Origin of the sequence: Enterobacter sp. RHBSTW-00318, assembly GCF_014101375.1 — a bacterium.
Classification (GTDB): Bacteria; Pseudomonadota; Gammaproteobacteria; order Enterobacterales; family Enterobacteriaceae; genus Enterobacter; species Enterobacter ludwigii.
On sequence record NZ_JABXQH010000001.1, the window covers coordinates 3327269 to 3439117 of the forward strand.

The window sequence follows — 111849 nt, forward strand, 5'->3', positions numbered from 1 at the left end:
AGTTAAACAGCCCGTACCACAGCGTACCGAGGGCGTAGATCAGCAGCGGCTCCCACACCGGCATGTTGCCCGCAAGGCTCAGCGTGAAGATGGCGGCAATCAGCGACGCGGGAAGCAAACGCGCGTGCAGTGAGCTGATTTCAGCGGTTACGCCCAGGGTCATCGCCAGGACGGTGAGGATCAGCGGCAGCGGGATATCGCGGGCCAGCAAAAGCTGCACGGCGAGGCTACAACCCGCAAACAGCGAGCCGCCCACGATCAGCCGTTTGAAAAAGCGCTTATGCGGTGTATCCAGACCGGCAATGTTGCAGCAGGCGGGAACGAGAGAGAAGAGCAGACCTTGCTGAAGATGGCCCAGAATCAGGCCCACGGCCACAGGAAGGCACAACACCAGCGTTTGTCGCAGTGCGTAGTTAACTTCCGGGTGATAAATCAGCCTGCGCCACATGGGGAATAGAGACAAAAACGGCGTGACACCTTGCGATGGCACGCCGTTTGAGCGGAATTAACGTGTTCCGTAAACCACAATGGTTTTACCGTGTGCGGAGATCAGGTTCTGATCTTCCAGCATTTTCAGAATACGGCCCACTGTTTCACGGGAGCAACCGACAATCTGACCGATTTCCTGACGGGTAATTTTAATTTGCATGCCATCAGGGTGAGTCATCGCATCGGGTTGTTTCGCCAGATTCAGCAGGGTCTGAGCGATACGGCCGGTCACGTCCAGGAAGGCGAGGTTACCCACTTTCTCAGATGTCACCTGCAGACGGCGCGCCATCTGTGAAGAAAGACGCATCAGGATGTCAGGGTTAACCTGAATCAACTGACGGAATTTCTTGTAGGAAATTTCAGCCACTTCACATGCTGTCTTTGCACGAACCCAGGCGCTACGTTCCTGGCCTTCTTCAAACAGGCCCAGTTCACCGATGAAATCGCCCTGGTTCAGATAAGAAAGGATCATCTCTTTCCCTTCTTCATCTTTGATCAGCACTGCCACCGAGCCTTTGACGATGTAATACAACGTTTCCGCTTTTTCACCCTGGTGAATCAGCGTGCTCTTCGATGGGTACTTATGAATGTGGCAATGAGACAAGAACCATTCGAGAGTCGGGTCTGTTTGCGGTTTGCCAAGCACCATGCGCTGTTATCCTCTGTTATAAGCTGTCACCAGAGTCATAAGATGCATCCGGACTCTGGGGTTGCAATCGAATTCTTACCCATACCCTGGGAAGTCGGCTATCGTAACGTTTCGCAGCCAGTAAAGTTTGATGTCCTCTGCATACATGTGTAACGTCAATGTATTACTGTAGCATCCTGAGTGTTTTAGCATAGCTTTCGCCGCGTGTCTCCTGGTGTCTCGCTTCAGCATGACGCAGGTCGCCTTCCATTGCGAGAAATGTAACGCACGCGTAATCTGTCACCAAAAATGCAACGTTGGAGTGAGTGAATATGCAAGCGCGTGTGAAATGGGTTGAAGGTTTAACGTTCCTGGGCGAGTCCGCTTCAGGACACCAGATTTTGATGGATGGTAACTCCGGCGATAAAGCACCAAGCCCAATGGAAATGGTGCTGATGGCAGCAGGTGGATGCAGCGCAATTGACGTGGTGTCGATCCTGCAAAAAGGCCGTCACGATGTGACCGACTGCGAAGTAAAACTCACCTCAGAACGCCGCGAAGAGGCACCACGCCTGTTTACCCACATTAACCTGCATTTCATCGTCAGCGGGAAAGAACTGAAAGACGCGGCGGTCTCACGCGCGGTCGATCTTTCAGCGGAGAAATACTGCTCGGTCGCCTTAATGCTCGAGAAAGCGGTAAAAATTACGCATTCGTATGAAGTGATCGACGCCTGATATTGGGGGCATCGTTCACCCTGATGCCCTCACCGAAGCCCTCTCCCACGCGGAGAGGGAAATCATCAGGCGATTTTCTTCCCTTCTATCAACCGCTGCACCAGCGGCATCATAATTAATTCCATTGCCAGCCCCATTTTTCCGCCCGGAACCACTAACGTATTCATGTGCGAAATAAACGAGCCCTGCAGCATCGCCAGCAGCCAGGGGTAATCAATGCCGTCGAGATTGCGGAAATGGATAACCACAAAGCTCTCATCCAGCGACGGGATACTTTTGGCCGCGAACGGGTTAGAGGTGTCCACTGTCGGTACGCGCTGGAAGTTGATATGCGTGCGGGAGAACTGCGGCGTCAGATAAGTAATGTAGTCTTCCATGGAGCGCACGACGGAATCCATCACCGCCTCGCGTGAATGGCCGCGCTCGCTGATGTCACGCGTCAGCTTCTGGATCCACTCAAGGTTCACGATGGGCACCACGCCAACCAGCAGATCCACGTGACGCGCCACGTCATGCTGCGGCGTCACCACGCCACCGTGCAACCCTTCGTAAAACAGGACGTCGGTCGGTTCCGGCAGCGGTTGCCAGGGGGTAAAGGTGCCTGGCACCTGGTTCCAGGGAACGGCTTCATCGTAGGTGTGCAGATATTTGCGTGACTGCCCCTTGCCGCTCTGGCCGTACTCCTGAAAGGTTTGCTCCAGCAGGCCGAAGTCATTGGCCTCCGGGCCGAAGTAGCTGATGTGTTTACCCAGATCGCGCGCCTTGCGGATAGCCATATCCATCTCCGGGCGCGTGTAGCGGTGAAAGCTATCGCCTTCGACCTCCGCCGCGCGGAGATTCAGTTGGGCGAAAATCTTACGAAAAGCGAGGCTGGTCGTGGTGGTTCCCGCACCACTCGAACCCGTAACGGCAATAACCGGATGTCTGGCAGACATAGCAACTCCCTGACTGGAAAGGTTTAAAGATCAGCCATGAAACGCGTTGCGGGGCATGATATTGACCGTCTCATGCAGTTCAGACCATACCAGCACCACGTCGCCGCTTTTGAGCTGGCGCTTCACATCGTTGACCTTTTGCTCAAGCGAACGTTCATGTTCACCATAATCGGTACCTTCGCGCAAGACAAAGCTTTCAATCAGATTATCGAGCGTTTCGGGGGAGAGATCCTGCCACGGAATAATCATTTTGCACCGTCCAGATAAGGGGTAAGCCAGTCAGGAATACGCGACTCCAGCCACATTTTCGGGCGGCGCAACGTTCCACCGATGAACCCCACGTGACCACCATGCTCTGTCAGCTGGTAGTGAACGTTGGCAGGCAAAAATTCCTGCGCGGGGATAGAGTGATGATCCATAAACGGGTCATCTTTGGCATGAATGATAAGCGTCGGTTGCGTGATCTTGCTGAGCAGCGGCATGGCGCTGCACTGACGATAGTAGTCAATCGCATCGGCAAAACCGTGAATTTTGGCGGTGATCAGATCGTCGAATTCGCGGATGCGACGGACCTTTTTCAACTGACGCAGGCTCACCGGCAGCGTATCCGGATAGGCTTTCAACTTGCGCGCCGCGTTGGCTTTCAGCAGGTTGAGCAGGTAACGTTGATAGACCCGGGAAAAGCCTTTCTCCATATGGTAGCTGCACTGCTCCAGCATAAAGGGCGCGGAGACAATGACGGCCGCATCCAGCGGCACGGTGTCGCCCTCTTTTGCCAGCAGGCAGGCCAGCATATTGCCGCCCAGCGAGTAGCCCACGGCCGCTGTCGGGACGGTACCAAAGTTTTCCCGTAACCAGTGTAAAAACCAGGTGCCGTCTTCGGTTTCACCCGAGTGATAGATGCGCTTCTGGCGATTCGGTTCGCCGCTACAGCCGCGAAAGTGCATCACCACGCCGAGCCAGCCCCGCGCTTTGGCTGCCTGGATGAGCCCGTGTGCATAGGGGCTGTGCAGACTGCCTTCCAGACCGTGAAAGACCACCAGACGCGGCTTATGGCGCGCCTGTTCTGGCTCTTCGCTCCATGCCAGGTCCAGAAAATCACCGTCCGGTAAGTCCAGCCGTTGCCAGTGCGGCGTAAACTGAACCTTACGGCGGATGAGTCGCGGCAGCATGGTCTGCAGATGGCAATTGGCCACGCCGCGCATGGGCACGAACTCGGTGCTGTCTTCGGCGATGATATCGAAGTCTGATGGGATGATTTGGCTCATAACGGCGATGCTAATTCTTGTCAGTTATTTTCTGTTCTTTCCGAATTGTACCCCGTTTAGCCTGGTTTTCCGAAACATGAACTGATCTCGATCACAAATATTTACCTTGATTATTACTCTCAGGCTAATGATTCCGCCCTGCGCTTAATTGATGACTTCCTCGCCACAGCGCACACTTTACTCAACGTTAAGCAAATCAGAATGATGTGCTGAATCAGGAGGTTAATAATGTTATCTGGGCAAACACCCACCCGGCAATGGAACACACGACGCACCGAGAAAGCGCGTCGTCTGGCCTCCGTACCGGTGCAGGGCAAGGTACTGCCAACCGGCGATCTTGTCGCCATGCTGGAAAAACTGATCGCGCCTGGCGACAAAGTCGTTCTGGAAGGTAATAACCAGAAGCAGGCCGATTTCCTTTCACGCTCGCTGGCTGAAGTGAACCCGCAAATCGTGCATGACCTGCACATGATTATGCCAAGCGTGGGCCGTAGCGAGCATCTGGATATCTTTGAGAAAGGTATCGCCCGCAAGCTGGACTTCTCCTTCTCCGGTACCCAGAGCCTGCGCATCTCGCAGCTGCTGGAAGATGGTCAGCTCGAAATTGGCGCTATCCATACCTACATAGAACTCTATTCACGTCTATACGTGGATCTCTCGCCAAACGTGGCGCTGATTGCCGGCTTTAAAGCGGACCGAAAAGGTAATCTTTATACCGGCGCAAGCACCGAAGATACCCCCGCGCTGGTGGAAGCGGCTGCATTCCATGACGGCATTGTCATCGCACAGGTGAATGAGCTGGTGGACGACGAATGCGACCTGCCGCGCGTTGATATTCCCGGCTCCTGGATTGACTTCGTGGTGGTGGCCGACAAACCGTTCTTTATCGAACCGCTGTTTACCCGCGACCCGCGTCTCATCAAACAGGAACATATCCTGATGGCGATGATGGCCATTAAGGGCATTTATGCGGAACATCAGGTGCAATCCCTGAACCACGGGATTGGTTTCAATACCGCGGCGATTGAACTGCTGCTGCCGACCTACGGTGAACAGCTCGGCCTGAAAGGCAAAATCTGTAAACACTGGACCCTTAACCCGCACCCAACCCTGATCCCGGCGATTGAAAGCGGCTGGGTGGAAAGCGTGCACTGCTTCGGCGGTGAGCTGGGGATGGAAGAGTACATTCGTGCACGTCCGGATATCTTCTTTACCGGTGCCGACGGCTCTATGCGTTCCAACCGCGCTTTCTGTCAGCTGGCAGGCCAGTACGCCGTTGATATGTTCATCGGGTCAACCCTGCAGGTTGACGGGTATGCCAACTCCTCAACCGTGACCCGTGGTCGTCTCTCTGGTTTCGGCGGTGCGCCAAACATGGGCCATGACCCGCATGGTCGTCGTCATGCCACCCCGGCCTGGCTGAACATGATCACCGAACCTGATCCGATGCAGCGCGGTAAAAAACTCGTCGTCCAGATGGTGGAAACCTTCCAGGCAGGCGTGAAACCGACCTTTGTGGAAAAACTCGATGCTGTTGACGTTGCGAAAGCGTCCGGGATGCCTCTGGCTCCGGTCATGATCTACGGCGACGACGTGACACATGTGCTGACGGAAGAGGGGATTGCTTACCTCTATCGCGCAGAAAGTCTTGAAGAGCGCCGGGCGATGGTTGCGGCCGTCGCGGGGATCACCGATATCGGTCTGGGCGTCGATGCCAAACGTGTGGCGCAGTTGCGCCAGAGCGGCAAAGTGGTTTACCCGGAAGATATGGGGATTCGCCGCACCGATGCCACCCGTTCTCTGCTGGCAGCAGGCAGCGTGTCAGACCTGGTTGAATGGTCTGGCGGTCTTTACAACCCACCTGCGAAATTCCGGAGCTGGTAATGAAACTTCTGCCCCAGATTCAGGTTGAAGGCGGTGCCGAATGGCTGGCGCGAACCGCCACGCAGTGTCTGATTGACGAAGCACAGTTAAGCCCGAAACCCGGTCTGGTGGACAGTCGGGGGAACGGCGCGCACCACGATCTGTCGCTCGCGTTGATGGAGCGTTCCGCGCGCAGCCTGACCCCCACGTTTCAGGCGCTGGCGCAACACAGCTGGCAGCGTCCGGCGGATATTGCGCTCAGGCAAACCATAGGGCGGCTCGGCCGTGAAGGTGAGCAGCAGATGATGGCGGCTACCGACGGTGTAAATACCCACCGCGGCGCGATTTGGGCGCTGGGGCTGCTGGTCAGTGCCGTGGCGATGCTCGGTGGCGATGCCAGCGCGCAGGCGGTAGCGAATACCGCGGCACAGCTGGCGAAACTGCCCGATGACGCGGCACCGAAAGTGTTCAGCAAAGGGCTACGCGCCACGCGCCGCTACCGGGTTCCGGGCGCACGTGAAGAGGCTCAGCAGGCATTTCCACACGTGATGCAGCGTGCTCTGCCGCAGCTTCGTCTGAGCCGTCTTAACGGCAGCAGCGAAACGTACGCAAGGCTCGATGCGCTGATGGCCATCATGACGTCGCTTACCGACACCTGCGTGCTGTCGCGCGCCGGGATGGCGGGGCTGGAGGCCATGCAGAACGGTGCGCGTGCGGTGCTGAGCGCCGGAGGATGCGCGACATCCGCAGGCCAGATGGCGCTGGCGAGATTAGACCGTCACATGCTGGCACTCAATGCCTCACCGGGCGGAGCAGCCGACCTGCTTGCCGCCACGCTGTTTCTCGATCGCATCGAAACGCCTTATTCAAAGCATTAAGAGGATGTTATGGAAAAAATCACATTAACCATGCCAGCGAGCCGCGCGTTAAGCGGCAAAGCGCTCGCAGGGGTTGTTGGTTCCGGGGATATGGAGGTGCTGTTTGCCGCCGAACCGGGCCAGACGTTAACCATTGATATCACCACGTCCGTCGACAACAGCCGCGGTCGCTGGGAGGCGTTGTTCAACCGCCTGCACACCGTCAGCAGCCTGCCTGCAGGAAAACTGACGATCCACGACTTTGGCGCGACGCCGGGGGTGGCACGCATTCGTATCGAACAGGTTTTTGAAGGGGTGAGCCATGCGTGATGATCGGAGTTTTATTGAATTAAAAGCTCGCCAGCGTGCGCAGGCATTGCTGGACGACGGGAGCTATCGCGAACTGCTGGATCCTTTTGAAGGCATTATCTCCCCGTGGCTGGGGCCGCAGGGCATCGTTCCTCAGGCCGATGACGGCATGGTGGTCGCCAAAGGCACCCTCAACGGTCAGCCTGCGGTAGTGGTGGCGATCGAAGGTGCGTTCCAGGGCGGCAGCATGGGCGAAGTGTCCGGCGCCAAAATGGCGGCCGCGCTGGAGCTGGCGGCAGAAGATAACCGCAACGGGATCCCGACGCAGGCGGTACTGTGTCTCGAAACCGGCGGCGTGCGTCTGCAGGAAGCCAACCTGGGCCTGGCGGCCATTGCCGATATTCATGCAGCAATTGTTGACCTGCGCCGTTACACCCCGGTGGTCGGGATTGTGGCCGGGACCGTGGGCTGCTTCGGTGGGATGTCTATCGCTGCTGCACTGTGCAGCTACCTGATTGTCACCCGCGAAGCGCGTCTCGGTCTGAATGGTCCTCAGGTTATCGAGCAGGAAGCGGGGATTGAAGAGTATGACTCCCGCGACCGTCCGTTTATCTGGAGCATGACCGGTGGCGAAGTCCGCTATGAAAGCGGCCTGGTAGATGCACTGGTTGGCGATGGCGTGAATGCGGTGAAAGCGGCGATGAACGACGCGATTGCCAAAGGCGTGCCTGCGAAACATCGCACCGATAACTATGACGATTACCTGAACCGTCTGACGAATTTCGACACCCGCAAACAGGCCGATGCCGAACAGATTAAAGCGCTCTTTGCCCGGGAGGTGAAATGATGACTAACTCAGTAAGCCGTGGCGAACTCTGGCTGCAAACACTCGCGCCGAACGCCAGACGCCTGGAGGGTTTATGCCCGTCCGTACAGGCGGCCGATGGTGAACTTAACGGTGAAACGGTACGTTTTGTTGCCGTGGTACCGGATGCCAACAACCACTTCCCGCGCGCGGCGAAAGGGGAAGTCGGTCTGCTGGAAGGCTGGACGCTGGCGAAAGTGGTGAGCGAAACCGTTGCCGCCGATGCCAACAGCGCCGTGAAGCGCCCGATCGTGGCGGTGATTGACGTGCCAAGCCAGGCCTATGGCCGTCGTGAAGAGGCATTTGGTATTCACCAGGCGTTGGCCGGCGCGGCGGCGGCCTATGCTAACGCGCGTCTGGCCGGCCATCCGGTGATTGGGCTTATCGTTGGTAAAGCGATGTCCGGCGCGTTTCTGGCGCACGGGTACCAGGCAAACCGCCTGATTGCCTTTAACGATAAAGGCGTGCTGATCCATGCCATGGGTAAAGAGTCTGCGGCGCGTATTACGCTACGTACCGTGGATGCGCTGGAAAAACTGGCGGCAACGATCCCGCCAATGGCCTATGACATCAGCAACTACGCCACACTGGGGCTGCTTTCCAACCTGCTGGACATCAGCAACCCGGATGCCCCTTCTGAAAACGATCTGACGCAGGTGAAAACCACGCTGCAACAGGCCATCCATGACGCTCGTCAGGACAACACCCTGAAAAACCGTCTCGGTGCTGACAATCGCCGCAGCTCTGCCCTCGTACGCGAACGCATGCGGGCAAGCTGGTAAGTAAAAAGAGACCTGCCAGATGCACTCCCCGCGGACGTAACCGTTACGTCCGCGCGGGAACCTGCATCCTGAAAATAATAATCATCGCGCCAGTGCTTAAACTTTTTTACTACAGGTGAATTATGACTTACGTAATTGTTCATGCTCTTGCACCGATTTTCGTCATCATGCTGCTGGGATTCTGGGCCGGTAAGGCAAAGATGGTCGATAACAAAAATGTCTCCCTGCTTAATATCTTCGTCATGGATTTTGCTTTGCCTGCCGCGCTGTTCAGCGCTACGGTGCAAACCCCGTGGACCGGCATCGTAGCCCAGTCACCGCTGATTCTGGTGCTGACCCTGGCGATGTGGATAACCTACGCGGCCATTTACTTCCTCGCGACCAGCGTCTTTAAAAAATCCCCGCAGGATGCCGCCGTGCTTACGCTGACGGTTGCGCTGCCAAACTATGCCGCGCTTGGCTTGCCGATTCTGGGCAGCGTGCTGGGTGAGAGCTCTTCAACCTCACTGTCCGTGGCGGTCTCTATTGCCTGTGGTTCGGTACTGATGACGCCGTTCTGCCTGCTGATTCTGGAACGTGAAAAAGCGCGTGCCGAAGGCAATAACTCCGGTTCAACGCTCTCGATGCTGCCGGTGCTGATGTGGCGTTCGATTAAAAAACCGATTGTGATGGGTCCCCTGCTGGGTGTGATTTTGTCTGCTATCGGCATCAAAATGCCTGAACTTGTTCTGGCCGCCATTAAGCCACTGGGCCTTTCTGCAACGGCTGCCGCGCTGTTCCTGACCGGGGTGATCCTTTCTGCGCGTAAGCTGCAGATCAACACCATGGTGATTACCTCAACCGTAGCCAAGCTGCTGATCCAGCCTGCGATTGCCTGGGGTATCGTTCTGATCTTCGGTCTGCACGGCTCCGTGGCGATCACCGCTATCCTGATGATTGCGCTCTCTGCCGGTTTCTTCGGCGTGGTGTTCGGTAACCGCTTTGGCGTGCAGTCTCCGGATGCGGAAGCGGTGCTGCTGTTAAGCTCGGTACTGTGTATCCTGTCGCTGCCACTGTTTATCTCGCTGACTTCAGGAATGTAATTATGACCACAACATTACGCCCTCACGACCTCATCTGGCTTAACGCGCGTGACGCGCTGGAAGGCATCACTGACGACTGGGTGGATGCGGTATGGCATACCGGTTTACCGGTGGTCGTGCGGCGTGATGTTGATAATGCTGGCCGTATTCCCGTTGGCGTACGCGGTTTACGCCGCGACCAGCGGGCGGCCGGTTGGGTGAAGCCAGACAACGTCGTGCGGGTGGTCTCACCCGAGGCGTTGAGCGTGACCGCCGATCTTCTGCGTTCACCGTTTGTGACTCAGCCACCGGTTCAGGTGGCGTTGCAACTTTCTCAGCAGTCATGGCCGTGGACGTGGGGAATTACGGGCAGCACGGGCTACGCCCTGGCGACCGGTATCCCGGTCATTCATGCCGACAGCGATCTCGATCTGCTGGTGCGAGCCCCTCAGCCTCTGTCGGCTGACGCTTTTCGTGTCTGGGCGTCACAGCTCAGCCGCGCGTTATGTCGGGCAGACACCCAGGTCGACACCCCTGAAGGCGGCTTTGCGCTGACGGAGTGGCTGCGCGACGGCAAAACGTTGCTGAAGACCCGCCGTGGGCCGCGCCTGGTGGCGGACCCGTGGCACAGGGAGGAGTGATGAAAATACTGTTTACCTTTCCAGGGCAGGGCACCCAGCATGTCGGTATGCTGCAAAACCTGCCTGGCACGACGCTGGAGCAGGCCCGCGAGGTATTGGGTGGCGAAGTCGATACGCTGGATACCGCGGCAGCGTTAACCCACACGCGAGCCGTTCAGCTTTCGTTGTTAATTGCCGGTGTTGCCTGGGCGCGTGAGCTTGAACAACGCGGCGTGGCACCGGATATCGTCAGCGGTCTGTCTATTGGCGCGTATCCGGCCGCGGTCATTGCCGGTGCGCTGGAATTTGCCGACGCGCTGAAGCTGGTCGCGCTGCGTGGCGATCTCATGGAGCAAGCCTATCCGCACGGTTATGGCCTGACCGCGATAATGGGTCTGACCCTGCCTCAGGTTGAAGCGTTGCTGGAAGGCACCGGAACGTATATCGCCAATCTGAACGCGGAAACGCAGATTGTGATCGCCGGCACCGATGAGGGGATGGCGCAGGTGGCGAAACGCGCGCTGGCAAAAGGGGCTAATAAGGCGCATCGGCTGACCGTCAGCGTGCCTTCCCATTGCGAGCTGTTGGCGGAGCCGGCGCACAAGCTGGTGGAGGCATTCACATCCGTCACGCTCACACGCCCGCGCTGTGCTTACCTGAGCGGCAGCACAGGACGCGTGCTCTGGACGCCTGAGAAAATCGCGGACGATCTGGCGATGAATATGGCGCGCACGGTGCGCTGGCAGGAAGCGGTGATTTCTGCCAACGAGCGTGAAGCTCGGCTGGCGATTGAAATGCCACCTGGCGGAGTACTGACCTGCCTGACGCGTCAGGCGGCCTGGGAAGGGGAGTCAGTTTCGCTGGAGCGCAGTGGTGTTGACGTGGCGGTACACCTGGCTAAGCGGCTACAGCGGTAGGGTCTGCGCAGGGTCGATGGCGATACTGCGGGCATACATTCGCCCTTCGGCTGCCAGTGCCCGCAGGCTGGGGTCTTGCTCGCGGTTGCGGGCAAACACAATGGCAATCAACTGCTGCATCTGATACGGCTGGGCCAGCTTCAGTAGCTGTACTGAGTTCTCATACACTTTCTTCATTCTGCCTGGCATGAGCGTAAAGCCCACGCCCGCCTGCACCAGACTCAGCATCGAGAAAATGTCATTTACGCGGGTGACGATTTCCGGTTCGAAACCGGCAATATGAAACGCCTCCTGAAACCCGGCGTAGGTGGCAAACCCTTCCGACAGCGCGACAAACTTCTGGTCTTTGTAATCACGTAAGTCGGCAGGCCCGCTGGTGTTCAGCGTGGCAGAGGCCGGTGCGGCAAGAAAAATGTCGTCATGGAACAGGGGGAGCACTTCCAGACTGTTGCGGTCGATATCGCTTTCGGAAATAGAGATGAGGATGGCGTCGAGCAAACCGTCGTCCAGCATACGCAACAGGGTCTCGTTAGAGCCCATCGTCAGGTCCATCTCCAGGTCCGGACGGCGCAGTTTCATCCCCATAATCAGGCGTGGCACGGTTTCCAGCGTCAGCGAGTAGAGCGTGCCGACGCGCAGTCGTCCCTGGCCAACACCGGCCGTTTTGCGCGCTTCTTCCAGCCCGCGCGCCATTACCTGCATCACTTCCTGACAATATTCCAGCAGCGTCCAGGCTGAAGGCAGCGCAATGAGATTGCGACCTTTGTGCGTAAAGAGCGGGCAGCGCACATTTTCTTCGAGAGTATGCAGCGCGCGGTGCACGCTAACGCCGCTCAGGCCAAGCGCTTCGGCGGTACGGGCGATATTGTCCTTCTCCATAAAGGTCATGAAGATGCTGAGTTTACGAAATGTAATGTCGCTCGTGATATCGAAACTCATAACCCTCCCGGGGATTTAGTCGGCCTGCAGCATGGCTTCCAGCTGTTCCTGGGCGTCCAGCCACGCCATCTCGCACGCTTCGAGGCTGGATTTCGTCTTCGCCTGTGTCTGCAGGCAGTCGGTCAGTTCCGCCTTACGGCTCTGGTCATACAGACCGCTGTCACCCAGCTTCTCTTCAACGGTAGCCAGCAGAGCGTTAAGTTTCTCCATCTCCTTTTCGAGACGGGCAATCTCTTTACGCAGCGGCTGGGTTTGAGTACGCAGTTCCGCTTCACGGCGCTTCTGGTCTTTACGCGCCTGGGCGCTGTTGGCGTTATCTTTCGACGAGTCGTCCGGCTGGTTTTCCTGCTTCTGCACGTCCGTCAGCCACTGCTGGTAGTCTTCCAGATCGCCATCGAACGGCTCGACTTTGCCATCGTGCACTAAATAGAGATCGTCCGTTGTGGAGCGGATCAGGTGACGATCGTGCGAGACGACAACCAGCGCGCCTTCAAACTCAATTAACGCTTCGGTCAGCGCCTGACGCATGTCGAGATCGAGGTGGTTTGTAGGTTCATCGAGCAGCAGCAGGTTTGGACGCTGCCAGACGATAAGCGCCAGCACCAGACGCGCTTTCTCGCCGCCGGAGAAACGTTCGGTGTTTTCGGTGACTTTATCGCCCTGGAAGCCAAAGCCGCCAAGGTAATCGCGTAGCTTCTGCTCCATCTCCTGCGGCGCCAGTCGCGCGAGGTGCTGGATGGGCGATTCATCCGCGCGTAAGAATTCCAGCTGATGCTGGGCGAAGTAGCCAAGCTTAATGCCTTTTGCCAGGCCGATCTCGCCGCTGACCGGGTTAAGCTCGCTCGCGAGTAGTTTAATCAGCGTCGATTTACCGGCGCCGTTACGCCCCAGCAGACCAATACGTGAACCCGGCACCAGGTTGAGCTTGATGGAGTCGAGAATAATGCGATCGCCATAGCCTGCGCTCACCTTTTCCATCTTCAGCAGTGGGTTCGGCAGGCTCTCGGGCTCGCGAAAACTGAAGTGGAACGGGTTATCGACGTGCGCCGGGGCGATCATCTCCATGCGTTCCAGCATCTTGATGCGGCTCTGGGCCTGCTTGGCTTTAGACGCTTTTGCCTTGAAGCGGTCAACAAAGCTTTGCAGATGCGCCACGCGCTGCTGCTGGCTTTCGTACATCGCCTGCTGTTGAGCAAGGCGCGTCGCGCGCTGGCGCTCGAATGAGCTGTAGTTGCCGGTGTATTCAAACAGGCTTTGCTGTTCGATATGAATGATTTTATCCACCACCGGGTCGAGGAAGTCGCGGTCGTGGGAGATCAGAATCAGAGTGCCCTGATAGCTCTTGAGCCACTTCTCCAGCCAAATAACCGCATCGAGATCGAGGTGGTTAGTGGGTTCATCAAGCAGCAGCAGGTCGGAACGGCAAATCAGTGCCTGCGCCAGGTTAAGGCGCATACGCCAGCCGCCGGAGAAGTCGCTAACGGGGCGTTCAAGCTGTTCGTTGCTGAAACCCAGACCGTGCAGCAGGCTGGAGGCGCGGGAGCGAATTGTCCATGCGTCGATGGCGTCCAGCTTACCGTGGACGGTGGCGATAGCATGACCGTCATTACGCTCGTTGGCGGCGTTCAGTTCAGCTTCCAGCTTACGGTATTCACGATCGCCGTCGATAACATAGTCGAGAGCGGGTTCGCTCAGGGCAGGCGTCTCCTGATTTACCCAGGCAAGCTGCCAGTTGCCCGGATAGGTAAAGTTACCGCCGTCAGCGCTAATCTCGTTTTTCAGCAGCGCAAGCAGGGTCGATTTTCCGCAGCCGTTTTTGCCGACCAGACCCACTTTTTGACCGGGATTGATGGTGGCGGAGGCGTTATCCAGCAGGACGCGCACGCCGCGGCGAATTTGTAACGAGGAGAAAACAATCATAGAAGCGCCGTATGTTCCGACTATGTTAATTTGTCATTATGATAATGTAAGGTGTGGGCCATTTTCCGCACCGGGCCGCCATGGTAGCCCAAAACAACGACGATACACAAAAACAGAAACAGAACCGGGAGGGGAGTGATGTCTCAGACAGCGAAAGTGCTGCTGCTGTATGCCCATCCGGAATCTCAGGACTCGGTGGCAAACCGGGTTCTGCTTAAGCCGGCTACTCAGCTCAGCAATGTGACGGTGCACGATCTCTACGCGCACTATCCTGATTTCTTTATTGATATTCCTTACGAGCAGGAACTGCTGCGTCAGCATGACGTGATAGTGTTCCAGCATCCGCTTTATACCTATAGCTGTCCGGCACTGCTGAAAGAGTGGCTGGACCGTGTGCTGAGCCGGGGGTTCTCCAGCGGGGTGGGGGGCAACCAGCTGGCGGGAAAGTACTGGCGCAGTGTCATTACGACCGGTGAGCCAGAGAGCGCTTATCGCCACGACGGTCTTAACCGTTATCCCATGAGCGATATCCTGCGGCCGTTTGAGCTGACGGCCGCGATGTGCCGCATGCACTGGATGAGCCCGATTATTGTCTACTGGGCGCGTCGCCAGAAGCCTGAAGCGCTGGCGAGCCACGCCAGAGCGTATGGCGATTGGCTGGCATCACCGATTTCGGCGGGAGGTCGCTAATGGAAGGATCGAATTTACTCCTGGCCGGCGTGCTGTTTTTATTTGCCGCAGTGGTGGCGGTTCCGCTGGCCGCCCGGCTGGGCATTGGCGCAGTGCTGGGCTACCTGCTGGCCGGGATCGCCATTGGCCCCTGGGGGCTGGGGTTCATCAGCGATGTGGATGAAATTCTCCACTTCTCTGAACTGGGCGTGGTGTTCCTGATGTTCATCATTGGCCTCGAACTGAACCCGTCAAAACTGTGGCAGCTCCGGCGATCGATATTTGGCGTGGGGGCGGCGCAGGTCTTGTTCAGTGCCGCGATTCTGGCCGGGCTGTTAATGCTGACCAACTTCTCGTGGCAGGCGGCGGTGATCGGCGGAATAGGTCTTGCGATGTCGTCGACAGCGATGGCGCTGCAGTTAATGCGTGACAAAGGGATGAACCGCAACGAGGCAGGACAGCTGGGCTTTTCGGTACTGCTGTTCCAGGACCTGGCCGTGATCCCGGCGCTGGCACTGGTGCCGTTACTGGCAGGCTCTGGTGACGATCATTTTGACTGGGTCAAAATCTCCATGAAGGTGCTGGCCTTCGCCGGCATGCTGATTGGCGGACGTTTCCTGCTGCGGCCGGTGTTTCGTTTTATTGCCGCCTCTGGCGTGCGCGAGGTGTTTACTGCCGCGACGCTGCTGCTGGTGCTGGGCTCGGCATTGTTTATGGACGCGCTGGGGCTGTCGATGGCGCTCGGTACGTTTATCGCCGGGGTGCTCCTTGCCGAAAGCGAATATCGTCACGAACTGGAAACGGCTATCGATCCGTTTAAAGGGCTGCTGTTAGGGCTGTTCTTTATTTCGGTGGGAATGGCGCTCAACCTGGGCGTGCTCTATACCCATTTGCTGTGGGTGGTGATGAGCGTTGTTGTGCTGGTGGCGGTAAAAACGCTGGTGCTGTACGTCATGGCACGGATATACGGGCTGCGCAGTTCCGAGCGCATGCAGTTTGCCAGCGTCTTAAGTCAGGGCGGAGAGTTCGCGTTCGTGCTGTTCTCCACCGCCTCCTCCCAGAAGCTGTTTAAAGACGATCAGATGGCGCTGTTGCTGGTGACGGTCACGCTGTCGATGATGACCACCCCGCTGCTCATCAGGCTGGTGGATAAGCTGCTCTCGCGACGCTTAAATCCGACAGAGGATGAAGATGAGATGCCGTGGGTGGAGGATGATAAGCCGCAGGTGATTGTGGTGGGCTTTGGCCGCTTTGGGCAGGTGATTGGACGTCTGCTGATGGCGAACAAAATGCGCATCACGGTGCTGGAGCGCGATATCAGCGCGGTGAACCTGATGCGTAAATACGGCTACAAGGTGTACTACGGCGACGCGACCCAGCTCGAACTGTTGCGTTCAGCGGGAGCAGAAGCGGCAGAATCCATCGTGATTACCTGCAACGATCCGGAAGATACAATGAAGCTGGTGGAACTGTGCCAGCAGCATTTCCCGCATCTGCATATTCTGGCGCGTGCGCGTGGACGTGTTGAAGCGCACGAACTGCTGCAGGCAGGTGTGAAACACTTCTCCCGTGAGACATTTTCCAGTGCGCTGGAGTTGGGGCGTAAAGCGCTGATTTCGCTGGGCATGCATCCCCATCAGGCTCAGCGGGCCCAGATGCATTTTCGCCGGCTGGACATGCGAATGCTGCGCGAATTAATGCCGGTACACTCTGATACGGCGCAGATCTCCCGCGTGCGGGAAGCGCGTCGCGAGCTGGAAGAAATTTTCCAGCGAGAGATGCAACAGGAACGACGCCAGCTCGATGGCTGGGATGAATTTGAATAAAGGGTAACGAAAGATGGCTGTACGTAAACGCTTTATTGCGGGCGCAAAATGCCCGAGCTGCCAGGCGCAAGATACGCTGGCGATGTGGCGGGAAAATAATATTGATGTCGTAGAGTGTGTTAAGTGCGGTCATCAGATGCGCGAGGCGGATAAAGAAGCCCGCGATCATGTTCGCAAAGAAGAGCAAGTTATCGGGATTTTTCATCCGGACTAGCGATATGCCCTGAGTTTTTTTAAGCTAAAGGGTACACGGGTGCAGATTTCCGCTACAATCTGCGCCAGCAATTTTCCCTTGCTCAGGAGATATCATGAAAGTAGCAAAAGACCTGGTGGTCAGCCTGGCCTATCAGGTACGTACAGAAGACGGTGTGTTGGTTGATGAGTCTCCGGTGAGTGCGCCGCTTGACTACCTGCATGGTCACGGTTCCCTGATTTCCGGCCTGGAAAACGCGCTGGAAGGTCACGACGTTGGCGACAAATTCGACGTTGCTGTTGGCGCGAACGACGCTTACGGTCAGTACGACGACAACCTGGTGCAGCGTGTTCCTAAAGACGTGTTCATGGGCGTTGACGAACTGCAGGTTGGCATGCGCTTCCTGGCGGAAACTGACCAGGGTCCGGTTCCTGTTGAAATCACTGAAGTGGAAGACGACCACGTTGTGGTTGACGGCAACCACATGCTGGCTGGCCAGAACCTGAAATTCAACGTAGAAGTTGTTGCGATCCGTGAAGCGACCGAAGAAGAGCTGGCTCATGGCCACGTTCACGGTGCGCACGGTCACGACCATGACCACGATCACGGCCACGACGGCTGCTGCGGTGGTCACGGCCACGATCACGACCATGGTCACGACCACGGTAAAGGTGGTTGCGGTAACGGCGGCTGCGGTTGCCACTAATTCCGTTATGCGGAAAATAAAAAAGCGGGATAATAATCCCGCTTTTTTTACGCCTCAATAATGAGGTGGTGGCGTCTCTTCTGACTGAGAGGCAATATGTGACGGCTGTGTGGCCTTCAGTTTGTCCGTCAGCAGGCGCATGAGATCCCGCAGTTTCGCCATTTCCAGTTCATGTGCGGTCACAGTCTGGTTTAGCTCTTCGATGGTGATGTCCTGAAAAGCCAGGCGGCTTTCCAGCTCAGCCATTCTCGCTTCTAACATTGTGTCCTTCATCATTCACCTCGTTGTATCTCATTAACCACAATCGGCCAGCGGCGGCGAAGTTTAACTGAGTTTATCCTTAAGTTCAGTATCTATCCCCTTGGCAAGAAACTTATTTAAACAAAAATAGTCTGAAAAGTGGCGAGAATCGGGAGAGTCTGTCTGTAGATTTCTTCCGCAACGTTTTATAGTACGTAACTCATTTACGTTTAACGCTGGGGTGAGAGTCCCCAGGCCCTGGAGATATGGATGAAATCACTGTTTAAAGTAACGCTGCTGGCGACGACGATGGCTGTTGCGCTGAACGCGCCGCTGTCCTTCGCTGCTGATACTGCTGCGAAGCCTGCTGCAACTGCAGACAGCAAAGCGGCGTTCAAAAATGACGACCAGAAATCCGCCTACGCACTTGGCGCATCTCTGGGTCGTTACATGGAAAACTCTCTGAAAGAACAAGAGAAACTGGGCATTAAACTGGACAAAGCTCAGCTGATCGCGGGCGTTCAGGACGCATTTGCAGATAAGAGCAAACTGTCTGACCAGGAAATTGAACAGACTCTGCAGGCGTTCGAAGCACGTGTAAAAGGTGCCGCTCAGACTAAGATGGAAGCGGATGCAAAAGACAACGAAGCGAAAGGCAAAGCCTACCGCGATACCTTTGCTAAAGAGAAGGGCGTGAAAACCTCCTCTACGGGTCTGGTGTACAAAGTTGAGAAAGAAGGTACCGGTGATGCGCCTAAAGACAGCGATACTGTCGTGGTTAACTACAAAGGTACGCTGATCGACGGTAAAGAGTTCGATAACTCTTACACCCGTGGTGAGCCTCTCTCCTTCCGTCTGGATGGTGTGATCCCAGGCTGGACTGAAGGTCTGAAAAACATCAAGAAAGGTGGCAAGATCAAACTGGTTATTCCACCGGATCTGGCATATGGCAAAACCGGCGTTCCAGGTATCCCTGCTAACTCTACCCTGGTCTTTGACGTAGAGCTGCTGGACATCAAGCCAGCGCCGAAAGCTGATGCGAAACCAGAAGCGCAGGCAGAACAGAAAGCTGCGACAGACGCGAAGAAGTAATGGAATGAAAACCGCCGCCTTTAAGGCGGCGGTTTTTTTTATTGTGGGGCAGATATAATTAACACTGGAAAGCGTTATGCACGCTGTATTAATTTAGTTGTCCGTGTAGATAATGAGCCTGCCCTGAAAACCTAACGACAGGCTCCTGAAAAGGAGTGTTTTTTTCATGTCCAGGTCGCTTTTAACCAACGAAACCAGTGAACTTGATTTACTGGATCAACGTCCTTTCGACCAGACCGACTTCGATATTCTGAAATCCTACGAGGCGGTAGTGGACGGGTTAGCGATGCTCATTGGGTCCCACTGCGAAATCGTATTGCACTCCCTGCAAGATCTTAAGTGTTCCGCCATCCGCATTGCTAATGGTGAGCATACTGGCCGTAAAATTGGTTCGCCAATCACCGACCTTGCATTGCGTATGCTGCATGACATGACCGGCGCGGACAGCAGCGTCTCCAAATGTTATTTCACCCGCGCCAAAAGCGGCGTACTGATGAAATCAGAAACCATCGCGATTCGAAATCGCGAGCATCGCGTGATCGGTCTGTTGTGCATCAACATGAACCTTGATGTGCCGTTCTCGCAAATCATGAGCACTTTCATACCGCCTGAAACGCCGGACGTTGGGTCCTCAGTTAACTTTGCCTCCTCTGTTGAAGATCTGGTGACGCAGACGCTTGAGTTCACTATCGAAGAGGTGAATGCCGATCGCAACGTATCGAACAACGCCAAGAATCGTCAGATCGTGCTGAATCTCTATGAGAAAGGGATTTTTGACATCAAAGACGCCATTAACCAGGTGGCCGATCGCCTGAACATTTCCAAGCATACGGTCTACCTCTACATCCGCCAGTTCAAAAGCGGTGATTTCCAGGGGCAAGACAAGTAATGCGTTTTTCGCTGATGGTGACAGGCCCGGCGTATGGTACTCAGCAGGCCAGCAGCGCGCTGCAGTTTGCGCATGCGTTACTGGCTGCCGGACATGAGCTGGTGAGCGTCTTCTTTTATCGGGAAGGGGTGTATAACGCCAACCAGTTTACCTCACCGGCCAGCGATGAATTTGATCTGGTGCGCGCCTGGCAGACGTTGAACGAGACAAGGGGGGTTGCCCTGCATATCTGCGTGGCGGCAGCCCTGCGTCGCGGCGTGACCGATGCCACCGAAGCTGAACGTCTTGGCTTGCCAGGGGCCAACCTGCAGCCGGGGTTTTCGTTGAGCGGTCTGGGCGCACTGGCACAGGCTGCGTTAACCTGCGACAGAGTGGTGCAATTCTGATGAAACGCGTGGCGTTTGTTTTTTCATCTGCTCCGCACGGTAGTGCGTCCGGCAGAGAAGGGCTGGATGCGTTGCTCGCAACATCAGCACTGACCGAAGACATCGGTGTCTTCTTTTTAGGGGATGGCGTGTTTCAGCTTCTGGCAGGCCAGCAGCCGCAGGCTATTCTGGCGCGGGATTACATCGCGACCTTTAAAGTGCTGCCGCTTTACGACATTGAAACCTTTTTTGTCTGCGCTGATTCTCTTGCTGCGCGCGGTCTGAGCGATAAGACGTCTTTCGTGCTGGATGTAACACTCCTCCCGGCCGACGCGCTGCGCGACCAACTTTCCCATTACGACACTGTTCTGAATTTCTGAGGCTGACATGCTCCATACCCTGAGCCGTTCACCGTGGCATTGTGATATCGACGCATTACTGAGTATGCTGCGCGAAGGTGATGACCTGCTGCTGATTCAGGATGGCGTACTGGCTGCGCTTGAAGGGAGTCGTTTCGTTGAAATTCTCAGCAATGCCCCCATATCCGTCTCTGCGCTGAAAGACGATCTTGAGGCGCGAGGTCTTTCTGGTCAAATTTCAGCCAAAATTGACGTGGTTGGCTATACTGATTTCGTCAATCTTACTGTGACGCACGCCAGTCAAATGAACTGGTGATCCGAGATCGCTGTATATTTCTTGACACCTTTTCGACGTAGCCCTAAAATTTCGCGTCCTCATATTGTATGAGGTCGTTTTATTACGTGTTTACGAAGCAAAAGCTAAAACCAGGAGCTATTTAATGGCAACAGTTAACCAGCTGGTACGCAAACCACGTGCGCGCAAAGTTGCAAAAAGCAACGTGCCTGCACTGGAAGCCTGCCCGCAGAAACGTGGCGTATGTACTCGTGTATATACCACCACTCCTAAAAAACCAAACTCCGCACTGCGTAAAGTATGCCGTGTGCGTTTGACTAACGGTTTCGAAGTGACTTCCTACATCGGTGGTGAAGGTCACAACCTGCAGGAGCACTCCGTGATCCTGATCCGTGGCGGTCGTGTTAAAGACCTTCCGGGTGTTCGTTACCACACCGTTCGTGGTGCGCTGGACTGCTCAGGTGTTAAAGACCGTAAGCAGGCTCGCTCCAAGTACGGCGTGAAGCGTCCTAAGGCTTAATGGTTCTCCGTTAAGTAAGGCCAAACTGATTTATCTTAATGTCAAACTAAACTCGTAGAGTTTTGGACAATCCTGAATTAACAACGGAGTATTCCCATGCCACGTCGTCGCGTCATTGGTCAGCGTAAAATTCTTCCAGATCCGAAATTCGGATCAGAACTGCTGGCAAAATTTGTAAATATCCTGATGGTAGATGGTAAAAAATCTACTGCAGAAGCAATCGTATACAGCGCGCTGGAGACCCTGGCTCAGCGCTCTGGTAAAAATGAACTGGAAGCTTTCGAAGTCGCTCTCGACAACGTGCGCCCGACTGTAGAAGTTAAGTCTCGCCGCGTTGGTGGTTCTACTTATCAGGTTCCAGTTGAAGTTCGTCCGGTTCGTCGTAATGCTCTGGCAATGCGTTGGATCGTTGAAGCTGCTCGTAAACGCGGTGATAAATCCATGGCTCTGCGTCTGGCGAACGAACTTTCTGATGCTGCAGAAAACAAAGGTACTGCAGTTAAGAAACGTGAAGACGTTCACCGTATGGCAGAAGCCAACAAGGCGTTCGCACACTACCGTTGGTAATCCCTTCGGAGTATTAGTCACCAGGCGGGCGCTTCAGCGAAGCTGCCCGTCCTGGGTTACTTAACTGAACGCCTAAAGAAACAAACGAGGAATCAAATGGCTCGTACAACACCCATCGCACGTTACCGTAACATTGGTATCAGTGCGCACATCGACGCCGGTAAGACCACTACTACCGAACGTATTCTGTTCTACACCGGTGTAAACCATAAAATCGGTGAAGTTCATGACGGCGCAGCCACCATGGACTGGATGGAACAGGAGCAGGAGCGTGGTATTACTATCACCTCCGCAGCGACTACTGCATTCTGGTCAGGTATGGCTAAGCAGTACGAACCGCATCGCGTTAACATCATCGATACCCCAGGGCACGTTGACTTCACCATCGAAGTAGAACGTTCCATGCGTGTTCTTGACGGCGCGGTAATGGTTTATTGCGCAGTTGGTGGTGTTCAGCCACAGTCTGAGACCGTATGGCGTCAGGCGAACAAATATAAAGTTCCACGCATCGCGTTCGTTAACAAAATGGACCGTATGGGTGCTAACTTCCTGAAAGTTGTTGGTCAGATCAAATCCCGTCTGGGCGCGAACCCTGTTCCGCTGCAGCTGGCAATTGGTGCTGAAGAAGGCTTCACCGGCGTTATCGACCTGGTGAAAATGAAAGCCATCAACTGGAACGATGCAGACCAGGGCGTTACCTTCGAATACGAAGATATCCCAGCTGAGATGCAGGACCTGGCTGACGAATGGCACCAGAACCTGATCGAATCCGCTGCTGAAGCTTCTGAAGAGCTGATGGAGAAATACCTGGGTGGTGAAGAACTGACTGAAGAAGAGATCAAAAAAGCTCTGCGTCAGCGTGTTCTGAACAACGAAATCATCCTGGTAACCTGTGGTTCTGCATTCAAGAACAAAGGTGTTCAGGCGATGCTGGATGCGGTAATTGATTACCTGCCATCCCCGGTTGACGTTCCTGCGATCAACGGCATCCTGGACGACGGTAAAGATACTCCGGCTGAACGTCACGCAAGCGACGAAGAGCCGTTCTCTGCACTGGCGTTCAAAATTGCTACCGACCCATTCGTGGGTAACCTGACCTTCTTCCGCGTTTACTCTGGTGTGGTTAACTCCGGTGACACCATCCTGAACTCCGTGAAAACGGCGCGTGAACGTTTTGGCCGTATCGTACAGATGCACGCTAACAAACGTGAAGAGATCAAAGAAGTTCGTGCGGGCGACATCGCTGCAGCAATCGGTCTGAAAGACGTGACTACTGGTGACACCCTGTGTGACCCGGATCACCCGATCATTCTGGAGCGTATGGAATTCCCTGAGCCGGTAATCTCCATCGCGGTTGAACCAAAAACCAAAGCTGACCAGGAAAAAATGGGTCTGGCTCTGGGCCGTCTGGCGAAAGAAGACCCATCATTCCGCGTATGGACTGATGAAGAATCTAACCAGACCATCATCGCTGGTATGGGTGAACTGCACCTGGACATCATCGTTGACCGTATGAAGCGTGAATTCAACGTTGAAGCGAACGTGGGTAAACCTCAGGTTGCTTACCGCGAAGCGATTCGTGCGAAAGTTACCGATGTTGAAGGTAAACACGCTAAGCAGTCTGGTGGTCGCGGTCAGTACGGTCACGTTGTGATCGACATGTACCCACTGGAGCCGGGCTCTAACCCTAAAGGTTACGAGTTCATCAACGACATCAAAGGTGGTGTAATTCCTGGCGAATACATCCCAGCCGTTGATAAAGGTATCCAGGAACAGCTGAAAGCGGGCCCTCTGGCTGGCTATCCGGTTGTTGACATGGGTGTCCGTCTGCACTTCGGTTCTTACCACGACGTTGACTCCTCTGAACTGGCGTTTAAACTGGCTGCGTCTATTGCCTTTAAAGAAGGCTTTAAGAAAGCAAAACCAGTTCTGCTTGAGCCAATCATGAAGGTTGAAGTAGAGACTCCTGAAGAGAACACCGGTGACGTTATCGGTGACTTGAGCCGTCGTCGCGGTATGCTGCGCGGTCAGGAATCCGAAGTAACTGGCGTTAAGATCCATGCTGAAGTTCCGCTGTCTGAAATGTTCGGATATGCAACTCAGCTGCGTTCTCTGACCAAAGGTCGTGCATCATACACCATGGAATTCCTGAAGTATGATGATGCGCCTAACAACGTTGCTCAGGCCGTTATCGAAGCCCGTGGTAAGTAATCCACAGGATTAAAACCTAAGTCCCGTGCTCTCTCCGAAGGGGAGAGCACTATAGTAAGGAATATAGCCGTGTCTAAAGAAAAATTTGAACGTACAAAACCGCACGTCAACGTTGGTACTATCGGCCACGTTGACCATGGTAAAACTACCCTGACCGCTGCAATCACTACCGTACTGGCTAAAACCTACGGCGGTGCTGCTCGTGCATTCGACCAGATCGATAACGCACCAGAAGAAAAAGCGCGTGGTATCACCATCAACACTTCTCACGTTGAATATGACACCCCGACTCGCCACTACGCACACGTAGACTGCCCAGGCCACGCCGACTATGTTAAAAACATGATCACCGGTGCTGCGCAGATGGACGGCGCGATCCTGGTTGTTGCTGCGACTGACGGCCCAATGCCTCAGACCCGTGAGCACATCCTGCTGGGTCGTCAGGTAGGCGTTCCTTACATCATCGTGTTCCTGAACAAATGTGACATGGTTGATGACGAAGAGCTGCTGGAACTGGTAGAGATGGAAGTTCGTGAACTGCTGTCTCAGTACGATTTCCCTGGCGACGACACCCCAATCGTTCGTGGTTCCGCGCTGAAAGCGCTGGAAGGCGAAGCAGAGTGGGAAGAGAAAATCATCGAACTGGCTGGCTTCCTGGATTCTTATATCCCAGAACCAGAGCGTGCGATTGATAAGCCGTTCCTGCTGCCAATCGAAGACGTATTCTCCATCTCCGGTCGTGGTACCGTTGTTACCGGTCGTGTTGAGCGCGGTATCATCAAAGTTGGCGAAGAAGTTGAAATCGTTGGTATCAAAGAGACTGCTAAGTCTACCTGTACTGGCGTTGAAATGTTCCGCAAACTGCTGGACGAAGGCCGTGCTGGTGAGAACGTAGGTGTTCTGCTGCGTGGTATCAAACGTGAAGAAATCGAACGTGGTCAGGTACTGGCTAAGCCAGGCTCAATCAAGCCACACACCAAGTTCGAATCTGAAGTGTATATCCTGTCCAAAGACGAAGGCGGCCGTCATACTCCGTTCTTCAAAGGCTACCGTCCACAGTTCTACTTCCGTACAACTGACGTGACCGGTACCATCGAACTGCCAGAAGGCGTTGAGATGGTAATGCCAGGCGACAACATCAAGATGGTTGTGACGCTGATCCACCCAATCGCGATGGACGACGGTCTGCGTTTCGCAATCCGTGAAGGCGGCCGTACCGTTGGCGCGGGCGTTGTTGCTAAAGTTCTGGGCTAATTACTTATCCCTGAATTAAAAAAGGACGCTTCGGCGTCCTTTTTTGTTTTCTGCCGTTATGTGTCTGTCACAAATTTTCGCATTTTTCGTCCTCTCCCGCCCCGTATACGGGTGTTTGTGCTATTGTAATCATAACCATTCTCACTTACACTTTGCGCATATTTTGAACGGGAGTCTTTATGTACGTTTGTTTATGTAATGGTGTAAGCGACAAAAAAATACGTCAGGCCGTTCGCCAGTTTCAGCCACAGTCCTTCCAGCAGCTTCGCAAATTTGTTCCAGTGGGAAATCAATGCGGTAAATGTGTACGTGCTGCACGTGAGATCATGCAGGACGAATTGATGCAGATCCCGGAATACAAAGAGATTGCGTAAGCGCCCATCTTTTTTTTGACATCCCTGTAGCCCGATCTACGCTTCAATGAGTGGAAGCGGAGGGACTATATAATGAAAGGTGATGTTAAAATCATAAGTTATCTCAATAAATTATTGGGAAATGAGCTTGTCGCGATCAATCAGTATTTTCTCCATGCGAGAATGTTCAAAAACTGGGGCCTGATGCGCCTCAACGATGTTGAATACCACGAATCCATCGATGAGATGAAACATGCCGATAAATACATCGAGCGTATTTTATTCCTTGAAGGCATTCCTAACCTGCAGGATCTCGGCAAACTCGGCATCGGTGAAGATGTTGAAGAGATGCTACGGTCCGACCTCAGGCTCGAGCTTGAAGGCGCAAAAGATCTCCGCGAAGCCATTGCCTATGCGGACAGTGTTCATGACTACGTCAGCCGCGATATGATGATCCAGATTCTGGCCGATGAAGAAGGGCACATTGACTGGCTTGAAACTGAGCTGGATCTCATCAGTAAAATTGGTCTGCAGAATTATCTTCAATCCCAGATTAAAGTGGCTGACTAAACAGCGTCTGCCAGCCAACGCTTAAACCCGCTGCCGCCAGAAATGGCCCAAAAGGCAGTGGGTTTTTTAATGCCTGTTTATCAGGAGCCGGTAAAGCGAGAATCAGCTGGTAAAGAAGCGCCAACAATGCGGCGGTTAACACCAGTGCGGGCAATATGTGCCAACCGTGCCACGCCCCCAGTGCCGAAAGATATTTCACATCGCCATAGCCCATCCCTTCACGTCCAGTCAGAAGCCGGTAGCCCCAGTAGATAATCGCAAAGCTCACATACCCTGCCATCGCGCCAGCCACTGCGTTCGAAAGAAAGTCAGGATGAAGGCAAAGCTGGAAGAGCAGGCCGGTCCATAAGAGGGGACAGATGTATTTATCCGGGAGAAGGCCGGCACGAATATCTTCACGTACCAGTAAACCGGAGAGTGCGAAGTAAACGAGCAGAAAGGGGAGGGGAATCAGCATACGCAAAGCCTCAAAGATGTTTGGTGCATACTCTTCTCATGATGCAAGGCCAGCAACGTCCGTACACAGGAATTGCGTGAGGGGTTCATAAGAAGAGATGAAAGCAGACAGGTTGCTGCAAATAATGGAATGCCCTACGCATCGCATGTCTTTGGCGCTTAATTTCTAAACGGCACTTGCGTCTTGCTCAGATTTACGTATAATGCGCGGGCTTGTCGTAGTTGACGGCGGGTTCAATCTGAACCGGAGTAGCTAATTTTGTTACTCAACAATGCTCCCAATCGGGGAGCTACGTAAGAACGGTTACACTCTCCCATCAATCGTAATGGGTTTGAGGAGTAATCATTTTCGTTTATAAAATAATTGGAGCTCTGGTCTCATGCAGAACCAAAGAATCCGTATCCGCCTTAAAGCGTTTGATCATCGTCTGATCGATCAATCAACCGCGGAAATCGTCGAGACTGCTAAGCGCACTGGTGCGCAAGTCCGTGGTCCGATCCCGCTGCCGACCCGCAAAGAGCGCTTTACCGTTCTGATCTCTCCGCACGTTAACAAAGATGCGCGTGATCAGTACGAAATCCGCACTCACAAGCGTCTGGTTGACATCGTTGAGCCAACTGAGAAAACCGTTGATGCTCTGATGCGTCTGGATCTGGCTGCCGGTGTAGACGTGCAGATCAGCCTGGGTTAATCAGGTCATCGAGCGATTGAGAGGTTGAAACAATGATTGGTTTAGTCGGTAAAAAAGTGGGAATGACCCGCATCTTCACTGAAGATGGCGTTTCTATCCCAGTAACCGTAATCGAAGTTGAAGCAAACCGCGTTACTCAGGTTAAAGATCTGGCTAACGATGGCTACCGCGCTGTTCAGGTTACCACCGGTGCTAAAAAAGCTAACCGTGTAACCAAACCAGAAGCGGGTCACTTCGCTAAAGCTGGCGTTGAAGCTGGCCGTGGTCTGTGGGAATTCCGTCTTGCTGAAGGCGAAGAGTTCACCGTAGGTCAAGACATTAGCGTTGAGCTGTTTGCTGACGTTAAAAAAGTTGACGTAACCGGTACCTCTAAAGGTAAAGGTTTTGCTGGTACCGTTAAGCGCTGGAACTTCCGTACCCAGGACGCTACTCACGGTAACTCCTTGTCTCACCGCGTTCCGGGTTCTATCGGTCAGAACCAGACTCCGGGCAAAGTGTTCAAAGGCAAGAAAATGGCAGGTCAGCTGGGTAACGAACGTGTAACCGTTCAGAGCCTGGACGTAGTACGTGTTGACGCTGAGCGCAACCTGCTGCTGGTTAAGGGTGCTGTTCCGGGTGCTACCGGTAGCGACCTGATCGTTAAACCAGCTGTGAAGGCGTAAGGGGATAGCAATGGAATTAGTATTGAAAGACGCGCAGAGCGCGCTGACTGTTTCCGAAACTACCTTCGGTCGTGATTTCAACGAAGCGCTGGTTCACCAGGTTGTTGTTGCTTATGCAGCTGGTGCTCGTCAGGGTACTCGTGCTCAGAAGACTCGTGCTGAAGTAACTGGTTCTGGCAAAAAGCCATGGCGCCAGAAAGGTACCGGCCGTGCGCGTTCAGGTTCTATCAAGAGCCCGATCTGGCGTTCAGGTGGCGTGACCTTCGCTGCGCGTCCACAGGACCACAGTCAAAAAGTTAACAAAAAGATGTACCGCGGCGCGCTGAAAAGCATTCTGTCCGAACTGGTACGTCAGGATCGTCTGATCGTTGTCGAGAAGTTCTCTGTAGAAGCGCCTAAAACTAAGCTGCTGGCACAGAAACTGAAAGACATGGCTCTGGAAGATGTGCTGATCATCACCGGTGAGCTGGACGAGAACCTGTTCCTGGCCGCACGTAACCTGCACAAGGTTGACGTACGCGATGCGACTGGTATCGACCCGGTTAGCCTGATCGCCTTCGACAAAGTCGTAATGACTGCTGATGCTGTTAAGCAAGTTGAGGAGATGCTGGCATGATTCGTGAAGAACGTCTGCTGAAGGTGCTTCGCGCACCGCACGTTTCTGAAAAAGCGTCTACTGCGATGGAAAAAACAAACACCATCGTTCTCAAAGTTGCTAAAGACGCGACCAAAGCAGAGATCAAAGCTGCTGTGCAGAAACTGTTTGAAGTCGAAGTCGAAGTCGTTAACACCCTGGTTGTTAAAGGGAAAGTTAAACGTCACGGACAGCGTATCGGTCGTCGTAGCGACTGGAAAAAAGCTTACGTCACCCTTAAAGAAGGCCAGAACCTGGACTTCGTTGGCGGCGCTGAGTAAGTCGGAGGAGTAATACAATGGCAGTTGTTAAATGTAAACCGACATCTCCGGGTCGTCGCCACGTAGTTAAAGTGGTTAACCCTGAGCTGCACAAGGGCAAACCTTTTGCTCCGTTGCTGGAAAAAAACAGCAAATCCGGTGGTCGTAACAACAATGGCCGTATCACCACTCGTCACATCGGTGGTGGCCACAAGCAGGCTTATCGTATTGTTGACTTCAAACGCAACAAAGACGGTATCCCAGCAGTTGTTGAACGTCTTGAGTACGATCCGAACCGTTCCGCGAACATCGCGCTGGTTCTGTACAAAGACGGTGAACGCCGTTACATCCTGGCCCCTAAAGGCCTGAAAGCTGGCGACCAGATTCAGTCTGGCGTTGATGCTGCAATCAAAGCAGGCAACACCCTGCCGATGCGCAATATCCCGGTTGGTTCTACCGTTCATAACGTAGAAATGAAACCAGGTAAAGGCGGTCAGCTGGCGCGTTCCGCGGGTACTTACGTTCAGATCGTTGCTCGTGACGGTGCTTATGTCACCCTGCGTCTGCGTTCTGGTGAAATGCGTAAAGTCGAAGCAGATTGCCGCGCTACTCTGGGCGAAGTTGGCAATGCTGAGCATATGCTGCGCGTTCTGGGTAAAGCTGGTGCTGCACGCTGGCGTGGTGTTCGTCCTACCGTTCGCGGTACTGCGATGAACCCAGTAGACCACCCACATGGTGGTGGTGAAGGTCGTAACTTTGGTAAGCACCCGGTAACTCCGTGGGGCGTTCAAACCAAAGGTAAGAAGACCCGCAGCAACAAGCGTACTGATAAATTTATCGTACGTCGCCGTAGCAAATAATTTTAGAGGATAAGCCATGCCACGTTCTCTCAAGAAAGGTCCTTTTATTGACCTGCACTTGCTGAAGAAGGTAGAGAAAGCGGTGGAAAGCGGAGACAAGAAGCCCCTGCGCACTTGGTCCCGTCGTTCAACGATCTTTCCTAACATGATCGGTTTGACCATCGCTGTCCATAATGGTCGTCAGCACGTTCCAGTCTTTGTTACCGACGAAATGGTTGGTCACAAACTGGGTGAATTCGCACCGACTCGTACTTATCGCGGCCACGCTGCTGATAAAAAAGCGAAGAAGAAATAAGGTAGGAGGAAGAGATGGAAACTTTAGCTCAACATCGCCATGCTCGTTCTTCTGCTCAGAAGGTTCGCCTTGTTGCTGACCTGATTCGCGGTAAGAAAGTGTCGCAGGCCCTGGACATCCTGACCTATACCAACAAGAAAGCTGCGGTATTGGTCAAGAAAGTACTGGAATCTGCCATTGCTAACGCTGAACACAACGATGGCGCTGACATCGACGATCTGAAAGTCGCGAAAATTTTCGTAGATGAAGGCCCAAGCATGAAGCGCATTATGCCGCGTGCGAAAGGTCGTGCAGATCGCATCCTGAAGCGCACCAGCCACATTACTGTGGTTGTGTCCGATCGCTGAGACTCTGGAGACTAGCAATGGGTCAGAAAGTACATCCTAATGGTATTCGCCTGGGTATTGTAAAACCATGGAACTCTACCTGGTTTGCGAACACCAAAGAATTCGCTGACAACCTGGACAGCGATTTTAAAGTACGTCAGTACCTGACTAAGGAACTGGCTAAAGCGTCTGTATCTCGTATCGTTATCGAGCGTCCAGCTAAGAGCATTCGTGTAACCATTCACACTGCTCGTCCTGGCATCGTTATCGGTAAGAAAGGCGAAGACGTAGAAAAACTGCGCAAGGTCGTAGCGGATATCGCTGGCGTTCCTGCACAGATCAATATCGCTGAAGTTCGTAAGCCTGAACTGGACGCTAAATTGGTTGCTGACAGCATCACTTCACAGCTGGAACGTCGTGTTATGTTCCGTCGTGCTATGAAGCGTGCTGTACAGAACGCAATGCGTCTGGGCGCTAAGGGTATCAAAGTTGAAGTTAGCGGCCGTCTGGGCGGCGCGGAAATCGCACGTACCGAATGGTACCGCGAAGGTCGCGTACCGCTGCACACTCTGCGTGCTGACATCGACTACAACACCTCTGAAGCGCACACCACTTACGGTGTAATCGGCGTTAAGGTATGGATCTTCAAAGGTGAGATCCTGGGTGGTATGGCTGCTGTTGAACAACCGGAAAAACCGGCTGCTCAACCTAAAAAGCAGCAGCGTAAAGGCCGTAAATAAGGAGCGTCGCTGATGTTACAACCAAAGCGTACAAAATTCCGTAAAGTGCACAAAGGCCGCAACCGTGGTCTGGCGCAGGGTACGGATGTTAGCTTCGGCACTTTCGGTCTGAAAGCTGTTGGCCGTGGTCGTCTGACTGCACGTCAGATCGAAGCAGCACGTCGTGCAATGACCCGTGCAGTTAAGCGTCAAGGTAAGATCTGGATCCGTGTATTCCCGGACAAACCGATCACCGAGAAGCCGCTGGAAGTTCGTATGGGTAAAGGTAAAGGTAACGTGGAGTACTGGGTTGCCTTGATCCAACCGGGCAAAGTCCTTTATGAAATGGACGGCGTTCCGGAAGAGCTGGCCCGTGAAGCCTTCGGCCTGGCAGCAGCGAAACTGCCTATCAAAACCACCTTTGTAACTAAGACGGTGATGTAATGAAAGCAAAAGAGCTGCGTGAAAAAAGCGTTGAAGAGCTGAACGCTGAGCTGCTGAACCTGCTGCGTGAGCAGTTCAACCTGCGTATGCAGGCTGCAAGTGGCCAGCTGCAACAGACTCACCTGCTGAAGCAAGTGCGTCGCAATGTTGCGCGCGTTAAGACTTTACTGACTCAGAAGGCGGGTGCGTAATGACCGATAAAATCCGTACTCTGCAAGGTCGTGTTGTTAGCGACAAGATGGAGAAATCCATCGTTGTAGCTATCGAACGTATTGTGAAACACCCGATCTACGGTAAATTCATCAAACGTACGACCAAACTGCACGTACATGACGAGAACAACGAATGTGGTATCGGCGACAAGGTTGAAATCCGTGAATGCCGTCCACTGTCCAAGACTAAGTCCTGGACGCTGGTTCGCGTTGTAGAGAAAGCGGTTCTGTAATAGAGTACGCATTCTCAATACGAATAAACGGCTCAGCGATGAGCCGTTTATTTTTTCTACCCATATTGTAGAAGCGGTGTTATAATGCCGCGCCCTCGATATGGGGCTTTTTAACGGCTCTGATTTTAGAGTCTCAGGTAGTAGTTGACATTAGCGGAGCACTAAAATGATCCAAGAACAGACTATGCTGAACGTCGCCGACAACTCCGGTGCACGTCGCGTAATGTGTATCAAGGTTCTGGGTGGCTCGCACCGTCGCTACGCAGGCGTAGGCGACATCATCAAGATCACCATCAAAGAAGCAATTCCACGTGGTAAGGTCAAAAAAGGTGATGTGCTGAAAGCGGTAGTGGTGCGCACCAAGAAGGGTGTTCGTCGCCCTGACGGTTCTGTCATTCGCTTCGATGGTAATGCATGCGTTATTTTGAACAATAACAGTGAGCAGCCAATCGGCACGCGTATCTTTGGGCCGGTAACTCGTGAACTTCGTACTGAAAAGTTCATGAAAATTATCTCTCTGGCACCAGAAGTACTCTAAGGAGCGAATCATGGCAGCGAAAATCCGTCGTGATGACGAAGTTATCGTGTTAACCGGTAAAGATAAAGGTAAACGCGGTAAAGTAAAAAATGTCCTGTCTTCCGGCAAGGTCATTGTTGAAGGTATCAACCTGGTTAAGAAACATCAGAAGCCGGTTCCGGCCCTGAACCAACCAGGCGGCATCGTTGAAAAAGAAGCTGCTATTCAGGTTTCTAACGTTGCAATCTTCAATGCGGCAACCGGCAAGGCTGACCGTGTAGGCTTTAGATTCGAAGACGGGAAAAAAGTCCGTTTCTTCAAGTCTAACAGCGAAACTATCAAGTAATTTGGAGTAGTACGATGGCGAAACTGCATGATTACTACAAAGACGAAGTAGTTAACAAACTCATGACTGAGTTTAACTACAATTCTGTCATGCAAGTCCCTCGGGTCGAGAAGATCACCCTGAACATGGGTGTTGGTGAAGCGATCGCTGACAAGAAACTGCTGGATAACGCAGCAGCTGACCTGACAGCAATCTCCGGTCAAAAACCGCTGATCACCAAAGCACGCAAATCTGTTGCAGGCTTCAAAATCCGTCAGGGCTATCCGATCGGCTGTAAAGTAACTCTGCGTGGCGAACGCATGTGGGAGTTCTTTGAGCGCCTGATCACTATTGCTGTACCACGTATCCGTGACTTCCGTGGCTTGTCCGCTAAGTCTTTCGACGGTCGTGGTAACTACAGCATGGGTGTCCGTGAGCAGATCATCTTCCCAGAGATCGACTACGATAAAGTCGACCGCGTGCGTGGTTTGGATATTACCATTACCACTACTGCGAAATCTGATGAAGAAGGCCGTGCTCTGCTGGCTGCCTTTGACTTCCCGTTCCGCAAGTAAGGTAGGGTTACTGAATGGCTAAGCAATCAATGAAAGCACGCGAAGTAAAACGCGTAGCTTTAGCTGATAAATTCTTCGCTAAACGCGCTGAACTGAAAGCGATCATTTCTGATGTGAACGCTTCCGACGAAGATCGTTGGAATGCGGTTCTCAAGCTGCAGTCTCTGCCGCGTGATTCCAGCCCGTCTCGTCAGCGTAACCGCTGTCGTCAAACAGGTCGTCCACATGGTTATGTGGGCAAGTTTGGGTTGAGCCGTATCAAACTGCGTGAAGCCGCCATGCGCGGTGAAGTACCAGGCTTGAAAAAGGCTAGCTGGTAATTACCAATTGAATCACGGGAGTAAAGACAGATGAGCATGCAAGATCCGATCGCGGATATGCTGACCCGTATCCGTAACGGTCAGGCCGCGAACAAAGTTGCGGTCACCATGCCTTCCGCCAAGCTGAAAGTGGCAATTGCCAACGTGCTGAAGGAAGAAGGTTTTATCGAAGATTTTAAAGTTGAAGGCGACACCAAGCCGGAACTGGAACTTACTCTCAAGTATTTCCAGGGTAAAGCTGTTGTAGAAAGCATTCAGCGTGTCAGCCGCCCAGGTCTGCGCATCTATAAGAAAAAAGATGAGCTGCCTAAAGTTATGGCTGGTCTTGGTATCGCAGTTGTTTCTACCTCTAAAGGTGTTATGACTGATCGTGCAGCGCGCCAGGCTGGTCTTGGTGGCGAAATTATCTGCTACGTAGCCTAATCGGAGGAAAGAATGTCTCGTGTTGCTAAAGCACCGGTCGTTATTCCTGCCGGCGTTGATGTAAAAATCGACGGTCAGGTTATTACGATCAAAGGTAAAAACGGCGAGCTGACTCGTACCCTCAACAAAGCTGTTGAAGTTAAACATGCAGATAACGCTCTGACCTTCGGTCCACGTGATGGTTTCGTGGATGGATGGGCTCAGGCTGGTACCGCGCGTGCCCTGCTGAACTCAATGGTTGTTGGTGTTACCGAAGGCTTCACTAAAAAGCTTCAACTGGTTGGTGTAGGTTATCGTGCAGCTATCAAAGGGAATGCAGTAGGCCTGTCTCTGGGCTTCTCACACCCTGTTGAGCATCCGCTGCCGGCCGGTATCACTGCAGAATGTCCGACCCAGACTGAAATCGTGCTGAAAGGCGCTGATAAACAGCTGATCGGTCAGGTTGCAGCAGATCTGCGCGCCTACCGTCGTCCTGAGCCTTATAAAGGCAAGGGTGTTCGTTACGCCGACGAAGTCGTGCGTACCAAAGAGGCTAAGAAGAAGTAAGGTAACACTATGGATAAGAAATCTGCTCGTATCCGTCGTGCGACCCGCGCACGCCGCAAGCTCAAAGAGCTGGGTGCAACTCGCCTGGTGGTACATCGTACCCCGCGTCATATTTACGCACAGGTCATTGCACCAAACGGTTCTGAAGTTCTGGTAGCTGCTTCTACTGTAGAAAAAGCTATTGCAGAGCAATTGAAGTACACCGGTAACAAAGACGCCGCTGCAGCTGTAGGTAAAGCTGTTGCAGAACGCGCTCTGGAAAAAGGCATCAGCAATGTTTCCTTTGACCGTTCCGGGTTCCAATATCATGGTCGTGTCCAGGCACTGGCAGATGCTGCCCGTGAAGCTGGCCTTCAGTTCTAAGGTAGAGGTGTAAGATGGCTCACATCGAAAAACAGGCTGGCGAACTGCAGGAAAAGCTGATCGCGGTTAACCGCGTATCTAAAACCGTTAAAGGTGGTCGTATTTTCTCCTTCACAGCTCTGACTGTAGTTGGCGATGGTAACGGTCGCGTTGGTTTTGGTTACGGTAAAGCGCGTGAAGTTCCAGCAGCGATCCAGAAAGCGATGGAAAAAGCCCGTCGCAATATGATTAACGTCGCGCTGAACAACGGTACCCTGCAGCACCCAGTTAAAGGTGTTCACACGGGTTCTCGTGTATTCATGCAGCCAGCTTCAGAAGGTACCGGTATCATCGCCGGTGGTGCAATGCGCGCCGTTCTGGAAGTTGCTGGGGTTCATAACGTTCTGGCTAAAGCATACGGTTCCACCAACCCGATTAACGTGGTTCGTGCAACTATTGATGGCCTGGAAAATATGAATTCTCCAGAAATGGTCGCTGCCAAGCGTGGTAAATCCGTTGAAGAAATTCTGGGGTAATTGACCATGGCAAAGACTATTAAAATCACTCAAACCCGCAGTGCAATCGGTCGTCTGCCGAAACACAAGGCAACGCTGCTTGGCCTGGGTCTGCGTCGTATTGGTCATACCGTTGAGCGTGAGGATACTCCCGCTGTTCGTGGTATGGTCAACGCGGTTTACTTCATGGTTAAAGTTGAGGAGTAAGAGATGCGTTTAAATACTCTGTCTCCGGCCGAAGGCTCTAAAAAGGCGGGTAAACGCCTGGGTCGTGGTATCGGTTCTGGCCTCGGCAAAACCGGTGGTCGTGGTCACAAAGGTCAGAACTCTCGTTCTGGCGGTGGCGTACGTCGCGGTTTCGAGGGTGGCCAGATGCCACTGTACCGTCGTCTGCCGAAGTTCGGCTTCACTTCTCGCAAAGCAGCGATTACAGCGGAAATCCGTCTGTCTGACCTGGCGAAAGTTGAAGGCGGCGTTGTAGACCTGAACACGCTGAAAGCGGCAAACATTATCGGTATCCAGATCGAGTTCGCGAAAGTGATCCTGGCTGGTGAAGTTTCTACTCCGGTAACTGTTCGTGGCCTGCGTGTTACTAAAGGTGCTCGTGCTGCTATCGAAGCCGCTGGCGGTAAAATTGAGGAATAAGTAGCAGATGGCTAAGCAACCGGGATTAGATTTTCAAAGTGCCAAAGGTGGATTTGGCGAGCTGAAACGCAGACTGCTGTTTGTTATCGGCGCGCTGATTGTGTTCCGTGTTGGCTCTTTTATTCCGATCCCTGGTATCGATGCCGCTGTACTTGCCAAACTGCTTGAGCAACAGCGAGGCACCATCATTGAAATGTTTAACATGTTCTCTGGTGGTGCTCTCAGCCGTGCTTCTATCTTCGCTCTGGGTATCATGCCGTATATTTCGGCATCGATTATTATCCAGCTGCTGACGGTCGTTCATCCGGCCCTGGCAGAACTGAAGAAAGAAGGGGAGTCTGGACGTCGTAAGATAAGCCAGTACACCCGTTACGGCACTCTGGTGCTGGCAATATTCCAGTCGATCGGTATTGCTACCGGTCTTCCGAATATGCCTGGTATGCAGGGCCTGGTATTAAACCCAGGCTTTGCATTCTATTTCACCGCTGTTGTAAGTCTGGTCACAGGAACAATGTTCCTGATGTGGCTCGGCGAACAGATTACTGAGCGTGGTATCGGTAACGGTATCTCAATCATTATCTTCGCTGGTATCGTTGCGGGTCTCCCGCCAGCCATTGCCCACACTATCGAGCAAGCGCGTCAAGGCGACCTGCACTTCCTCCTGTTGCTGTTGGTTGCAGTATTAGTATTTGCAGTGACGTTCTTTGTTGTCTTCGTTGAACGTGGTCAACGCCGCATTGTGGTGAACTACGCTAAGCGTCAACAAGGTCGTCGTGTCTATGCTGCACAGAGCACACATTTACCGCTGAAAGTGAACATGGCGGGGGTTATCCCGGCTATCTTCGCTTCCAGTATTATTCTGTTCCCGGCAACCATCGCGTCATGGTTCGGGGGCGGTACTGGTTGGAACTGGCTGACAACAATTTCGCTGTATTTGCAGCCTGGGCAACCACTTTATGTGTTACTCTATGCGTCTGCGATCATCTTCTTCTGTTTCTTCTACACGGCGTTGGTTTTCAACCCGCGTGAAACAGCAGATAACCTGAAGAAGTCCGGTGCATTTGTACCAGGAATTCGTCCGGGAGAGCAAACGGCGAAGTATATCGATAAAGTAATGACTCGCCTGACTTTGGTTGGTGCGCTTTATATTACTTTTATCTGCCTGATCCCGGAGTTCATGCGTGATGCAATGAAGGTACCGTTCTACTTCGGTGGGACCTCACTGCTTATCGTTGTTGTCGTGATTATGGACTTTATGGCTCAAGTGCAAACTCTGATGATGTCCAGTCAGTATGAGTCTGCATTGAAGAAGGCGAACCTGAAAGGCTACGGCCGCTAAATGGTCGCCTGAGAAGTTACGGAGAGTAAAAATGAAAGTTCGTGCTTCCGTCAAGAAATTATGCCGTAACTGCAAAATCGTTAAGCGTGATGGTGTCATCCGTGTGATTTGCAGTGCCGAGCCGAAGCATAAACAGCGCCAAGGCTGATTATTTCGCATATTTTTCTTGCAAAGTTGGGTTGAGCTGGCTAGATTAGCCAGCCAATCTTTTGTATGTCTGTACGTTTCCATTTGAGTATCCTGAAAACGGGCTTTTCAGCATGGTGCGTACATATTAAATAGTAGGAGTGCATAGTGGCCCGTATAGCAGGCATTAACATTCCTGATCAGAAACATGCTGTGATCGCATTAACTTCGATCTATGGCGTCGGCAAGACCCGTTCCAAAGCCATTCTGGCTGCAGCGGGTATCGCTGAAGATGTTAAGATCAGTGAGCTGTCTGAAGAACAAATCGACACGCTGCGTGACGAAGTTGCCAAATTTGTCGTTGAAGGTGATCTGCGCCGTGAAATCAGCATGAGCATCAAGCGCCTGATGGATCTTGGTTGCTATCGCGGTTTGCGTCATCGTCGTGGTCTGCCAGTGCGCGGTCAGCGTACTAAGACCAACGCACGTACCCGTAAGGGTCCGCGCAAACCGATCAAGAAATAATCGGGGTGATTGAATAATGGCAAAGGCACCAGTTCGTGCACGTAAACGTGTAAGAAAACAAGTCTCTGACGGCGTGGCTCATATCCATGCTTCTTTCAACAACACCATCGTTACTATTACTGATCGTCAGGGTAACGCTTTGGGTTGGGCAACAGCCGGTGGTTCCGGTTTCCGTGGTTCTCGCAAATCCACTCCGTTTGCAGCTCAGGTTGCAGCAGAGCGTTGCGCAGAAGCCGTAAAAGAATACGGCATCAAGAATCTGGAAGTTATGGTTAAAGGTCCGGGTCCGGGTCGTGAATCTACTGTTCGCGCTCTGAACGCCGCTGGTTTCCGCATCACGAATATTACTGATGTGACTCCGATCCCTCATAACGGTTGTCGTCCGCCGAAAAAACGTCGCGTATAACGCTCGTTTTTTAGGTTAGTTGGAGATAGAAAATGGCAAGATATTTGGGTCCTAAGCTCAAGCTGAGCCGTCGTGAGGGCACCGACTTATTCCTTAAGTCTGGCGTTCGCGCGATCGATACCAAGTGTAAAATTGAACAAGCTCCTGGCCAGCACGGTGCGCGTAAACCGCGTCTGTCTGACTATGGTGTGCAGTTGCGTGAAAAGCAAAAAGTTCGCCGTATGTACGGTGTGCTGGAGCGTCAGTTCCGTAACTACTATAAAGAAGCAGCACGTCTGAAAGGCAACACAGGTGAAAACCTGCTGGCTCTGCTGGAAGGTCGTCTGGACAACGTTGTTTACCGTATGGGCTTCGGCGCGACTCGTGCTGAATCACGCCAGTTGGTTAGCCATAAAGCAATCATGGTAAACGGTCGTGTTGTTAACATCGCTTCTTATCAGGTTAAAGCGAATGACGTTGTTAGCATTCGTGAGAAAGCGAAAAAGCAATCTCGCGTGAAAGCCGCTCTGGAGCTGGCTGAGCAGCGTGAAAAGCCAACCTGGCTGGAAGTTGATGCTGGCAAGATGGAAGGTACGTTCAAGCGTCAGCCAGAACGTTCTGATCTGTCTGCGGACATTAACGAACACCTGATCGTCGAGCTTTACTCCAAGTAAAGCTTAGTACCAAAGAGAGGACACAATGCAGGGTTCTGTGACAGAGTTTCTAAAACCGCGCCTGGTAGATATCGAGCAAGTGAGTTCGACGCACGCCAAGGTGACCCTTGAGCCTTTAGAGCGTGGCTTTGGCCATACTCTGGGTAACGCACTGCGCCGTATTCTGCTCTCATCGATGCCGGGTTGCGCGGTGACCGAGGTTGAGATTGATGGTGTACTTCATGAGTACAGCACCAAAGAAGGCGTTCAGGAAGATATCCTTGAAATCCTGCTCAACCTGAAAGGGCTGGCGGTGAGAGTTCAGGGTAAAGATGAAGTTATTCTTACTCTGAATAAATCTGGCATTGGCCCTGTGACTGCAGCCGACATCACCCACGACGGTGATGTTGAAATCGTCAAGCCGCAGCACGTGATCTGCCACCTGACCGATGAGAACGCAGCGATTAGCATGCGTATCAAAGTTCAGCGCGGTCGTGGTTATGTGCCGGCTTCTGCCCGAATTCATTCGGAAGAAGATGAGCGCCCAATCGGCCGTCTGCTGGTCGACGCATGCTACAGCCCTGTAGAGCGTATTGCCTACAATGTTGAAGCAGCGCGTGTAGAACAGCGTACCGACCTGGACAAGCTGGTCATCGAAATGGAAACCAACGGCACAATCGATCCTGAAGAGGCGATTCGTCGTGCGGCAACCATCCTGGCAGAACAACTGGAAGCTTTCGTTGACTTACGTGATGTTCGTCAGCCGGAAGTGAAAGAAGAGAAACCAGAATTCGATCCGATCCTGCTGCGCCCTGTTGACGATCTCGAATTGACTGTCCGCTCTGCTAACTGCCTCAAGGCAGAAGCTATCCACTATATCGGTGATCTGGTACAGCGTACCGAGGTTGAGTTGCTGAAAACGCCGAACCTGGGTAAAAAATCTCTTACCGAGATTAAAGACGTGCTGGCTTCACGTGGTCTGTCTCTGGGCATGCGCCTGGAAAACTGGCCACCAGCAAGCATTGCTGACGAGTAACCGGATCACAGGTTAAGGTTTTACTGAGAAGGATAAGGTCATGCGCCATCGTAAGAGTGGTCGTCAACTGAACCGCAACAGCAGCCATCGCCAGGCTATGTTCCGCAACATGGCAGGTTCACTGGTTCGTCATGAAATCATCAAGACGACCCTGCCTAAAGCGAAAGAGCTGCGTCGCGTAGTTGAGCCGCTGATTACTCTTGCCAAGACTGACAGCGTTTCAAATCGTCGTCTGGCATTCGCCCGTACTCGTGATAACGAGATCGTGGCAAAACTGTTTAACGAACTGGGTCCGCGTTTCGCGAGCCGTGCCGGTGGTTACACTCGTATTCTGAAGTGTGGCTTCCGTGCAGGCGACAACGCTCCGATGGCTTACATCGAGCTGGTTGATCGTTCAGAATCTAAAGCAGAAGCTGCTGCAGAGTAATCTGTAGTAACGTAAAAAAACCCGCTTCGGCGGGTTTTTTTATATCCGCTGAATCCCCACTTCTCTACAATATCTGTATCTTTTCTGTTCATCTTCTGGAGTTATTCATGTGGTTGCTCGACCAGTGGGCAGAACGCCATATCAGCGATGCTCAGCGAAAAGGCGAATTTGATAACCTTGCGGGACGCGGCGAGCCGTTAGTGCTTGATGATGATTCGCATGTTGCCCCTGAATTACGGGCCGGATATCGCTTACTCAAAAATGCCGGTTGTTTACCACCGGAACTGGAGCAGCGTAAAGAGGCCATGCAACTGGCTGACCTGCTGAAAGGGATTCGCAAGGATGATCCCAGCCACCGTGAAATTAGCCGTCGACTGGCTCTCATCGAACTCAAAATGCGTCAGGCCGGAATGAGCACAGACTTTTTGCACGGTGAGTACAGTGACAGGCTAATGCAGAAAATCAATGAGGAATAACCATGTACCGTATCGGTGAACTTGCCAGGCTTGCTAACGTGACGCCGGACACTATCCGCTATTACGAAAAGCAGCAGATGATTGATCACGAGGTTCGTACTGAAGGTGGATTTCGACTCTATACCGATCATGACCTGCAGCGCTTGCGGTTTATCCGCTACGCTCGCCAGCTTGGTTTCACGCTGGACTCGATCCGCGAGTTACTTTCGATCCGCATCGATCCTGAACACCATACTTGCCAGGAGTCGAAGAGTATCGTACAGGCAAGGCTTGATGAAGTTGAAGCGCGTATACAGGAACTGCAGACCATGCAGCGTTCTCTGCAACGGTTGAATGACGCCTGCTGCGGTACAGCCCATAGCAGTATTTATTGTTCAATTCTTGAAGCCCTTGAACAGGGGGCCAGTGGAACCCAGGGCTGTTGATTTTTACTTCATCCGGGACTAGACTCCCGTCGACATACACCATGCTCAGGAGAAATTATGAGCCGCTATCAGCATACGAAAGGGCAAATTCAGGACAATGCCATTGAGGCACTGCTCCACGACCCGCTTTTCAGGCAGCGTATTGAGAAGAATAAAAAAGGAAAAGGGAGTTATTTACGAAAAGGGAAACATGCAAAACGGGGTAACTGGGAGGCCAGTGGCAAGCAAGCGAATCGCTTTTTTACCACTGGCCTTCCTTTTTTCAACGTCTGATTAAGAGCGGTTATTTTGCTCTTTCAACAGATCGCGAATTTCAGTCAATAACACTTCTTCTTTTGTCGGAGCAGGCGGCGCAGCCGGTTCTTCAGCCTTTTTACGGTTAAGCTTATTGATAAGCTTGATAGCCATAAAAATGGCGAACGCCACGATCACGAAATCAAATATGTTCTGAATGAAAACGCCATAATGCATAACAACGGCAGGGACATCACCCTGTGCATCCCGAAGCGTCACGGCAAACTGTTTAAAATCAATGCCCCCGATTAACAGCCCGAGGGGAGGCATAATAATGTCGGCTACCAGTGATGAAACGATCTTACCGAACGCTGCACCGATAATGACACCCACTGCCAGATCCACCACATTCCCGCGCATCGCAAATTCGCGAAATTCTTTAACTAAACTCATTTTCTTCTCCTTGAGCCAACTGACGATTATAAGTTTAACAAATGATTAATTAATTTCCATTGGGGATAATTAATCGTTATGAAAAATAAAAGGCATGGGAATAAGAGGGTTAATAATCAGGTGCTCTTTTATAAGCACCTGATTGATTACAGGAAGAATGGACTTGGCTGGAATAAACGTTCGACGTCGGTAATAAACTTTTTATCGGTAAGGAACATAATGACGTGGTCGCCTTGCTCGATACGTAAATTATCATTAGCAATCATCACGTCGTTTCCACGCACCACGGCACCAATAATTGTTCCCGGTGGCAGTTTAATTTCATCGATAGCGCGGCCCACAACGCGTGATGTGGTTTCATCACCATGAGCAACGGCCTCAATGGCTTCAGCCACACCGCGGCGAAGGGAAGATACGCCAACAATATCCGCCTTACGAACATGGCTCAGCAGGGCTGAAATGGTTGCTTGTTGCGGTGATATCGCGATATCAATAACGCTTCCCTGCACGAGGTCCACGTAGGCGCGGCGTTGAATAAGCACCATGACTTTTTTTGCCCCCATACGTTTGGCGAGCATGGCGGACATAATGTTCGCCTCGTCGTCGTTAGTGACGGCAATAAACAGATCAACTTGATCAATATGCTCTTCTGCCAGCAGCTCTTGATCAGAGGCATCGCCATAAAACACGATGGTGTTTTGCAGCTTTTCAGCCAGCTCAGCCGCGCGCTGTTGATCGCGCTCGATCAACTTCACGCTGTAGTCTTTTTCCAAGCGGTGCGCCAGTCCCGCGCCGATATTACCACCGCCAACGAGCATAATGCGTTTATACGGTTTTTCGAGACGCTGCAGTTCGCTCATTACCGCGCGAATATGCTGAGATGCCGCGATGAAGAAGACTTCATCACCTGCCTCGACTATGGTTGAACCCTGTGGGCGAATTGGCCTGTCATGGCGGAAAATGGCTGCAACGCGGGTATCAATATGCGGCATATGCTCACGCATGGTGGAGAGCGCATTACCGATCAATGGGCCGCCGTAATAGGCCTTAACGACCGCCAGGCTCACTTTACCTTCGGCGAAGTTCACCACCTGCAGCGCACCAGGATATTCGATCAGGCGGTAGATATTGTCGATAACCAGCTGTTCTGGAGCGATAAGATGGTCGATAGGGACCGCTTCGGAATTAAACAGCTTCTCTGCATCCCGGACATAGTCCGGGGAGCGGATGCGCGCGATCCGGTTCGGCGTGTTGAACAGCGAATAGGCCACCTGACATGCCACCATGTTGGTTTCGTCAGAACTGGTCACCGCAACCAGCATGTCAGCATCGTCGGCGCCCGCTTCACGCAGGACACGCGGGTGCGAGCCATGACCTTGCACGACGCGAAGGTCAAATTTGTCCTGTAAAACACGCAGCCGAGCGCCATTGGTATCGACAATCGTGATGTCATTATTTTCGCCAACAAGGTTTTCAGCCAGCGTCCCACCAACTTGTCCGGCACCCAGAATGATTATCTTCATATCTCGTGACCTGTTCTCAACATCACTCTTTGATTAGCTTAGCGTAAAAGAAGCCATCACCTGCTTCAGCGGCCGGCAGATTCTGCAGGCCTGGGCATTCAGGCGTGCCCGTGTCGTGTAGCACTGCATCCGGGGTACGTTTAAGGAAGGCTGCAATCTGCTGACTGTTTTCTTCCGGAAGGACCGAACAGGTCGCATAGACCAGCGTGCCTCCTGGCTTCAGGTGTGGCCAAATGGCATCAAGAATGTCGGATTGCAGTTGGGTCAGTTCCTTGATATCGCGATCGCGACGCAACCACTTGATATCCGGGTGGCGACGAATAACGCCGGTTGCCGAGCAGGGAGCATCCAGCAAGATGCGATCGAATTGCGTTTCACCACACCATTCTGCGGGTTTGCGGCCATCGCCTTGCTTAACCTGCGCTTTCATTCCCAGGCGCTTAAGGTTGTCATAGACGCGTGAAAGACGCTGCTCATCGACATCCACGGCCATGACGTTTGCCTGAGGAGCCACTTCCAGAATATGCGTCGTCTTACCGCCTGGCGCGGCACAGAGATCGAGGATGTGCTGGCCGTTTTTAGGTTCCAGCCAGGCCATGCAGCCCTGCGCGGAAGCATCTTGTACGGTCACCCAGCCTTCATCAAAACCGGGTAAAGCATGTACCGGAGCTGGAGAGGCTAAACGCACAGCGTCAGGATATGCTTCATGTGTGAAGCCGCTCATTCCAGCCTCTTCCAGTAAAGCCAGCCAGGCGTCGCGCGTATGGTGATTACGGTTGACGCGTAACCACATCGGCGGACGCTGATTATTCGCGTCGGCAATTGCCTGCCACTGCTCTGGCCAGGCTTTTTTAAGGCGATTCAGAAGCCAGTCAGGATGCAGATAACGTGCTTCACTTTGCTCGAACTCAGCCAGAAGCTCTTCCTGCTGTCGCTGGAACTGGCGCAGAACGCCATTAATCAACCCTTTCAGCATAGGACGTTTAATCACAACGGCACCTTCCACTGTTTCAGCCAGTGCGGCATGGGGCGGGATACGCGTGTGAAGAAGCTGATAGAAGCCAACCATAATCAAATAATGCACGGTGCGCTGCTTGCCGGTCATTGGACGTGACATCAGCTTATTAACCAGCCACTCGAGCTGAGAAAGCGTGCGCAGGACGCCAAAACAGAGCTCCTGAAGCAGGGCTTTGTCTTTGTCGGACACTTTTTGCTGCAAAGCTGGCAGGATATTGCTCAATGACTGGCCCTGCTCGACAACCTGCTCAACGGCCTGAGCCGCCATACTGCGTAAATTTTGTTTTTTCATAACCGTAAAAATAAAAATGCCCGGAAACACCGGGCGCTAAAATTAAATGAGGTCAGGCAAGGCGATTGCCCGGGATAAACCATTCGCGACGAGAATTTAACAAATCCTGTGCGCTCATCGCCTTCTTACCCGCAGGTTGTAGCGATTCCAGATTCAGGATCCCTTGTGCGGTAGCTACCTGAATACCGTTCTTGCTGGCGTCGATAATCGTACCGGGCTCAGCCGTTGTGTGACCGTCAATAAGGGAGGCTTTCCAGACTTTCACCGGCTGCTCGTCGATAACCATCCAGCTCATCGGCCATGGGTTAAAGGCGCGAATGCAGCGTTCAAGTTGAGCCGCTGACAGAGACCAGTCAATCCGGGCTTCTTCTTTACTCAATTTTTCAGCGTAAGTGACCAGCGCTTCATCCTGAACTTCAGGTTTCGCCGTATTATTCGCAATCTGCTGGAGGGTTTCAATCAGCCCTTGCGGGCCAAGCTCTGCCAGCTTGTCATACAAGGTGGCACTGGTATCCTCGGCCGTAATGGGGCAGGCCAGTTTATAAAGCATGTCACCGGTGTCTAAACCTACATCCATCTTCATGATTGTGACGCCCGTTTCAGCATCACCCGCCCATAAAGAGCGCTGAATAGGTGCTGCCCCACGCCAGCGTGGAAGCAGAGAACCATGCACGTTAATGCAACCCAGGCGAGGCATATCAAGCACAGCTTTTGGCAGAATTAAACCGTAAGCCACCACCACCATTACATCGGCATTCAGGTCAGCGACAAGCTGCTGGTTTTCCTGAGGGCGCAAGGATGCTGGCTGGAAAACAGGTAACCCATGCTCTTCTGCCAGCACCTTAACAGGACCTGGCATCAGTTTTTTTCCACGGCCAGCCGGGCGATCCGGTTGGGTAAACACGCCAACAACCTGGTGGCCAGAAGATAACAGCGCGTCAAGATGACGCGCTGCAAAATCAGGGGTTCCCGCGAAGATAATACGTAGTGATTTAGACACGATGATCCTTGTATCCGGTGGGACGTTATGCGCGAGAACGCAAACGATCCAGTTTCTCTACTTTCTGACGAATTCGTTGCTGCTTCAGCGGCGAGAGATAATCGATAAACAGTTTACCGACCAGATGATCCATCTCATGCTGAATACAGATCGCCAGCAGGTCGTCAGCTTCCAGTTCGAACGGATTGCCGTCACGATCCAGGGCGCGAATTTTCACTTTTTCGGCACGCGGCACTAAAGCACGCTGTTCCGGAATAGACAGACAACCTTCCTCAATACCTGTTTCGCCACTCTTCTCGAGCAGCTCAGGATTGATTAACACCAGGCGGCCATCGCGATTTTCAGATACGTCGATCACGATGATACGCTTGTGAATGTCGACCTGAGTGGCCGCAAGACCAATACCTTCTTCGGCGTACATGGTATCGAACATATCATCAACGATACGCTGAATTTCTGCATTCACTTCTTTTACCGGTTCAGCGACGATGCGAAGGCGCTCGTCCGGAATATGTAACACTTGCAAAACTGCCATAAATTTCCAGAGTCGTGTTCAGGAGTTGATAAGAATATTATCTCCTATTCTAGACAAAACCCCCATCGATTGACAGCATCAGTGACCAATCGCAATGATTGCGGAGGCCGCTTATGGCAGGGGAAAGGATGACGTCGACTGAGTTATGGCTACGGTTAATACACACCGGTTCTCTTTATGGCGATGTGATGCTGGAAGCGGCAGCACGATTGTACAACCAGACAACCATTGATGGTCCCGTTGTCAGAGACGCCGGTCTGTCTGTCAAACAGGCTGCACGTTTCTTTGCGCTTAGAGAAAGTGAGCTGGAAAGTAGCCTGCTCTGGCTTGAGCAGCCGGGTAACTATCTGATCACGGCGGATCACCCCCTTTATCCCCCCTTACTCCGGACGATCCCGGATTATCCAGGCGCAGTCTTTGTTAAAGGCAACCCTAATGTACTGAATGCAGTTCAGCTGGCGGTTGTTGGCAGCCGTGCACCGTCATGGTACGGCGAGCGATGGGGAAAAATTCTCTGTGAACAGCTTTCTCTAAGTGGTTTAACGATCACCAGCGGGCTGGCCTGCGGAATTGACGGTGTCGCCCACAACGCTGCGCTATCGGCAAAAGGGCGTAGCGTTGCGGTGCTGGGTAACGGTCTCTTTAGTATTTATCCTCGTCGGCATCAGGCGCTGGCTGCGCGGCTTATCGATTCTGGTGGCGCGATAGTGTCTGAGTTTCCGCTATCAGCGCAGCCCCGGCCGGGACACTTTCCCCGGCGTAATCGAATTATCAGCGGGCTAAGTCAGGGGGTGTTCGTGGTTGAAGCAGCGGTACGCAGCGGTTCGCTTGTGACCGCACGGTGCGCGCTTGAGCAGGGGCGAGACGTGTTTGCCTTACCCGGCCCAATTGGTAACCCGGGATGCGAAGGGCCGCACTGGCTGATAAAGCAGGGTGCAACACCGGTAACGGAAGTCAGGGACATTCTTGAAAATTTGCAATATGGATTGCAATGGCTGCAGGAAGATCCCGAAAAGCGACATTATTCATCAGATCAGGGAAAGGTGGCATTGCCATTTCCCAAGCTCCTGGCTAACGTAGGAGATGAGGTAACACCTGTTGACGTTGTCGCTGAACGTGCCGGCCAACCTGTGCCAGTTACGGTAGCACAGCTACTCGAACTGGAGTTAGCAGGATGGATCGCAGCTGTACCCGGCGGCTATGTCCGATTAAGGAGGGCAAGCCATGTTCGACGTACTGATGTATTTGTTTGAGACTTACATCCATAACGAAGCAGAAATGCGAGTGGATCAGGACAAATTGACACAGGATCTTACCGATGCGGGGTTTGAGCGGGAAGATATCTATAATGCGTTGATGTGGCTGGAAAAACTGGCTGATTATCAGGAAGGCCTCGCCGAACCGATGCAGTTAGCTTCTGACCCATTGTCTGTGCGCATCTACACAGCTGAAGAGTGTGAAAGGCTGGACGCGAGCTGCCGGGGATTCATTTTATTCCTTGAGCAGATTCAGGTGCTAAACCTCGAAACGAGAGAGATGGTGATAGAGCGCGTTATGGCGCTGGATACGGCAGACTTCGAACTGGAAGACCTCAAGTGGGTCATCCTGATGGTTCTGTTTAATATTCCAGGCTGTGAAAATGCCTATCAGCAAATGGAAGAATTACTCTTTGAAGTGAATGAAGGTATGCTGCATTAATTCAATGTGTAGCACCAAGAGTTGTTATGGCCAAATCAGCACTATTCACGGTGCATAAAAATGAGCCCTGCCCGCAGTGCGGGGCTGAACTTGTTATTCGGTCCGGGAAACACGGCCCGTTTCTCGGTTGTTCCCACTATCCGGAATGTGATTATGTCCGTCCCCTGAAAAGCCAGGCGGATGGACATATCGTTAAAATTCTGGAGGGACAGCTTTGCCCTCTTTGCGGCAGCGAGTTAGCGCTACGTCAGGGGCGTTTCGGCATGTTTATTGGCTGTAGCCACTATCCTGAATGTGAACATACAGAACAAATTGATAAACCCGATGAAACGGCTATTGCCTGTCCTCAATGCCAGCGTGGACAACTGGTGCAGCGCCGTTCTCGTTTTGGTAAGACCTTTCATTCCTGCGATCGCTATCCTGAATGTCAGTTTGTTATCAATTTCAAACCGGTAGCGGGTGTCTGCTCTCATTGCAATTATCCGCTACTTATAGAGAAAAAAACGGCGCAAGGTTTGAAACGCTTCTGCGCCAGTAAACAATGTGGAAAGCCGGTTCCGGCGGATCAAAACAGTGAAGAATAACCTGCCATCAGGCTCCATTGCTCATGCGGTGGATGTCCTGAAAAATGAAGAAGTCATCGCCTATCCAACTGAAGCTGTTTTTGGGGTCGGTTGCGATCCTGACAGCGAAACGGCCGTTGGCCGACTGCTCACACTTAAACAGAGGCCAGTCGAAAAAGGGCTTATTTTAATCGCTGCTAACTATGAGCAGCTTAAGCCTTATATCGATGATTCCATGCTAACGCCGGAGCAGCGGGAGACTATTTTCTCAGCATGGCCCGGCCCCGTGACCTTTGTTTTCCCGGCGAAGCCGACAACGCCGCGCTGGTTGACCGGGCGCTTTGATTCCCTCGCCGTGCGCGTGACGGACCATCCGCTGGTGGTCGAACTTTGCCTGGCCTTTGGAAAACCACTGGTCTCAACCAGTGCGAATCTGACCGGGCAGCCACCTTGCCGCACAACCGACGAAGTAAGGGCGCAGTTTGGGAATGATTTCCCGGTTGCCGTCGGTGAGACGGGAGGGCGCCTCAATCCGTCTGAAATCCGCGACGCCTTGACCGGCGAACGTTTTCGCCAGGGGTAATCCAATGGAAACCTATGCTGTTTTTGGTAATCCGATAGCGCACAGCAAGTCACCGTTAATCCATCAACTGTTTGCCGAGCAACTGCAAATAAATCATCCCTATGGCCGCGTGCTGGCACCTGTTGATGCATTTATTCCTGCGCTGGAGGGTTTCTTCAACGCGGGCGGCAAAGGTGCGAATGTAACGGTACCGTTTAAAGAGGAAGCCTTCGAACGTGCGGATGAACTCACAGAGCGTGCTTCCCTTGCGGGTGCAGTGAATACCTTAAAACGGCTTGAAGATGGACGCCTGCTGGGAGACAACACTGACGGAATTGGGTTACTGAGCGATCTGGAAAGGCTCTCATTTATTAAGCCTGGTTTCAGGGTTCTGCTGATTGGTGCGGGCGGAGCGTCGCGGGGAGTATTGCTGCCTCTGCTGTCACTGGATTGCGCGGTGACCATTACAAACAGGACCTTCTCGCGGGCAGAAGCGCTGGCTGCGTTGTTCGCACATACCGGCAGCGTGAGCGCGGTCGCCCTGGATGAACTTGCCGATCGTGAGTTTGATCTGATCATCAACGCCACCTCCAGCGGTATCGGTGGTGACGTGCCGGCGATCCCTGCTTCGCTGGTAAGTGCCCATATTTACTTCTACGACATGTTCTATCAGAAAGGGAAGACACCTTTTTTGAACTGGTGTGAACAGCACGGCGGAAAACACGTAGCCGATGGGCTGGGAATGCTGGTGGGGCAGGCGGCACACGCGGTGCTGCTCTGGCACGGTGTATTGCCTTCGGTCGAACCGGTCATTGAAAAGCTGAAAAGGGAGCTCACGGTGTGAATCAGGCAATTCATTTTCCGGACAGGGAAAGCTGGGACGAGAGTAAACAGGCGGTCTGTTTCCCGGTGCTGGTGCATGGAATGCAACTTACCTGCGCCATTCGTGGGGAAACGCTGTTGCGTCGCTTTGGTGGTTCAGACCCGTTAGAGGTGTTTTGTGAAAATCGCTGGGATCTTGAAGAGGAAGCCAGCGATTTAATCCGCGATCAGCAGGAAGACGATCAGGGCTGGGTCTGGGTATCCTGACTCAGATAGTCATTCTTCCATTTAACGTAGTTATTCGCCGAGTATTTTAATCCTTCGATCTCTGCCTCCTTCAGGGGGCGGATCTGTTTTACCGGGCTTCCCAAATAGAGATAGCCGCTCTCCAGTCTTTTGTTCTGGGGAACAAGGCTGCCTGCGCCAATCATCACGTCATCTTCTACAATGACGCCATCCAGCAAAATCGACCCCATGCCAACAAGAACCCGATTACCAATAGTGCAGCCGTGAAGCATCACTTTATGGCCGACGGTGACATCTTCTCCAATGATGAGTGGATTGCCCTGGGGGTTATAGGAGGATTTGTGGGTTACGTGCAGAACGCTACCGTCCTGAATATTGGTGCGTGCACCAATGGCCACATGGTTTACATCCCCCCGGATGGCGACGAGCGGCCAGATACTGACGTCGTCGGCCATTCGAACATCGCCGATGACCACGCTGCTGGCATCGATCATCACGCGATCGCCTTTTTGGGGGAGAAGATCTTTATAAGGACGTAACACTGCGGACATATCTACCTCGAACGATGAGCACTATATAGAAGACTTGATCATATTAATGGATCGAGGCAAGGCAAAAAGCGTCAATATTTAAGCATATTGGGTGGGATTTCAGCGAAAAGCGCGGAAAATCGACAGTTGAAAAAAAAGATCCAAAAAGTACTTGTGCTAAAAATTGGGATCCCTATAATGCGCCTCCATCGACACGGCGGATGTGAATCACTTCACAGTTAACCCGGTCGGTTGAAGAGAAAAAATCCTGAACTTCAGGGTTGACTCTGAAAGAGGAAAGCGTAATATACGCCACCTCGCGACGGTGAGCTGCAAGCCGCGTCGCAACTGCTCTTTAACAATTTATCAGACAATCTGTGTGGGCACTCAAAGTGACATGGATTCTTAATGTCTTCGGACAAAAAATGAATACCAAGTCTCTGAGTGAACATACGTAATTCATTACGAAGTTTAATTCACGAGCATCAAACTTAAATTGAAGAGTTTGATCATGGCTCAGATTGAACGCTGGCGGCAGGCCTAACACATGCAAGTCGAACGGTAGCACAGAGAGCTTGCTCTCGGGTGACGAGTGGCGGACGGGTGAGTAATGTCTGGGAAACTGCCTGATGGAGGGGGATAACTACTGGAAACGGTAGCTAATACCGCATAACGTCGCAAGACCAAAGAGGGGGACCTTCGGGCCTCTTGCCATCAGATGTGCCCAGATGGGATTAGCTAGTAGGTGGGGTAACGGCTCACCTAGGCGACGATCCCTAGCTGGTCTGAGAGGATGACCAGCCACACTGGAACTGAGACACGGTCCAGACTCCTACGGGAGGCAGCAGTGGGGAATATTGCACAATGGGCGCAAGCCTGATGCAGCCATGCCGCGTGTATGAAGAAGGCCTTCGGGTTGTAAAGTACTTTCAGCGGGGAGGAAGGTGTTGTGGTTAATAACCGCAGCAATTGACGTTACCCGCAGAAGAAGCACCGGCTAACTCCGTGCCAGCAGCCGCGGTAATACGGAGGGTGCAAGCGTTAATCGGAATTACTGGGCGTAAAGCGCACGCAGGCGGTCTGTCAAGTCGGATGTGAAATCCCCGGGCTCAACCTGGGAACTGCATTCGAAACTGGCAGGCTAGAGTCTTGTAGAGGGGGGTAGAATTCCAGGTGTAGCGGTGAAATGCGTAGAGATCTGGAGGAATACCGGTGGCGAAGGCGGCCCCCTGGACAAAGACTGACGCTCAGGTGCGAAAGCGTGGGGAGCAAACAGGATTAGATACCCTGGTAGTCCACGCCGTAAACGATGTCGACTTGGAGGTTGTGCCCTTGAGGCGTGGCTTCCGGAGCTAACGCGTTAAGTCGACCGCCTGGGGAGTACGGCCGCAAGGTTAAAACTCAAATGAATTGACGGGGGCCCGCACAAGCGGTGGAGCATGTGGTTTAATTCGATGCAACGCGAAGAACCTTACCTACTCTTGACATCCAGAGAACTTTCCAGAGATGGATTGGTGCCTTCGGGAACTCTGAGACAGGTGCTGCATGGCTGTCGTCAGCTCGTGTTGTGAAATGTTGGGTTAAGTCCCGCAACGAGCGCAACCCTTATCCTTTGTTGCCAGCGGTCCGGCCGGGAACTCAAAGGAGACTGCCAGTGATAAACTGGAGGAAGGTGGGGATGACGTCAAGTCATCATGGCCCTTACGAGTAGGGCTACACACGTGCTACAATGGCGCATACAAAGAGAAGCGAACTCGCGAGAGCAAGCGGACCTCATAAAGTGCGTCGTAGTCCGGATTGGAGTCTGCAACTCGACTCCATGAAGTCGGAATCGCTAGTAATCGTAGATCAGAATGCTACGGTGAATACGTTCCCGGGCCTTGTACACACCGCCCGTCACACCATGGGAGTGGGTTGCAAAAGAAGTAGGTAGCTTAACCTTCGGGAGGGCGCTTACCACTTTGTGATTCATGACTGGGGTGAAGTCGTAACAAGGTAACCGTAGGGGAACCTGCGGTTGGATCACCTCCTTACCTTAAAGAACCTGCCTTTGTAGTGCTCACACAGATTGTCTGATGAAAAGTAAATAGCAAGGCGTCTTGCGATTGAGACTTCAGTGTCCCCTTCGTCTAGAGGCCCAGGACACCGCCCTTTCACGGCGGTAACAGGGGTTCGAATCCCCTAGGGGACGCCACTTGCTGGTTCGTGAGTGAAAGTCACCTGCCGACATATCTCAAAACTCATCTTCGGGTGACGTTTGAGATATTTGCTCTTTAAAAATCTGGATCAAGCTGAAAATTGAAACGACACACATGTTATGTGTGTTCGAGTCTCTCAAATTTTCGCAAACCGGTGATGAATCGAAAGAAACATCTTCGGGTTGTGAGGTTAAGCGACTAAGCGTACACGGTGGATGCCCTGGCAGTCAGAGGCGATGAAGGACGTGCTAATCTGCGAAAAGCGCCGGCGAGGTGATATGAACCTTTGACCCGGCGATGTCCGAATGGGGAAACCCAGTGTGTTCCGACACACTATCGTTAACTGAATACATAGGTTAACGAGGCGAACCGGGGGAACTGAAACATCTAAGTACCCCGAGGAAAAGAAATCAACCGAGATTCCCCCAGTAGCGGCGAGCGAACGGGGAGCAGCCCAGAGTCTGAATCAGCTTGTGTGTTAGTGGAAGCGTCTGGAAAGTCGCACGGTACAGGGTGACAGTCCCGTACACGAAAGCACACAGGCTGTGAACTCGAAGAGTAGGGCGGGACACGTGGTATCCTGTCTGAATATGGGGGGACCATCCTCCAAGGCTAAATACTCCTGACTGACCGATAGTGAACCAGTACCGTGAGGGAAAGGCGAAAAGAACCCCGGCGAGGGGAGTGAAAAAGAACCTGAAACCGTGTACGTACAAGCAGTGGGAGCCTCTTTTATGGGGTGACTGCGTACCTTTTGTATAATGGGTCAGCGACTTATATTCTGTAGCAAGGTTAACCGTATAGGGGAGCCGAAGGGAAACCGAGTCTTAACTGGGCGTTAAGTTGCAGGGTATAGACCCGAAACCCGGTGATCTAGCCATGGGCAGGTTGAAGGTTGGGTAACACTAACTGGAGGACCGAACCGACTAATGTTGAAAAATTAGCGGATGACTTGTGGCTGGGGGTGAAAGGCCAATCAAACCGGGAGATAGCTGGTTCTCCCCGAAAGCTATTTAGGTAGCGCCTCGTGAACTCATCTTCGGGGGTAGAGCACTGTTTCGGCTAGGGGGCCATCCCGGCTTACCAACCCGATGCAAACTACGAATACCGAAGAATGTTATCACGGGAGACACACGGCGGGTGCTAACGTCCGTCGTGAAGAGGGAAACAACCCAGACCGCCAGCTAAGGTCCCAAAGTCATGGTTAAGTGGGAAACGATGTGGGAAGGCACAGACAGCCAGGATGTTGGCTTAGAAGCAGCCATCATTTAAAGAAAGCGTAATAGCTCACTGGTCGAGTCGGCCTGCGCGGAAGATGTAACGGGGCTAAACCATGCACCGAAGCTGCGGCAGCGACACTATGTGTTGTTGGGTAGGGGAGCGTTCTGTAAGCCGTTGAAGGTGTCCTGTGAGGGGTGCTGGAGGTATCAGAAGTGCGAATGCTGACATAAGTAACGATAAAGCGGGTGAAAAGCCCGCTCGCCGGAAGACCAAGGGTTCCTGTCCAACGTTAATCGGGGCAGGGTGAGTCGACCCCTAAGGCGAGGCCGAAAGGCGTAGTCGATGGGAAACAGGTTAATATTCCTGTACTTGGTGTTACTGCGAAGGGGGGACGGAGAAGGCTATGTTAGCCGGGCGACGGTTGTCCCGGTTTAAGCATGTAGGCGGAGGTTCCAGGTAAATCCGGTTCCTTGTTAACGCTGAGGTGTGATGACGAGGCACTACGGTGCTGAAGTAACAAATGCCCTGCTTCCAGGAAAAGCCTCTAAGCATCAGGTAACATCAAATCGTACCCCAAACCGACACAGGTGGTCAGGTAGAGAATACCAAGGCGCTTGAGAGAACTCGGGTGAAGGAACTAGGCAAAATGGTGCCGTAACTTCGGGAGAAGGCACGCTGATATGTAGGTGAAGCCCCTGCGGGTGGAGCTGAAATCAGTCGAAGATACCAGCTGGCTGCAACTGTTTATTAAAAACACAGCACTGTGCAAACACGAAAGTGGACGTATACGGTGTGACGCCTGCCCGGTGCCGGAAGGTTAATTGATGGGGTTAGCGGTAACGCGAAGCTCTTGATCGAAGCCCCGGTAAACGGCGGCCGTAACTATAACGGTCCTAAGGTAGCGAAATTCCTTGTCGGGTAAGTTCCGACCTGCACGAATGGCGTAATGATGGCCAGGCTGTCTCCACCCGAGACTCAGTGAAATTGAACTCGCTGTGAAGATGCAGTGTACCCGCGGCAAGACGGAAAGACCCCGTGAACCTTTACTATAGCTTGACACTGAACACTGGTCCTTGATGTGTAGGATAGGTGGGAGGCTTTGAAGCGTGGACGCCAGTCTGCGTGGAGCCAACCTTGAAATACCACCCTTTAATGGCTGGTGTTCTAACGTAGACCCGTAATCCGGGTTGCGGACAGTGTCTGGTGGGTAGTTTGACTGGGGCGGTCTCCTCCCAAAGAGTAACGGAGGAGCACGAAGGTTAGCTAATCCTGGTCGGACATCAGGAGGTTAGTGCAATGGCATAAGCTAGCTTGACTGCGAGAGTGACGGCTCGAGCAGGTGCGAAAGCAGGTCATAGTGATCCGGTGGTTCTGAATGGAAGGGCCATCGCTCAACGGATAAAAGGTACTCCGGGGATAACAGGCTGATACCGCCCAAGAGTTCATATCGACGGCGGTGTTTGGCACCTCGATGTCGGCTCATCACATCCTGGGGCTGAAGTAGGTCCCAAGGGTATGGCTGTTCGCCATTTAAAGTGGTACGCGAGCTGGGTTTAGAACGTCGTGAGACAGTTCGGTCCCTATCTGCCGTGGGCGCTGGAGAATTGAGGGGGGCTGCTCCTAGTACGAGAGGACCGGAGTGGACGCATCACTGGTGTTCGGGTTGTCATGCCAATGGCACTGCCCGGTAGCTAAATGCGGAAGAGATAAGTGCTGAAAGCATCTAAGCACGAAACTTGCCCCGAGATGAGTTCTCCCTGAGACTTTAAGTCTCCTGAAGGAACGTTGAAGACTACGACGTTGATAGGTCGGGTGTGTAAGCGCAGCGATGCGTTGAGCTAACCGATACTAATGAACCGTGAGGCTTAACCTTACAACGCCGAAGATGTTTTGGCGATGAGAGACGATTTTCAGCTGATACAGATTAACAGAATTTGCCTGGCGGCTTTAGCGCGGTGGTCCCACCTGACCCCATGCCGAACTCAGAAGTGAAACGCCGTAGCGCCGATGGTAGTGTGGGGTCTCCCCATGTGAGAGTAGGGAACTGCCAGGCATCAAATTTAGCGTGCTGATATGGCTCAGTTGGTAGAGCGCACCCTTGGTAAGGGTGAGGTCCCCAGTTCGACTCTGGGTATCAGCACCACTTTATACTTAGGTTAAAGTTCGGCAAGAAGTAAAAGAATTTGTCTGGCGGCTTTAGCGCGGTGGTCCCACCTGACCCCATGCCGAACTCAGAAGTGAAACGCCGTAGCGCCGATGGTAGTGTGGGGTCTCCCCATGTGAGAGTAGGGAACTGCCAGACATCAAACAAGTGAAGAGGCCATCCGAAAGGATGGCCTTTTTGCGTTATGTTTCCCGGAAAAAGTCAGACCCGGTAAGCGAAGCGCCACCGGGCTAAGACACGCTTAATGGATCACTTGTGACAGGAAAGCCCGCGTACGTTCAGATTTAGGATGTGCGAAGAACTCATCCGGCGGTGCCTGCTCAACGATTTCCCCACGATCCATAAAGATCACCCGATCGGCCACGGTTCTGGCAAACCCCATTTCGTGCGTCACACACAGCATGGTCATCCCGGACTGCGCCAGTCCAATCATGGTATCCAGTACCTCTTTCACCATTTCCGGATCCAGGGCGGATGTCGGTTCATCAAAAAGCATAATTTTCGGTTTCATACAGAGCGAACGGGCGATAGCCACACGCTGTTGCTGACCGCCTGATATCTGGCCGGGAAATTTATTGGCGTGCTCTGCGATTCGTACCCGTTCCAGGTAGTGCATCGCCAGTGCTTCAGCCTCCTTTTTAGGCATCTTTCGTACCCAAATTGGCGCAAGCGTACAGTTCTGCAGAACGGTCAGATGGGGAAACAGGTTAAAGTGCTGGAACACCATTCCCACTTCCTGGCGCACCCGTTCGATGTTACGAATATCTTCATTCAGCTCGATGCCATCAACAACAATGCGCCCCTGCTGATGTTCTTCAAGGTGGTTAATACAGCGAATGGTCGTGGATTTTCCGGACCCGGAAGGGCCACAAAGAACGATCCGTTCTCCCTGCTTAACCTTGAGGTTAATGTCTTTCAAAACATGAAACTGCCCGTACCATTTATTCACGTTTTCCAGCGTAATCATCGCGTCGGCAGGTGTCATAGTAATCTGGCTCATAATTTCCTCAGTGCGGTGTACGCCCGGTGTTAAAGCGCTTTTCCAGATGCTGGCTATAGCGCGACATGCTAAAACAAAAGATCCAGTAGATCAGAGCAGCGAAGACATATCCCTCGGTGGACATACCCAGCCAGGCAGGGTCAACGGTCGCCTGTTGCACGCTGCTAAAGAGATCGAACAGCCCGATGATGATCACCAGGCTGGTATCTTTGAAGAGGGCAATGATGGTATTGACCAGGCCCGGGATAACCAGCTTGAGTGCTTGTGGCAATATCACCAGTCCCTGCGTTTTCCAGTAGCCAAGCGCCAGTGATTCCGCCGCTTCGTACTGACCTTTAGGCAGAGCCTGCAGGCCCCCACGCACCACTTCCGCAACGTAAGCGGACTGGAAAAGGATGACCCCGACCAGGGCACGGATCAGTTTGTCTATCGTTGTCCCTTCTGCCATAAACAGCGGCAACATGACCGAAGACATAAACAGAACGGTGATAAGCGGTACGCCACGCCAGAATTCAATGAAAATAACGGAAAGCACACGTACGACAGGCATTTTTGAGCGCCGCCCAAGCGCGAGCAAAATACCCCATGGCAGTGCGCCGGCTATCCCAACGGACGCGATAATCAGCGTCAGCGTTAACCCACCCCACTGACGTGTTTCAACACGTTCCAGCCCCAGGAAGCCGCCATACAACAGCCCCCAAACAATAATGGGATACACCACTGCACAACAGGCAATATAACGGCCCCGATGAGGCAGTTTTTTCCAGAACATTACGGCGATGGAGAGCAGCCCGATGGCCAGTGCCAGATTAATCCGCCAGCGCTGTTCATGCGGATACAATCCATACATGAACTGGCCAAAACGCTCATGAATAAACACCCAACAGGCCCCTGCTTTTGTGCAGTCTGCGCGAGTGGATCCCGACCAGTTAGCCTGTAAAAAAGCCCAGTTCAGCAGCGGTGGAATTAATTCCCACATAAGCCACAAACATACAATTGTCAGCAGGCTGTTACTCCAGTTGGAGAACAGATTCTTACGCGCCCAGAGAATTAAACGTCCGCCTGTCGAACCGGCAGGGCGCGAGGAGTGCGACAGTATCGCTTTTGTCATCATAGATCCTTAGCGCTCGACCAGTGCTATACGACGGTTATAGAGGTTCATCAGCAACGAAATCACCAGGCTGATGATCAGATAGACAGACATTGTGATGGCGATAGTTTCAATGGCTTGTCCGGTCTGGTTAAGCACGGTTCCGGCAAACAGCGACACCATATCGGGGTAACCAATGGCGGCCGCCAGCGATGAGTTTTTGACAATATTGAGGTATTGACTGGTCAGCGGCGGAATGATGACCCGTAACGCTTGCGGAATAATGACCTGACGAAGCGTCACCGTATGGGGTAATCCCAGCGAGCGTGCCGCCTCGTGTTGTCCGTAAGGAACGGCCTGGATCCCCGCACGAATAATCTCGGCGATAAATGCAGAGGTATAAATCGAAAGCGCCAGCGTCAGGGCTGCCAGCTCAGGAATTAAAACCATTCCGCCCTGGAAGTTAAAGCCACGCAGCTGCGGAATATCCCAGTGAAGGGCGGCCCCAAACAGCCAGTGTGTCAGGAGTGGCAGACCAATGATAAGGATTGCGGCGGTTGGCCAGGTTTTACGAAGCTGCCCGGTTTTGAACTGATGCGTGCGGTTATAGCGGAACATGGCGGCTGAGAGAGCAAGCGCTATTACAAGGGCGGCAATGAAGGCATACAACCCTTCACCCGGCTGCGGAGAAGGAATATACAACCCGCGATTACTCAGGAAAAACAGATCAAGAGCATCAACAGCCTGACGTGGCCCCGGCAGGTTGCGCAGCACGGCAAAATACCAGAAAAAGATCTGCAGCAGCGGCGGGATATTACGGAACGTCTCAATATAAAAAGTAGACAGTTTGCGCAGCAGCCAGTTTTCGGACAGACGTGCCAGACCAATAAAGAAGCCCAGTATGGAAGCAAAGACAATACAAAGTGCAGAGACCAGCAGCGTATTCAGTAAACCGACCACGAACACGCGTCCATACGTGTCGCCTTCCTGATAATCAATAAGGTGTTGAACAATGCCAAACCCCGCGCTGCGATCCAGAAAAGCAAAGCCGGAGGTAATACCGCGATTATTCAGGTTGGTTATAGTGTTATGGATGAGATACACGGCGATAAGAACAACCGCAATAATCGCAATAACCTGGAATAGCCAGGCGCGGACCGCGGGATGAGAAAAGGATAGCGATCCTTTTACGGCTGAGCGGCGATGGGACATAAAGAAACCTCGGTAACCATGACTCTGGGGCGGGCACTGCCTTAACAGTGCCCGTTACAGCAATGACTTAACGTACTGGTGGCGCGTACTGAATACCGCCGTTGTTCCAGAGATTGTTCTGGCCGCGTTTGATCTTCAGAGGGCTTTCCGATCCCACGTTGCGCTCAAAGATCTCAGCGTAGTTACCCACCTGTTTGATGATGTTGTAAGCCCACTTGTTATCCAGCTTCAGATCCTTCCCGAAATCGCCCTCTGTTCCCAGCAGATGAGCCATATCCGGCGTGGACGGTTTAGCGGCTTTCTCGTCGACGTTTTTCGAGTTGATGCCCATCTCTTCAGCATTCAGCATGGCAAACAGCGTCCAGCGAACAATGGAGAACCAGTCTTCATCGCCACGACGCACAACCGGTCCAAGAGGCTCCTTGGAGATCACTTCAGGCAGGACAATCCACTCCGCCGGGTTGCTCAGCTTAATACGCAAGGCGTACAGCTGTGACTGGTCAGAAGCCAGCGTGTCGCAACGACCGGATTCCAGCGCTTTGGCCGATTCATCGGAGCGATCGAATGTCACAGGGGTATATTTCATGTTATTTGCTTTGAAATAATCCGCGACGTTCAGCTCGGTATCGGTACCGGCCTGGATACAAACGGTCGCGCCATCCAGCTCTTTGGCGCTTTTCAGGCCCGCTTTATTGTGGGTCAGGAAACCGATACCGTCATAATAGGTCACGCCAGTAAATGCCATTCCCATGCCTGCATCACGTGAGGAGGTCCAGGTGGTATTACGGGAAAGCATGTCAACTTCGCCAGACTGTAATGCAGTAAAACGTTCTTTCGCCGTCAGCGGGGTATATTTTACTTTACTGTCGTCACCGAAAACGGCGGCGGCGACACCGCGACAGACATCAACATCAATACCGGTAAATTTGCCGTTTGCATCGGCATAAGAGAAGCCAGGTAAACCGTCACTGATCCCACATTGAACAAACCCTTTCTTTTTAACGGCATCCAGTGTCGTACCCGCATGGGCCTGACCGGCTACAGCAAACAACATGCCCGCGGCGGCCAGGCTGGCTATCATCGTCTTTTTCATAATGCATCCTGTGTGGCGAAATTTATCGTTATAGAGGCGTTTTAAACGCTTTACCTGTCTGTGGCTTTGGCCAACGTTTATAAAGCAAACGTAATGCCAGGTTTTGCGCTCAACAAAATAGGTGACCAATGAGCGCATAATGCTGAGTGTAGACAGGGTTAAATAAAGAGAGCGCCCCGAAACGGTGCGAAATTACAACCTGTGCCACAAATCGGAGCAAAACTTTCATGGGCTATGCCTTAAAAAGAAGAGATAGTTTCTGGGGTGAATATTGGCAGGGTATTAAATGTAATTAATATGTGAAAATCATCACGATAGAATATGTAATTTAACGCTGTGCATTAAAAATATGTGACTGTCCGCAGGATGAAATAAACAGGCTGGGTAAAGACGGGGCTATTTTTTTACTTATCTGAAAACGCTGCACTCTTTAAAAGCAAAAGCGCGGACAGAGCCGCGCTTTCTACACACATGATACGTTCTGATGTTACTTCGTCAGAGCAACGATACCCAGCGTCAAACCTGCCACTGCGGCAGCACCACCGGCGATAGCACCTGCTGTTTCCCAGTTGTCCTGAGTGGTGCCTTTCATACAGGTATTGGTATGAACCAGTCGGCCTTGATCGTCGTATACCGGTACACATGGAGAGTCGTGCGCGCATCCAGCAAGCAGCGCAGCGAGTAGTGCAACGGAAATGAATCTTTTCATGATGTTACCTCAGTATTATTTCTCATTCGCTATACAGCCAGGGGGGCTATTAACGAACTGGAGACTATTTTACCACCGGGATAAGGCAACGTTGCACGGGGAATAATCTCAAATTATGTTGTTTGTAAAAATCGTGGAGAAAAGTCGCTGTCAGGATGAATTAATGGAGAAAATATGAAGACGTAACGCGGCGTTTTTACTTAATGCAAATGGTTAACTATTAATGCTGTGATTATGACATATCTAATTCATTGTTTATGCTAAAAATAAAAAAGGCACCTGAGGTGCCTTTTTTGAGAAACATTACTCTTTATGTTTCGTAAACCGGCGCCGGACAACCACAAAGAAGACGGGCACGAAGAAAATGGCCAGAAGCGTTGCGGAAAGCATCCCTCCCATAACACCTGTCCCGACAGCATTTTGCGCGCCGCTCCCGGCTCCTCTGCTGATGACCAGTGGCATCACGCCAAGGATAAAGGCCAGCGACGTCATCAGGATCGGTCGAAGGCGCATTCTGGATGCTTCCAGTGTGGCTTCAATGATCCCTTTACCTTCTTTATCCATCAGATCCTTAGCAAACTCGACGATCAGAATGGCGTTTTTCGCCGACAGACCAATCGTTGTCAGCAGGCCGACCTGGAAATAGACATCATTATTTAACCCGCGAATCGATGCGGCGAGAAGCGCGCCCGTGACACCCAGCGGCACAACCAGCATGACCGAGAAGGGAATAGACCAGCTTTCATAAAGCGCAGCCAGGCACAGGAACACCACAATCAGTGAAATGGCGTACAGGGCAGGTGCCTGGTTACCAGACAGTCGTTCCTGATAAGACATTCCCGTCCAGTCATGGCCGATACCGGAAGGCAGTTTTGCGGCGAGGTTCTCCATCAAGGCCATCGCCTCACCGGTACTTTTACCCGGCGCGGACTCACCGAGGATCTCCATCGAAGGCATTCCGTTGTAGCGCTCCAGGCGAGGCGAGCCATACACCCAGTGCGAGCTGCTAAAGGAGGAGAACGGCACCATTTCACCATTCGCGCTGCGCACGTAGAGGTTGTTGATGTCCCCTGGCAACATACGGAAGTGAGCGTCGGCCTGGACGTACACTTTTTTCACGCGTCCATGATCGATAAAGTCGTTCACATAGGTTCCCCCCAATGCCGTCGAGATCGTCTGGTTGATGTCAGAGAGGCTGACGCCCAGCGCCTGTGCCTTCTCCTGATCGACATCCAGTTTGAACTGTGGGGTATCTTCCAGACCGTTAGGACGAACGCGAACCAGCAGATCGGGGTGCGCTTTCACCATGCCGAGCAGTTGATTACGCGCCTGGGTCAGTTGGGTATGCCCCAGGTTAGCTTGATCAATCAACTCAAAGTCAAAGCCCGTTGCGGTACCCAGCTCGATAATCGCTGGCAGGTTAAACGGGAACACGAGGCCATCTTTAATCTGACTGAAGGCCTTCGTCGCACGCCTTACGATCGCCTCAACGCTATTTTCTGCTCCGGGACGCGCTTCCCAGGGCTTTAGGCTAACGAACGCAATACCGGAGTTCTGACCCTGACCACTAAAGCTAAAGCCGTTCACGGTAAACACCGATTCAACGTTAGCCTTCTCGTTGTTGAGATAATAATTTTGAACCTGGTCAAGCACCTGCTGGGTTCGCATCTGGGTGGCTCCGGCGGGGAGCTGGACCATAGTCATAAATACCCCCTGATCCTCTTCGGGCAGGAAGGAGGTGGGTAAGCGCAGGAACAGTACAGCCATACCACCGACGATGATGACGTATACCACCAGATAGCGCCCGGTCTTACGCAAAATGCCGCTTACGCTGTTGCTGTAATGCTCCACGCTCCGGTCAAAGAGCGCATTAAACCAGCCGAAGAAGCCACCTTTCTTTTCGTGGCGATCGCTGGAGACGGGCTTAAGCAAGGTGGCGCACAGGGCCGGTGTCAGAATCAGAGCGACCAGCACTGACAGCGCCATAGCCGAGACAATGGTCAGCGAGAACTGACGATAGATGGCTCCCGTTGAACCGCCAAAAAAGGCCATGGGGATAAAGACCGCCGAGAGCACCATGGCGATACCCACCAGTGCGCCCTGTATCTGCCCCATCGACTTCTGTGTCGCCTCTTTTGGCGGCAGCTTGTCCTCAACCATGACGCGTTCGACGTTCTCAACCACCACGATGGCGTCATCAACCAGCAGGCCAATCGCCAGCACCATACCGAACATGGTCAGGGTGTTGATGGAGAAACCGAACGCCGCCAGGATCGCAAACGTACCCAACAGCACGACCGGCACCGCAATTGTCGGGATAAGCGTCGCCCGCAGGTTTTGCAGGAAAAGATACATCACCAGGAAGACGAGAATGATCGCTTCGAACAGCGTTTTCACCACTTCGTGGATAGAGATCTTCACAAAAGGCGTGGTGTCATAGGGGTAGACTACTTTCAGCCCCTGCGGGAAGAACTGCTGGAGCTGGGCCAGTTTACTCTTGATGGCGGCGGCCGTGTCCAGTGCGTTTGCACCGGTAGCCAGCTTAATCCCCAGGCCGGTTGCCGCTTGCCCGTTGATTTTGGTGACCATATTGTAGTTTTCGCCACCCAGCTCAATGCGGGCCACATCTTTCAGATGAACCATGGAGCCGTCCTGGTTCACCTTGAGCGTCACGCGGCCAAACTCTTCCGGAGATTTCAGACGCGTTTGTGCAATGATCGAGGCGTTCAACTGCTGCCCCGGTACTGACGGCGTTCCGCCTAATTGGCCGGCCGCTATCTGGTCGTTCTGCGTTTTCAGCTGATTAATCACATCCAGTGGCGTCAGCTGGTATTTGTTCATCGCGTTGCTGTCGAGCCAGATGCGCATCGCATACTGGGCACCAAACAGCTGCACATCACCAACTCCCGTGGTGCGGCTAATGGCATCTTTCACGTTAGACGCGACATAGTCAGAGATGTCATCCTGCGTGAGGTCTTTGTTATCGGAAACAAAGCCTGCGACCAGCAGGAAGCTGCTGCTGGACTTCTCAACACCGATCCCTTGCTGCTGGACCTCTTGGGGTAGCAGCGGCATGGCGAGCTGCAGTTTGTTCTGCACCTGTACCTGCGCAATGTCCGGGTCTGTTCCAGACTGGAAGGTCAACGTGATGGTGACATTACCTGCGGAATCGCTGGTGGATGACATATACATCAGGTTATCGATACCGTTCATGTTCTGTTCGATAACCTGCGTTACGGTATCCTGCACCGTTTGCGCATCAGCACCCGGATACGTTGCGGTGATAGCCACGGCGGGAGGGGCAATGGTCGGATACTGCGCGATGGGCAGTTTGAGAATAGCCAGCCCGCCTGCAATCATCAAAATGATGGCAAGCACCCAGGCGAAAACCGGCCGTTGGATAAAGAAATTAGCCATGTCGTCGTCCCTTAACCGGCTGGAGTCGTGGTGGTATCAGGCGTCGCGACGACGGTAGCGCCCGGTCTGACTTTTTGTAAGCCGCTGACAATGACGCGGTCGCCATTTTTCAGTCCTTCCGTCACCAGCCAGCGATCGCCAATCGCCTGAGGGGCAACGACGGTACGTGACTCAACCTGGTTTTTATCGTTAACCACCAGAACGGATGCATCACCGCGCGGCGTGCGGGTCACGCCTTGTTGTGGGACCAGAATCGCATCAGGCTGTGTGCCTTCATCAATGCGGGCCCGGACAAACATGCCAGGCAACAGCAGGTGCTGTGGGTTTGGGAAAATCGCGCGTAAGGTGATAGAGCCGGTACTTTCGTCGACCGTGACATCCGAGAACTGCAGCGTACCTTTCAACGGGTAGGGCTGACCATTCTCCATCACCAGCTCAACGGTGCTGGTGGCCTCTCCTTTTTGCAGGCTCGTCTGCTTCAGACGCATAAAATCACTGCTGGACTGGGTGACGTCGACATACATCGGATCAAGCTGCTGAACCGTTGCCAGGGCTGCGGCTTGCCCGTTGGTCACCAGTGCGCCTTCGGTGACGCTGGATTTACCGATGCGACCCTCGACGGGAGACGTCACTTTGGTATAGGCAAGATTAATGCGCGCGCTTTCAACGCCTGCCTGTGCGGCAACGACGCTGGCATCTGCTTGCTGCGCTGTCGCCACGGCCTGGTCGTATTCCTGCTTGCTGACATACTGCGTGCCAACCAGCGTGAGATAACGTTTTACCGTCAGGTGCGCAATGTTAGCCGCCGCCTGGGCCTTCGCGAGTTCACCTTTCGCGTTGTCATACGCGGCCTGATAGGTGGCAGGATCGATCTGATAAAGTGACTCGCCGGCTTTTACATCGCTTCCCTCTGTGAAGTTACGACGCAATATGATGCCGCTCACCTGAGGACGAACCTCCGCAACGCGAAAGGCATCTGTTCTGCCCGGGAGTTCGATTGTGACAGCCAGAGGGGCGCTTTTCACAATATGCACGCTGACCTGAGGCGCCTGCGGATGCGGTGGTTGGTTTTCCTGACCATCGCATCCAGTGAGCAGTACCGCGCAGACAATAAAACCGGATAAGGGCAAACGTCTGAAATAATTCGTCATTACTGTTCCTTTAAATACCCATGAACCGATATTTGCCGTGAATCGGTAGCAGGGCAGAGGGATAAAAATAAAATGTAGGGCGTATAATAATGAGGGTAATTAATGTTTTTTAATTTATAAGTGCGAATGAACAGGCCTTAAGGCAAAAATCAGAATCAAACCTGGTGTTAGCGGGGATATACTTCTGGCCGGTTAATCAGATAAATGGCATTTAACGTGGTTCAATTATTCATCTCATGAATTTAATTATATCTATGCATTTGTCTTAATTATTAATTAAGCGATTTGACTTTTTTTGTGCAAAATTAAAACGCAAAGTAGTGAATACTTTCGTGTACCTGATCCGTGTAAATATAAACCTTGCGAGTAACGAGTAGTCGTCTATGGTGCGTAAAAAGAAAGAAGAGGCTCAACAGACCCGTCAGCAGCTGATTGAAGCGGCTATCGGGCAGTTTGCGACGCGGGGCGTGGCGAACACGACGCTGACGGATATCGCGGATGCAGCAAATGTTACACGGGGTGCCATCTACTGGCATTTTACCAGTAAATCAGAAATATTTAATGCCATCTGGGAACAGCAATTACCGTTTCGTGACATCATTCGTGACAGACTTTCTCTTTCTGCGGGCAGCGATCCCTTGTTAATGCTTCGTGAGCAATTTATTGCTGCGTTGCAATATATTGCACATGAGCCTCGGCAATGCGCTCTTTTGCAAATCTTGTATCATAAGTGTGAATTTAATAGCGATATGATTTCAGAGTGTGAAATCAGAAAACGTATTGGTTTTAATTATGAGTCTTTACGTGCCACGTTGCAGGACTGTATTTCGCGGAACCTCATTTCGTCACAGGTAAATGTTGATCTGACCCTGATTGTTTTCCACGGTTTTTTCAGCGGAATCATTAAAAACTGGTTAATGAATAACAGCAGTTTTAATCTTTACCAGCAGGCTCCTGCGCTGGTCGATAGCATTCTGGCGACACTCCCTGTCGTGCGGGTGTCGCCTCATGAGGATGATTTTAGCTCAGCGCCAGGTAACATTTCCCCTTGCGCGCAGAGCGCTTCGATGGTCTGTGCACTGACCGGTTTGCCCAACAGATAGCCCTGAAGCGTGTTGCAGCCCAGCGCCGTCAAAAAGGTTTGCTGTGCTTCGGTTTCCACCCCTTCCGCCACGACTTTCAGATTTAGCGTTTTTGCCAGGGCCACAATCGCTGAGACAATGGTGGCGTCTTCGCTTTCACCGCTTAACTCTTTCACGAACGCTCTGTCGATTTTCAATTCACAGGCCGGCAGGCGCTTGAGATAAAGCAGGCTGGAATAACCGGTACCAAAATCATCAATGGACGCTTTCACGCCCGCGTCCGTCAGCTCTGTCAGTACGCGCACACTCTCATCCGGGTTGCTCATCGCCGTGGTTTCCGTCACTTCAAGGATCAGCATCTCCGGCGGTACGTTGTGACGCGTCAGGCAGTCGAGCACCGTTTTAACCAGTGAAGGTTGTTCAAACTGCAGTGTCGACAGGTTCACCGCCATCGACCAGTTTTGATGCCCCTGAAGGTGCCACTCCCGCAACTGACGGCAGGCCTCATTAAGCACCCAGTTGCCAATCGGGATGATCAGCCCCGTTTTTTCCGCCAGCGGCAGGAACAGGTCTGGCGTCAGTAATCCCTGTTTCGGGTGTTGCCAGCGCAATAGCGCCTCGAACCCAAGGACAGGACCCGCCGGTGCGTGGAATTTTGGCTGATAAAGCAGGCGCAGTTCATTACGATCGATAGCCAGCCACAGATCGTTCATCAACTGGAGATGGGTCTGCGCCAGGGTGTTCATGGAGGGCTGGAAAAAGTGATAACCGTTTCGTCCCATGTGCTTCGTGTGGTACATCGCCGCATCAGCGTTAAACATCAGCTCGCGCTCGGTTTTACCGTCGTGGGGATAGAGCGCGATACCAATGCTAAGGGTTACCACCAGTTCATAGGGATCCAGATTGAATGGGCTATCGATAGCGCGAACCAGCGAGTTGGCCAGCGAGGCCGCATCATCCGGACCTTCTCCTTCAGCCAGAAGAACAAACTCATCACCACCGATACGGGCAAGGGTGAACTGACCCTTCAGGGGCGTGAGCAGGCGCTGCGTCACGGCGACAAGCAGTCTGTCACCGACATCATGGCCGTACGCATCGTTGATGGTTTTAAATCCGTCGAGATCCATGAACATCAGTGCAAAATGGGTGCCTTCACGGTCAGCTTTGCTGATGGCCTGATCGAGTCGGTCCTCCAGCAAAACACGGTTCGGCAGACGCGTCAGCGTATCCTGCAAAGCCAGTTGAGCGAGTTCGCGGTTCGCTTCTGCAAGGGATGAGGCCAGAAGGGAGGTTCGTGCCTGAAGGCGGGCATCCAGCATCGAGACCAGCAGCGTGATCCCCAGTATGGCGAGTGCGACGACGCTGACCAGTACTGCCAGCCAGCTGCCGTTAATACCTTCATGGTGTGTCATGGTCGACATGGGGAACTGAGCGGCTTTCATCCCGGCATAGTGCATACCGGCAATGGCGATCCCCATCGTAACGGCGGCGGCAAAACGCATCAGCGACACCTGAGACGCTTCATGCCGCAAGCGGAACGTCAGCCATAATGCGGCGAGCGAAGCCGCAAGCGCAATGACAACCGAAATGGCCACCCATGTTTTGTCCCAGATAATACCGGGAGAGACTTCCAGCGCCGCCATGCCGGTGTAATGCATCGCCACAATGCCGCAGCCCATCACTAACGCACCGGGCAGCAGACGGCGCAAACGTAACTGCTCACAGCTAACGAGCCACAGCGCAAACAGTGACGAGCCCACGGCGATAACCATGGATAGCACCGTCAGGGTCGCGTTGTAGCGCATGCTCATGGAGAGGTCCATCGCCAGCATGCCGATAAAATGCATGGCCCACACGCCAATCCCCATGGCAATACCGCCGCCGGCCAGCCAGACGCGCGCAGCCACGCCCTGACTCCCGGCAACACGTGCAGCCATATTCAGCGCGGTATAGGCAGCAAGGATAGCAACAACAAAGGAGAGGACGACGAGGATATGGTTGTATTGGCTAACCAGCATGATCGGTTCTACTCGAGTGTGAGGTTACGCAGGCGCGGTTGAGAAGGGCGAGACATTATCATCGTAAGGTAACGGCTCAAAGGGATTTAAATCCCCGTTTTTAGTAGGTCATAACAGTGAGTTTAGCGACGTCAGGCGGTTAGTCGAGTTCTGAGCAGTTCACTAATTTTAGCGGATTTACGGAATTCATATTGCGACACTTATCGGCTTCAGTGCTCATCAGTTCAATCCACTGCATCAGGAGCGCGTCGAAGAGGAAAATCGAGACAGCAAATACAACCAGCCACCAGTATTTACGAATCATGCGTATCGTTCCGGGCGAAGAGGTTCAGTGAGGTGGTGGAAATATACACGAAAAGTCGCGGTTTAAAAGGGGGATAAACGAAGGTTTACACAGCCTTGACGGTGACAGGCGCGGGCAATAAAAAAGGCGCATCCCCATGCCAGGTAGCGCCTTTTTAAACAAGCATTTCGCTAACCGAAATTAGTTCATGCCGTATTTTTTCAGTTTCTTACGCAGTGTACCACGGTTGATACCCATCATCAGGGCAGCGCGGGTTTGGTTACCGCGGGTGTATTGCATCACCATGTCCAACAGTGGCTGTTCAACTTCAGCCAGTACCAGCTCATACAGGTCATTAACATCCTGACCGTTCAGTTGAGCAAAATAGTTCTTCAGTGCCTGTTTAACCGAGTCACGCAGGGGCTTTTGAGTTACCTGATCCTGAGAGTTAACGGTAGAAACGGTCAGTACGTCAGAATTTACGCGTTGTTCGAACATAGTTCTGTCAGCTCTTTATTTCATTACGCAAGATTTTCGAAGTATGCCTCCAACGCCTCCAGCTGTACGCTGGCATCCTCTATGGCGTTGAATGTGCGCCGAAACTGGTCATTTGGAGCGTGCTCCTGGAGATACCAGGATACGTGTTTACGCGCAATTCGGTACCCTTTTGCCTGACCATAAAAGTCATGCAATTCCCGAACATGCGAACAAAGCAAGCGCTTTACCTCTGCCAGTGGCAGTGGGGCAAGCAACTCCCCAGTGTCCAGATAATGCTGGATTTCCCGAAAGATCCAGGGTCTTCCCTGAGCGGCACGTCCTATCATCAGAGCATCAGCTCCCGTATAGTCGAGCACAGCTCTGGCTTTAAGCGGGTCAGTAATGTCACCATTCGCGATAACCGGAATGGAAACTTTCTGCTTAACTGCCCGAATGCTGTCGTATTCAGCTTCACCATTGAACAAACAGGCGCGAGTGCGTCCATGGATGGTCAGGGCCTGAATGCCACAGTCTTCGGCCAGTTGGGCAATCTCTACACAGTTACGGTGTTCCGGCGACCAACCCGTGCGAATCTTCAACGTAACAGGAACGTCCACTGCGCTGACAACCGCGGTCAGGATAGACTTCACCTGGTCGGGGTATTGCAGAAGGGCTGAACCTGCAAGCTTGCGATTCACTTTCTTGGCCGGGCACCCCATATTGATATCAATAATCTGGGCGCCACTTTCCACGTTAATCCGCGCGGCATCTGCCATCTCTTCAGGCACGCTTCCGGCAATTTGCACGGTGCGAATACCTGGTTCATCAACGTGCACCATCCGAAGGCGGGACTTATCGCTTTCCCACACTTGTGGGTTAGACGACATCATCTCGGAAACGGTTAAACCTGCCCCCATCTCATAGCACAGCGTCCTGAACGGCCGGTCGGTAATACCTGCCATTGGGGCTGCGATCAGGCGATTTCTGAGCTGGTAGTGTCCGATGCGCATGAGTTAAGAAATGACCATACTGTGACTGCAAGGCGGCGTATATTACGCATTTTTTGCACGAGATGAAAGGCCAAACTTTGAACAATCCACTGTTGTAGATCAAGGAATCGCCGCTCTGTCCTTCAGGTGAAAATTATAAACCTGTTAAATCATAAAGTTATGATGTAATGATTATTTTATAGCCGCTTACAATTTCCCGTAACTTCTCATCATTTCTGAATAAATGCATCACTTGAGCGGGATAATCTGCTGTTTTTAGCAGCAGATTATCCCGCTTGTTTGCGATCTGAGTCGCATTTTAGAACATGATCTGCATGCGAAAAATGCGCATTATTCGACGACTACGCGACCATGAAGGGGTTGTACCGGGCGGTTATTTTCGTGGTGCATCGTGTGGGAGAATTTCTCAAGCTGCTCTGCAGAGACGGTCAGCGGGTGCTTCAGTACAATCCAGGTTACCCCCTCTGAGCACGGCGGTGTGGTCAGCGAGCCGCTAAAGCGCCAGTACGTTTTATCTTTTGGAATCAGCTTGTTCAGATTGAGATCTTGCTTAATCGAGACGTTCTGTTCGGCCTGCTCAGGCATGACGCTCCACAGCTTATCCAGCTCCGGGTTCGCGGCCCCTTTATCGAACATGACCGCCACCACCGCCAGCTCTCCGGCCGCGTTTTTGTGCACCAGATGCATTTCCATCGCAAATTTCTTGCCATGTACGGTGTTTTCGCTCGGGGCGTGGAAATGGAACTGTTGCAGGGTCCAGGTTTGCTTATCGAGGGTAAGGGTATCGCGGGTTTCCGGCTTTTCACTTGCCTGAATGGTGTGGCCGTTGTTCGTCAGCGTCACAGGGCCATCAATGTAATGCGTTTGCAGCGGGGAGAGGTGCGCGTTCGCGGTGGATTCAATGTTGATGGGGGACTGGTTCATCCCGCTTTGACAGGTTTTGTAAGCCTCGTCCAGTTCGCCCCAGTGTTCCGGTGCGCCTTCGCCTTCGTAGCTCCAGTGTGATGCGCAGGCTGAAGCCGAGATAATGCTCAGCGCAAAGAGCGCTGCCTTGCCAGTAAAGTGGGTCATAGTATTCTTCCGGTGAATTATTGTGGTTCAAACCATTGTTATCAATATGATTTGTGTGGGTATTTTACCGGAGAAGGGCACGGGAAGAGAGGATTATCGGAGGAAGAGAGGCGTGGTCAGATGACCACGCCAATGGCTTACTTTTTACGGCCCGTAATACGACACCACTCTTCTTTTTCGACCACCGGGTCGAGGGCGAAAAGATCGGCGTAGGCTTCGCAAACGCTGTCAGCCTGGCTTGCCAGGATCCCGGAAAGCCCCAGCAGACCGCCGTCAACGGGCAGCACGCTGATTAACGGGGCCAGTTCGCGTAATGGGCCGGCCAGAATGTTCGCCACCACCACATCGGCTTTCATGGCTTCTGGCTGCGCATCCGGCAGATACAGTTCAAGGCGGTCAGAAACGCCGTTGCGTTCAGCGTTATCACGGCTGGCCTGAATAGCCTGTGGATCGATATCGATCCCAATAGCTTTGGCCGCCCCCAGTTTCAGCGCCGCGATAGCGAGGATCCCGGAGCCGCATCCGAAGTCGATCACCGTCTTGCCGTCCAGATCCAGACTGTCCAGCCACTGCAGGCACAGAGAAGTCGTCGGGTGAGTACCGGTCCCAAATGCCAGGCCCGGATCCAGCATCACGTTTACCGCGTTTTCATCCGGAACGTCACGCCAGCTCGGGCAGATCCACAGACGTTTACCGAACTGCATCGGGTGGAAGTTATCCATCCACTCGCGTTCCCAGTCTTTGTCTTCCAGCTGTTCGATTTTGTGTGCAAAACCCGCACCCAGCAGCGGATGATTTTCCAGGATCGCGACAACCTCTTTCATGTCAGTTTCTGCATCAAACAGGCCAATAACGTCGGTATCACCCCACAGGCGAGTTTCGCCCGGCAGTGGCTCAAACACCGGCGTGTCATGCGTGTCCTGGAAGGTGATGGAGACCGAACCGGCTTCCATCAGCGCATCGCTTAGCTCTTCGGCGTTAGCGCCGGTTGTATTCAGTTTTAGTTGGATCCACGGCATGGCAAAACTCTTTATTTATCAGTAGAAATCGTAGCGGGCTGTGGGACAGGCTGACCGAAACGGTTCCCGACCACAAACGCCAGTAAACTTAACAGTAACGAAGGCACAATAGGATGGAAGCCCAGGTACTGAATTTTAAATGTAGCTAGCACGGCATACAGCACACCGCCGACAATCATGCCGCTCAGGGCGCCGGCAGCGTTGGCGCGCTCCCAGTAGAGGCCCAATACCAGCGGCCACAGGAAGACGGCTTCAAGGCCGCCAAACGCCAGCAGGTTCAGCCAGATGATCATCTCCGGCGGACGCCATGCGGCTAACAGCAGCAGCGCGCCTAAAACGAGCGTAATCACCGCCGACATACGCTTCAGGCGTCGTTCATTTTGAACCTGCTCAGGACGCAGGTTCAGATAGAGATCTTTAATGATCGTAGCGGAACTCTGCAGTAGCTGGGCGTTAATGGTCGACATTATGGCGGCCATTGGCGCGGCGAGGAATATCCCCGCGGCAAAAGGCGGAAGCACTTTGACCATCAGGGTTGGGATCACCAAATCGGGAACCGTAAGGTCGGGGATCACAGCACGTCCTAACGCACCCGCCAGATGCATGCCGAACATCAGGATTGCAACAACGATCGTCCCGATAATAATACCCCGGTGAACGGCTTTGCTGTCTTTATATGAAATACAACGCACGGCGGTATGCGGCAGGCCAATAACACCAAAGCACACCAGCACCCAGAACGACGTCATAAATGTTGGCGAAAGGATATCATCCGCACCCTGCGGGGAAATCAGTTTCGGGTCAATCGCTTCCAGAGTTTCAACGGCATGGCTCAGACCACCTGCGGCGTGAACAATTCCCACCAGCAGAACGATTGTGCCAACGAGCATCACCATCCCCTGCAGCGTATCGTTCAGCACGCTGGCGCGAAATCCGCCAAACGCGGTATACAGCGCAATGCTCACCCCAAAGATGATAAGGCCCGTCTCATAGGGGATCCCAGCAGCGGTTTCCAGCAGACGTGCCCCGCCGATGAACTGCACCGTCATTGCACCAATAAACGCGACCAGCAGGCTTAAGCTTGCCAGCCACACCAGCAGACGGCTCTGGTAGCGCGCAAACAGCATATCGTTGAGCGTCACGGCGTTATAACGGCGTGCCAGAATGGCAAACTTTTTACCCAGTATACCCAGCGAGAGCCAGACGGCAGGCAGTTGAATCATTGCCAGCAGCACCCAACCTAACCCGTATTTATAGGCTGCACCGGGGCCACCGATAAACGAGCTGGCGCTGATATAGGTGGCGGTAAGCGTCATGGCCAGCACGACACCGCCCATCGAGCGACTGCCGAGGAAATACTCATTCAGGAAAGTGCCGGTGGTTCTCTTACGCATTGCATAAACGGACAAACCAAACACGACCACCAGATACGCGACCAGCGGCAGAATGACTTCAAGCTGCATCATCATCCTCCAGCGGGATATCCCGGTAGATAAATTTCACCATTGCCCAGCACAGCAGGATAAAGACCAGCGGCACCAGCAGGCAGGCCATTTCGAACCAGTGAGGCAGGCCGGTAATGCCGATAGCCGAGTCAGGTAAGTAAGCGGTCACCAACCATGCGGCAAGATAGAGAAGGGTCAGCCACAGCGCCCATCGCGCTTCTTTATGGGCCTGAACAAAACGCTTGTCCATTTTTTGTCCCTTGTGGATGAATAAAGCGGGGATTGTACATGATGGGGCTTTCCGATCCCCAGAAATAAAAAAAGGCCGGATTATCCGGCCTTTTTGGCGTGACTGCGCGCTTACTTCTCTTGCAGACCGAGTTTTTTCTCCAGATAGTGGATGTTAGTCCCACCATTCTGGAAGTGCTCGTCGCTCATGATACGCATCTGCAGTTCAACGTTGGTTTTGATACCGTCGATGATCAGCTCCTGCAGGGCGTTCTTCATGCGGGCAATTGCCACGTCACGGTTTTCGCCGTAGCAGATAAGCTTACCGATCATGGAGTCATAGTACGGCGGTACGGTGTAACCCGCGTAGATATGAGACTCCCAACGCACACCAAAGCCACCCGGCGCGTGGAAACGCGTGATTTTACCCGGGCTTGGCAGGAAGGTATTCGGGTCTTCGGCGTTGATACGGCATTCCACCGCATGGCCTTTGACCACAACTTCTTCCTGTTTGATGGACAGAGGCTGACCCGCAGCGATACGCAGCTGTTCTTTGATCAGGTCAACGCCGGTGATCATTTCGGTAACCGGGTGTTCTACCTGAATACGGGTGTTCATCTCAATGAAGTAAAACTCGCCGTTTTCGAACAGGAACTCGAAAGTACCCGCACCGCGATAGCCGATATCGACACAGGCTTTAGCACAACGCTCGCCGATGTAGCGACGCAGTTCCGGCGTAATGCCCGGTGCTGGCGCTTCTTCAACCACTTTCTGGTGACGACGCTGCATGGAGCAGTCACGTTCTGCCAGATAGATAGCGTTACCCTGACCGTCAGCCAGCACCTGAATTTCGATATGGCGTGGGTTTTCCAGGTATTTTTCCATGTACACCATGTCATTGCTGAAAGCTGCTTTCGCTTCCGCTTTGGTCATGGAGATGGACTGAGCCAGTTCAGCATCGCTACGCACAACGCGCATACCGCGACCGCCGCCGCCGCCGGACGCCTTGATGATAACCGGATAGCCAATGCGTTTCGCATGAGCACGGTTAGCATCCATGTCGTCGGTCAGAGGACCGTCAGAGCCCGGTACGGTTGGAACACCGGCTTTTTTCATCGCGGTGATTGCGGACACTTTATCGCCCATCAGGCGGATAGTGTCAGCTTTCGGGCCGATGAAGATAAAGCCAGAGCGCTCAACCTGCTCAGCAAAGTTGGCGTTCTCAGAGAGGAAGCCATAACCCGGATGAATTGCCACCGCGCCGGTGATTTCAGCGGCGCTGATGATAGCCGGGATGTTCAGATAGCTTTTTACGGACGGAGCCGGGCCAATACAGACCGTCTCATCCGCCAGCAATACGTGTTTTAAATCGCGATCCGCGCTTGAGTGCACAGCGACGGTCTTGATGCCCAGTTCTTTACAGGCACGAAGAATACGCAGTGCAATCTCGCCGCGGTTGGCGATAACAATTTTATCCAGCATGTTCGCCTCGTTACTCGATGACGACCAGCGGCTCGTCAAATTCAACCGGCTGACCACTTTCGACCAGAATCGCTTTCACAGTGCCTGATTTGTCTGCTTCGATCTGGTTCATCATTTTCATCGCTTCAACGATGCACAGGGTATCGCCTGCGTTGACTTTCTGACCCACTTCGATGAACGCTTTCGCGTCCGGGCTCGGGGTGCGGTAGAAAGTACCAACCATTGGGGAACGTACGATGTGACCACTGATTTCTGCTGCAGCGGCAGGTGCGGCTTCAGCTGCTGGTGCAACGGCTGCGGAAAGCGCAGGCTGCTGCACTGGCGCAGCATAAGCCTGCTGCATTACCGGGAAGCTAGCGGCTGGGGCTGCACGGCTGATGCGTACAGACTCTTCGCCTTCAGAAATTTCCAGTTCGGAGATGCCTGATTCTTCAACCAGCTCGATCAGTTTTTTAATCTTACGAATATCCATGAGTGGGTTCCGTACTCTTGTTTAGTGTGATTGTGACAAGCGTTTTACCGCTGTCTGTAAAGCGTATGAATAGCCGTCAGCGCCCAGTCCGCAAATAACGCCAGCGGCGATATCTGATAGATAGGAATGGTGGCGGAACGGCTCTCGGGCGTGCACATTGCTCAGGTGGATCTCGATAAACGGGATACTCACTGCGAGCAGTGCGTCGCGAATAGCAACACTGGTGTGCGTAAACGCGGCCGGATTGATCAGGATATAGTCCACAGTGTCTTTAGCCTGATGAATACGGTCGATGATTGCGTACTCCGCGTTCGACTGAAAATGATCCAAATCCACATTCAGCGACGTTGCTTCCGTGCTCAGACGGTTAACAATTTCACTCAATGTTAGCGAGCCGTACTTCTCGGGCTCGCGGGTGCCGAGCATGTTCAGGTTCGGTCCGTTTAAAACTAAGATATGGAACTTATCAGCCATTGTGCCGCTATCTCCTGCGATTCTCCGGTAAAAAACAAAATATACCTTCGAAGCACGATTGTCACCTTTTCAGAGGCCTAAAACCGCTGTCGGGTAAACCAAAGTCGCACATTATAACGATTTCGTAGCATTTGGCAGCTAAATACTGGTCTTATCAGGGAAGATTATCAACCGCTATCCGAAAAAGATTCGCGGTTGACAGGGATTCTGCGGGAAAACGCACAGTTTCGCGAATTATCGCAACCACTGACGGAACTTCTTGTAACGCCATGCTAAAAGCGCCACAGCCAGCAGCGCGTAGAGTATGGGCTGCGGGGAGAGGATCTTCACCGACCACAGATAATGGATGGGTGCGAGGATCGCGACAAGATAGACGAAGTTGTGCAGCAGTTGCCAGCGCCTGCCCAATGTACGTTGTGCATATTGCGTTGATGTCAGTGCTAATGCCAGTAACACCAGCCAGCTCACGATACCTAACGTCAGGTACGGACGGGTGACCAGTTCGCGGCCCAGCAGTGCCAGGTTGTTAATGCCCAGTTCCAGCAAGGCGTAGCTGGTCAAATGGAGCGTCGCCCAGGCAAAACACCATAGCCCCAAAAGCCGGCGGGTGCGTATCAATAATGGCTGTTTAGCGTAGCGCGCTAACGGTGACACCAGCAAGGTCGCCAGTAAAAATTTCAGAGCCATCCGACCGGTAAAGTGCTGGATATCCTTTGCCGGATCAGCGCTAAAAAGCCCCTGGCTGGCGGCCCAGAATAACCAGATAAAAGGAAGCAACCCGGCTAAGTGCAACAGCACTTTCAGCCAGGTTATCTGTTTTGCCGTTAAACGCACTCAGAAGTTCTCCCGTAAATTAAGGCCACGGTAAAGCGACGCCACTTCATCAGCGTAGCCGTTAAACAGCAGTGTTGGCTGACGCTTCACATCCAGCGCGCCGCCGGAACCGATAAATCGCTCGGTGGCCTGCGACCAGCGGGGATGATCGACGTGCGGGTTCACATTGGCAAAAAAGCCATATTCGTCGGGCGCCGCCAGGTTCCAGGTCGTGGGGGGACGTTCGCGGGTGAGCTTAATGCTGACGATAGATTTAATCCCTTTAAAACCGTACTTCCACGGCACCGTTAAGCGAACAGGCGCGCCGTTCTGCGGCGGGAGTGCTTTGCCGTAAACACCGACGGTCAGCAGCGTAAGAGGATGCATCGCTTCGTCGAGCCGTAACCCTTCGACATACGGATACGCAAGCCCACCGCCGATAAACCGATCTTTCTGGCCCGGCATCTCGTCCGGGGCGTAGCGCGTCTGGAAAGAGACATATTTTGCGTTGCTGGTGGGTTCAACCATCGCCAGCAGTTTATGCAGCGGGAAGCCTACCCAGGGCACGACCATCGACCAGGCTTCCACGCAGCGCATGCGGTAGATACGCTCTTCCAGTGGAAAACGGGTGGTGAGATCGTGATGGTCCAGCGTCAGCGGTTTTGCCACTTCACCGTCGATTTTCAGCGTCCACGGATCGGTTTTCATACTCCCCGCGTTGGCCGCAGGATCGGCCTTATCGAGACCAAATTCGTAGAAATTGTTATAGCCGGTCACTTTGTCTTCCGGCGTCAGCGTCAGTGTGTTTTGCCACTGAGCGGGCTTCGTAAAGGTGAGCGGGGCGCCAGAAGGGGCTTTCGGGCGATCGTTACCTTTAAACCAGTCGAGCAGGTCGGCATGAGCCGCAGGGGAAAGCGTCAGTGCGGTGGCGCTGATGCCAAGCATTTTCAGGATCTGGCGGCGCTGTAACATAAAGACAGATTCAGACGTTACGTCGGCTTCCGTCAGTTTTCGGGTTTTCATGGCATCCTCCGTCATGCGTTTTTCTAAGCATGACGGAGGAGAGGGATTAGCGCGAATATGTCACGAAAATTTGAAGATTAGGCAATTTTCACCAGCGCGCGGCCGTGGAACTGGTTGTCCATGATCTTGCTGGCATATTCAGGCGCCTGGCTAAGCGTGATTTCGGTTGCGCTCTGAGTAAAGAACGTGTCCGGCAAATCGCGCTGCAGACGTTCCCAGGCTGCAATGCGGCGCGCCGCCGGGGTCATCACGGAATCAACACCCTGCAGGCGAACGTTACGCAGAATAAAGGGCATCACGGTGGTGGGCAGGGCAAAACCGCCCGCCAGACCACAGGCTGCCACGCAGCCGCCGTAGTTCATCTGCGCCAGCACTTTTGCCAGCACTTTGTCACCGACGGTATCTACCGCACCTGCCCAGAGCTGTTTTTCCAGTGGACGGGTTTCGGCAAACTCGTCGCGGCTCAGGATGCGATTAGCGCCGAGCTGACGCAGGTACGCGTGGGTGCTCTCGCGCCCGGAAACTGCCGCAACCTGGTAACCCAGTTTGTGCAGCAATGTCACCGCCGTGCTGCCCACACCACCGCTGGCACCGGTCACGACGATCTCACCCGATTCAGGGCGAATACCGGCATCTTCCAGCGCCATCACGCACAGCATGGCGGTAAAGCCTGCGGTACCGATGATCATCGCTTTACGACCATCCAGGCCTTGTGGCATCGGCACCAGCCAGTCGCCTTTCACGCGCGCCTGTGTCGCCAGCCCACCCCAGTGATTTTCACCCACGCCCCAGCCCGTGAGCAGCACCTGCTGGCCGGCATGGAAGCGCGGATCTTCGCTCGCATGAACCCGGCCCGCAAAATCGATACCTGGCACCATAGGGAAATTTCGGATGATTTTACCCTTCCCGGTAATAGCCAGCGCATCTTTATAATTTAAACTGGACCAGTCGATGTCGACGGTCACTTCGCCTGCCGGCAGTCGGCTCTCTTCAACGGCCTGCACCGAGGCAAGCGTTTTGCCGTCCTGCTGTTCTAAGATCAAAGCCTGCATACAGGGTCCTCACGACTCAGATGATTGGAAAATAGCTCCTGAAGACTATACTCCCTCAGGGAAAAGCAATGCCGATTTAACGCAATAAATTGCCAGATACGCCAGGTTTGATAGTATGCCGCATTTGAAATGCAAGTTAGCGCTTACTCGCTAACCCCTCAACCCACGGAGTTATCTCAAGGATGCGATTAACGACGAAGTTCTCGGCTTTTATCACCTTACTGACGGGGCTAACCATTTTTGTCACGCTCCTTGGCTGTTCTCTGAGCTTTTATAACGCCATTCAGGACAAGCTGGTTAATCGGGTGCAGTCTGTCGCGTCGGTGATTGATAATCGTCTCCTCACCACCCCGCTGCCGGCGCTGTCCCGCGAGCTGGATGAGTTGATGGTGCCTGTCGATATTGTCCAAATCGACATTCTGCAGGGAAAGCATAATGTTTTAAGCCATGCCCGGCAGGACAGCTATCGGCCTGCGGGCGTGGTAAGCCAGTACCGGGAAGTGACGGTGCATTCCCTTAAAAACCCGGGCATGACCATAAACATGGTCTACCTCGATCCGATGGCCAGCTACTTCCGCTCGATGATGACCACCGCGCCGCTCACCGTCGCCGTCGCGTTTATTGTCCTGCTGATTTTTCTCGCGGTTCGCTGGCTGCGCCGTCAGCTCTCTGGTCAGGAACTGCTGGAGATGCGTTCCGTGCGTATACTGAATGGTGAACGCGGCCCGCAGGTGCGTGGCTCGATCCATGAATGGCCTGCGCGTGCCAGCAGTGCGCTGGATACGCTGCTCTCAGAAATTCAGTTCGCCAGCGACCAGCGCAGCCGTATGGACACGCTGATCCGCTCTTACGCTGCGCAGGATAATAAAACCGGGCTGAACAACCGTCTTTTTTTTGATAATCAACTGGCCACGTTGCTGGACGATCCGGAAAAAGTCGGGACGCACGGTGTTGTCATGATGATTCGCCTGCCCGATTTCGATCTGCTGCGCGATACCTGGGGACAGCGCGTGGCGGAAGAGAATCTCTTTACGCTGATCAACCTGCTCTCCACCTTTATTATGCGTTATCCGGGTGCGCTGCTGGCCCGTTATCACCGCAGCGACTTTGCCGTGCTGCTGCCTCACCGTACGCTGAAAGAGTCAGAAAGCATCGCCAGCCAGCTGCTGAAAGCGGTGGATGCGCTGCCGCAGAGCAAAATGCTCGACAGGGACGATATGGTTCATATGGGCATCTGTGCCTGGCGCGGCGGCCAGTCGACGGAACAGGTGATGGAACATGCTGAAGCGGCAACCCGCAACGCCGTGTTGCAGGGCGCTAACGGCTGGGCTGTGTACGACGATTCGTTACCGGAAAAAGGGCGCGGCAATGTGCGCTGGCGAACGTTAATAGAGCAAATGCTCAGCCGCGGCGGGCCGCGCATTTATCAAAAACCGGCGGTGATGAAAAACGGGAACGTTCATCATCGTGAGCTGATGTGCCGTATTTTTGACGGTACGGAAGAGGTCATCTCCGCGGAATATTTGCCGATGGTGCTGCAGTTTGGGCTTTCTGAAGAGTATGACCGCCAGCAGATCACCCGACTCATGCCGTTTTTGTCCTTCTGGCCCGAAGAAAACCTGGCGCTACAGGTTACCGTGGAGTCGTTAATTCGCCCGCGTTTTCAGCGCTGGTTGCGTGATACATTAATGCAATGCGAAAAATCGCAACGCAAACACATTATTTTTGAACTTGCTGAGGCGGATGTGGGTCAACACATCAGCCGGTTACGTCCGGTAGTACGGTTGATTAATGCGCTAGGTGCCCGTGTCGCGGTCACGCAGGCGGGTTTAACGCTGGTCAGTACTAACTGGATTAAGGAACTGGATGTGGAGTTATTAAAGCTGCATCCAGGGCTGGTAAGGAACATTGAAAAGCGCACGGAAAACCAGCTGCTGGTACAGAGTCTGGTGGAAGCGTGCAAGGGAACGCGAACACAAGTCTTTGCCACGGGCGTGCGCTCCAGAAGCGAATGGCAGATGTTGACAGAGCGCGGTGTGACGGGCGGTCAGGGGGATTTTTTTGCCTCCTCTCAGCCGCTTGACACCAATGTGAAAAAATATTTGCAAAGATACTCTGTTTGACCTGCCGTTTAATCCGTTTTCACGTAGAATATCGCGCCTGTAGCTTTGAGTATGACGAGCAAAAAGCCAGTGAACGACCTTTAGCGGGTTACAAATGTCAGTGAGGGACGCTACTGTGTACTCAGCCCTGAGGGAATCAGGGAAAGATTTGTAACATCAGGATACGTACTGCACAAATTTTCACCGCTGCAGATGATTTTTGCGCCTTGTCGCTGCTGCGTGTGGTTGGTAAAGTAAGCGGATTTTGTTTTCCGCCCCAGCTTTCAGGATTATCCCTTAGTATGTTGAAAAAATTTCGTGGCATGTTTTCCAATGACCTGTCCATTGACCTGGGTACCGCGAATACCCTTATTTACGTTAAAGGACAAGGCATCGTATTGAATGAGCCTTCCGTTGTGGCCATTCGTCAGGATCGTGCCGGCTCGCCGAAAAGCGTAGCCGCTGTGGGTCATGACGCGAAGCAGATGCTGGGACGTACCCCTGGCAACATCGCCGCAATCCGCCCAATGAAAGACGGCGTTATCGCTGACTTCTTCGTGACTGAAAAAATGCTTCAGCACTTCATCAAGCAGGTTCACAGCAACAGCTTCATGCGCCCAAGCCCGCGTGTTCTGGTGTGTGTGCCGGTTGGCGCCACCCAGGTTGAACGTCGCGCAATCCGTGAATCAGCCCAGGGTGCAGGCGCGCGTGAAGTGTTCCTGATTGAAGAGCCAATGGCGGCGGCAATCGGTGCGGGTCTGCCTGTTTCTGAAGCGACCGGTTCTATGGTGGTGGATATCGGTGGTGGTACCACTGAAGTGGCCGTTATCTCCCTGAACGGCGTGGTGTACTCCTCTTCCGTGCGTATCGGTGGCGATCGTTTCGACGAAGCCATCATTAATTATGTGCGTCGTAACTACGGTTCCCTGATCGGCGAAGCGACCGCTGAGCGTATCAAGCATGAAATCGGTTCCGCTTACCCGGGCGATGAAGTGCGTGAAATCGAAGTTCGCGGCCGTAACCTGGCTGAAGGTGTTCCACGCGGCTTTACCCTGAACTCCAACGAAATTCTGGAAGCGCTGCAGGAACCTCTGACCGGTATCGTGAGCGCAGTGATGGTTGCCCTGGAACAGTGCCCACCAGAACTGGCGTCTGATATCTCCGAGCGCGGTATGGTTCTGACCGGTGGTGGTGCGCTGCTGCGTAACCTCGACCGCCTGTTAATGGAAGAGACAGGTATTCCTGTCGTAGTTGCAGAAGATCCACTGACTTGCGTCGCCCGTGGTGGTGGCAAGGCGCTGGAAATGATCGACATGCACGGCGGCGACTTGTTCAGCGAAGAGTAGTCATTGTGAAAGGGTAGCGTATCGCTACCCTTTCTCTCTGACACGAGAATACGCATAGCCTATGAAGCCAATTTTTAGCCGTGGCCCATCGCTACAGTTTCGCCTCATTCTGGCGGTCCTGGTTGCGCTTGGGGTCATTATTGCCGATAGCCGCCTCGGTACGTTCAGTCAGATCAGAACGTACATGGATACCGCCGTCAGTCCTTTCTACTTTATTTCAAATGGTCCCCGTGAGTTGCTCGACTCCGTTTCTCAAACGTTGTCTTCACGTGACCAACTCGAACTCGAAAACCGGGCATTACGTCAGGAACTGCTGTTGAAAAACAGCGAGCTGCTGATGCTGGGACAATATAAGCAGGAAAACGCGCGTCTGCGCGAGCTGCTTGGCTCGCCGCTGCGTCAGGATGAGCAGAAGATGGTGACGCAGGTGATCTCCACCGTCAACGATCCTTACAGCGATCAGGTTGTGATCGACAAAGGAAGCGTGAACGGTGTGTATGAAGGTCAGCCTGTTATCAGTGATAAAGGCGTTGTAGGCCAGGTTGTTGCTGTGGCCAAACTGACCAGCCGCGTTCTGCTGATCTGCGATGCTACGCATGCGCTGCCGATTCAGGTACTGCGTAATGACATTCGCGTCATCGCGGCCGGTAACGGGTGTACCGACGATCTCCAGCTGGAACATCTGCCGGCTAACACGGACATTCGTGTGGGCGACGTTCTGGTGACGTCGGGTCTGGGTGGACGTTTCCCTGAAGGGTATCCGGTTGCGGTTGTCTCTTCGGTGAAGCTTGATACGCAGCGTGCCTATACCGTGATTCAGGCGCGTCCAACCGCGGGTTTACAGCGTCTTCGCTACCTGCTGCTGCTGTGGGGCGCCGACCGCAATGGTGCTAACCCCATGACGCCTGAAGATGTTCATCGCGTCGCGAATGAACGCCTGATGCAAATGATGCCGCAGGTTCTGCCGGCACCGGATGCCATGGGACCCCCTGCGCCAGTACCGGCCCCTGCTACGGGGCTAACGCAGCCGCTGCCGGATGCACCGCCACCGCCTAAACTCTCCTCGGGAGGGCAGTAGTGGCAAGTTACCGTAGCCAGGGACGCTGGGTTATCTGGCTCTCATTTCTCATTGCGCTGTTACTGCAAATCATGCCCTGGCCGGACGACATTCTCGTTTTCCGGCCAAATTGGGTATTGCTCATTTTGCTCTACTGGATCCTTGCCCTGCCGCACCGCGTAAATGTCGGCACAGGTTTTGTGATGGGTGCCATACTGGATCTCATTAGTGGCTCTACGCTTGGCGTGCGCGCCTTGTCCATGAGTATTATTGCGTACCTCGTCGCACTTAAATTCCAGCTCTTTCGTAACCTCGCGCTCTGGCAACAAGCGCTGGTGGTGATGTTGTTGTCGCTTGCTGCGGATATCGTTGTTTTCTGGGCAGAGTTTTTAGTGATCAACGTCTCTTTCCGACCGGAAGTGTTCTGGAGTAGTGTAGTAAACGGTGTGCTCTGGCCGTGGCTGTTCCTGCTGATGCGTAAGGTTCGCCAGCAGTTTGCTGTGCAATAAAAGGTTTCTATGACGTCTCTATATCTTGCTTCTGGTTCTCCGCGTCGTCAGGAGTTGCTCACTCAGCTGGGTGTCTCCTTTGAACGCATTGTTACGGGCATCGAAGAGAAATGCGCTGAAGGCGAAAGTGCCCAGCAGTACGTTTCTCGACTGGCGCGTGAGAAAGCGCAGGCAGGCGTGGCGCAAACGCCGCGTGACTTGCCGGTGCTGGGGGCAGATACCATCGTTATTCTTAACGGTGAAGTGCTTGAGAAACCGCACGACGCTGAACATGCGGCGCGCATGCTGCGCAAAATGTCCGGACAAACACATCAGGTAATGACCGCCGTCGCGCTGGCGGACAGCCAGCACGTGCTGGATTGCCTGGTGGTGACGGACGTGACATTCAGAGTGCTTACCGACGACGAGATCGCCGCTTATATCACCAGCGGTGAACCGATGGATAAGGCAGGTGCATACGGTATTCAGGGGCTGGGTGGCTGTTTTGTCAGGAAGATTAATGGCAGCTATCACGCCGTAGTCGGCTTACCGCTGGTGGAAACGTATGAGTTGCTGAGCAATTTTAACTCACTGCGTGAGGGAAGGGATAATTATGACGGCTGAATTGTTGGTAAACGTAACGCCATCGGAAACCCGTGTGGCCTATATTGATGGTGGCATTCTTCAGGAAATTCATATTGAGCGTGAAGCGCGGCGCGGAATAGTAGGCAATATCTACAAAGGTCGTGTCAGTCGTGTACTACCGGGTATGCAGGCGGCTTTTGTAGATATTGGACTGGATAAGGCGGCATTTTTACATGCCTCCGACATTATGCCGCATACCGAGTGCGTCGCGGGCGAAGAGCAAAAGCAGTTTGCCGTGCGCGATATCTCCGAACTGGTGCGTCAGGGCCAGGATCTGATGGTGCAGGTTGTCAAAGATCCGCTGGGCACGAAAGGCGCCCGTCTGACGACCGACATTACCTTGCCTTCCCGCTATCTGGTCTTCATGCCTGGCGCGTCGCACGTGGGCGTTTCGCAGCGCATTGAGAGCGAAAGCGAGCGCGAGCGTCTTAAAAAAGTGGTCAGCGCTTACTGCGATGAACAGGGCGGGTTTATCATCCGTACCGCCGCAGAAGGGATCAGTGAAGACGATCTGGCATCTGATGCGGCCTACCTCAAGCGCGTCTGGACCAAAGTCATGGAGCGTAAAAAACGCAACCAGACCCGCTACCAGCTTTACGGCGAACTGGCGCTGGCTCAGCGCGTCCTGCGTGATTTTGCCGATGCACAGCTCGACAGAATTCGCGTGGATTCCCGCCTGACCTATGAAGCACTGCTGGAATTTACCGCCGAATACATTCCCGAAATGCCTGGCCTGCTGGAGCATTACACGGGGCGTCAGCCTATCTTCGATCTCTATGACGTCGAAAATGAGATCCAGCGAGCGCTGGAACGCAAGGTTGAACTGAAGTCCGGCGGCTATCTGATCATCGATCAGACCGAAGCGATGACGACGGTGGATATCAACACCGGCGCGTTTGTCGGCCATCGCAACCTGGATGACACCATCTTTAATACCAACATCGAAGCCACGCAGGCCATCGCCCGCCAGCTTCGCCTGCGCAATCTGGGTGGCATTATCATCATCGACTTTATCGATATGAGTAATGAAGACCATCGCCGTCGTGTGCTGCACTCGCTGGAGCAGGCGCTGAGTAAAGATCGCGTGAAAACCAGCATCAACGGCTTCTCACAGCTGGGGCTGGTGGAAATGACGCGTAAGCGTACCCGCGAAAGCGTGGAGCACGTGCTGTGCAATGAATGCCCAACCTGCCACGGACGTGGCACAGTAAAGACGGTTGAGACCGTCTGCTACGAGATCATGCGTGAAATCGTTCGCGTTCATCATGCCTACGACTCCGATCGTTTTCTGGTCTATGCTTCCCCTGCGGTGGCTGAAGCGCTGAAAGGCGAAGAGTCGCACGCGCTGGCGGAAGTGGAAATCTTTGTCGGCAAACAGGTAAAAGTTCAAATCGAACCGCTCTATAACCAGGAGCAGTTTGACGTCGTGATGATGTAAGACGCGGTACGCCGCGTGACCAAAGCTGACAAGGAGAGATGAGTGAGGCGATTGCCGGGGATTTTATTGCTTACAGGGGCAACGCTGGTCGTGATTGTCGCGTTGCTCGTGAGCGGGCTGCGCCTCGTTTTACCGCATCTGGACAGCTGGCGTCCGCAGCTGCTGGCAAAAATCGAATCCACCACCGGTGTCCCGGTGGACGTGAGCCAGATAAGCGCCAGCTGGCAGAATTTTGGCCCGACGCTTGATGTCCGGGATATCAATGCCAGCCTGAAAGATGGCGGCTATCTGAAAATCAAACGCGTCACCCTGGCGCTGGATGTCTGGCAAAGCCTGCTCCATTTTCGCTGGCAGTTCCGCGATCTCACCTTTTATCAGCTTCAGTTTCTGACCAATACTCCGCTGTCCGGCGGCGATAGCAATCAGAGCCTTGAAACCAACCGCTTCAGCGATCTCTTCCTGCGTCAGTTTGATCATTTCGATCTGCGCGACAGTGAAGTGAGCTTTATTACCCTCTCCGGGCAGCGCGCGGAACTGGCGATCCCACAGCTGACCTGGCTCAACGGCAAAGAACGCCATCGCGCGGAAGGACAGGTGAATCTCTCCAGCCTGAACGGCCAGCACGGCGTGATGCAGGTTCGTATGGATCTGCGCGACGACGACGGTTTGTTAAATAACGGCAAGGTATGGCTGCAGGCCGACGACGTGGATGTTAAGCCGTGGCTCGGCGACTGGTTACAGCAAAATATGCAGCTGGAAACCGCCCGTTTTAGCCTTGAAGGCTGGATGACCCTGACGAAAGGGGTATTTGCCAGCGGCGATATCTGGCTTAAGCAGGGGGGCGCAAGCTGGAAGGGCGAAAAACAGCAGCATCAACTTTCGGTCGATAACCTCACCGCGCACGTGACGAAAGAGAAAGAGGGCTGGCAGTTTGCCATTCCGGACACACGCATCACCATGGATAACAAACCCTGGCCGCGCGGTGCTCTGACGCTGGCCTGGATGCCGGAACAGGATGTCGGTGGGGCGACCAGCAAACGCAGTGACGAGCTGCGTATTCGCGCCAGCAACCTCGATCTGGCCGCAATAGAAGGTCTGCGCTCGATGGCCGCCAAGCTCTCTCCGGACCTGGGTGAGATCTGGCTGGCAACGCAGCCAAGCGGAAAGATAGATTCGCTGGCGCTGGATATCCCGCTTCAGGCCACGGAAAAGACCCGTTTTCAGGCCGCATGGAAAGGTCTGGCCTGGAAGCAGTGGAAGATGTTACCGGGCGCGGAAAACTTCAGCGGTAAGCTGGAAGGGAGCGTTGAGAACGGCAGGCTAACGGTCGATATGCATGACGCCAGAATGCCTTACGAAACGGTCTTCCGTGCGCCGCTTGAAATTGAACAAGGCAATGCGGTGCTCAACTGGCTGCGTAACGATAAAGGCTTCCAGCTGGATGGGCGCCATATCGATGTGAAAGCCAAAGCGGTACATGCGCGTGGCGATTTCCGCTATCTGCAGCCTGAAGGTGAAGAGCCGTGGCTGGGTATTCTGGCCGGGATCAGCACTAACGACGGTTCTCAGGCCTGGCGCTACTTCCCCGAGAACCTGATGGGCAAAGCGCTGGTGGACTATCTGAGCGGCGCGATCCAGGGCGGCCAGGCGGATAATGCCACCTTGGTCTACGGCGGTAATCCGCATCTTTTCCCGTACAAGCACAATGAAGGTCAATTCCAGGTGCTGGTGCCGCTGCACAACGCCACCTTTGCCTTCCAGCCGGGCTGGCCTGCGCTGAAAAATCTCGACATTGAACTTAATTTTATCAATGACGGATTATGGATGAAGGCAGACAACGTGGCGCTGGGCGGCGTAACGGCCAGTAACCTGACGGCAAACATTCCGGATTACTCAAAAGAGAAGCTTTTGATCGATGCCGACATTAACGGCCCCGGGAAAGCGGTCGGCCCCTATTTTGAAGACACGCCGCTGAAAGAGTCACTGGCAGCCACCCTTCAGCAGCTGCAGCTGGATGGCGATGTGAGTGCTCGCTTACATCTTAATATTCCGCTCGACGGTGAAATGACCACCGCCAAAGGCGACGTCCGTCTCAATAACAACAGCCTGTATATTAAGCCGCTTGAAAGCACCCTGAAGAACCTCAGCGGGCAGTTTAGCTTTGAGAACGGTAATCTGAAGAGCGAGCCGCTCACGGCCAGCTGGTTTAATCAGCCTGTGAATATTGATTTCTCGACCACCGAGGGCGAGAAAGCTTATCAGGTAGCCGTCAACCTGGACGGCAACTGGCAGCCATCGCGCATGGATGTTCTGCCAAAGCCGATTGAGGAGTCCGTTAACGGTGCAGTCTCCTGGAATGGCAAGGTGGCAATTGAACTGCCTTATCACGCCGGTGCGCGCTATAAAGTTGATATCACCGGCGATCTGAAAAACATTCAGAGCCAGTTGCCTGCACCGCTGGATAAATCGTCCGGTCAACCCCTGCCAATAAAGGTTAACGTCGATGGCAATCTTAACAGCTTCGCGCTGACCGGCAGTGCGGGTGAGAAAAACCATTTCAACAGCCGCTGGCTGCTTAACCGTAAGCTCACGCTCGACAGAGCCATCTGGACGACGGACAGCCGTACCACGCCGCCGCTGCCCGATCACACCGGCATTGAGCTTAATCTGCCACCAATGGACGGGGCCGAGTGGCTGGCTCTGTTCCAGAAGGGCGTAGGCCAAAACGTTGATGAGGCTGCCCAGTTCCCGCAGAGCATTACTGTTCGTACGCCGTCGCTGATGCTGGGTGGACAGCAGTGGAATAACCTGAGCATTGTTTCGCAGCCAACGGCGAACGGGTCAAAAGTCGAAGCCCAGGGCCGGGAGATCAATGGCACGCTGACCATGCGCGACAACGCGCCGTGGCAGGCGGCGATTCGCTATCTTTACTACAACCCGGCCACCGCGAGCGGAAAAGATCGTCCGTCAAATACGGCGCCGTTGAATAACCCAACCCGTATCGACTTCAGCGGCTGGCCCGATCTCCAGCTACGCTGTGCTGAGTGCTGGCTTTGGGGTCAAAAGTATGGCCGTATTGACGGCGATTTCGCCATTAAGGGGAATACGCTGAGCCTTGCGGGCGGGCTTATCGACACCGGCTTTGGCCGTCTGAGGGCCGCCGGGGAGTGGGTTAATAACCCGGGCGAGCAGCGAACCTCTTTGAAGGGCGACATCAAGGGCAATAAACTGGATTCCGTGGCTAACTTCTTTGGCATCAGCACGCCGCTGCGGGGGTCATCATTTGACGTGAATTACGATCTCCACTGGCGTGCGGCACCGTGGACGCCGGATGAAGCCTCGCTGAACGGCATTCTGAAAACCCGCTTTGGCAAGGGTGAGATTGCCGATGTGAGTACCGGGCATGCGGGCCAGATACTGCGTCTGTTGAGCTTTGATGCCCTGCTGCGTAAGCTGCGTTTCGACTTTAGCGATACCTTCAGCGAAGGTTTCTATTACGACTCTATCCGCAGTACGGCATGGATCAAAGACGGGGTGCTGCATACCGACGATACGCTGGTGGACGGCCTGGAAGCGGATATTGCGATGAAAGGCTCGGTCAACCTCGTGCGCCGCGAACTGGATATGGAAGCGGTGGTGGCACCTGAAATTTCTGCCACCGTCGGCGTGGCGGCGGCTTTTGTGGTGAACCCGATTGTCGGTGCGGCGGTGTTTGCCGCCAGTAAAGTGCTGGGGCCGCTGTGGAGCAAAGTCTCTATTCTGCGCTATCGCATCACCGGGCCGGTGGATAAACCGCAGATTAATGAAGTGCTGCGCCAGCCGCGCAAAGATGCACAGCAATGATTTGACGTGGGCAGGTAATTGCCTCACTCTCAATAAATACGATTTATATACCGCCACGGGCGGCAACGAACGAGTAGCAATACGATGAGTCTGAACCTGGTAAGTGAACATTTGCTCGCAGCGAACGGCCTGAGCCATCAGGACCTGTTCTCCATTCTTGGTCAACTGACCGAACGCCGTCTCGACTACGGCGATCTCTATTTCCAGTCGAGCTATCACGAATCCTGGGTTTTAGAAGACAGCATCATTAAAGATGGCTCTTATAACATTGACCAGGGTGTCGGTGTACGTGCCGTCAGCGGCGAGAAAACCGGTTTTGCTTATGCCGACCAGATTAGCCTGGCCGCACTGGAGCAGAGCGCGCTGGCCGCGCGGACTATCGTGCGCGAAACCGGTGACGGTCGCGTGAAGACGCTGGGTGAAGTGCAGCACTCTGCACTCTATACCAGTATCGATCCCCTTCAGAGCATGAGCCGTGAAGAGAAACTGGATATCCTGCGTCGCGTGGATAAAGTCGCACGCGCTGCGGATAAACGCGTGCAGGAAGTCTCTGCCAGCCTGAGCGGTGTCTATGAACTGATCCTGGTCGCGGCGACAGACGGCACGCTGGCAGCGGATGTGCGTCCGCTGGTACGTCTTTCTGTCAGCGTGCAGGTTGAAGACGACGGTAAGCGTGAGCGCGGTTCAAGCGGTGGCGGCGGTCGTTTTGGTTATGACTGGTTCCTGGGCGATGTTGACGGTGAAGCACGCGCTGACGCGTGGGCAAAAGAAGCCGTGCGCATGGCGCTGGTGAACCTGTCTGCCGTGGCGGCACCCGCCGGAACATTGCCGGTGGTACTTGGCGCAGGCTGGCCTGGCGTGCTGCTGCACGAAGCGGTGGGCCACGGTCTGGAAGGCGATTTTAACCGTCGCGGCACCTCCGTATTCAGCGGCCAGATGGGACAACGCGTCTCTTCTGAACTCTGTACCGTGGTTGATGACGGCACGATGCAGGATCGCCGTGGCTCGATTTCAATCGACGATGAAGGTACGCCCGGGCAGTACAACGTGCTGATCGAAAATGGCGTACTGAAAGGCTACATGCAGGACAAACTCAACGCGCGTCTGATGGGCGTTGCGCCAACGGGTAACGGCCGTCGTGAATCCTACGCGCATCTGCCGATGCCGCGTATGACGAACACCTACATGTTGCCGGGTAAATCCACACCGCAGGAGATCATCGAGTCCGTTGATTACGGCATCTTCGCGCCAAACTTTGGTGGCGGTCAGGTGGATATCACCTCCGGTAAGTTCGTCTTCTCCACTTCAGAAGCGTATCTGATTGAGAAAGGCAAAGTGACCAAAGCGGTGAAGGGGGCGACCCTGATTGGCTCCGGTATTGAAGCCATGCAGCAAATCTCCATGGTCGGTAACGATCTGAAACTGGATAACGGCGTTGGTGTCTGCGGTAAAGAGGGCCAGAGCCTGCCGGTTGGCGTCGGTCAGCCAACGCTGAAAGTGGATAACCTGACGGTGGGCGGCACCGCCTGACCTGAATCAATCTGAAAAAATGGCGCGACTGTAAAAGTCGCGCCATTTTTTTAACGTGCGTTACCCAGCGGGATCTCCGGGTCGGGCTCGTGCGTGATGCGGTTGCGTAGGTCACGACGAATGATTTCAATCGACCAGAACCAGATCAAATGCCCCACGATCTCTGAGACGTGTTCGTACCAGGGCAGTTCGAACAGCGGGGGTGTCAGCCCCATCAGCGGGAAGGAGATCATGTGAACAAAAAGCTGCGCTAACGCACCCGCCAGTAAACCTTGCCAGAGTTTAATTTTCGGGAAGACTTCAGCAACTACACAATACCCTACAGCAAAGACGATAGAGAAAATAATATGTGTTACGCCGACCGCGTTAAATATATGTCCGGCAAAGGTATAAACCGCGGCGTTAGGGTCAGCAATGCCCAGCCAGTCGCGTAAAAATACATAAGGAGGATTTAAAAAATTGCGGGAACAATCAATCTGACCTGCGGCTCTTATTAATTGCTCCGGTCCACATGCGCTGGTGAATAAATCGGTAGGGCTTCGCGGCGGAAGCGGCACCTCTGCTCCCCATTTTACGAACGCGGAGACAATCCCTGCAATCAAACCAATGAACGCGGCGAGTCCATAGCGCCTGCGTGAAGGCGGTGTTTGTTCAAATATAATCATTTCTTTTCCTTGTTTAACGTTATCCTGAGAAATACATTTTATTATTCATATCGGTAACAAATTAATAACAGCCTGACTGTCAGACTGTTTATAAGGTAAGGCGCAGATGGCGGCAGTGTCAATTCGCTATTCCTGGCAGGGGTGAAGGAATATTCCTGAATGACGGTCTGTATCATCCTGGAATATTCATTACAAATATACTTTTGGGAAATTAAAGGTTATTCCTTTCGTCTTTCGCGCATTCCCTGAAACAACTCCGCTACGTCCACAAAATACTCGGTCAGATAGTTTATGCACACCTGAACCTTGAGCGGCAGTTTGTCTTTCTCGGTATACAACGCGTACACCGGACGCGGATCGGATTGATAGCGCGGGAAGAGGATCTCCAGTACACCGCTGTTGATCTCGTTGATCACCCACATTAACGGCACATACGCGATCCCGGCACCGGCCACCAGCCAGCGCGAGATAGTCATCGGATCGTTGGTGACAAACCGTCCTTCCGGCAGCAGTCTGGTGGAAATCCCTTCCGGGGCAATCAGCTCAAATTCATTGTCGGGGCGAACGCTGTACTCCAGCCAGGAGTGGTTGGTGAGATCGGCGGGTTTCTCCGGCACCCCGTACTGAGCCAGATAGCTTTTCGAGGCGCAGACCACCATTGGCATACTGCCCAGCCGCCGGGAGAAGAGGCTGGAGTCCTGCAATGCCCCCACGCGGATCACCACGTCCAGCCCGTCGGCAATCAGGTCCGGGGCGGGAATGCCCGTGACCAGATTGACGGTTAATCCCGGGTACTCTTTCAGCATGTCAGCATGTCAGCGGTCATGGCGGCGAGAACATTTTGTGCCATAGTTGAAGAACAACCGATGCGCAGCGTACCGATAGGCGTGTTGTTGAAGGCGTAAAGTTGTTCGTGCACATCCTGCACTTCGAGCAGCATGCGGCGACAACCCTGATAGTAAATCTTACCCGCTTCCGTCAGCCCAATGCTGCGGGTGCTACGGTTGAGTAGCTTGACCTGCAGCTCATCTTCCAGTTTGGACACGGTCTGGCTGATGGAAGAGACGCTCATCTGAAGCTGACGTGCAGCGGCGGTAAAAGAGCCAAGTTCAACCACTTTGGCAAAGACCGACATCCGTTTTAGACGTTCCATTGTTAACTCTGACTTAAAAGTGATTTAGATCACATATTATAGATAACAGCATAACAGTTACGTTAATATATTATTAATTACATAACGGCTGCGCCATTCTCGCCCGGCGTTTCTTGCTCTCCTGCGGTGGCGTGCGCTAAAAAAGTCTGAAGCCTGCACTCTCTCTAATCAAGGTCAACATGAGTCTGTTTCCCGTTATCGTGGTGTTCGGTTTGTCGTTCCCACCGATATTTTTCGAGCTTCTTTTATCACTGGCGATTTTCTGGCTGGTGCGCAAGGTGCTGGTCCCCACCGGGATCTACGATTTTGTCTGGCATCCTGCATTGTTCAATACCGCGCTGTATTGCTGCCTGTTTTACCTGATATCGCGCATGTTTGTCTGAGGTTGATGTGAAAACGCTAACAAGAAAAATCTCCCGCACTGCCATCACCATGGCGCTCGTTATCCTCGCGTTCATCGCTATTTTCCGCGCCTGGGTCTACTACACCGAATCACCGTGGACGCGTGATGCACGCTTTAGCGCTGATGTCGTGGCAATCGCCCCCGACGTGGCGGGTCTCATCACTGCGGTCAATGTCCACGATAACCAGCTGGTGAAAAAAGATCAGGTACTGTTCACCATCGACCAGCCGCGTTATCAGAAAGCGTTAGAAGAAGCCGAAGCGGATGTGGCCTATTATCAGGCGCTGGCTTCCGAGAAACGTCGTGAGGCAGGTCGCCGTAACCAACTGGGTGTTCAGGCGATGTCCCGCGAAGAGATTGACCAGTCCAATAACGTCCTGCAAACCGTGCTGCATCAGCTGGCCAAAGCGCAAGCGACGCGCGATCTTGCCCGGCTCGATCTTGAACGCACCGTGATCCGCGCACCTGCCGATGGCTGGATCACCAACCTGAATGTTTATACCGGGGAGTTTATCACCCGCGGCTCAACCGCCGTGGCGCTGGTTAAACAGAACTCCTTCTACGTGCTCGCCTATATGGAAGAGACCAAACTGGAAGGCGTGCGTCCGGGGTTCCGGGCTGAAATTACGCCGCTTGGCAGCAACCGAGTGCTGAAAGGCACCGTCGACAGCGTAGCCGCGGGGGTCACTAACTCCAGCAGCTCTAACGATACTAAAGGGATGGCGACGGTGGATTCCAACCTGGAATGGGTACGTCTGGCCCAGCGTGTGCCGGTGCGTATCCATCTGGATGAACAGCAGGGCAATCTGTGGCCTGCCGGGACCACGGCGACGGTGGTGATCACCGGTGAAAAAGACCGTGATGCCAGCCAGGACTCCATCTTCCGTAAAATTGCCCATCGCCTGCGCGAGTTTGGTTAATCGTTATGGGTATCTTTTCCATCGCCAGCCAGCACATTCGCTTCGCCGTTAAGCTGGCGTGTGCCATTGTGCTGGCGCTGTTTGTCGGCTTCCACTTTCAGCTGGAAACCCCCCGCTGGGCCGTACTGACGGCGGCGATTGTCGCGGCAGGGCCTGCCTTTGCTGCGGGCGGGGAACCTTACTCCGGAGCGATCCGCTACCGTGGGATGCTGCGCATCATTGGGACATTTATCGGTTGTTTCGCCGCACTGACCATCATCATATTGATGATCCGCACGCCGCTGCTGATGCTGATGGTGTGCTGTATCTGGGCGGGCTTCTGCACCTGGCTCTCGTCACTGGTGAAGGTGGAGAACTCCTACGCCTGGGGGCTGGCCGGTTATACCGCGCTGATTATTATCATCACCATTCAAAGCGAACCGCTGCTTGCCCCACAGTTTGCCGTAGAGCGCTGCAGTGAGATTGTCATCGGTATTGTCAGTGCCATTGTCGCTGACCTGCTTTTCTCTCCTCGCTCCATTAAGCAGGAAGTGGATCGTGAACTGGATGCGCTGATTGTTGCCCAGTATCAGTTGATGCAGCTCTGTATTAAGCATGGTGACAGCGAAGAGGTAGATAAAGCCTGGAGCGCTCTGGTGCGCCGCACCACGGCGCTGGAAGGGATGCGCAGCAACCTGAACATGGAGTCTTCGCGCTGGGCCCGTGCCAACCGCCGCCTTAAAGCCATCAACACCGTCTCCTTAACGCTGATTACCCAGGCGTGTGAAACCTATCTGATCCAAAACACCCGCCCGGACGCGGTAACCGATACCTTCCGCGAGCTGTTTGCTGAGCCGGTGGAAACCGTGCAGGACGTACACAAACAGCTTAAACGCATGCGCCGGGTCATTGCCTGGACCGGGGATCGTGATACGCCAGTGACGATCTATACCTGGGTCGGGGCCGCGACGCGCTACCTGTTGCTGAAACGCGGTGTGATCAGTAACACCAAAATCAGCGCGGTAGAAGAGGAGGTGCTGCAGGGTGAAGTGGTGATCAAGGCAGAATCCGCCGAACGCCATCACGCAATGGTTAACTTCTGGCGTACAACGCTTGCCTGTATGCTCGGCACGCTGTTCTGGCTGTGGACCGGCTGGACCTCCGGCAGCGGCGCGATGGTGATGATCGCCGTCGTTACCGCGTTGGCGATGCGTCTTCCGAATCCGCGCATGGTGGCCATTGATTTCCTGTTCGGCACAATTGCTGCACTGCCGATTGGCGCGTTCTATTTTCTGGTGATCATTCCCTCGACCCAGCAGAGCATGTTACTGCTCTGTATTAGCCTTGCGGTGATGGCGTTCTTTATCGGAATCGAAGTACAAAAACGTCGGCTGGGTTCATTGGGTGCCCTGGCCAGTACGATTAACATCATTGTGCTGGATAACCCGATGACCTTCCATTTCAGCCAGTTCTTAGACAGCGCCTTAGGTCAACTGGTGGGTTGTTTCCTGGCGATGATGGTCATTCTGCTGGTGCGGGATAACTCTCAGGCACGGACGGGCCGCGTGCTGTTGAATCAGTTTGTCTCGGCTGCCGTGTCGTCCATGACCACCAATACTGCGCGTCGCAAAGAGAACCACCTGCCGGCGCTCTATCAGCAGCTGTTTTTACTGCTGAACAAGTTCCCGGGTGACATCGCCAAATTCCGTCTGGCGTTGACCATGATTATCGCGCACCAGCGTTTGCGTAATGCCCCCGTGCCCATCAATGACGATCTGTCGGCTTTCCACCGCCAGCTGCGTCGGACGGCCGACCACGTGCTTTCTGCCTCCAGCGATGACAAACGACGTCGTTACTTTAAGCAATTGCTTGAAGAGCTGGATATCTACCAGGAGAAGCTGAAAGTCTGGGAAGCACCGCCTCAGGTGACAGAGCCGGTAGGACGGCTGGTGTTTATGCTGCATCGCTATCAGAACGCCCTTACGGATAACTGACTGAAGTAAAAAAGCCGACGCCAAAAGCGTCGGTTTTTTTGTGGCTATACTTATTCCAGCATGCTCTTACATTCAGGAAGGGAGGACACATGACAACCCAGGCGCTTCAGGATAATCACCTTTTTCAGACCGGTTATCTGGTCAACGGCATATGGAAAACGCTGGACACGACGTTTGATGTGCTGAACCCGGCTACCGGTGAGGTCATCGCCAGAGTAGCCAAAGCCGGCAAAGCAGAAACCGAAGACGCCATTGCCGCGGCGGCCAAAGCCTTCCCAGCATGGCGCGCCAAAACCGCGAAAGAGCGTTCGGCAATTCTCTACCGCTGGTACGAACTGATCATTGAGAACAAAAGCTGGCTCGGGCGTTTAATGACCACCGAACAGGGCAAGCCCCTGCAAGAAGCGGAAGGCGAGGTGGAATACGCCGCGAGTTTTATCCAGTGGTTCGCCGAAGAGGCCAAGCGCGCGAACGGTGAAATTATTCCACCGATCAAACCGGGCTCCCGCATCCTGGCGACCCGCGAGCCCATCGGCGTGGTCGCGGCGATTACGCCGTGGAACTTCCCGATGGCCATGCTCACCCGTAAATTAGGTCCGGCGCTGGCGGCAGGGTGTACCGGGGTAATCAAACCGGCAAATAACACACCTCTCAGCGCCTTCGCGCTGCTTACGCTGGCAAAACAGGCCGGTGTACCGGATGGGGTACTCAACGCCGTAGCCGGGAATACGCATGAAATCAGTGACGCGATTATGGCGAGCCATGAGGTGCGGAAAATCTCCTTTACCGGCTCGACTTCCGTCGGCAAAACGCTGGTGCGTAACGCCGCAGAAACCATGAAGAAAGTGTCGATGGAGCTGGGGGGCAATGCGCCGTATATCGTCTTTGAAGATGCGGATATCGAGGCTGCCGTTAAAGGGGCTATCGCCAATAAATTCCGCAATGCCGGCCAGGTCTGCGTCAGCGTTAACCGTTTCTATATTCAGGAAACCGTCTACGACAAATTTGTGAATAAGCTTGCCGATGCGGTGAAGGCCCTGAAGGTCGGGAATGGTCTGGAAGAGGGCGTCATCGTGGGGCCGCTGATCGAATCCTCCGCCGTCGATAAGGTACGTGAACACGTTGAAGATGCCGTGGCCCGGGGTGCGACCGTTCTGGCGGGCGGTAAACCCCATTCGCTTGGCGGCAATTTCTGGATGCCAACTGTCCTGGGCGATTGCCATGAAGGCATGAAACTGGCTGAAGAAGAGACGTTTGGCCCGGTTGCGGCCTGCTTCCGTTTTACCTCGGAAGATGAAGTTATCCAGCGTGCCAACAACACGCCATATGGCCTGGCGGCTTACTTCTATACCCAAAATCTGGCACGTGTCTTCCGCGTGTCGCAGGCCATCGAAAGCGGGATGATAGGAATTAACGAATGTGCCGTCTCCACAGAGCTGGGGCCGTTTGGTGGGGTAAAAGAGTCTGGCCTTGGGCGTGAAGGGTCCGTGCTCGGGCTGGAAGAGTATCTGGAAGTCAAAACCCTGCATATTGGGGGATTATAATAATCAGGGCGGCGCAGGCCGCTCGCCTGGACTGGGTGACTGGCAATGAAAACCTATACCTTTGATTTTGACGAGATCGACAGTCAGGATGACTTCTATCGTGAATTTATCCGGGTGTTTGATCTTGAACGGGAAAGCGTCACCAATCTGGACACGCTGTGGGACGTGGTGACCGGCAGCCTGCTGCCGTTACCGCTGGAAATTGAGTTTATCCATCTGCCTGAAAAGTTGCGCAGACGGTTTGGCGCACTCATTTTGCTGTTTGATGAAGCGGAAGAAGAGCTGGAAGGGCAGCTACGCTTCAACGCGCGCCATTGATCAAGCCATAAAAAAGCCCCTGACCAGAAGGTCAGGGGCAAGTCGTATGATGAGATACGACGAGGGTTTATTTATACAGTTGAGCCGTTGCATGCCAGTGGTCACCCTGGTTCAGCTCGGTGACGCGATAGCTGCTGGCGCCTGCTTTTTCAGCTTTAGCGGCCAGTGCCTGACGGATATCCATTGGAGAGCCGGTAACGGACGTCACAGACACACTCCCCATAGACTGCAGATTCTGCGCCTGGTCAGCGTTCACTTGCTGTACGGCGGCACTTGCGCCGAAAGAGAGAACGGATGCCAGACCGAGGGTTGCGATGATGAATTTGGTTTTCATAGTTTTTGCTCCTGAATAGGGTTTTTGCTCTACGGCGAGAAGGGTTGAACTGCTATTTTTATGCCTGGTGCCGTTGAGTAGAGATTTTGGTCTTCAGTTATTACTAAAACTTATTTGTACAGCTCAGCGGTGGCGTGCCAGTGGTCACCTGAACGCGCTTCAATGATGCGATAAGATGACGCACCTTGTTCTTCCGCTTTTTTGTTCAGCATCTCATGCATGTCCATTGGAGACGTGCCGATTGCGCCGACAGAAACCGTACCGATTGCCTGGCGGGATTGTGCCTGCTCGGCATTGATAGCGTCAGCGGCGAAAGCACCGAATGACAGGACAGACAGGACGCTGAGCGCCGCTACAGTAGTTTTGATTTTCATGATTCTTTACCTCGTCGAATTTTTAGTGGGGTCTTTGTTTCGTGACCCTCATCACAAAATCAAGTATACACTAATAACGGTAAAAATTAATACCAGACTAATTGTTTCTGTTGTTATTACGTATTAACTAACCTGTTTTTTATAACCTAATGGCATAAAATTGTACGTTTATTGTTCAGGATGTGGCTGTATATCTAAGAAAATCATATGGATATCAGCTTTTGATTTTTTGTGCGATTTTTTGATTTATCATTCACCAAATGAATGTTAATGGGCGGTAAAAAGCACTATTTGTTAAAGTAAAGGGCGGGATAAAACAGGGGTAAACGCGGCAGAAGCAGAATGATCCCCGCAGCAGGACGCCACGGGGAGGGTAATCAGAGTTCCTGCTCGAACAGGTCCAGAATCGCTTCGTAGAGATCTTTCACTGAGAAGCCATTGGCGGGGGTAGTGAAGATGGTATCGTCACCCGCAATCGTCCCAAGGATGCCTTTGGGCTTACCCAGCGAGTCCAGCATACGTGCAATCAACTGTGCAGCGCCCGGGCTGGTATGGATCACAACAACGGCATCGTTGTAATCGATATCGAGAACCAGATTCTTCAACGGGCTGGAGGTGGTTGGCACGCCAAGTTCTGCAGGCAGGCAGTAGACCATCTCCATTTTGGCGTTACGCGTACGTACCGCACCAAATTTGGTTAACATGCGGGAGACTTTCGACTGGTTGATGTTATCGAAGCCTTGTTCCTGTAAAGCCTGAACAATTTCTCCCTGAGAACTGAATATCTCTTCTTTGAGTAGCGCTTTAAACGCCTTCACTAAATCTTCTTGCTTAGACGAGCTTCGCATAAGTCACCCGGAATATGACGAAAGAAACAACATTATTATGCATGTGGATGAATTTTTATGCAAATTATCTGCCAGCGGTTAGGCTGAAATAATGTTATGAAAGGGAGTGATTTTATCAGATTTCGTTATCAGAAAACATGCCTGGGTCACGGCAAGCAAATAAGCTTAAAAGTAAATTAAATGTTATCAAAATGATGTTGTTTTGGTGGCGTGGCAGGGTGTATTGTAACCCCCTCTTAATTCGTTGTCGTCTGTCGTCAGATAGCCTTCTGGTGAGAGATAAAGTCGCGCGACCTCAAATTATTTAGTGACGAAAATTGTAATTAATTACCTGCTGAATTATGGTCGCCGCAACGGAGTTACAGATACTTAAGTTAACCATAATAAGGAGTTTAGGATGAAAGTCGCAGTCCTCGGCGCTGCTGGTGGTATCGGCCAGGCGCTTGCCCTACTACTGAAAACCCAACTGCCTTCAGGCTCAGAACTCTCCCTGTACGATATTGCTCCGGTAACCCCAGGTGTGGCGGTTGACCTGAGCCACATCCCGACAGCTGTGAAAATCAAAGGCTTCTCCGGTGAAGATGCTCGTCCTGCCCTGCAGGGCGCGGACGTGGTGCTGATCTCCGCTGGCGTGGCGCGTAAGCCAGGCATGGATCGTTCAGACCTGTTCAACGTCAACGCGGGTATTGTGAAAAACCTGGTGCAGCAGATTGCTGAAACCTGCCCGAAAGCGTGCATTGGTATCATCACCAACCCGGTGAACACCACGGTTGCTATCGCGGCAGAAGTGCTGAAAAAAGCCGGTGTTTACGACAAGAACAAACTGTTCGGCGTAACCACGCTGGACATCATCCGTTCCAACACCTTTGTGGCTGAACTGAAAGGCAAACAGCCTTCAGAAGTTGAAGTGCCGGTTATCGGCGGTCACTCTGGTGTCACCATTCTGCCTCTGCTGTCGCAGATCCCTGGTGTTAGCTTCACCGAGCAGGAAGTGGCTGACCTGACCAAACGCATCCAAAACGCGGGCACCGAAGTGGTGGAAGCGAAGGCGGGTGGCGGTTCTGCAACCCTGTCTATGGGCCAGGCGGCGGCACGTTTCGGTCTGTCACTGGTTCGTGCACTGCAGGGCGAGAAAGGCGTTGTTGAATGCGCGTATGTTGAAGGCGACGGCGAACACGCTCGTTTCTTCTCTCAGCCGCTGCTGCTGGGTAAAAACGGTATCGAAGAACATCAGCCGATTGGCAAGCTGAGCGCGTTTGAACAGAACGCGATGGAAGGCATGCTGGATACGCTGAAGAAAGATATCACTCTGGGCGAAGAGTTCGTTAACAAGTAAAACGGATGTCCCCACAGGCCGGGTAAGCCGTCATGCCGCCCGGCAAAAAAAACGGAGCAATGCGCTCCGTTTTTTTATGCCTGTCAGTTGGTGGCCGGGTATTCCTGAATCGTCACCTGCAGCGTCAGCTTCTTATCGTTACGCATGACTTCAACCGGGATGATAGAGCCAGGACGGATCTCCGCAACCTGATCCATGGTCTCCAGCGCCGATACCGCTGGTGTGCCGTTGACCGACACGATGACATCATTAACCTGAATTCCCGCGTTAGCCGCCGGGCCGCCAGGCGACACTTCGTTGACCACGATGCCCTGAATCTGATCGATGCCACCGCCCTGCGAATGCATAGGCGCAATTTCACGACCGCCAATACCAATATAACCGCGGATCACACGGCCATCGCGGATCAATTTATCCATGATCTTGGTCGCCAGCTGGAAGGGAATGGCGAACCCAATCCCTTCCGGCGTCTCACCGTCATTGCTCTTATCGAACGAGAGGGTATTGATACCCATCAGTTCGCCCAGCGAGTTGACCAGCGCACCGCCGGAGTTACCATGGTTGATGGACGCATCGGTTTGCAGGAAGTTCTGCCGTCCCGACGGGTTGAGGCCAATGCGACCGGTGGCGCTGATAATCCCCTGCGTGATCGTCTGACCCAGGTTATAAGGGTTACCGATAGCCAGCACGACGTCGCCAATATGAGGGGTTCGTTTACGGTTGATAGGAATAACCGGTAAACCGCCCGTGGCGTTGATCTTCAAAACAGCCAGGTCGGTCAGGCTATCCGAGCCCACCAGCAGGGCCTCAAACACGCGGCCATCCTGCAGGGCAACGATGATCTGGTCGGCATCGTTAATCACGTGTTTGTTGGTAATGATGTAGCCGCGCTCGTCCATAATTACCCCGGAGCCGAGAGTGCGGATCTCCAGCTGGTTATGGGCTGAGCTATTGAGGCCACGGTTATAAACGTTAACCACGGCAGGCGCGGCACGGCGAACGGCCTGGTTGTAGGTCGCAGGCGTTTCATCCGCACTGTCGAACTGAGGCGCCGACAGCTTATTGAACTGGCGTAAAGACGGCATGACGACCAGCAGCAGGCCGGCAACAATCAAACCGATGACAATTGAACGAAAGAGCTTTAAAAGCATGATGCGCGTGTCGTTAATAAAGGAACGATTTGCAGCATAACATGAGTTATCCGGACATCACACGCAGCGGTGATGTCCGGAATCGCAAATGCTTAGCGCAACAGAATATAGATAGACTCGTTGCCGCGCATAACCTGCAGGGCAATGACCGCCGGTTTGCTTTCCAGCACCTTGCGCAGTTCTGCGATGGATTGCACGCGATTGCGGTTCACGCCGATGATCACATCATCCTGATGCAATCCGGCCTGCGCGGCAGGGCTGCTCTTCTCGACGGTATCGACACTAATCCCTTTCGTCCCGTCTTTCAGCTGTCCATCGCTCAGCGTTGCCCCTTGCAGCGCCGGGGCGATAAGCTCCGCGCTGGCAGAGGATGAGGTGCTCTTATCAAGCGTCACTTCGACATCCAGCGGCTTACCATCACGAATCAGGCCTAACTTCACTTTGGCACCCGGTTCGGTGGTGGCAATACGCGAGCGCAGTTCCGCAAAGCTGCTCAGCGGTTTATCGTTCAGGCTGACAATCACATCGCCCGACTTCACGCCAGCTTTTGCCGAGCCGGAGTTTGGCAGCACTTCACTGACAAACGCACCGCGCTGCACATTGATGTTGAACGCTTTCGCGATGTCAGCGCTCATCTCCATCCCTTTGATGCCCAACAGCCCGCGTTTGACCTCACCGAACTGAATGAGCTGCTGCGCCAGCGTTTTGGCCATATTGCTGGGGATGGCAAAACCGATGCCGATACTGCCGCCGCCCGGCGCCAGGATAGCGGTGTTAATCCCAATCAGCTCGCCGTTGAGATTGAGCAATGCCCCGCCGGAGTTCCCTCGGTTGATTGAGGCATCGGTCTGGATAAAGTTTTCCAGGCCTTCCAGATTCAGACCGCTGCGACCCAGCGCCGAGATTATCCCGGAGGTGGCGGTTTGCCCTAAACCAAACGGATTTCCCACGGCGACGGCAAAATCACCGACACGCAGTTTATCGGAGTCCGCAATGGCAATCTGAGTCAGATTGCTCGGGTTTTGCACCTGCAGCAGCGCGATGTCGCTCTGGTCATCGCCGCCAATCAGTTTGGCCTCAAACTCACGCCCATCGTTGAGCTGTACGCTGATTTTATCGGCCTGACTGATAACATGATTGTTGGTCAGAATATAACCTTTGGCCGCATCAATAATGACGCCAGAACCCAGACCTTCAAAAGGCTGCGCCTGCTGGTCGGGCGACTCATCGCCAAAATATTTTTTCAGTTCTTCAGGTACGCGTTGATTTTGTAATGCCGTGCCTTCTACCTGCACGCTCACTACCGCAGGCAGAACTTTTTCCAGCATTGGCGCAAGGCTTGGAATTGCCGCCTGGCCGGGTACCTGGGAAGGCAGGGCGGCAGATGCAGGGAAGGACGCCGAGAGAGATAACCCGACACTTAACGCTATAGCGCTCAACAGCTGGTTTTTTTTCTTCATCGATGCTGACTCTCGTAACCTGGAATAAAGGAAAAACGGCCCTAAAACACGTTGATGTTATTGAATTTTAAACCGCTGAACAATGAAGTGCTTACTCAATAATAGCTGGGGTCATGAAGAAAGGACGGGCGCAATAGCAGCGCCCGTAAAATAAATTCAGGTTGTGCGATTAATCGCGTTTTGCACCGCCGCGCAGCAGGCCGGACGCGCCATCTGAATAGTCGCGTGGCATCTGAACAGGGGCCTGATCGTTACCGGCTTCAGAGTCGGCCAGACGGTTACGGAATGGATTGGATTCCGCGGTCATTTCTGGCAGCAGGCTGCTGGAGCTTTTTGCCATATGTTGATAGAGCTGACGATAGTCGGTCGCCATGTTGTCCAGCAGCTCGGCGCTACGGGCAAAGTGGCTGACCAGCTCTTCACGATACTCTTCCAGTTCGGCTTTGTTCTTTTCCAGTTCGTACTGCAGTGACTGCTGCTGACGCAATTTGCGATTACCGAAACGCATGGCCACAGCACCAATGACGATGCCGACGACTAAACCGATTAGCGCATATTCCCAGGTCATGAACTTCTCCCGTTGTCTTGTTGTTCCGTAGGGTGTTGGCTCGGCTCCTGCCTGTGCCTGATATTGCCACTATAACCGCTATTTCCGCAGAAGTGGAATCCTGACGTATCATCGCGTAGTGTAGAACGGCCTTTTTTTCATCAGTCACGTCTGCTGGTGAGTATTATTTGAAGGAATAACAATACGTTTATGCAAAACCTGTCCCCTGCATCGCGATACCAACTTGCCCTTAATGAGGGTACACATCAGCCGGATGACGTTCAGCGTGAAGCGGTGAATCGTCTGGATACGATTTATCAGGAGCTCACGGCAAAACCTGCAGAGAGTGAACAGAGCGGTGGGCTGAAGGCGGCTCTGGGGCGGTTGCTCGGAAAAAAAGAGCCACAGACTCATGCGCCGGTGCGCGGTTTGTATATGTGGGGCGGCGTCGGGCGCGGGAAAACCTGGCTGATGGACCTCTTTTATCTGAGCCTGCCGGGTACCCGTAAGCAGCGCCTGCATTTCCACCGCTTTATGCTGCGTGTTCACGAAGAGCTGACGGCACTGCAGGGCAAAAGCGATCCGCTGGAGATTGTGGCCGACAGGTTCAAGGCGGAAACGGACGTACTCTGTTTTGACGAGTTTTTTGTCTCCGATATTACCGACGCCATGCTGCTGGGTGGCCTGATGAAAGCGCTGTTCGCACGCGGGATAACGCTGGTGGCGACCTCGAATATCCCGCCGGATGAGCTTTACCGCAATGGCCTGCAGCGCGCGCGTTTCCTGCCCGCTATTGATGCCATCAAACAGCACTGCGACATCATGAATGTTGATGCCGGGGTGGATTACCGCCTGCGTACCTTAACTCAGGCGCATCTGTGGCTCTCTCCCTTAAACGATGAGACCACGCAACAGATGGATAAACTGTGGCTGGCGCTGGCGGGGGCAAAACGGGCTCATGCCCCTGAGCTCGAGATTAACCATCGCCCGCTGCAAACCCTGGGTGTCGAAAATCAAACCCTGGCCGTCTCCTTTGCAACGCTCTGTGTGGATGCCCGCAGTCAGCATGACTACATCGCGCTCTCGCGCCTGTTCCATACCGTGATGCTGCTCAACGTGCCGGTCATGACGCCGCTGATGGAAAGCGAAGCGCGCCGCTTCATTGCGCTGGTCGATGAGTTCTATGAGCGTCACGTGAAGCTTGTGGTCAGCGCCGAGGTACCTTTATATGAGGTGTATAAAGGCGAGCGGCTGAAGTTTGAGTTCCAGCGCTGTCTGTCGCGCCTGCAGGAGATGCAAAGCGAGGAGTATCTTAAGCTTCAGCATATGCCATAAATGCGACCTTCTCCCCGTGGGAGAGGGGCTGGGGGTGAGGGCGGCAGACCGCAAAAACCTTACCCCCGAAAAACCCGCCTCGAATCACATTTAAGGGTCGATCTTTGACCTCAACTTCTCTATAATCTTGCGACCCCACGTTACGAGAAGGTTTTTTTCCCGAAACTTTCTATGTGTCGGCATTAGCTATTCGAAGGGGTAGGTTTGCCGGACTTTGTCGTGTGAACCTCAACTGACTAAACGTTTGGGTGTTCACCAACGTGTAACTTATTATTTGGGTAAGCTTTTAATGAAAACTTTTACAGCTAAACCAGAAACCGTACAGCGCGACTGGTATGTTGTTGACGCGACCGGTAAAACTCTGGGCCGTCTGGCTACTGAACTGGCTCGTCGCCTGCGCGGTAAGCATAAAGCGGAATACACTCCGCACGTTGATACGGGTGATTACATCATCGTTCTGAACGCAGATAAAGTTGCTGTAACCGGCAACAAGCGTACAGACAAAATGTACTACCATCACACTGGCCACATCGGTGGTATCAAAGAAGCGACCTTTGAAGAGATGATTGCTCGCCGTCCTGAGCGTGTGATTGAAATCGCGGTTAAAGGCATGCTGCCAAAAGGCCCGCTGGGTCGTGCTATGTTCCGTAAACTGAAAGTTTACGCAGGTAACGAGCACAACCACGCGGCACAGCAACCGCAAGTTCTTGACATCTAATCGGGATTATAGGCAATGGCTGAAAATCAATACTACGGCACTGGTCGCCGCAAAAGTTCCGCAGCTCGCGTGTTCATCAAACCGGGCAGTGGTAAAATCGTAATCAACCAACGTTCTCTGGAACAGTACTTCGGTCGTGAAACTGCCCGCATGGTAGTTCGCCAGCCGCTGGAACTGGTTGATATGGTAGAAAAACTGGATCTGTACATCACCGTTAAAGGTGGTGGTATCTCCGGTCAGGCAGGTGCGATCCGTCACGGTATCACCCGCGCTCTGATGGAGTACGACGAATCCCTGCGTTCTGAACTGCGTAAAGCTGGCTTCGTTACTCGTGACGCTCGTCAGGTTGAACGTAAGAAAGTGGGTCTGCGTAAAGCACGTCGTCGTCCACAGTTCTCCAAACGTTAATCCTTTTCTGCTTACGCAGAAACGATTGGCGAAAAACCCGCTTCGGCGGGTTTTTTTTTATGGATAATGTGCAGGTTATCCACAGCATCACTGCATATATCTTCTCTTTTTCCACATTTCCAGAATCCCCTCACCACAAAGCCATCAAAATCTGGTAAACTATCATCCAATTTTCTGCCCAAATATCGGTGAATACTCGTTTTTTGTTCGATTATTGAACAATGTGTTTTCTCTGGGATGGGCGATACAACATCTGGCTGGCCCTGTTTGGGCTGGTAGCAGTAAAAATTCTGAATATACCTGGAGGTTTTCATGGCTGTCGCTGCCAACAAACGTTCGGTAATGACGCTGTTTTCTGGTCCTACTGACATTTATAGCCATCAGGTTCGTATCGTGCTGGCCGAGAAGGGTGTCAGTTTTGAGATCGAGCATGTGGAAAAGGATAACCCGCCTCAGGATCTGATCGATCTCAACCCGAGCCAAAGCGTACCGACGCTGGTGGATCGCGAGCTGACCCTGTGGGAATCCCGTATCATTATGGAATATCTGGATGAGCGTTTCCCGCATCCACCACTGATGCCTGTTTACCCTGTTGCACGTGGTGAAAGCCGCCTGTACATGCAGCGTATCGAAAAAGACTGGTACACGCTGATGAACGTTATCGTCAACGGTTCCTCTTCTGAAGCAGACGCTGCACGTAAGCAACTGCGTGAAGAGCTGCTGGCGATTGCTCCTGTGTTTGGTCAGAAACCATTCTTCCTGAGCGATGAGTTCAGCCTGGTAGATTGCTACCTGGCGCCGTTGCTGTGGCGTCTGCCAACCCTGGGCGTAGAGTTCAGCGGTCCGGGCGCGAAAGAGCTGAAGGGCTACATGACTCGCGTATTTGAACGCGATTCTTTCCTGGCATCTTTAACTGAACCGGAACGTGAAATGCGTCTCGGCCGAGGCTAATGACTGTGGAAATGTCACAACTTACCCCACGCCGTCCGTATCTGCTGCGCGCCTTCTATGAATGGCTGCTGGATAACCAGCTCACGCCGCACCTGGTTGTGGATGTGACGTTGCCGGGCGTGCAGGTTCCTATGGAATATGCACGTGACGGGCAGATCGTACTGAACATCGCGCCGCGCGCGGTGGGTAACCTTGAACTGGCCAACGACGAAGTGCGCTTTAACGCGCGTTTCGGCGGTGTGCCGCGTCAGGTTTCTGTACCGCTGGCTGCGGTGCTGGCGATTTATGCGCGTGAAAACGGTGCAGGCACCATGTTTGAGCCGGAAGCGGCTTATGACGAGGATGTTGTCGGCCTGAATGACGAAAACGGCGCTTCGGAAAACGAAAGCGAAACGCTGATGTCGGTCATTGAGGGTGACAAGCCCGATCACAATGACGATCCTGATGACGATCCGCCGCCGCGCGGAGGCCGTCCGGCACTGCGCGTTGTGAAGTAGTAAAAGCATTTTTATCGACTATCCAGTTAGTTATTCAGACTAGCTGGATTTTTTTATGTCTTTTTATGTCAAAACGTTTAATAAAGTAAATCATATACATCCCTTCTTTTTTGCTTGCCCCCACCGTTCGGATAATTTCAAGCTATATCTCCGCTGAATATAATATGTTGTTTTAAAGCTATATACACTCTTATAAATAAATATCACTTATTGATAACGTTATTCTAAATCCATAAATTAATTTTTCTAAATTGCTTGTATTTATAAAGATTATATTATCTACGCATGCTCTCAAGCATGACGATAAACAGTATGGGGTAAATTTATTTATCCCTGCTGTATTTAATATTGCAATTACTCATATGTTAAGGAATAACAAGTGAAAAAGGTTTTACTCGCTACTGCGCTCTCTCTCTGTGTGACATCCGCTTTTGCGGCTAACCCAACTGCCGTTCTGAAAGTCAAAGGTACGCTGACTAATTCAGCCTGTACGCCTCAGTTAAGCAACGGCGGAACGGTTGACTACGGCACAGTTAGTTTGGGTGGTTTAAGCTCAACGGCAGTTAACCAGCTGGGCCAGAAAGACATCGATCTGACTATTACCTGCACCGCAGCAACAAAAGTGTCCTGGAATATGATTGACGATCGCGCTGATTCTAACGCGAAACTCACCGTTGAGAATGGCATGTTTGGTGGTGGTTCTAATTCGTCTGAAAGCCAGACTTACGGTGTAGGTAAAACAACAGGTGCAACACCAGTGAACATCGGAACATACTCGCTGTTCGTTAAAACTGACAGCGTAATGGCTGACGGGGCTAAAGTTGACCCAATTTACCAGCAGAATGCTACCGGTAACTGGTCGAAGAGCACCAACGGTACAACTCAGGGCGATAACTATCGTGACTTCACCGTTGCGACTGTTGGCACCCTGGCTCCACTGGCGTTCCAGACCGCAACCTTCCCACTGGTGACCTCTCTGGCGATCCAGGATACCACCACGCTGGCGATCACTGATGACACCCAGCTTGATGGTCAGGTGACTATCAGCCTGCGTTATCTGTAAGACTTTTAATCGAGTAAACGTAATTTAATTAACCGGAGAGTAAATGCGCTGCATTTACTCTCTTTTTAACGGCGCGATAAACATGGACTGTTCTGTTGTTGCTTTCAAGGAGATATTATTATGCATTGTTTAAAATCCACTTTATTTAACACGCTTATTACTGCCGCGTTATTATCTGCCAGTGTTGCTGTACATGCAGAAGGCATGGTGCCTGAAACCAGTCTGTTAATCATTGATGAAGCAACGCACAGTGGAACCATTAACGTCAAGAATACCGATTCGCATCCTTCACTTTTATATACGAATGTCGTTGACCTGCCGGACGATACTGGTCTTAAGCTTATTGCAACGCAGCCGGTGGTACGTCTTGAGCCAGGTCAGACGCAGCAGCTGCGCTTTATTCTTCAGAACAAACAGCCATTGGATGTAGAGCATTATAAACGCGTCACATTCGACGGTATTCCGCCTAAAAACGATGATAAAAAAATAAAGATTGGCATTAACATTCGCCAGGATATCCCCGTGCTTATTCGTCCGGCATCCCTGGGTGTGGTCACTGATGCCTGGAAGTTCCTGAAGTGGTCCTCAAACGGCACGTCCGTCACCGTGAACAATCCCAGCAAATATGTGGTCCGTCTTGGGCAGAACGTGATGCTGCTGCCTTCAGGTGTGAGTGCCTCTCTGTCCAAAACCTACATTCTTCCTGGCGAAACGCTAACGGCTGATATGAGTAAGAAAGTCAGCGGTGACAGCAGCGTTAAGTTTTTCCCGGCCAGCCGCTATGGCGTTGAGGTACCGAGCTTTACGTCGGAATTAAATAAATAAAATAGGGATATGACGGTGAGTAAACAAAGCCGCCTTGCACTTTGTGTCCGCGCCATTCTTTGCGGCACATTACCTCTGGTGTTACTTGATTCAACATCCGTTCTGGCGAGGGAGGTCACCTTCGACACGGGGATAATGCAAACGCTGGGGTTGAATAAAGATCTCAACCATTACTTCGCAGAAGCACCGCGCTTTTTACCCGGAAC

The 111849-nt window shown here is 53.1% G+C and carries 128 protein-coding genes, 2 tRNA genes, 4 rRNA genes and 1 pseudogene (2 of these 135 only partly in view); 90 read left to right on the forward strand and 45 right to left on the reverse strand.

The genetic code is table 11. From position 1 onward, the window contains the following. Window positions 1–448: the 5' portion of a YccS/YhfK family putative transporter gene (locus HV157_RS16370; RefSeq protein ID WP_020884592.1), read on the reverse strand. Its footprint begins 1640 nt before the window's first position; 448 of the gene's 2088 nt are visible here — the first part of the coding sequence; it begins with the start codon at window positions 446–448; its stop codon lies beyond the left edge, outside the window. A gap of 57 nt (window positions 449–505) precedes the next feature. After that, a complete protein-coding gene (gene crp / locus HV157_RS16375) occupies window positions 506–1138 on the reverse strand; it encodes a cAMP-activated global transcriptional regulator CRP (RefSeq protein ID WP_000242758.1) in 633 nt (210 codons plus the stop codon). Window positions 1139–1449: 311 nt separating this feature from the next. On the opposite strand from crp, the gene HV157_RS16380 reads away from it, so the two are divergent. Then, complete coding sequence (locus HV157_RS16380) at window positions 1450–1854, forward strand: OsmC family protein (RefSeq protein WP_025202873.1); 405 nt, start codon at window positions 1450–1452, stop codon at window positions 1852–1854. A gap of 65 nt (window positions 1855–1919) precedes the next feature. On the opposite strand, the gene HV157_RS16385 is transcribed toward HV157_RS16380, so the two are convergent. From HV157_RS16385 to HV157_RS16395, 3 genes are read right to left on the reverse strand one after another with little or no spacing between them, the layout of a single operon-like run. Next, the gene (locus tag HV157_RS16385) at window positions 1920–2789 is read right to left on the reverse strand and encodes a phosphoribulokinase (RefSeq protein WP_014171927.1); all 870 of its coding nucleotides are present in this window, start codon (window positions 2787–2789) and stop codon (window positions 1920–1922) included. Window positions 2790–2819: 30 nt separating this feature from the next. Then, entirely contained in the window at window positions 2820–3038 is a 219-nt protein-coding gene (locus HV157_RS16390) for a YheU family protein (protein WP_003861664.1), read from the reverse strand. Next, window positions 3035–4057: a hydrolase gene (locus tag HV157_RS16395; RefSeq protein WP_014171925.1), complete on the reverse strand. Its 1023-nt coding sequence runs from the start codon at window positions 4055–4057 to the stop codon at window positions 3035–3037. Before HV157_RS16395 ends, HV157_RS16390 begins: the two co-directional genes overlap by 4 nt. A 228-nt stretch (window positions 4058–4285) precedes the next feature. Here HV157_RS16395 and mdcA point away from each other — a divergent pair, with 228 nt between their 5' ends. The 8 genes from mdcA to mdcH all read left to right on the forward strand — a co-directional run bounded on the left by mdcA (window position 4286) and on the right by mdcH (window position 11331). Further along, window positions 4286–5941 (forward strand): malonate decarboxylase subunit alpha, encoded by a 1656-nt coding sequence (mdcA, locus tag HV157_RS16400; RefSeq protein ID WP_014171924.1) that lies wholly within the window; start codon window positions 4286–4288, stop codon window positions 5939–5941. Then, window positions 5941–6798, forward strand: coding sequence for a triphosphoribosyl-dephospho-CoA synthase (locus HV157_RS16405; RefSeq protein WP_020884594.1), 858 nt, complete (start codon window positions 5941–5943; stop codon window positions 6796–6798). The genes mdcA and HV157_RS16405 overlap by 1 nt, the downstream gene beginning before the upstream one ends. Window positions 6799–6807: 9 nt before the next feature. Beyond that, entirely contained in the window at window positions 6808–7107 is a 300-nt protein-coding gene (gene mdcC, locus HV157_RS16410) for a malonate decarboxylase acyl carrier protein (RefSeq protein WP_020884595.1), read from the forward strand. Next, on the forward strand, window positions 7100–7933 hold the full coding sequence (locus tag HV157_RS16415; protein WP_014171921.1) for a biotin-independent malonate decarboxylase subunit beta: 834 nt from the start codon (window positions 7100–7102) through the stop codon (window positions 7931–7933). The genes mdcC and HV157_RS16415 overlap by 8 nt, the downstream gene beginning before the upstream one ends. Further along, entirely contained in the window at window positions 7933–8733 is an 801-nt protein-coding gene (gene mdcE, locus HV157_RS16420; protein WP_032670503.1) for a biotin-independent malonate decarboxylase subunit gamma, read from the forward strand. Before HV157_RS16415 ends, mdcE begins: the two co-directional genes overlap by 1 nt. 122 nt (window positions 8734–8855) lie before the next feature. Next, entirely contained in the window at window positions 8856–9815 is a 960-nt protein-coding gene (locus HV157_RS16425; protein ID WP_014171919.1) for an AEC family transporter, read from the forward strand. A gap of 2 nt (window positions 9816–9817) precedes the next feature. Next, window positions 9818–10435: a malonate decarboxylase holo-ACP synthase gene (locus HV157_RS16430; protein WP_047954759.1), complete on the forward strand. Its 618-nt coding sequence runs from the start codon at window positions 9818–9820 to the stop codon at window positions 10433–10435. Next, the gene (mdcH, locus tag HV157_RS16435) at window positions 10435–11331 is read left to right on the forward strand and encodes a malonate decarboxylase subunit epsilon (RefSeq protein ID WP_020884598.1); all 897 of its coding nucleotides are present in this window, start codon (window positions 10435–10437) and stop codon (window positions 11329–11331) included. The genes HV157_RS16430 and mdcH overlap by 1 nt, the downstream gene beginning before the upstream one ends. On the opposite strand, the gene HV157_RS16440 is transcribed toward mdcH, so the two are convergent. Together HV157_RS16440 and HV157_RS16445 are read right to left on the reverse strand one after the other, a co-directional pair. After that, a complete protein-coding gene (locus HV157_RS16440) occupies window positions 11320–12270 on the reverse strand; it encodes a LysR family transcriptional regulator (protein ID WP_182268726.1) in 951 nt (316 codons plus the stop codon). The genes mdcH and HV157_RS16440 overlap by 12 nt on opposite strands. Window positions 12271–12285: 15 nt before the next feature. Continuing rightward, on the reverse strand, window positions 12286–14190 hold the full coding sequence (locus tag HV157_RS16445) for an ABC transporter ATP-binding protein (protein WP_149376947.1): 1905 nt from the start codon (window positions 14188–14190) through the stop codon (window positions 12286–12288). A gap of 138 nt (window positions 14191–14328) precedes the next feature. On the opposite strand from HV157_RS16445, the gene kefG reads away from it, so the two are divergent. The 4 genes from kefG (at window position 14329) to slyD (ending at window position 17584) form a co-directional block, all read left to right on the forward strand. Beyond that, window positions 14329–14880, forward strand: coding sequence for a glutathione-regulated potassium-efflux system ancillary protein KefG (gene kefG / locus HV157_RS16450; protein ID WP_020884601.1), 552 nt, complete (start codon window positions 14329–14331; stop codon window positions 14878–14880). Then, a complete protein-coding gene (gene kefB / locus HV157_RS16455; RefSeq protein ID WP_020884602.1) occupies window positions 14880–16685 on the forward strand; it encodes a glutathione-regulated potassium-efflux system protein KefB in 1806 nt (601 codons plus the stop codon). The genes kefG and kefB overlap by 1 nt, the downstream gene beginning before the upstream one ends. A gap of 13 nt (window positions 16686–16698) precedes the next feature. Continuing rightward, complete coding sequence (locus tag HV157_RS16460) at window positions 16699–16899, forward strand: YheV family putative zinc ribbon protein (protein ID WP_013099038.1); 201 nt, start codon at window positions 16699–16701, stop codon at window positions 16897–16899. A 94-nt stretch (window positions 16900–16993) separates the two neighbouring features. Next, on the forward strand, window positions 16994–17584 hold the full coding sequence (slyD, locus tag HV157_RS16465; protein WP_014171912.1) for a peptidylprolyl isomerase: 591 nt from the start codon (window positions 16994–16996) through the stop codon (window positions 17582–17584). Between the two features lie 54 nt (window positions 17585–17638). On the opposite strand, the gene HV157_RS16470 is transcribed toward slyD, so the two are convergent. Then, window positions 17639–17857 (reverse strand): protein SlyX, encoded by a 219-nt coding sequence (locus HV157_RS16470; protein ID WP_020884603.1) that lies wholly within the window; start codon window positions 17855–17857, stop codon window positions 17639–17641. A 237-nt stretch (window positions 17858–18094) separates the two neighbouring features. Here HV157_RS16470 and fkpA point away from each other — a divergent pair, with 237 nt between their 5' ends. The 11 genes from fkpA (at window position 18095) to bfr (ending at window position 26299) form a co-directional block, all read left to right on the forward strand. Continuing rightward, window positions 18095–18916, forward strand: coding sequence for an FKBP-type peptidyl-prolyl cis-trans isomerase (gene fkpA, locus HV157_RS16475; RefSeq protein WP_014171910.1), 822 nt, complete (start codon window positions 18095–18097; stop codon window positions 18914–18916). A 166-nt stretch (window positions 18917–19082) separates the two neighbouring features. Then, window positions 19083–19805: a transcriptional regulator gene (locus HV157_RS16480; RefSeq protein ID WP_014171909.1), complete on the forward strand. Its 723-nt coding sequence runs from the start codon at window positions 19083–19085 to the stop codon at window positions 19803–19805. Then, window positions 19805–20191, forward strand: a complete 387-nt coding sequence (gene tusD, locus HV157_RS16485; RefSeq protein ID WP_014171908.1) for a sulfurtransferase complex subunit TusD — start codon at window positions 19805–19807, stop codon at window positions 20189–20191. The genes HV157_RS16480 and tusD overlap by 1 nt, the downstream gene beginning before the upstream one ends. Beyond that, window positions 20191–20550: a sulfurtransferase complex subunit TusC gene (gene tusC / locus HV157_RS16490; RefSeq protein ID WP_014171907.1), complete on the forward strand. Its 360-nt coding sequence runs from the start codon at window positions 20191–20193 to the stop codon at window positions 20548–20550. Before tusD ends, tusC begins: the two co-directional genes overlap by 1 nt. 7 nt (window positions 20551–20557) lie before the next feature. Next, window positions 20558–20845: a sulfurtransferase complex subunit TusB gene (gene tusB, locus HV157_RS16495; RefSeq protein ID WP_014171906.1), complete on the forward strand. Its 288-nt coding sequence runs from the start codon at window positions 20558–20560 to the stop codon at window positions 20843–20845. A gap of 124 nt (window positions 20846–20969) precedes the next feature. Continuing rightward, window positions 20970–21344 (forward strand): 30S ribosomal protein S12, encoded by a 375-nt coding sequence (gene rpsL, locus HV157_RS16500; protein ID WP_000246815.1) that lies wholly within the window; start codon window positions 20970–20972, stop codon window positions 21342–21344. 96 nt (window positions 21345–21440) lie between these two features. Next, window positions 21441–21911, forward strand: coding sequence for a 30S ribosomal protein S7 (gene rpsG, locus HV157_RS16505; protein ID WP_003861706.1), 471 nt, complete (start codon window positions 21441–21443; stop codon window positions 21909–21911). 96 nt (window positions 21912–22007) lie between these two features. Further along, the gene (gene fusA, locus HV157_RS16510) at window positions 22008–24122 is read left to right on the forward strand and encodes an elongation factor G (protein ID WP_014171904.1); all 2115 of its coding nucleotides are present in this window, start codon (window positions 22008–22010) and stop codon (window positions 24120–24122) included. Between the two features lie 69 nt (window positions 24123–24191). After that, entirely contained in the window at window positions 24192–25376 is a 1185-nt protein-coding gene (gene tuf, locus HV157_RS16515; RefSeq protein ID WP_014171903.1) for an elongation factor Tu, read from the forward strand. A gap of 179 nt (window positions 25377–25555) precedes the next feature. Continuing rightward, entirely contained in the window at window positions 25556–25750 is a 195-nt protein-coding gene (gene bfd / locus HV157_RS16520; protein ID WP_008503493.1) for a bacterioferritin-associated ferredoxin, read from the forward strand. A gap of 72 nt (window positions 25751–25822) precedes the next feature. Beyond that, window positions 25823–26299 (forward strand): bacterioferritin, encoded by a 477-nt coding sequence (bfr, locus tag HV157_RS16525; RefSeq protein WP_014171902.1) that lies wholly within the window; start codon window positions 25823–25825, stop codon window positions 26297–26299. Here bfr and HV157_RS16530 read toward each other — a convergent pair. Further along, on the reverse strand, window positions 26283–26756 hold the full coding sequence (locus HV157_RS16530; RefSeq protein WP_047742168.1) for an A24 family peptidase: 474 nt from the start codon (window positions 26754–26756) through the stop codon (window positions 26283–26285). The two genes, bfr and HV157_RS16530, sit on opposite strands and share 17 nt — an antisense overlap. A gap of 379 nt (window positions 26757–27135) precedes the next feature. Between HV157_RS16530 and rpsJ the strand changes: the two genes are divergently transcribed. From rpsJ to HV157_RS16685, 31 genes are all read left to right on the forward strand, one after another. After that, a complete protein-coding gene (gene rpsJ, locus HV157_RS16535) occupies window positions 27136–27447 on the forward strand; it encodes a 30S ribosomal protein S10 (RefSeq protein ID WP_001181005.1) in 312 nt (103 codons plus the stop codon). Window positions 27448–27479: 32 nt separating this feature from the next. After that, the gene (gene rplC, locus HV157_RS16540; RefSeq protein ID WP_006178923.1) at window positions 27480–28109 is read left to right on the forward strand and encodes a 50S ribosomal protein L3; all 630 of its coding nucleotides are present in this window, start codon (window positions 27480–27482) and stop codon (window positions 28107–28109) included. 10 nt (window positions 28110–28119) lie between these two features. After that, the gene (rplD, locus tag HV157_RS16545) at window positions 28120–28725 is read left to right on the forward strand and encodes a 50S ribosomal protein L4 (protein WP_000424395.1); all 606 of its coding nucleotides are present in this window, start codon (window positions 28120–28122) and stop codon (window positions 28723–28725) included. After that, window positions 28722–29024 (forward strand): 50S ribosomal protein L23, encoded by a 303-nt coding sequence (gene rplW, locus HV157_RS16550; RefSeq protein ID WP_000617546.1) that lies wholly within the window; start codon window positions 28722–28724, stop codon window positions 29022–29024. The genes rplD and rplW overlap by 4 nt, the downstream gene beginning before the upstream one ends. 17 nt (window positions 29025–29041) lie before the next feature. Beyond that, window positions 29042–29863, forward strand: a complete 822-nt coding sequence (gene rplB, locus HV157_RS16555; protein ID WP_000301859.1) for a 50S ribosomal protein L2 — start codon at window positions 29042–29044, stop codon at window positions 29861–29863. 16 nt (window positions 29864–29879) lie between these two features. Beyond that, complete coding sequence (gene rpsS, locus HV157_RS16560) at window positions 29880–30158, forward strand: 30S ribosomal protein S19 (RefSeq protein ID WP_001138117.1); 279 nt, start codon at window positions 29880–29882, stop codon at window positions 30156–30158. 14 nt (window positions 30159–30172) lie between these two features. Next, window positions 30173–30505 carry a 50S ribosomal protein L22 gene (rplV, locus tag HV157_RS16565; protein ID WP_002919773.1) on the forward strand — a complete coding sequence of 111 codons (333 nt, stop codon included), beginning with the start codon at window positions 30173–30175 and terminating at the stop codon, window positions 30503–30505. 17 nt (window positions 30506–30522) lie between these two features. Continuing rightward, entirely contained in the window at window positions 30523–31224 is a 702-nt protein-coding gene (rpsC, locus tag HV157_RS16570; protein ID WP_000529945.1) for a 30S ribosomal protein S3, read from the forward strand. Between the two features lie 12 nt (window positions 31225–31236). Continuing rightward, complete coding sequence (gene rplP, locus HV157_RS16575) at window positions 31237–31647, forward strand: 50S ribosomal protein L16 (protein ID WP_002919759.1); 411 nt, start codon at window positions 31237–31239, stop codon at window positions 31645–31647. After that, entirely contained in the window at window positions 31647–31838 is a 192-nt protein-coding gene (gene rpmC / locus HV157_RS16580) for a 50S ribosomal protein L29 (protein WP_003863282.1), read from the forward strand. The genes rplP and rpmC overlap by 1 nt, the downstream gene beginning before the upstream one ends. Beyond that, the gene (gene rpsQ / locus HV157_RS16585; protein WP_008503489.1) at window positions 31838–32092 is read left to right on the forward strand and encodes a 30S ribosomal protein S17; all 255 of its coding nucleotides are present in this window, start codon (window positions 31838–31840) and stop codon (window positions 32090–32092) included. Before rpmC ends, rpsQ begins: the two co-directional genes overlap by 1 nt. A gap of 166 nt (window positions 32093–32258) precedes the next feature. Beyond that, the gene (rplN, locus tag HV157_RS16590) at window positions 32259–32630 is read left to right on the forward strand and encodes a 50S ribosomal protein L14 (protein ID WP_002919748.1); all 372 of its coding nucleotides are present in this window, start codon (window positions 32259–32261) and stop codon (window positions 32628–32630) included. A 10-nt stretch (window positions 32631–32640) separates the two neighbouring features. After that, window positions 32641–32955, forward strand: coding sequence for a 50S ribosomal protein L24 (gene rplX, locus HV157_RS16595; RefSeq protein ID WP_000729185.1), 315 nt, complete (start codon window positions 32641–32643; stop codon window positions 32953–32955). 14 nt (window positions 32956–32969) lie between these two features. Then, window positions 32970–33509, forward strand: a complete 540-nt coding sequence (rplE, locus tag HV157_RS16600) for a 50S ribosomal protein L5 (protein WP_001096206.1) — start codon at window positions 32970–32972, stop codon at window positions 33507–33509. Window positions 33510–33523: 14 nt separating this feature from the next. Next, window positions 33524–33829, forward strand: coding sequence for a 30S ribosomal protein S14 (gene rpsN, locus HV157_RS16605; protein ID WP_003863291.1), 306 nt, complete (start codon window positions 33524–33526; stop codon window positions 33827–33829). A 30-nt stretch (window positions 33830–33859) separates the two neighbouring features. After that, window positions 33860–34252 (forward strand): 30S ribosomal protein S8, encoded by a 393-nt coding sequence (gene rpsH / locus HV157_RS16610; RefSeq protein WP_006178918.1) that lies wholly within the window; start codon window positions 33860–33862, stop codon window positions 34250–34252. Between the two features lie 12 nt (window positions 34253–34264). Further along, a complete protein-coding gene (gene rplF / locus HV157_RS16615) occupies window positions 34265–34798 on the forward strand; it encodes a 50S ribosomal protein L6 (protein ID WP_003863296.1) in 534 nt (177 codons plus the stop codon). Window positions 34799–34807: 9 nt separating this feature from the next. After that, window positions 34808–35161, forward strand: coding sequence for a 50S ribosomal protein L18 (rplR, locus tag HV157_RS16620; RefSeq protein WP_013099023.1), 354 nt, complete (start codon window positions 34808–34810; stop codon window positions 35159–35161). Between the two features lie 14 nt (window positions 35162–35175). Beyond that, entirely contained in the window at window positions 35176–35676 is a 501-nt protein-coding gene (gene rpsE, locus HV157_RS16625) for a 30S ribosomal protein S5 (RefSeq protein WP_003863299.1), read from the forward strand. 6 nt (window positions 35677–35682) lie between these two features. Continuing rightward, the gene (gene rpmD, locus HV157_RS16630) at window positions 35683–35862 is read left to right on the forward strand and encodes a 50S ribosomal protein L30 (protein WP_003863301.1); all 180 of its coding nucleotides are present in this window, start codon (window positions 35683–35685) and stop codon (window positions 35860–35862) included. Window positions 35863–35865: 3 nt separating this feature from the next. Then, window positions 35866–36300, forward strand: coding sequence for a 50S ribosomal protein L15 (rplO, locus tag HV157_RS16635; protein WP_003863304.1), 435 nt, complete (start codon window positions 35866–35868; stop codon window positions 36298–36300). Between the two features lie 7 nt (window positions 36301–36307). Beyond that, window positions 36308–37639 (forward strand): preprotein translocase subunit SecY, encoded by a 1332-nt coding sequence (gene secY / locus HV157_RS16640; protein WP_014171896.1) that lies wholly within the window; start codon window positions 36308–36310, stop codon window positions 37637–37639. 31 nt (window positions 37640–37670) lie between these two features. Further along, window positions 37671–37787 (forward strand): 50S ribosomal protein L36, encoded by a 117-nt coding sequence (rpmJ, locus tag HV157_RS16645; RefSeq protein WP_000868187.1) that lies wholly within the window; start codon window positions 37671–37673, stop codon window positions 37785–37787. 146 nt (window positions 37788–37933) lie between these two features. Then, window positions 37934–38290, forward strand: a complete 357-nt coding sequence (rpsM, locus tag HV157_RS16650) for a 30S ribosomal protein S13 (RefSeq protein ID WP_003863308.1) — start codon at window positions 37934–37936, stop codon at window positions 38288–38290. Window positions 38291–38306: 16 nt separating this feature from the next. Next, window positions 38307–38696 carry a 30S ribosomal protein S11 gene (gene rpsK / locus HV157_RS16655; protein ID WP_003863312.1) on the forward strand — a complete coding sequence of 130 codons (390 nt, stop codon included), beginning with the start codon at window positions 38307–38309 and terminating at the stop codon, window positions 38694–38696. Window positions 38697–38728: 32 nt separating this feature from the next. Beyond that, on the forward strand, window positions 38729–39349 hold the full coding sequence (gene rpsD, locus HV157_RS16660; RefSeq protein WP_004868345.1) for a 30S ribosomal protein S4: 621 nt from the start codon (window positions 38729–38731) through the stop codon (window positions 39347–39349). A gap of 25 nt (window positions 39350–39374) precedes the next feature. Continuing rightward, window positions 39375–40364, forward strand: coding sequence for a DNA-directed RNA polymerase subunit alpha (gene rpoA, locus HV157_RS16665; RefSeq protein ID WP_002919219.1), 990 nt, complete (start codon window positions 39375–39377; stop codon window positions 40362–40364). A 40-nt stretch (window positions 40365–40404) separates the two neighbouring features. Continuing rightward, a complete protein-coding gene (gene rplQ, locus HV157_RS16670; protein WP_182268727.1) occupies window positions 40405–40791 on the forward strand; it encodes a 50S ribosomal protein L17 in 387 nt (128 codons plus the stop codon). A gap of 107 nt (window positions 40792–40898) precedes the next feature. After that, window positions 40899–41267: a DUF1992 domain-containing protein gene (locus HV157_RS16675; protein ID WP_014171895.1), complete on the forward strand. Its 369-nt coding sequence runs from the start codon at window positions 40899–40901 to the stop codon at window positions 41265–41267. A gap of 2 nt (window positions 41268–41269) precedes the next feature. After that, window positions 41270–41692 (forward strand): Zn(2+)-responsive transcriptional regulator, encoded by a 423-nt coding sequence (gene zntR / locus HV157_RS16680; RefSeq protein ID WP_014171894.1) that lies wholly within the window; start codon window positions 41270–41272, stop codon window positions 41690–41692. A gap of 57 nt (window positions 41693–41749) precedes the next feature. After that, window positions 41750–41965, forward strand: coding sequence for an alternative ribosome-rescue factor A (locus HV157_RS16685; protein WP_014171893.1), 216 nt, complete (start codon window positions 41750–41752; stop codon window positions 41963–41965). On the opposite strand, the gene mscL is transcribed toward HV157_RS16685, so the two are convergent. The 5 genes from mscL to def form a co-directional block, all read right to left on the reverse strand. Further along, window positions 41966–42379, reverse strand: coding sequence for a large-conductance mechanosensitive channel protein MscL (gene mscL, locus HV157_RS16690; RefSeq protein WP_014171892.1), 414 nt, complete (start codon window positions 42377–42379; stop codon window positions 41966–41968). It lies immediately after the preceding gene. 146 nt (window positions 42380–42525) lie between these two features. Then, window positions 42526–43902 carry a Trk system potassium transporter TrkA gene (trkA, locus tag HV157_RS16695; RefSeq protein WP_182268728.1) on the reverse strand — a complete coding sequence of 459 codons (1377 nt, stop codon included), beginning with the start codon at window positions 43900–43902 and terminating at the stop codon, window positions 42526–42528. A 22-nt stretch (window positions 43903–43924) separates the two neighbouring features. Next, complete coding sequence (rsmB, locus tag HV157_RS16700) at window positions 43925–45211, reverse strand: 16S rRNA (cytosine(967)-C(5))-methyltransferase RsmB (RefSeq protein WP_182268729.1); 1287 nt, start codon at window positions 45209–45211, stop codon at window positions 43925–43927. Between the two features lie 52 nt (window positions 45212–45263). After that, on the reverse strand, window positions 45264–46211 hold the full coding sequence (gene fmt / locus HV157_RS16705; protein WP_014171889.1) for a methionyl-tRNA formyltransferase: 948 nt from the start codon (window positions 46209–46211) through the stop codon (window positions 45264–45266). Window positions 46212–46236: 25 nt separating this feature from the next. Further along, a complete protein-coding gene (gene def, locus HV157_RS16710; protein ID WP_008503479.1) occupies window positions 46237–46746 on the reverse strand; it encodes a peptide deformylase in 510 nt (169 codons plus the stop codon). Window positions 46747–46874: 128 nt separating this feature from the next. On the opposite strand from def, the gene dprA reads away from it, so the two are divergent. The 6 genes from dprA to HV157_RS16740 are packed head-to-tail and all read left to right on the forward strand — an operon-like array spanning window position 46875 to window position 50658. Continuing rightward, on the forward strand, window positions 46875–47999 hold the full coding sequence (gene dprA / locus HV157_RS16715) for a DNA-protecting protein DprA (RefSeq protein WP_150344241.1): 1125 nt from the start codon (window positions 46875–46877) through the stop codon (window positions 47997–47999). After that, complete coding sequence (gene smg / locus HV157_RS16720; RefSeq protein WP_014171887.1) at window positions 47971–48444, forward strand: DUF494 family protein Smg; 474 nt, start codon at window positions 47971–47973, stop codon at window positions 48442–48444. Before dprA ends, smg begins: the two co-directional genes overlap by 29 nt. Before the next feature lie 26 nt (window positions 48445–48470). Beyond that, complete coding sequence (locus HV157_RS16725; RefSeq protein ID WP_032680170.1) at window positions 48471–49028, forward strand: type I DNA topoisomerase; 558 nt, start codon at window positions 48471–48473, stop codon at window positions 49026–49028. Continuing rightward, window positions 49018–49590, forward strand: a complete 573-nt coding sequence (gene tsaC / locus HV157_RS16730) for an L-threonylcarbamoyladenylate synthase type 1 TsaC (RefSeq protein ID WP_020882978.1) — start codon at window positions 49018–49020, stop codon at window positions 49588–49590. Before HV157_RS16725 ends, tsaC begins: the two co-directional genes overlap by 11 nt. Window positions 49591–49594: 4 nt before the next feature. Continuing rightward, window positions 49595–50413 (forward strand): shikimate dehydrogenase, encoded by an 819-nt coding sequence (aroE, locus tag HV157_RS16735; protein ID WP_032680173.1) that lies wholly within the window; start codon window positions 49595–49597, stop codon window positions 50411–50413. After that, window positions 50410–50658, forward strand: a complete 249-nt coding sequence (locus tag HV157_RS16740; protein WP_014171883.1) for a DUF1488 domain-containing protein — start codon at window positions 50410–50412, stop codon at window positions 50656–50658. The genes aroE and HV157_RS16740 overlap by 4 nt, the downstream gene beginning before the upstream one ends. Here HV157_RS16740 and HV157_RS16745 read toward each other — a convergent pair. Further along, window positions 50634–51188, reverse strand: coding sequence for a gamma carbonic anhydrase family protein (locus HV157_RS16745; protein ID WP_014171882.1), 555 nt, complete (start codon window positions 51186–51188; stop codon window positions 50634–50636). The two genes, HV157_RS16740 and HV157_RS16745, sit on opposite strands and share 25 nt — an antisense overlap. Before the next feature lie 472 nt (window positions 51189–51660). On the opposite strand from HV157_RS16745, the gene HV157_RS16750 reads away from it, so the two are divergent. The 6 genes from HV157_RS16750 (at window position 51661) to rrf (HV157_RS16775) (ending at window position 56888) form a co-directional block, all read left to right on the forward strand. Then, window positions 51661–53200: ribosomal RNA gene (locus tag HV157_RS16750) — 16S ribosomal RNA — on the forward strand. 85 nt (window positions 53201–53285) lie between these two features. Continuing rightward, a tRNA-Glu gene (locus tag HV157_RS16755) sits at window positions 53286–53361 on the forward strand. A gap of 192 nt (window positions 53362–53553) precedes the next feature. Next, window positions 53554–56459, forward strand: a 23S ribosomal RNA gene (locus tag HV157_RS16760). Between the two features lie 64 nt (window positions 56460–56523). Further along, window positions 56524–56639, forward strand: a 5S ribosomal RNA gene (gene rrf, locus HV157_RS16765). Window positions 56640–56653: 14 nt separating this feature from the next. Further along, window positions 56654–56729: transfer RNA gene (locus HV157_RS16770), tRNA-Thr, on the forward strand. A 43-nt stretch (window positions 56730–56772) separates the two neighbouring features. Beyond that, window positions 56773–56888, forward strand: a 5S ribosomal RNA gene (gene rrf, locus HV157_RS16775). Together the 16S, 23S and 5S rRNA genes with 2 tRNA genes alongside form the textbook arrangement of a ribosomal RNA operon. A gap of 103 nt (window positions 56889–56991) precedes the next feature. Here rrf (HV157_RS16775) and HV157_RS16780 read toward each other — a convergent pair. The 7 genes from HV157_RS16780 to HV157_RS16810 all read right to left on the reverse strand — a co-directional run bounded on the left by HV157_RS16780 (window position 56992) and on the right by HV157_RS16810 (window position 66422). Then, complete coding sequence (locus tag HV157_RS16780; protein ID WP_014171880.1) at window positions 56992–57750, reverse strand: amino acid ABC transporter ATP-binding protein; 759 nt, start codon at window positions 57748–57750, stop codon at window positions 56992–56994. 7 nt (window positions 57751–57757) lie between these two features. Then, on the reverse strand, window positions 57758–58861 hold the full coding sequence (locus HV157_RS16785; protein WP_182268730.1) for an amino acid ABC transporter permease: 1104 nt from the start codon (window positions 58859–58861) through the stop codon (window positions 57758–57760). A gap of 9 nt (window positions 58862–58870) precedes the next feature. Continuing rightward, the gene (locus HV157_RS16790) at window positions 58871–60052 is read right to left on the reverse strand and encodes an amino acid ABC transporter permease (RefSeq protein ID WP_182268731.1); all 1182 of its coding nucleotides are present in this window, start codon (window positions 60050–60052) and stop codon (window positions 58871–58873) included. Between the two features lie 67 nt (window positions 60053–60119). Beyond that, a complete protein-coding gene (locus HV157_RS16795; protein ID WP_014171877.1) occupies window positions 60120–61145 on the reverse strand; it encodes an amino acid ABC transporter substrate-binding protein in 1026 nt (341 codons plus the stop codon). 487 nt (window positions 61146–61632) lie between these two features. Beyond that, complete coding sequence (locus tag HV157_RS16800) at window positions 61633–61854, reverse strand: lipoprotein (protein WP_008502867.1); 222 nt, start codon at window positions 61852–61854, stop codon at window positions 61633–61635. A gap of 303 nt (window positions 61855–62157) precedes the next feature. Next, complete coding sequence (locus HV157_RS16805) at window positions 62158–65271, reverse strand: efflux RND transporter permease subunit (protein ID WP_182268732.1); 3114 nt, start codon at window positions 65269–65271, stop codon at window positions 62158–62160. An 11-nt stretch (window positions 65272–65282) separates the two neighbouring features. Then, window positions 65283–66422 carry an efflux RND transporter periplasmic adaptor subunit gene (locus tag HV157_RS16810; RefSeq protein ID WP_182268733.1) on the reverse strand — a complete coding sequence of 380 codons (1140 nt, stop codon included), beginning with the start codon at window positions 66420–66422 and terminating at the stop codon, window positions 65283–65285. 383 nt (window positions 66423–66805) lie between these two features. Here HV157_RS16810 and envR point away from each other — a divergent pair, with 383 nt between their 5' ends. Continuing rightward, on the forward strand, window positions 66806–67525 hold the full coding sequence (gene envR / locus HV157_RS16815) for an acrEF/envCD operon transcriptional regulator (protein WP_182268734.1): 720 nt from the start codon (window positions 66806–66808) through the stop codon (window positions 67523–67525). Here the strand turns inward: envR and HV157_RS16820 are convergent. The 14 genes from HV157_RS16820 to HV157_RS16885 form a co-directional block, all read right to left on the reverse strand. Then, entirely contained in the window at window positions 67429–69522 is a 2094-nt protein-coding gene (locus HV157_RS16820) for a bifunctional diguanylate cyclase/phosphodiesterase (protein WP_182268735.1), read from the reverse strand. The two genes, envR and HV157_RS16820, sit on opposite strands and share 97 nt — an antisense overlap. Window positions 69523–69661: 139 nt before the next feature. After that, window positions 69662–69826 carry a DUF2556 family protein gene (locus tag HV157_RS16825; protein ID WP_182268736.1) on the reverse strand — a complete coding sequence of 55 codons (165 nt, stop codon included), beginning with the start codon at window positions 69824–69826 and terminating at the stop codon, window positions 69662–69664. Between the two features lie 180 nt (window positions 69827–70006). Continuing rightward, window positions 70007–70303: a DNA-binding transcriptional regulator Fis gene (gene fis, locus HV157_RS16830; RefSeq protein ID WP_000462905.1), complete on the reverse strand. Its 297-nt coding sequence runs from the start codon at window positions 70301–70303 to the stop codon at window positions 70007–70009. A gap of 23 nt (window positions 70304–70326) precedes the next feature. Further along, window positions 70327–71292: a tRNA dihydrouridine synthase DusB gene (gene dusB / locus HV157_RS16835; RefSeq protein WP_014171871.1), complete on the reverse strand. Its 966-nt coding sequence runs from the start codon at window positions 71290–71292 to the stop codon at window positions 70327–70329. 330 nt (window positions 71293–71622) lie between these two features. Then, on the reverse strand, window positions 71623–72363 hold the full coding sequence (locus tag HV157_RS16840; protein ID WP_040018719.1) for a carbonic anhydrase family protein: 741 nt from the start codon (window positions 72361–72363) through the stop codon (window positions 71623–71625). Between the two features lie 137 nt (window positions 72364–72500). Continuing rightward, a complete protein-coding gene (gene prmA, locus HV157_RS16845) occupies window positions 72501–73382 on the reverse strand; it encodes a 50S ribosomal protein L11 methyltransferase (protein ID WP_014171869.1) in 882 nt (293 codons plus the stop codon). Between the two features lie 11 nt (window positions 73383–73393). Beyond that, a complete protein-coding gene (gene panF / locus HV157_RS16850; protein ID WP_040018722.1) occupies window positions 73394–74845 on the reverse strand; it encodes a sodium/pantothenate symporter in 1452 nt (483 codons plus the stop codon). Continuing rightward, window positions 74835–75077, reverse strand: a complete 243-nt coding sequence (locus tag HV157_RS16855) for a YhdT family protein (protein WP_006178860.1) — start codon at window positions 75075–75077, stop codon at window positions 74835–74837. The genes panF and HV157_RS16855 overlap by 11 nt, the downstream gene beginning before the upstream one ends. A gap of 110 nt (window positions 75078–75187) precedes the next feature. Next, a complete protein-coding gene (gene accC / locus HV157_RS16860) occupies window positions 75188–76537 on the reverse strand; it encodes an acetyl-CoA carboxylase biotin carboxylase subunit (RefSeq protein ID WP_020883502.1) in 1350 nt (449 codons plus the stop codon). A 10-nt stretch (window positions 76538–76547) separates the two neighbouring features. Continuing rightward, window positions 76548–77009, reverse strand: coding sequence for an acetyl-CoA carboxylase biotin carboxyl carrier protein (accB, locus tag HV157_RS16865; RefSeq protein WP_014171866.1), 462 nt, complete (start codon window positions 77007–77009; stop codon window positions 76548–76550). 21 nt (window positions 77010–77030) lie between these two features. Beyond that, window positions 77031–77483, reverse strand: coding sequence for a type II 3-dehydroquinate dehydratase (gene aroQ, locus HV157_RS16870; RefSeq protein ID WP_014171865.1), 453 nt, complete (start codon window positions 77481–77483; stop codon window positions 77031–77033). Between the two features lie 234 nt (window positions 77484–77717). Continuing rightward, window positions 77718–78317, reverse strand: a complete 600-nt coding sequence (msrQ, locus tag HV157_RS16875) for a protein-methionine-sulfoxide reductase heme-binding subunit MsrQ (protein WP_014171864.1) — start codon at window positions 78315–78317, stop codon at window positions 77718–77720. Continuing rightward, window positions 78318–79319 (reverse strand): protein-methionine-sulfoxide reductase catalytic subunit MsrP, encoded by a 1002-nt coding sequence (gene msrP / locus HV157_RS16880; RefSeq protein ID WP_020883504.1) that lies wholly within the window; start codon window positions 79317–79319, stop codon window positions 78318–78320. Between the two features lie 77 nt (window positions 79320–79396). After that, window positions 79397–80371, reverse strand: coding sequence for an MDR family oxidoreductase (locus HV157_RS16885; RefSeq protein WP_020883505.1), 975 nt, complete (start codon window positions 80369–80371; stop codon window positions 79397–79399). A gap of 182 nt (window positions 80372–80553) precedes the next feature. Here HV157_RS16885 and csrD point away from each other — a divergent pair, with 182 nt between their 5' ends. The 8 genes from csrD (at window position 80554) to tldD (ending at window position 92820) form a co-directional block, all read left to right on the forward strand. Further along, window positions 80554–82494, forward strand: a complete 1941-nt coding sequence (gene csrD / locus HV157_RS16890) for an RNase E specificity factor CsrD (RefSeq protein WP_014171861.1) — start codon at window positions 80554–80556, stop codon at window positions 82492–82494. 281 nt (window positions 82495–82775) lie between these two features. Continuing rightward, entirely contained in the window at window positions 82776–83819 is a 1044-nt protein-coding gene (gene mreB / locus HV157_RS16895; protein WP_000913396.1) for a rod shape-determining protein MreB, read from the forward strand. A gap of 61 nt (window positions 83820–83880) precedes the next feature. Further along, window positions 83881–84897 (forward strand): rod shape-determining protein MreC, encoded by a 1017-nt coding sequence (gene mreC / locus HV157_RS16900; protein ID WP_014171860.1) that lies wholly within the window; start codon window positions 83881–83883, stop codon window positions 84895–84897. Further along, entirely contained in the window at window positions 84897–85385 is a 489-nt protein-coding gene (gene mreD / locus HV157_RS16905) for a rod shape-determining protein MreD (protein ID WP_014071997.1), read from the forward strand. Before mreC ends, mreD begins: the two co-directional genes overlap by 1 nt. A gap of 9 nt (window positions 85386–85394) precedes the next feature. Beyond that, window positions 85395–85988, forward strand: a complete 594-nt coding sequence (locus tag HV157_RS16910; protein WP_182268737.1) for a nucleoside triphosphate pyrophosphatase — start codon at window positions 85395–85397, stop codon at window positions 85986–85988. Then, entirely contained in the window at window positions 85978–87447 is a 1470-nt protein-coding gene (rng, locus tag HV157_RS16915) for a ribonuclease G (protein ID WP_014885432.1), read from the forward strand. Before HV157_RS16910 ends, rng begins: the two co-directional genes overlap by 11 nt. A 42-nt stretch (window positions 87448–87489) precedes the next feature. Further along, entirely contained in the window at window positions 87490–91290 is a 3801-nt protein-coding gene (yhdP, locus tag HV157_RS16920) for an AsmA2 domain-containing protein YhdP (protein WP_182268738.1), read from the forward strand. 84 nt (window positions 91291–91374) lie between these two features. After that, on the forward strand, window positions 91375–92820 hold the full coding sequence (tldD, locus tag HV157_RS16925) for a metalloprotease TldD (RefSeq protein WP_014171856.1): 1446 nt from the start codon (window positions 91375–91377) through the stop codon (window positions 92818–92820). 50 nt (window positions 92821–92870) lie between these two features. Here the strand turns inward: tldD and HV157_RS16930 are convergent, their stop codons facing one another. Together HV157_RS16930 and aaeR are read right to left on the reverse strand one after the other, a co-directional pair. After that, window positions 92871–93485 carry a YagU family protein gene (locus tag HV157_RS16930; protein WP_176587026.1) on the reverse strand — a complete coding sequence of 205 codons (615 nt, stop codon included), beginning with the start codon at window positions 93483–93485 and terminating at the stop codon, window positions 92871–92873. A gap of 218 nt (window positions 93486–93703) precedes the next feature. Further along, window positions 93704–94638, reverse strand: a pseudogene (gene aaeR / locus HV157_RS16935) (HTH-type transcriptional activator AaeR). 179 nt (window positions 94639–94817) lie between these two features. Here aaeR and aaeX point away from each other — a divergent pair. The 5 genes from aaeX to HV157_RS16960 all read left to right on the forward strand — a co-directional run bounded on the left by aaeX (window position 94818) and on the right by HV157_RS16960 (window position 99796). Continuing rightward, window positions 94818–95021 carry a p-hydroxybenzoic acid efflux pump operon protein AaeX gene (aaeX, locus tag HV157_RS16940; protein ID WP_003860416.1) on the forward strand — a complete coding sequence of 68 codons (204 nt, stop codon included), beginning with the start codon at window positions 94818–94820 and terminating at the stop codon, window positions 95019–95021. A gap of 7 nt (window positions 95022–95028) precedes the next feature. Beyond that, a complete protein-coding gene (aaeA, locus tag HV157_RS16945; RefSeq protein ID WP_059305675.1) occupies window positions 95029–95961 on the forward strand; it encodes a p-hydroxybenzoic acid efflux pump subunit AaeA in 933 nt (310 codons plus the stop codon). 5 nt (window positions 95962–95966) lie between these two features. Then, window positions 95967–97934 carry a p-hydroxybenzoic acid efflux pump subunit AaeB gene (gene aaeB / locus HV157_RS16950; RefSeq protein ID WP_014171852.1) on the forward strand — a complete coding sequence of 656 codons (1968 nt, stop codon included), beginning with the start codon at window positions 95967–95969 and terminating at the stop codon, window positions 97932–97934. A gap of 89 nt (window positions 97935–98023) precedes the next feature. Next, window positions 98024–99478 (forward strand): NAD-dependent succinate-semialdehyde dehydrogenase, encoded by a 1455-nt coding sequence (locus tag HV157_RS16955; protein ID WP_182268739.1) that lies wholly within the window; start codon window positions 98024–98026, stop codon window positions 99476–99478. A gap of 45 nt (window positions 99479–99523) precedes the next feature. Then, a complete protein-coding gene (locus tag HV157_RS16960; RefSeq protein ID WP_014171850.1) occupies window positions 99524–99796 on the forward strand; it encodes a barstar family protein in 273 nt (90 codons plus the stop codon). Between the two features lie 67 nt (window positions 99797–99863). Here the strand turns inward: HV157_RS16960 and yhcN (HV157_RS16965) are convergent, their stop codons facing one another. The 3 genes from yhcN (HV157_RS16965) to argR all read right to left on the reverse strand — a co-directional run bounded on the left by yhcN (HV157_RS16965) (window position 99864) and on the right by argR (window position 101352). Continuing rightward, the gene (gene yhcN / locus HV157_RS16965; RefSeq protein ID WP_014171849.1) at window positions 99864–100130 is read right to left on the reverse strand and encodes a peroxide/acid stress response protein YhcN; all 267 of its coding nucleotides are present in this window, start codon (window positions 100128–100130) and stop codon (window positions 99864–99866) included. A 110-nt stretch (window positions 100131–100240) separates the two neighbouring features. Continuing rightward, window positions 100241–100504, reverse strand: a complete 264-nt coding sequence (gene yhcN, locus HV157_RS16970; RefSeq protein WP_014171848.1) for a peroxide/acid stress response protein YhcN — start codon at window positions 100502–100504, stop codon at window positions 100241–100243. Between the two features lie 377 nt (window positions 100505–100881). Beyond that, window positions 100882–101352, reverse strand: coding sequence for a transcriptional regulator ArgR (argR, locus tag HV157_RS16975; protein WP_014171847.1), 471 nt, complete (start codon window positions 101350–101352; stop codon window positions 100882–100884). 397 nt (window positions 101353–101749) lie between these two features. Between argR and mdh the strand changes: the two genes are divergently transcribed. Next, window positions 101750–102688 (forward strand): malate dehydrogenase, encoded by a 939-nt coding sequence (gene mdh / locus HV157_RS16980; RefSeq protein WP_014171846.1) that lies wholly within the window; start codon window positions 101750–101752, stop codon window positions 102686–102688. Window positions 102689–102771: 83 nt separating this feature from the next. Here the strand turns inward: mdh and degS are convergent, their stop codons facing one another. The 3 genes from degS to zapG form a co-directional block, all read right to left on the reverse strand. Next, entirely contained in the window at window positions 102772–103839 is a 1068-nt protein-coding gene (degS, locus tag HV157_RS16985) for an outer membrane-stress sensor serine endopeptidase DegS (RefSeq protein WP_020883511.1), read from the reverse strand. Between the two features lie 92 nt (window positions 103840–103931). Continuing rightward, the gene (degQ, locus tag HV157_RS16990) at window positions 103932–105299 is read right to left on the reverse strand and encodes a serine endoprotease DegQ (RefSeq protein WP_014171844.1); all 1368 of its coding nucleotides are present in this window, start codon (window positions 105297–105299) and stop codon (window positions 103932–103934) included. 169 nt (window positions 105300–105468) lie between these two features. Beyond that, complete coding sequence (gene zapG, locus HV157_RS16995; RefSeq protein WP_014171843.1) at window positions 105469–105867, reverse strand: Z-ring associated protein ZapG; 399 nt, start codon at window positions 105865–105867, stop codon at window positions 105469–105471. A 189-nt stretch (window positions 105868–106056) separates the two neighbouring features. Between zapG and zapE the strand changes: the two genes are divergently transcribed. From zapE to rpsI, 3 genes are all read left to right on the forward strand, one after another. Beyond that, on the forward strand, window positions 106057–107181 hold the full coding sequence (gene zapE / locus HV157_RS17000; protein WP_032680185.1) for a cell division protein ZapE: 1125 nt from the start codon (window positions 106057–106059) through the stop codon (window positions 107179–107181). 289 nt (window positions 107182–107470) lie between these two features. After that, window positions 107471–107899 carry a 50S ribosomal protein L13 gene (gene rplM, locus HV157_RS17005; protein WP_003860434.1) on the forward strand — a complete coding sequence of 143 codons (429 nt, stop codon included), beginning with the start codon at window positions 107471–107473 and terminating at the stop codon, window positions 107897–107899. Window positions 107900–107914: 15 nt separating this feature from the next. Then, complete coding sequence (gene rpsI / locus HV157_RS17010; RefSeq protein ID WP_003860436.1) at window positions 107915–108307, forward strand: 30S ribosomal protein S9; 393 nt, start codon at window positions 107915–107917, stop codon at window positions 108305–108307. An 11-nt stretch (window positions 108308–108318) separates the two neighbouring features. Here the strand turns inward: rpsI and HV157_RS17015 are convergent, their stop codons facing one another. Beyond that, a complete protein-coding gene (locus tag HV157_RS17015) occupies window positions 108319–108621 on the reverse strand; it encodes a hypothetical protein (RefSeq protein ID WP_182268740.1) in 303 nt (100 codons plus the stop codon). Between HV157_RS17015 and sspA the strand changes: the two genes are divergently transcribed. The 5 genes from sspA to HV157_RS17040 all read left to right on the forward strand — a co-directional run. Further along, entirely contained in the window at window positions 108620–109258 is a 639-nt protein-coding gene (sspA, locus tag HV157_RS17020) for a stringent starvation protein SspA (RefSeq protein WP_014071978.1), read from the forward strand. The two genes, HV157_RS17015 and sspA, sit on opposite strands and share 2 nt — an antisense overlap. A 5-nt stretch (window positions 109259–109263) precedes the next feature. Further along, window positions 109264–109755 (forward strand): ClpXP protease specificity-enhancing factor, encoded by a 492-nt coding sequence (sspB, locus tag HV157_RS17025; RefSeq protein ID WP_025202910.1) that lies wholly within the window; start codon window positions 109264–109266, stop codon window positions 109753–109755. Window positions 109756–110134: 379 nt separating this feature from the next. Further along, entirely contained in the window at window positions 110135–110818 is a 684-nt protein-coding gene (locus HV157_RS17030; protein ID WP_032679063.1) for a DUF1120 domain-containing protein, read from the forward strand. 120 nt (window positions 110819–110938) lie between these two features. Continuing rightward, window positions 110939–111643 (forward strand): fimbria/pilus chaperone family protein, encoded by a 705-nt coding sequence (locus tag HV157_RS17035; RefSeq protein WP_014171838.1) that lies wholly within the window; start codon window positions 110939–110941, stop codon window positions 111641–111643. A gap of 9 nt (window positions 111644–111652) precedes the next feature. After that, a protein-coding gene (locus tag HV157_RS17040; RefSeq protein ID WP_079231637.1) for a fimbrial biogenesis usher protein crosses the window boundary here: on the forward strand, window positions 111653–111849 show its 5' portion. Its footprint extends 2224 nt past the window's final position; the window shows 197 of its 2421 coding nt (coding positions 1–197); the start codon lies at window positions 111653–111655; its stop codon lies off the right edge, out of view.

Coding starts and splice junctions, on each gene's coding strand:
- HV157_RS16790 (WP_182268731.1), bottom strand. CDS start 60,052: ATGTCCCATCGCCGCTCAGCCGTAAAAGGATCGCTATCCTTTTCTCAT.
- HV157_RS16415 (WP_014171921.1), top strand. CDS start 7,100: ATGCGTGATGATCGGAGTTTTATTGAATTAAAAGCTCGCCAGCGTGCG.
- HV157_RS16395 (WP_014171925.1), bottom strand. CDS start 4,057: ATGAGCCAAATCATCCCATCAGACTTCGATATCATCGCCGAAGACAGC.
- rplC (WP_006178923.1), top strand. CDS start 27,480: ATGATTGGTTTAGTCGGTAAAAAAGTGGGAATGACCCGCATCTTCACT.
- HV157_RS16960 (WP_014171850.1), top strand. CDS start 99,524: ATGAAAACCTATACCTTTGATTTTGACGAGATCGACAGTCAGGATGAC.
- HV157_RS16825 (WP_182268736.1), bottom strand. CDS start 69,826: ATGATTCGTAAATACTGGTGGCTGGTTGTATTTGCTGTCTCGATTTTC.
- degS (WP_020883511.1), bottom strand. CDS start 103,839: ATGCTTTTAAAGCTCTTTCGTTCAATTGTCATCGGTTTGATTGTTGCC.
- HV157_RS16480 (WP_014171909.1), top strand. CDS start 19,083: ATGTCCAGGTCGCTTTTAACCAACGAAACCAGTGAACTTGATTTACTG.
- rpmJ (WP_000868187.1), top strand. CDS start 37,671: ATGAAAGTTCGTGCTTCCGTCAAGAAATTATGCCGTAACTGCAAAATC.
- accC (WP_020883502.1), bottom strand. CDS start 76,537: ATGCTGGATAAAATTGTTATCGCCAACCGCGGCGAGATTGCACTGCGT.
- HV157_RS16780 (WP_014171880.1), bottom strand. CDS start 57,750: ATGAGCCAGATTACTATGACACCTGCCGACGCGATGATTACGCTGGAA.
- mdcA (WP_014171924.1), top strand. CDS start 4,286: ATGTTATCTGGGCAAACACCCACCCGGCAATGGAACACACGACGCACC.
- rplR (WP_013099023.1), top strand. CDS start 34,808: ATGGATAAGAAATCTGCTCGTATCCGTCGTGCGACCCGCGCACGCCGC.
- HV157_RS16795 (WP_014171877.1), bottom strand. CDS start 61,145: ATGAAAAAGACGATGATAGCCAGCCTGGCCGCCGCGGGCATGTTGTTT.
- slyD (WP_014171912.1), top strand. CDS start 16,994: ATGAAAGTAGCAAAAGACCTGGTGGTCAGCCTGGCCTATCAGGTACGT.
- mdcE (WP_032670503.1), top strand. CDS start 7,933: ATGACTAACTCAGTAAGCCGTGGCGAACTCTGGCTGCAAACACTCGCG.
- HV157_RS16930 (WP_176587026.1), bottom strand. CDS start 93,485: ATGATTATATTTGAACAAACACCGCCTTCACGCAGGCGCTATGGACTC.
- mreB (WP_000913396.1), top strand. CDS start 82,776: ATGTTGAAAAAATTTCGTGGCATGTTTTCCAATGACCTGTCCATTGAC.
- panF (WP_040018722.1), bottom strand. CDS start 74,845: ATGCAGCTTGAAGTCATTCTGCCGCTGGTCGCGTATCTGGTGGTCGTG.
- rplV (WP_002919773.1), top strand. CDS start 30,173: ATGGAAACTTTAGCTCAACATCGCCATGCTCGTTCTTCTGCTCAGAAG.
- HV157_RS16885 (WP_020883505.1), bottom strand. CDS start 80,371: ATGCAGGCTTTGATCTTAGAACAGCAGGACGGCAAAACGCTTGCCTCG.
- envR (WP_182268734.1), top strand. CDS start 66,806: ATGGTGCGTAAAAAGAAAGAAGAGGCTCAACAGACCCGTCAGCAGCTG.
- HV157_RS16785 (WP_182268730.1), bottom strand. CDS start 58,861: ATGACAAAAGCGATACTGTCGCACTCCTCGCGCCCTGCCGGTTCGACA.
- rsmB (WP_182268729.1), bottom strand. CDS start 45,211: ATGAAAAAACAAAATTTACGCAGTATGGCGGCTCAGGCCGTTGAGCAG.
- HV157_RS16855 (WP_006178860.1), bottom strand. CDS start 75,077: ATGGACAAGCGTTTTGTTCAGGCCCATAAAGAAGCGCGATGGGCGCTG.
- rplB (WP_000301859.1), top strand. CDS start 29,042: ATGGCAGTTGTTAAATGTAAACCGACATCTCCGGGTCGTCGCCACGTA.
- rplN (WP_002919748.1), top strand. CDS start 32,259: ATGATCCAAGAACAGACTATGCTGAACGTCGCCGACAACTCCGGTGCA.
- HV157_RS16385 (WP_014171927.1), bottom strand. CDS start 2,789: ATGTCTGCCAGACATCCGGTTATTGCCGTTACGGGTTCGAGTGGTGCG.
- rplF (WP_003863296.1), top strand. CDS start 34,265: ATGTCTCGTGTTGCTAAAGCACCGGTCGTTATTCCTGCCGGCGTTGAT.
- rpsD (WP_004868345.1), top strand. CDS start 38,729: ATGGCAAGATATTTGGGTCCTAAGCTCAAGCTGAGCCGTCGTGAGGGC.
- zntR (WP_014171894.1), top strand. CDS start 41,270: ATGTACCGTATCGGTGAACTTGCCAGGCTTGCTAACGTGACGCCGGAC.
- HV157_RS16425 (WP_014171919.1), top strand. CDS start 8,856: ATGACTTACGTAATTGTTCATGCTCTTGCACCGATTTTCGTCATCATG.
- tusB (WP_014171906.1), top strand. CDS start 20,558: ATGCTCCATACCCTGAGCCGTTCACCGTGGCATTGTGATATCGACGCA.
- smg (WP_014171887.1), top strand. CDS start 47,971: ATGTTCGACGTACTGATGTATTTGTTTGAGACTTACATCCATAACGAA.
- rpsS (WP_001138117.1), top strand. CDS start 29,880: ATGCCACGTTCTCTCAAGAAAGGTCCTTTTATTGACCTGCACTTGCTG.
- fis (WP_000462905.1), bottom strand. CDS start 70,303: ATGTTCGAACAACGCGTAAATTCTGACGTACTGACCGTTTCTACCGTT.
- rplP (WP_002919759.1), top strand. CDS start 31,237: ATGTTACAACCAAAGCGTACAAAATTCCGTAAAGTGCACAAAGGCCGC.
- rpsK (WP_003863312.1), top strand. CDS start 38,307: ATGGCAAAGGCACCAGTTCGTGCACGTAAACGTGTAAGAAAACAAGTC.
- aroE (WP_032680173.1), top strand. CDS start 49,595: ATGGAAACCTATGCTGTTTTTGGTAATCCGATAGCGCACAGCAAGTCA.
- HV157_RS16380 (WP_025202873.1), top strand. CDS start 1,450: ATGCAAGCGCGTGTGAAATGGGTTGAAGGTTTAACGTTCCTGGGCGAG.
- rplO (WP_003863304.1), top strand. CDS start 35,866: ATGCGTTTAAATACTCTGTCTCCGGCCGAAGGCTCTAAAAAGGCGGGT.
- tusD (WP_014171908.1), top strand. CDS start 19,805: ATGCGTTTTTCGCTGATGGTGACAGGCCCGGCGTATGGTACTCAGCAG.
- tldD (WP_014171856.1), top strand. CDS start 91,375: ATGAGTCTGAACCTGGTAAGTGAACATTTGCTCGCAGCGAACGGCCTG.
- accB (WP_014171866.1), bottom strand. CDS start 77,009: ATGGATATTCGTAAGATTAAAAAACTGATCGAGCTGGTTGAAGAATCA.
- HV157_RS16745 (WP_014171882.1), bottom strand. CDS start 51,188: ATGTCCGCAGTGTTACGTCCTTATAAAGATCTTCTCCCCCAAAAAGGC.
- HV157_RS17035 (WP_014171838.1), top strand. CDS start 110,939: ATGCATTGTTTAAAATCCACTTTATTTAACACGCTTATTACTGCCGCG.
- bfd (WP_008503493.1), top strand. CDS start 25,556: ATGTACGTTTGTTTATGTAATGGTGTAAGCGACAAAAAAATACGTCAG.
- HV157_RS16430 (WP_047954759.1), top strand. CDS start 9,818: ATGACCACAACATTACGCCCTCACGACCTCATCTGGCTTAACGCGCGT.
- rplD (WP_000424395.1), top strand. CDS start 28,120: ATGGAATTAGTATTGAAAGACGCGCAGAGCGCGCTGACTGTTTCCGAA.
- HV157_RS16725 (WP_032680170.1), top strand. CDS start 48,471: ATGGCCAAATCAGCACTATTCACGGTGCATAAAAATGAGCCCTGCCCG.
- HV157_RS16685 (WP_014171893.1), top strand. CDS start 41,750: ATGAGCCGCTATCAGCATACGAAAGGGCAAATTCAGGACAATGCCATT.
- rpsG (WP_003861706.1), top strand. CDS start 21,441: ATGCCACGTCGTCGCGTCATTGGTCAGCGTAAAATTCTTCCAGATCCG.
- HV157_RS16460 (WP_013099038.1), top strand. CDS start 16,699: ATGGCTGTACGTAAACGCTTTATTGCGGGCGCAAAATGCCCGAGCTGC.
- HV157_RS16810 (WP_182268733.1), bottom strand. CDS start 66,422: ATGACGAATTATTTCAGACGTTTGCCCTTATCCGGTTTTATTGTCTGC.
- HV157_RS16800 (WP_008502867.1), bottom strand. CDS start 61,854: ATGAAAAGATTCATTTCCGTTGCACTACTCGCTGCGCTGCTTGCTGGA.
- yhcN (WP_014171848.1), bottom strand. CDS start 100,504: ATGAAAATCAAAACTACTGTAGCGGCGCTCAGCGTCCTGTCTGTCCTG.
- rpsJ (WP_001181005.1), top strand. CDS start 27,136: ATGCAGAACCAAAGAATCCGTATCCGCCTTAAAGCGTTTGATCATCGT.
- crp (WP_000242758.1), bottom strand. CDS start 1,138: ATGGTGCTTGGCAAACCGCAAACAGACCCGACTCTCGAATGGTTCTTG.
- HV157_RS16445 (WP_149376947.1), bottom strand. CDS start 14,190: ATGATTGTTTTCTCCTCGTTACAAATTCGCCGCGGCGTGCGCGTCCTG.
- rpsN (WP_003863291.1), top strand. CDS start 33,524: ATGGCTAAGCAATCAATGAAAGCACGCGAAGTAAAACGCGTAGCTTTA.
- HV157_RS16840 (WP_040018719.1), bottom strand. CDS start 72,363: ATGACCCACTTTACTGGCAAGGCAGCGCTCTTTGCGCTGAGCATTATC.
- aaeX (WP_003860416.1), top strand. CDS start 94,818: ATGAGTCTGTTTCCCGTTATCGTGGTGTTCGGTTTGTCGTTCCCACCG.
- mreC (WP_014171860.1), top strand. CDS start 83,881: ATGAAGCCAATTTTTAGCCGTGGCCCATCGCTACAGTTTCGCCTCATT.
- degQ (WP_014171844.1), bottom strand. CDS start 105,299: ATGAAGAAAAAAAACCAGCTGTTGAGCGCTATAGCGTTAAGTGTCGGG.
- rpsH (WP_006178918.1), top strand. CDS start 33,860: ATGAGCATGCAAGATCCGATCGCGGATATGCTGACCCGTATCCGTAAC.
- rplW (WP_000617546.1), top strand. CDS start 28,722: ATGATTCGTGAAGAACGTCTGCTGAAGGTGCTTCGCGCACCGCACGTT.
- rpsL (WP_000246815.1), top strand. CDS start 20,970: ATGGCAACAGTTAACCAGCTGGTACGCAAACCACGTGCGCGCAAAGTT.
- HV157_RS16470 (WP_020884603.1), bottom strand. CDS start 17,857: ATGAAGGACACAATGTTAGAAGCGAGAATGGCTGAGCTGGAAAGCCGC.
- rpsQ (WP_008503489.1), top strand. CDS start 31,838: ATGACCGATAAAATCCGTACTCTGCAAGGTCGTGTTGTTAGCGACAAG.
- prmA (WP_014171869.1), bottom strand. CDS start 73,382: ATGCCGTGGATCCAACTAAAACTGAATACAACCGGCGCTAACGCCGAA.
- dprA (WP_150344241.1), top strand. CDS start 46,875: ATGACGTCGACTGAGTTATGGCTACGGTTAATACACACCGGTTCTCTT.
- argR (WP_014171847.1), bottom strand. CDS start 101,352: ATGCGAAGCTCGTCTAAGCAAGAAGATTTAGTGAAGGCGTTTAAAGCG.
- tusC (WP_014171907.1), top strand. CDS start 20,191: ATGAAACGCGTGGCGTTTGTTTTTTCATCTGCTCCGCACGGTAGTGCG.
- dusB (WP_014171871.1), bottom strand. CDS start 71,292: ATGCGCATCGGACACTACCAGCTCAGAAATCGCCTGATCGCAGCCCCA.
- fkpA (WP_014171910.1), top strand. CDS start 18,095: ATGAAATCACTGTTTAAAGTAACGCTGCTGGCGACGACGATGGCTGTT.
- csrD (WP_014171861.1), top strand. CDS start 80,554: ATGCGATTAACGACGAAGTTCTCGGCTTTTATCACCTTACTGACGGGG.
- secY (WP_014171896.1), top strand. CDS start 36,308: ATGGCTAAGCAACCGGGATTAGATTTTCAAAGTGCCAAAGGTGGATTT.
- HV157_RS17015 (WP_182268740.1), bottom strand. CDS start 108,621: ATGAAAACCTCCAGGTATATTCAGAATTTTTACTGCTACCAGCCCAAA.
- rplQ (WP_182268727.1), top strand. CDS start 40,405: ATGCGCCATCGTAAGAGTGGTCGTCAACTGAACCGCAACAGCAGCCAT.
- rng (WP_014885432.1), top strand. CDS start 85,978: ATGACGGCTGAATTGTTGGTAAACGTAACGCCATCGGAAACCCGTGTG.
- HV157_RS16405 (WP_020884594.1), top strand. CDS start 5,941: ATGAAACTTCTGCCCCAGATTCAGGTTGAAGGCGGTGCCGAATGGCTG.
- sspA (WP_014071978.1), top strand. CDS start 108,620: ATGGCTGTCGCTGCCAACAAACGTTCGGTAATGACGCTGTTTTCTGGT.
- msrP (WP_020883504.1), bottom strand. CDS start 79,319: ATGAAAACCCGAAAACTGACGGAAGCCGACGTAACGTCTGAATCTGTC.
- bfr (WP_014171902.1), top strand. CDS start 25,823: ATGAAAGGTGATGTTAAAATCATAAGTTATCTCAATAAATTATTGGGA.
- rplE (WP_001096206.1), top strand. CDS start 32,970: ATGGCGAAACTGCATGATTACTACAAAGACGAAGTAGTTAACAAACTC.
- zapG (WP_014171843.1), bottom strand. CDS start 105,867: ATGACCTGGGAATATGCGCTAATCGGTTTAGTCGTCGGCATCGTCATT.
- rpmD (WP_003863301.1), top strand. CDS start 35,683: ATGGCAAAGACTATTAAAATCACTCAAACCCGCAGTGCAATCGGTCGT.
- mscL (WP_014171892.1), bottom strand. CDS start 42,379: ATGAGTTTAGTTAAAGAATTTCGCGAATTTGCGATGCGCGGGAATGTG.
- mdcC (WP_020884595.1), top strand. CDS start 6,808: ATGGAAAAAATCACATTAACCATGCCAGCGAGCCGCGCGTTAAGCGGC.
- HV157_RS16910 (WP_182268737.1), top strand. CDS start 85,395: ATGACGTCTCTATATCTTGCTTCTGGTTCTCCGCGTCGTCAGGAGTTG.
- rpsE (WP_003863299.1), top strand. CDS start 35,176: ATGGCTCACATCGAAAAACAGGCTGGCGAACTGCAGGAAAAGCTGATC.
- HV157_RS16955 (WP_182268739.1), top strand. CDS start 98,024: ATGACAACCCAGGCGCTTCAGGATAATCACCTTTTTCAGACCGGTTAT.
- mdcH (WP_020884598.1), top strand. CDS start 10,435: ATGAAAATACTGTTTACCTTTCCAGGGCAGGGCACCCAGCATGTCGGT.
- kefG (WP_020884601.1), top strand. CDS start 14,329: ATGTCTCAGACAGCGAAAGTGCTGCTGCTGTATGCCCATCCGGAATCT.
- mdh (WP_014171846.1), top strand. CDS start 101,750: ATGAAAGTCGCAGTCCTCGGCGCTGCTGGTGGTATCGGCCAGGCGCTT.
- trkA (WP_182268728.1), bottom strand. CDS start 43,902: ATGAAGATAATCATTCTGGGTGCCGGACAAGTTGGTGGGACGCTGGCT.
- fusA (WP_014171904.1), top strand. CDS start 22,008: ATGGCTCGTACAACACCCATCGCACGTTACCGTAACATTGGTATCAGT.
- zapE (WP_032680185.1), top strand. CDS start 106,057: ATGCAAAACCTGTCCCCTGCATCGCGATACCAACTTGCCCTTAATGAG.
- HV157_RS16390 (WP_003861664.1), bottom strand. CDS start 3,038: ATGATTATTCCGTGGCAGGATCTCTCCCCCGAAACGCTCGATAATCTG.
- aaeB (WP_014171852.1), top strand. CDS start 95,967: ATGGGTATCTTTTCCATCGCCAGCCAGCACATTCGCTTCGCCGTTAAG.
- yhcN (WP_014171849.1), bottom strand. CDS start 100,130: ATGAAAACCAAATTCATCATCGCAACCCTCGGTCTGGCATCCGTTCTC.
- HV157_RS16675 (WP_014171895.1), top strand. CDS start 40,899: ATGTGGTTGCTCGACCAGTGGGCAGAACGCCATATCAGCGATGCTCAG.
- aroQ (WP_014171865.1), bottom strand. CDS start 77,483: ATGGCTGATAAGTTCCATATCTTAGTTTTAAACGGACCGAACCTGAAC.
- kefB (WP_020884602.1), top strand. CDS start 14,880: ATGGAAGGATCGAATTTACTCCTGGCCGGCGTGCTGTTTTTATTTGCC.
- HV157_RS16530 (WP_047742168.1), bottom strand. CDS start 26,756: ATGCTGATTCCCCTCCCCTTTCTGCTCGTTTACTTCGCACTCTCCGGT.
- HV157_RS16805 (WP_182268732.1), bottom strand. CDS start 65,271: ATGGCTAATTTCTTTATCCAACGGCCGGTTTTCGCCTGGGTGCTTGCC.
- HV157_RS16820 (WP_182268735.1), bottom strand. CDS start 69,522: ATGCTGGTTAGCCAATACAACCATATCCTCGTCGTCCTCTCCTTTGTT.
- rplM (WP_003860434.1), top strand. CDS start 107,471: ATGAAAACTTTTACAGCTAAACCAGAAACCGTACAGCGCGACTGGTAT.
- rplX (WP_000729185.1), top strand. CDS start 32,641: ATGGCAGCGAAAATCCGTCGTGATGACGAAGTTATCGTGTTAACCGGT.
- HV157_RS16440 (WP_182268726.1), bottom strand. CDS start 12,270: ATGAGTTTCGATATCACGAGCGACATTACATTTCGTAAACTCAGCATC.
- rpsI (WP_003860436.1), top strand. CDS start 107,915: ATGGCTGAAAATCAATACTACGGCACTGGTCGCCGCAAAAGTTCCGCA.
- rpsC (WP_000529945.1), top strand. CDS start 30,523: ATGGGTCAGAAAGTACATCCTAATGGTATTCGCCTGGGTATTGTAAAA.
- def (WP_008503479.1), bottom strand. CDS start 46,746: ATGGCAGTTTTGCAAGTGTTACATATTCCGGACGAGCGCCTTCGCATC.
- rpmC (WP_003863282.1), top strand. CDS start 31,647: ATGAAAGCAAAAGAGCTGCGTGAAAAAAGCGTTGAAGAGCTGAACGCT.
- rpoA (WP_002919219.1), top strand. CDS start 39,375: ATGCAGGGTTCTGTGACAGAGTTTCTAAAACCGCGCCTGGTAGATATC.